The 114,612-nt window shown below is 74.3% G+C and carries 95 protein-coding genes and 1 riboswitch (2 of these 96 cut by a window edge); of the genes, 43 read left to right on the forward strand and 52 right to left on the reverse strand.

Going from position 1 to position 114,612, the window contains the following annotated elements:
- Positions 1-438: the 3' portion of an anthrone oxygenase family protein gene (locus tag AC07FJ_RS19730; RefSeq protein ID WP_479050548.1), read on the forward strand. The gene continues 9 nt to the left of window position 1, outside the view; the window shows 438 of its 447 coding nt (coding positions 10-447); its start codon lies off the left edge, out of view; its stop codon occupies positions 436-438.
- Positions 439-457: 19 nt separating this feature from the next.
- Here the strand turns inward: AC07FJ_RS19730 and AC07FJ_RS19735 are convergent, their stop codons facing one another.
- The 4 genes from AC07FJ_RS19735 to AC07FJ_RS19750 all read right to left on the reverse strand — a co-directional run bounded on the left by AC07FJ_RS19735 (position 458) and on the right by AC07FJ_RS19750 (position 5,084).
- Entirely contained in the window at positions 458-1,018 is a 561-nt protein-coding gene (locus AC07FJ_RS19735; protein WP_479050550.1) for a PadR family transcriptional regulator, read from the reverse strand.
- 77 nt (positions 1,019-1,095) lie between these two features.
- Positions 1,096-3,141, reverse strand: a complete 2,046-nt coding sequence (locus tag AC07FJ_RS19740; RefSeq protein ID WP_479050552.1) for an FAD-dependent oxidoreductase — start codon at positions 3,139-3,141, stop codon at positions 1,096-1,098.
- Between the two features lie 94 nt (positions 3,142-3,235).
- Positions 3,236-4,138, reverse strand: coding sequence for an NAD(P)-dependent oxidoreductase (locus AC07FJ_RS19745; protein ID WP_479050554.1), 903 nt, complete (start codon positions 4,136-4,138; stop codon positions 3,236-3,238).
- A complete protein-coding gene (locus AC07FJ_RS19750; protein WP_479050556.1) occupies positions 4,131-5,084 on the reverse strand; it encodes an NAD(P)-dependent oxidoreductase in 954 nt (317 codons plus the stop codon). The genes AC07FJ_RS19745 and AC07FJ_RS19750 overlap by 8 nt, the downstream gene beginning before the upstream one ends.
- A gap of 96 nt (positions 5,085-5,180) precedes the next feature.
- Here AC07FJ_RS19750 and AC07FJ_RS19755 point away from each other — a divergent pair, with 96 nt between their 5' ends.
- Positions 5,181-8,462, forward strand: coding sequence for an AfsR/SARP family transcriptional regulator (locus AC07FJ_RS19755; protein WP_479050558.1), 3,282 nt, complete (start codon positions 5,181-5,183; stop codon positions 8,460-8,462).
- An 84-nt stretch (positions 8,463-8,546) separates the two neighbouring features.
- Positions 8,547-9,407 (forward strand): MBL fold metallo-hydrolase, encoded by an 861-nt coding sequence (locus AC07FJ_RS19760; RefSeq protein ID WP_479050560.1) that lies wholly within the window; start codon positions 8,547-8,549, stop codon positions 9,405-9,407.
- A gap of 50 nt (positions 9,408-9,457) precedes the next feature.
- Here AC07FJ_RS19760 and AC07FJ_RS19765 read toward each other — a convergent pair whose 3' ends face one another.
- The 8 genes from AC07FJ_RS19765 to AC07FJ_RS19800 form a co-directional block, all read right to left on the reverse strand.
- Positions 9,458-10,309, reverse strand: coding sequence for an energy-coupling factor ABC transporter ATP-binding protein (locus AC07FJ_RS19765; protein WP_479050562.1), 852 nt, complete (start codon positions 10,307-10,309; stop codon positions 9,458-9,460).
- Positions 10,306-11,055 carry a cobalt ECF transporter T component CbiQ gene (cbiQ, locus tag AC07FJ_RS19770; RefSeq protein ID WP_361425335.1) on the reverse strand — a complete coding sequence of 250 codons (750 nt, stop codon included), beginning with the start codon at positions 11,053-11,055 and terminating at the stop codon, positions 10,306-10,308. Before cbiQ ends, AC07FJ_RS19765 begins: the two co-directional genes overlap by 4 nt.
- Positions 11,056-11,061: 6 nt before the next feature.
- Entirely contained in the window at positions 11,062-11,430 is a 369-nt protein-coding gene (locus tag AC07FJ_RS19775; RefSeq protein ID WP_479050564.1) for an energy-coupling factor ABC transporter substrate-binding protein, read from the reverse strand.
- Positions 11,427-12,119: an energy-coupling factor ABC transporter permease gene (locus tag AC07FJ_RS19780; RefSeq protein ID WP_361425353.1), complete on the reverse strand. Its 693-nt coding sequence runs from the start codon at positions 12,117-12,119 to the stop codon at positions 11,427-11,429. Before AC07FJ_RS19780 ends, AC07FJ_RS19775 begins: the two co-directional genes overlap by 4 nt.
- Positions 12,120-12,149: 30 nt before the next feature.
- Positions 12,150-12,357, reverse strand: a riboswitch (cobalamin riboswitch).
- 39 nt (positions 12,358-12,396) lie between these two features.
- Positions 12,397-12,804: a dihydroxyacetone kinase phosphoryl donor subunit DhaM gene (dhaM, locus tag AC07FJ_RS19785; protein ID WP_479050566.1), complete on the reverse strand. Its 408-nt coding sequence runs from the start codon at positions 12,802-12,804 to the stop codon at positions 12,397-12,399.
- Positions 12,801-13,436, reverse strand: a complete 636-nt coding sequence (gene dhaL / locus AC07FJ_RS19790) for a dihydroxyacetone kinase subunit DhaL (RefSeq protein WP_479050568.1) — start codon at positions 13,434-13,436, stop codon at positions 12,801-12,803. The genes dhaM and dhaL overlap by 4 nt, the downstream gene beginning before the upstream one ends.
- A gap of 7 nt (positions 13,437-13,443) precedes the next feature.
- Positions 13,444-14,430, reverse strand: a complete 987-nt coding sequence (gene dhaK, locus AC07FJ_RS19795; RefSeq protein ID WP_479050853.1) for a dihydroxyacetone kinase subunit DhaK — start codon at positions 14,428-14,430, stop codon at positions 13,444-13,446.
- A gap of 302 nt (positions 14,431-14,732) precedes the next feature.
- Positions 14,733-16,475 carry a hypothetical protein gene (locus tag AC07FJ_RS19800; RefSeq protein ID WP_479050570.1) on the reverse strand — a complete coding sequence of 581 codons (1,743 nt, stop codon included), beginning with the start codon at positions 16,473-16,475 and terminating at the stop codon, positions 14,733-14,735.
- A gap of 237 nt (positions 16,476-16,712) precedes the next feature.
- Between AC07FJ_RS19800 and AC07FJ_RS19805 the strand changes: the two genes are divergently transcribed.
- The 3 genes from AC07FJ_RS19805 to AC07FJ_RS19815 all read left to right on the forward strand — a co-directional run bounded on the left by AC07FJ_RS19805 (position 16,713) and on the right by AC07FJ_RS19815 (position 19,108).
- A complete protein-coding gene (locus tag AC07FJ_RS19805; protein ID WP_479050572.1) occupies positions 16,713-17,180 on the forward strand; it encodes an N-acetyltransferase family protein in 468 nt (155 codons plus the stop codon).
- 41 nt (positions 17,181-17,221) lie between these two features.
- The gene (locus AC07FJ_RS19810; RefSeq protein WP_479050574.1) at positions 17,222-17,908 is read left to right on the forward strand and encodes an Lsr2 family DNA-binding protein; all 687 of its coding nucleotides are present in this window, start codon (positions 17,222-17,224) and stop codon (positions 17,906-17,908) included.
- 111 nt (positions 17,909-18,019) lie between these two features.
- Positions 18,020-19,108 carry a serine/threonine-protein kinase gene (locus AC07FJ_RS19815; protein ID WP_479050854.1) on the forward strand — a complete coding sequence of 363 codons (1,089 nt, stop codon included), beginning with the start codon at positions 18,020-18,022 and terminating at the stop codon, positions 19,106-19,108.
- Positions 19,109-19,112: 4 nt separating this feature from the next.
- On the opposite strand, the gene AC07FJ_RS19820 is transcribed toward AC07FJ_RS19815, so the two are convergent.
- Positions 19,113-19,283, reverse strand: a complete 171-nt coding sequence (locus AC07FJ_RS19820; RefSeq protein WP_479050576.1) for a hypothetical protein — start codon at positions 19,281-19,283, stop codon at positions 19,113-19,115.
- A gap of 466 nt (positions 19,284-19,749) precedes the next feature.
- On the opposite strand from AC07FJ_RS19820, the gene kdpF reads away from it, so the two are divergent.
- The 6 genes from kdpF (at position 19,750) to AC07FJ_RS19850 (ending at position 27,753) form a co-directional block, all read left to right on the forward strand.
- The gene (gene kdpF / locus AC07FJ_RS19825) at positions 19,750-19,839 is read left to right on the forward strand and encodes a K(+)-transporting ATPase subunit F (protein WP_361425314.1); all 90 of its coding nucleotides are present in this window, start codon (positions 19,750-19,752) and stop codon (positions 19,837-19,839) included.
- An 8-nt stretch (positions 19,840-19,847) separates the two neighbouring features.
- Complete coding sequence (gene kdpA / locus AC07FJ_RS19830) at positions 19,848-21,515, forward strand: potassium-transporting ATPase subunit KdpA (protein WP_479050578.1); 1,668 nt, start codon at positions 19,848-19,850, stop codon at positions 21,513-21,515.
- Positions 21,516-21,544: 29 nt separating this feature from the next.
- A complete protein-coding gene (gene kdpB / locus AC07FJ_RS19835) occupies positions 21,545-23,683 on the forward strand; it encodes a potassium-transporting ATPase subunit KdpB (RefSeq protein WP_479050855.1) in 2,139 nt (712 codons plus the stop codon).
- Positions 23,684-23,689: 6 nt separating this feature from the next.
- Positions 23,690-24,370 carry a potassium-transporting ATPase subunit C gene (locus AC07FJ_RS19840; protein WP_479050580.1) on the forward strand — a complete coding sequence of 227 codons (681 nt, stop codon included), beginning with the start codon at positions 23,690-23,692 and terminating at the stop codon, positions 24,368-24,370.
- An 88-nt stretch (positions 24,371-24,458) separates the two neighbouring features.
- Entirely contained in the window at positions 24,459-25,178 is a 720-nt protein-coding gene (locus AC07FJ_RS19845; protein WP_479050582.1) for a response regulator, read from the forward strand.
- Positions 25,179-25,188: 10 nt separating this feature from the next.
- Positions 25,189-27,753 carry an ATP-binding protein gene (locus AC07FJ_RS19850; RefSeq protein WP_479050584.1) on the forward strand — a complete coding sequence of 855 codons (2,565 nt, stop codon included), beginning with the start codon at positions 25,189-25,191 and terminating at the stop codon, positions 27,751-27,753.
- A 10-nt stretch (positions 27,754-27,763) separates the two neighbouring features.
- On the opposite strand, the gene AC07FJ_RS19855 is transcribed toward AC07FJ_RS19850, so the two are convergent.
- The gene (locus AC07FJ_RS19855) at positions 27,764-28,465 is read right to left on the reverse strand and encodes an alpha/beta fold hydrolase (protein ID WP_479050586.1); all 702 of its coding nucleotides are present in this window, start codon (positions 28,463-28,465) and stop codon (positions 27,764-27,766) included.
- Here AC07FJ_RS19855 and AC07FJ_RS19860 point away from each other — a divergent pair.
- The 6 genes from AC07FJ_RS19860 to AC07FJ_RS19885 all read left to right on the forward strand — a co-directional run bounded on the left by AC07FJ_RS19860 (position 28,464) and on the right by AC07FJ_RS19885 (position 33,241).
- Entirely contained in the window at positions 28,464-28,613 is a 150-nt protein-coding gene (locus AC07FJ_RS19860) for a hypothetical protein (protein WP_479050588.1), read from the forward strand. The genes AC07FJ_RS19855 and AC07FJ_RS19860 overlap by 2 nt on opposite strands.
- A 51-nt stretch (positions 28,614-28,664) precedes the next feature.
- Entirely contained in the window at positions 28,665-29,333 is a 669-nt protein-coding gene (locus AC07FJ_RS19865; RefSeq protein WP_479050590.1) for a hypothetical protein, read from the forward strand.
- 150 nt (positions 29,334-29,483) lie between these two features.
- Positions 29,484-30,569, forward strand: coding sequence for an S-(hydroxymethyl)mycothiol dehydrogenase (locus AC07FJ_RS19870; RefSeq protein WP_479050592.1), 1,086 nt, complete (start codon positions 29,484-29,486; stop codon positions 30,567-30,569).
- The gene (locus AC07FJ_RS19875; RefSeq protein WP_479050593.1) at positions 30,566-31,198 is read left to right on the forward strand and encodes an MBL fold metallo-hydrolase; all 633 of its coding nucleotides are present in this window, start codon (positions 30,566-30,568) and stop codon (positions 31,196-31,198) included. Before AC07FJ_RS19870 ends, AC07FJ_RS19875 begins: the two co-directional genes overlap by 4 nt.
- Positions 31,199-31,338: 140 nt before the next feature.
- Positions 31,339-32,154 carry a universal stress protein gene (locus AC07FJ_RS19880; RefSeq protein ID WP_479050595.1) on the forward strand — a complete coding sequence of 272 codons (816 nt, stop codon included), beginning with the start codon at positions 31,339-31,341 and terminating at the stop codon, positions 32,152-32,154.
- Positions 32,155-32,170: 16 nt separating this feature from the next.
- On the forward strand, positions 32,171-33,241 hold the full coding sequence (locus AC07FJ_RS19885; RefSeq protein WP_479050597.1) for a PEP/pyruvate-binding domain-containing protein: 1,071 nt from the start codon (positions 32,171-32,173) through the stop codon (positions 33,239-33,241).
- Between the two features lie 13 nt (positions 33,242-33,254).
- Here AC07FJ_RS19885 and hpnR read toward each other — a convergent pair whose 3' ends face one another.
- On the reverse strand, positions 33,255-34,772 hold the full coding sequence (gene hpnR, locus AC07FJ_RS19890) for a hopanoid C-3 methylase HpnR (protein WP_361425278.1): 1,518 nt from the start codon (positions 34,770-34,772) through the stop codon (positions 33,255-33,257).
- Positions 34,773-34,962: 190 nt separating this feature from the next.
- Between hpnR and AC07FJ_RS19895 the strand changes: the two genes are divergently transcribed.
- Both AC07FJ_RS19895 and AC07FJ_RS19900 read left to right on the forward strand, forming a co-directional pair.
- A complete protein-coding gene (locus AC07FJ_RS19895; RefSeq protein ID WP_361425275.1) occupies positions 34,963-35,271 on the forward strand; it encodes a DUF1876 domain-containing protein in 309 nt (102 codons plus the stop codon).
- Between the two features lie 84 nt (positions 35,272-35,355).
- The gene (locus AC07FJ_RS19900; RefSeq protein WP_468296543.1) at positions 35,356-35,631 is read left to right on the forward strand and encodes a DUF1876 domain-containing protein; all 276 of its coding nucleotides are present in this window, start codon (positions 35,356-35,358) and stop codon (positions 35,629-35,631) included.
- A gap of 215 nt (positions 35,632-35,846) precedes the next feature.
- Here AC07FJ_RS19900 and AC07FJ_RS19905 read toward each other — a convergent pair whose 3' ends face one another.
- Positions 35,847-36,248, reverse strand: a complete 402-nt coding sequence (locus AC07FJ_RS19905; protein ID WP_361425269.1) for a ChaB family protein — start codon at positions 36,246-36,248, stop codon at positions 35,847-35,849.
- A 230-nt stretch (positions 36,249-36,478) separates the two neighbouring features.
- On the opposite strand from AC07FJ_RS19905, the gene AC07FJ_RS19910 reads away from it, so the two are divergent.
- From AC07FJ_RS19910 to AC07FJ_RS19925, 4 genes are all read left to right on the forward strand, one after another.
- Entirely contained in the window at positions 36,479-37,444 is a 966-nt protein-coding gene (locus AC07FJ_RS19910) for a thiopeptide-type bacteriocin biosynthesis protein (protein WP_479050600.1), read from the forward strand.
- Between the two features lies 1 nt (position 37,445).
- Positions 37,446-40,280, forward strand: coding sequence for a lantibiotic dehydratase (locus AC07FJ_RS19915; protein WP_479050602.1), 2,835 nt, complete (start codon positions 37,446-37,448; stop codon positions 40,278-40,280).
- Positions 40,281-40,298: 18 nt separating this feature from the next.
- Entirely contained in the window at positions 40,299-40,454 is a 156-nt protein-coding gene (locus AC07FJ_RS19920) for a hypothetical protein (RefSeq protein WP_479050604.1), read from the forward strand.
- A 78-nt stretch (positions 40,455-40,532) separates the two neighbouring features.
- Positions 40,533-41,702 (forward strand): lanthionine synthetase LanC family protein, encoded by a 1,170-nt coding sequence (locus tag AC07FJ_RS19925; protein ID WP_479050606.1) that lies wholly within the window; start codon positions 40,533-40,535, stop codon positions 41,700-41,702.
- Here the strand turns inward: AC07FJ_RS19925 and AC07FJ_RS19930 are convergent.
- Complete coding sequence (locus AC07FJ_RS19930; RefSeq protein WP_479050608.1) at positions 41,667-42,809, reverse strand: MGDG synthase family glycosyltransferase; 1,143 nt, start codon at positions 42,807-42,809, stop codon at positions 41,667-41,669. The genes AC07FJ_RS19925 and AC07FJ_RS19930 overlap by 36 nt on opposite strands.
- A 224-nt stretch (positions 42,810-43,033) precedes the next feature.
- On the opposite strand from AC07FJ_RS19930, the gene AC07FJ_RS19935 reads away from it, so the two are divergent.
- From AC07FJ_RS19935 to AC07FJ_RS19945, 3 genes are read left to right on the forward strand one after another with little or no spacing between them, the layout of a single operon-like run.
- On the forward strand, positions 43,034-43,816 hold the full coding sequence (locus AC07FJ_RS19935) for an SDR family NAD(P)-dependent oxidoreductase (RefSeq protein ID WP_479050610.1): 783 nt from the start codon (positions 43,034-43,036) through the stop codon (positions 43,814-43,816).
- A 4-nt stretch (positions 43,817-43,820) separates the two neighbouring features.
- Positions 43,821-44,699, forward strand: coding sequence for a DMT family transporter (locus tag AC07FJ_RS19940; RefSeq protein WP_479050612.1), 879 nt, complete (start codon positions 43,821-43,823; stop codon positions 44,697-44,699).
- Positions 44,696-45,484 (forward strand): polysaccharide deacetylase family protein, encoded by a 789-nt coding sequence (locus AC07FJ_RS19945; RefSeq protein WP_479050614.1) that lies wholly within the window; start codon positions 44,696-44,698, stop codon positions 45,482-45,484. Before AC07FJ_RS19940 ends, AC07FJ_RS19945 begins: the two co-directional genes overlap by 4 nt.
- Here AC07FJ_RS19945 and AC07FJ_RS19950 read toward each other — a convergent pair.
- Positions 45,430-46,539: an amidohydrolase family protein gene (locus tag AC07FJ_RS19950; protein WP_479050616.1), complete on the reverse strand. Its 1,110-nt coding sequence runs from the start codon at positions 46,537-46,539 to the stop codon at positions 45,430-45,432. The two genes, AC07FJ_RS19945 and AC07FJ_RS19950, sit on opposite strands and share 55 nt — an antisense overlap.
- Positions 46,540-46,838: 299 nt before the next feature.
- Here AC07FJ_RS19950 and AC07FJ_RS19955 point away from each other — a divergent pair, with 299 nt between their 5' ends.
- The 3 genes from AC07FJ_RS19955 to AC07FJ_RS19965 all read left to right on the forward strand — a co-directional run bounded on the left by AC07FJ_RS19955 (position 46,839) and on the right by AC07FJ_RS19965 (position 49,143).
- Complete coding sequence (locus AC07FJ_RS19955; protein ID WP_479050618.1) at positions 46,839-47,930, forward strand: class I SAM-dependent methyltransferase; 1,092 nt, start codon at positions 46,839-46,841, stop codon at positions 47,928-47,930.
- A gap of 47 nt (positions 47,931-47,977) precedes the next feature.
- Positions 47,978-48,403, forward strand: a complete 426-nt coding sequence (locus AC07FJ_RS19960) for a DUF6153 family protein (protein WP_479050620.1) — start codon at positions 47,978-47,980, stop codon at positions 48,401-48,403.
- Between the two features lie 86 nt (positions 48,404-48,489).
- Positions 48,490-49,143 (forward strand): DUF305 domain-containing protein, encoded by a 654-nt coding sequence (locus tag AC07FJ_RS19965; RefSeq protein ID WP_479050622.1) that lies wholly within the window; start codon positions 48,490-48,492, stop codon positions 49,141-49,143.
- A gap of 65 nt (positions 49,144-49,208) precedes the next feature.
- On the opposite strand, the gene AC07FJ_RS19970 is transcribed toward AC07FJ_RS19965, so the two are convergent.
- From AC07FJ_RS19970 to AC07FJ_RS20000, 7 genes are all read right to left on the reverse strand, one after another.
- Entirely contained in the window at positions 49,209-50,279 is a 1,071-nt protein-coding gene (locus tag AC07FJ_RS19970; protein ID WP_479050624.1) for a trypsin-like serine peptidase, read from the reverse strand.
- A 10-nt stretch (positions 50,280-50,289) separates the two neighbouring features.
- The gene (locus tag AC07FJ_RS19975) at positions 50,290-51,423 is read right to left on the reverse strand and encodes a trypsin-like peptidase domain-containing protein (protein ID WP_479050626.1); all 1,134 of its coding nucleotides are present in this window, start codon (positions 51,421-51,423) and stop codon (positions 50,290-50,292) included.
- The gene (locus tag AC07FJ_RS19980; protein ID WP_479050628.1) at positions 51,420-54,473 is read right to left on the reverse strand and encodes an AAA family ATPase; all 3,054 of its coding nucleotides are present in this window, start codon (positions 54,471-54,473) and stop codon (positions 51,420-51,422) included. The genes AC07FJ_RS19975 and AC07FJ_RS19980 overlap by 4 nt, the downstream gene beginning before the upstream one ends.
- Positions 54,454-55,587 carry a hypothetical protein gene (locus tag AC07FJ_RS19985; RefSeq protein WP_479050630.1) on the reverse strand — a complete coding sequence of 378 codons (1,134 nt, stop codon included), beginning with the start codon at positions 55,585-55,587 and terminating at the stop codon, positions 54,454-54,456. Before AC07FJ_RS19985 ends, AC07FJ_RS19980 begins: the two co-directional genes overlap by 20 nt.
- 64 nt (positions 55,588-55,651) lie before the next feature.
- On the reverse strand, positions 55,652-56,587 hold the full coding sequence (locus AC07FJ_RS19990) for a lipase family protein (RefSeq protein ID WP_479050632.1): 936 nt from the start codon (positions 56,585-56,587) through the stop codon (positions 55,652-55,654).
- Positions 56,588-56,733: 146 nt separating this feature from the next.
- Positions 56,734-57,825, reverse strand: a complete 1,092-nt coding sequence (locus tag AC07FJ_RS19995) for an ABC-2 transporter permease (RefSeq protein WP_479050634.1) — start codon at positions 57,823-57,825, stop codon at positions 56,734-56,736.
- Between the two features lie 15 nt (positions 57,826-57,840).
- Positions 57,841-59,013 (reverse strand): DUF6777 domain-containing protein, encoded by a 1,173-nt coding sequence (locus tag AC07FJ_RS20000; protein WP_479050636.1) that lies wholly within the window; start codon positions 59,011-59,013, stop codon positions 57,841-57,843.
- A gap of 133 nt (positions 59,014-59,146) precedes the next feature.
- Here AC07FJ_RS20000 and AC07FJ_RS20005 point away from each other — a divergent pair, with 133 nt between their 5' ends.
- Positions 59,147-60,478, forward strand: a complete 1,332-nt coding sequence (locus AC07FJ_RS20005) for a streptophobe family protein (RefSeq protein ID WP_479050638.1) — start codon at positions 59,147-59,149, stop codon at positions 60,476-60,478.
- On the opposite strand, the gene AC07FJ_RS20010 is transcribed toward AC07FJ_RS20005, so the two are convergent.
- Genes AC07FJ_RS20010 through AC07FJ_RS20025 form a run of 4 tightly spaced genes read right to left on the reverse strand, consistent with a single transcriptional unit; the run spans position 60,455 to position 65,311 of the window.
- Positions 60,455-61,462, reverse strand: coding sequence for a serine/threonine-protein kinase (locus tag AC07FJ_RS20010; protein ID WP_479050640.1), 1,008 nt, complete (start codon positions 61,460-61,462; stop codon positions 60,455-60,457). The genes AC07FJ_RS20005 and AC07FJ_RS20010 overlap by 24 nt on opposite strands.
- Positions 61,462-62,319: a hypothetical protein gene (locus AC07FJ_RS20015; protein WP_479050642.1), complete on the reverse strand. Its 858-nt coding sequence runs from the start codon at positions 62,317-62,319 to the stop codon at positions 61,462-61,464. Before AC07FJ_RS20015 ends, AC07FJ_RS20010 begins: the two co-directional genes overlap by 1 nt.
- 7 nt (positions 62,320-62,326) lie before the next feature.
- Positions 62,327-64,723, reverse strand: a complete 2,397-nt coding sequence (locus AC07FJ_RS20020) for an FHA domain-containing protein (protein ID WP_479050644.1) — start codon at positions 64,721-64,723, stop codon at positions 62,327-62,329.
- Between the two features lie 9 nt (positions 64,724-64,732).
- On the reverse strand, positions 64,733-65,311 hold the full coding sequence (locus tag AC07FJ_RS20025; RefSeq protein WP_479050646.1) for a TetR/AcrR family transcriptional regulator: 579 nt from the start codon (positions 65,309-65,311) through the stop codon (positions 64,733-64,735).
- A 105-nt stretch (positions 65,312-65,416) separates the two neighbouring features.
- Between AC07FJ_RS20025 and AC07FJ_RS20030 the strand changes: the two genes are divergently transcribed.
- From AC07FJ_RS20030 to AC07FJ_RS20045, 4 genes are all read left to right on the forward strand, one after another.
- Entirely contained in the window at positions 65,417-65,836 is a 420-nt protein-coding gene (locus tag AC07FJ_RS20030) for a nuclear transport factor 2 family protein (RefSeq protein ID WP_479050648.1), read from the forward strand.
- Between the two features lie 90 nt (positions 65,837-65,926).
- The gene (locus AC07FJ_RS20035) at positions 65,927-66,817 is read left to right on the forward strand and encodes an SDR family oxidoreductase (RefSeq protein WP_479050650.1); all 891 of its coding nucleotides are present in this window, start codon (positions 65,927-65,929) and stop codon (positions 66,815-66,817) included.
- Positions 66,814-68,076, forward strand: a complete 1,263-nt coding sequence (locus tag AC07FJ_RS20040) for an FUSC family protein (protein WP_479050651.1) — start codon at positions 66,814-66,816, stop codon at positions 68,074-68,076. The genes AC07FJ_RS20035 and AC07FJ_RS20040 overlap by 4 nt, the downstream gene beginning before the upstream one ends.
- Positions 68,077-68,197: 121 nt before the next feature.
- Positions 68,198-69,592 (forward strand): NADP-dependent succinic semialdehyde dehydrogenase, encoded by a 1,395-nt coding sequence (locus tag AC07FJ_RS20045; protein ID WP_479050653.1) that lies wholly within the window; start codon positions 68,198-68,200, stop codon positions 69,590-69,592.
- Between the two features lie 5 nt (positions 69,593-69,597).
- On the opposite strand, the gene AC07FJ_RS20050 is transcribed toward AC07FJ_RS20045, so the two are convergent.
- Both AC07FJ_RS20050 and AC07FJ_RS20055 read right to left on the reverse strand, forming a co-directional pair.
- Entirely contained in the window at positions 69,598-70,581 is a 984-nt protein-coding gene (locus tag AC07FJ_RS20050; RefSeq protein ID WP_361425185.1) for a glutathione S-transferase family protein, read from the reverse strand.
- An 85-nt stretch (positions 70,582-70,666) separates the two neighbouring features.
- Positions 70,667-71,521 carry an MmyB family transcriptional regulator gene (locus AC07FJ_RS20055; protein WP_479050655.1) on the reverse strand — a complete coding sequence of 285 codons (855 nt, stop codon included), beginning with the start codon at positions 71,519-71,521 and terminating at the stop codon, positions 70,667-70,669.
- A gap of 454 nt (positions 71,522-71,975) precedes the next feature.
- On the opposite strand from AC07FJ_RS20055, the gene AC07FJ_RS20060 reads away from it, so the two are divergent.
- Positions 71,976-72,989 carry a hypothetical protein gene (locus tag AC07FJ_RS20060; RefSeq protein WP_479050657.1) on the forward strand — a complete coding sequence of 338 codons (1,014 nt, stop codon included), beginning with the start codon at positions 71,976-71,978 and terminating at the stop codon, positions 72,987-72,989.
- A 273-nt stretch (positions 72,990-73,262) separates the two neighbouring features.
- Here AC07FJ_RS20060 and AC07FJ_RS20065 read toward each other — a convergent pair whose 3' ends face one another.
- The 8 genes from AC07FJ_RS20065 to AC07FJ_RS20100 form a co-directional block, all read right to left on the reverse strand.
- Positions 73,263-76,571 carry an SAV_2336 N-terminal domain-related protein gene (locus tag AC07FJ_RS20065; RefSeq protein WP_479050659.1) on the reverse strand — a complete coding sequence of 1,103 codons (3,309 nt, stop codon included), beginning with the start codon at positions 76,569-76,571 and terminating at the stop codon, positions 73,263-73,265.
- Between the two features lie 3 nt (positions 76,572-76,574).
- On the reverse strand, positions 76,575-77,609 hold the full coding sequence (locus AC07FJ_RS20070) for an AAA family ATPase (RefSeq protein ID WP_479050661.1): 1,035 nt from the start codon (positions 77,607-77,609) through the stop codon (positions 76,575-76,577).
- A gap of 23 nt (positions 77,610-77,632) precedes the next feature.
- Positions 77,633-79,855 (reverse strand): VMAP-C domain-containing protein, encoded by a 2,223-nt coding sequence (locus tag AC07FJ_RS20075; protein WP_479050663.1) that lies wholly within the window; start codon positions 79,853-79,855, stop codon positions 77,633-77,635.
- Positions 79,852-80,307, reverse strand: a complete 456-nt coding sequence (locus AC07FJ_RS20080) for a CU044_2847 family protein (RefSeq protein ID WP_479050665.1) — start codon at positions 80,305-80,307, stop codon at positions 79,852-79,854. Before AC07FJ_RS20080 ends, AC07FJ_RS20075 begins: the two co-directional genes overlap by 4 nt.
- Before the next feature lie 207 nt (positions 80,308-80,514).
- The gene (locus AC07FJ_RS20085) at positions 80,515-82,653 is read right to left on the reverse strand and encodes an FG-GAP-like repeat-containing protein (RefSeq protein ID WP_479050667.1); all 2,139 of its coding nucleotides are present in this window, start codon (positions 82,651-82,653) and stop codon (positions 80,515-80,517) included.
- Positions 82,654-82,834: 181 nt separating this feature from the next.
- On the reverse strand, positions 82,835-83,314 hold the full coding sequence (locus AC07FJ_RS20090; protein ID WP_479050669.1) for a hypothetical protein: 480 nt from the start codon (positions 83,312-83,314) through the stop codon (positions 82,835-82,837).
- 34 nt (positions 83,315-83,348) lie between these two features.
- On the reverse strand, positions 83,349-84,374 hold the full coding sequence (locus tag AC07FJ_RS20095; RefSeq protein WP_479050671.1) for a PHP domain-containing protein: 1,026 nt from the start codon (positions 84,372-84,374) through the stop codon (positions 83,349-83,351).
- The gene (locus tag AC07FJ_RS20100) at positions 84,374-86,440 is read right to left on the reverse strand and encodes a SpoIIE family protein phosphatase (RefSeq protein WP_468296651.1); all 2,067 of its coding nucleotides are present in this window, start codon (positions 86,438-86,440) and stop codon (positions 84,374-84,376) included. The genes AC07FJ_RS20095 and AC07FJ_RS20100 overlap by 1 nt, the downstream gene beginning before the upstream one ends.
- A 160-nt stretch (positions 86,441-86,600) precedes the next feature.
- Between AC07FJ_RS20100 and AC07FJ_RS20105 the strand changes: the two genes are divergently transcribed.
- Positions 86,601-89,171, forward strand: a complete 2,571-nt coding sequence (locus AC07FJ_RS20105; protein WP_479050673.1) for an alpha-L-arabinofuranosidase C-terminal domain-containing protein — start codon at positions 86,601-86,603, stop codon at positions 89,169-89,171.
- 88 nt (positions 89,172-89,259) lie between these two features.
- Positions 89,260-90,357, forward strand: coding sequence for a LacI family DNA-binding transcriptional regulator (locus AC07FJ_RS20110; RefSeq protein ID WP_479050856.1), 1,098 nt, complete (start codon positions 89,260-89,262; stop codon positions 90,355-90,357).
- On the opposite strand, the gene AC07FJ_RS20115 is transcribed toward AC07FJ_RS20110, so the two are convergent.
- The 5 genes from AC07FJ_RS20115 to AC07FJ_RS20135 are packed head-to-tail and all read right to left on the reverse strand — an operon-like array spanning position 90,344 to position 98,173.
- A complete protein-coding gene (locus tag AC07FJ_RS20115) occupies positions 90,344-92,572 on the reverse strand; it encodes a glycosyl hydrolase family 95 catalytic domain-containing protein (RefSeq protein ID WP_479050674.1) in 2,229 nt (742 codons plus the stop codon). The two genes, AC07FJ_RS20110 and AC07FJ_RS20115, sit on opposite strands and share 14 nt — an antisense overlap.
- Before the next feature lie 32 nt (positions 92,573-92,604).
- Entirely contained in the window at positions 92,605-94,578 is a 1,974-nt protein-coding gene (locus AC07FJ_RS20120; protein ID WP_479050676.1) for a beta-galactosidase, read from the reverse strand.
- Between the two features lie 33 nt (positions 94,579-94,611).
- On the reverse strand, positions 94,612-95,538 hold the full coding sequence (locus tag AC07FJ_RS20125; protein ID WP_479050678.1) for a carbohydrate ABC transporter permease: 927 nt from the start codon (positions 95,536-95,538) through the stop codon (positions 94,612-94,614).
- Complete coding sequence (locus AC07FJ_RS20130) at positions 95,535-96,500, reverse strand: ABC transporter permease (protein ID WP_479050680.1); 966 nt, start codon at positions 96,498-96,500, stop codon at positions 95,535-95,537. The genes AC07FJ_RS20125 and AC07FJ_RS20130 overlap by 4 nt, the downstream gene beginning before the upstream one ends.
- Positions 96,497-98,173 (reverse strand): extracellular solute-binding protein, encoded by a 1,677-nt coding sequence (locus AC07FJ_RS20135; RefSeq protein WP_479050682.1) that lies wholly within the window; start codon positions 98,171-98,173, stop codon positions 96,497-96,499. Before AC07FJ_RS20135 ends, AC07FJ_RS20130 begins: the two co-directional genes overlap by 4 nt.
- A gap of 217 nt (positions 98,174-98,390) precedes the next feature.
- Here AC07FJ_RS20135 and AC07FJ_RS20140 point away from each other — a divergent pair, with 217 nt between their 5' ends.
- Positions 98,391-101,315 (forward strand): glycoside hydrolase family 3 C-terminal domain-containing protein, encoded by a 2,925-nt coding sequence (locus tag AC07FJ_RS20140; RefSeq protein ID WP_479050684.1) that lies wholly within the window; start codon positions 98,391-98,393, stop codon positions 101,313-101,315.
- On the opposite strand, the gene AC07FJ_RS20145 is transcribed toward AC07FJ_RS20140, so the two are convergent.
- Complete coding sequence (locus tag AC07FJ_RS20145) at positions 101,237-102,814, reverse strand: hypothetical protein (protein ID WP_479050686.1); 1,578 nt, start codon at positions 102,812-102,814, stop codon at positions 101,237-101,239. The genes AC07FJ_RS20140 and AC07FJ_RS20145 overlap by 79 nt on opposite strands.
- A 236-nt stretch (positions 102,815-103,050) precedes the next feature.
- On the opposite strand from AC07FJ_RS20145, the gene AC07FJ_RS20150 reads away from it, so the two are divergent.
- Positions 103,051-103,929 (forward strand): class I SAM-dependent methyltransferase, encoded by an 879-nt coding sequence (locus AC07FJ_RS20150; RefSeq protein ID WP_479050687.1) that lies wholly within the window; start codon positions 103,051-103,053, stop codon positions 103,927-103,929.
- Here AC07FJ_RS20150 and AC07FJ_RS20155 read toward each other — a convergent pair whose 3' ends face one another.
- From AC07FJ_RS20155 to AC07FJ_RS20185, 7 genes are all read right to left on the reverse strand, one after another.
- Entirely contained in the window at positions 103,930-105,078 is a 1,149-nt protein-coding gene (locus tag AC07FJ_RS20155) for an aldose epimerase family protein (RefSeq protein WP_479050689.1), read from the reverse strand.
- A 29-nt stretch (positions 105,079-105,107) separates the two neighbouring features.
- Positions 105,108-106,337: a multiple monosaccharide ABC transporter permease gene (gene mmsB / locus AC07FJ_RS20160; protein ID WP_479050691.1), complete on the reverse strand. Its 1,230-nt coding sequence runs from the start codon at positions 106,335-106,337 to the stop codon at positions 105,108-105,110.
- A gap of 9 nt (positions 106,338-106,346) precedes the next feature.
- Positions 106,347-107,906: a multiple monosaccharide ABC transporter ATP-binding protein gene (mmsA, locus tag AC07FJ_RS20165; protein ID WP_479050693.1), complete on the reverse strand. Its 1,560-nt coding sequence runs from the start codon at positions 107,904-107,906 to the stop codon at positions 106,347-106,349.
- Complete coding sequence (gene chvE / locus AC07FJ_RS20170; protein WP_479050695.1) at positions 107,903-109,012, reverse strand: multiple monosaccharide ABC transporter substrate-binding protein; 1,110 nt, start codon at positions 109,010-109,012, stop codon at positions 107,903-107,905. Before chvE ends, mmsA begins: the two co-directional genes overlap by 4 nt.
- 3 nt (positions 109,013-109,015) lie before the next feature.
- Positions 109,016-110,020: a hypothetical protein gene (locus tag AC07FJ_RS20175; protein ID WP_479050697.1), complete on the reverse strand. Its 1,005-nt coding sequence runs from the start codon at positions 110,018-110,020 to the stop codon at positions 109,016-109,018.
- A 101-nt stretch (positions 110,021-110,121) separates the two neighbouring features.
- Positions 110,122-111,147, reverse strand: coding sequence for a zinc-dependent alcohol dehydrogenase (locus AC07FJ_RS20180; RefSeq protein WP_479050699.1), 1,026 nt, complete (start codon positions 111,145-111,147; stop codon positions 110,122-110,124).
- Positions 111,144-112,298 carry a mandelate racemase/muconate lactonizing enzyme family protein gene (locus AC07FJ_RS20185; protein WP_479050701.1) on the reverse strand — a complete coding sequence of 385 codons (1,155 nt, stop codon included), beginning with the start codon at positions 112,296-112,298 and terminating at the stop codon, positions 111,144-111,146. Before AC07FJ_RS20185 ends, AC07FJ_RS20180 begins: the two co-directional genes overlap by 4 nt.
- A gap of 241 nt (positions 112,299-112,539) precedes the next feature.
- Between AC07FJ_RS20185 and AC07FJ_RS20190 the strand changes: the two genes are divergently transcribed.
- The 3 genes in view from AC07FJ_RS20190 to AC07FJ_RS20200 are tightly spaced (at most 6 nt apart) and all read left to right on the forward strand, a layout consistent with a single transcriptional unit that may run on beyond the window.
- Complete coding sequence (locus tag AC07FJ_RS20190; protein WP_361425105.1) at positions 112,540-113,313, forward strand: IclR family transcriptional regulator; 774 nt, start codon at positions 112,540-112,542, stop codon at positions 113,311-113,313.
- Positions 113,310-114,164, forward strand: coding sequence for an SMP-30/gluconolactonase/LRE family protein (locus AC07FJ_RS20195; RefSeq protein WP_479050703.1), 855 nt, complete (start codon positions 113,310-113,312; stop codon positions 114,162-114,164). The genes AC07FJ_RS20190 and AC07FJ_RS20195 overlap by 4 nt, the downstream gene beginning before the upstream one ends.
- Positions 114,165-114,170: 6 nt before the next feature.
- On the forward strand, positions 114,171-114,612 hold the 5' portion of the coding sequence (locus AC07FJ_RS20200) for a SigE family RNA polymerase sigma factor (protein ID WP_479050705.1). 188 nt of this gene lie beyond the right edge of the window; only the first 442 of its 630 coding nucleotides appear in the window; the start codon lies at positions 114,171-114,173; the stop codon falls past the right edge of the window.

A 114,612-nucleotide genomic window follows, 5' to 3' on the forward strand; every position in this document is an offset into this window, starting at 1 on the left:
GCACTCGAGGTGTTCACCACCGTGGTCGTCGGCGTGATGGTGGGGGTGGAGTTCTCCGTCGCCTTCGTCATCAACCGGATCCTCGACGCACTCCCCGAGGACAGCGGCCAGCTCGGCCGCGCCCACGGAGGCCGGATGCTCGGCGCCGTGATGCCGGTCTGGTACATCACGTCGCTCGTCCTGGTCGCGGTCTGGGCCGTCGCCGGATGGCACCACTCCGGCACCGGCCTCGTCGTCACCGCCGGCGCGTTGCTGATCGTCAGCGTGATCATGTCGGTCCTGCTGCTCGTCCCGGTCAACAACCGGAGCAAGACGTGGACCCCCGAGAACCGGCCCGAGGACTGGAAGGAGCAGGCGAACCGCTGGGACCGCTACCACTACGTCCGCGTCGCCGTCATCATCGCCGCCTTCGCCCTGCTGGCCGCCGCCCTCGCCTAGGGCGGACAGGCGCCACCCCCTAGGGCGGATACGCGCCGCCCTGGTCGCCGCGGTCGAACTCCGCCAGCGCCTCCGTCAGCCACGCCGTCCAGAACCGCTCCAGCTCGATGCCCCCGCGCAGGACCAGATGGCGCAGCCGGTCCGCCTCGGCGGCGCGCCGCTCCGGCGGGAACTGCCGCTCCTCCATCCCGAGGTACTCCTCCAACTGCGCCCGGTGCAACGCCAGATGGCGGCGCAGTTCGTCCGCGAAGCCCTCCGTCCCCACCACCGCCGCCGCGCGCAGCCGCAGCAGCAGGGCGTCCCGGATGGGCTTGGGGTCCTCGCTCCTGCGCACCCACTCGCTCAGGGCCTCCCGGCCCGCGGGCAGAACCTCGTACTCCTTCTTCTGCCCACGGGCCGGAGCCTGCGCGGGCAGGGCCCGGATGTGCCCCGCCTGCTCCAGCTTTCCCAGCTCGCGATAGATCTGCTGATGCGTGGCCGACCAGAAGTAGCCGATCGACCGGTCGAACCGGCGGGTCAGCTCCAGACCCGAGGACGGCTTCTCGAGCAGGGCGGTGAGGATCGCGTGCGGGAGTGACATGACCGCATCCTAGGGACGCGTACGACCCACGGGACCCACGGGACCTGCGGGCCGCACGCGGCCCACGGGCCGCACGGTCACAGAGCCGCCGCCAGCCGCGTCCCCTGGTCGATCGCGCGCTTGGCGTCCAGCTCGGCGGCCACGTCCGCGCCGCCGATCAGGTGCGCGGACACCCCGGCCGCCACGAGCTCCTCGTACAGGTCGCGCCGCGGCTCCTGCCCCGTGCAGAGCACGACCGTGTCGACGGGCACGGTCCGGGCCTCGCCGTCCACGGTGATGTGCAGGCCCTCGTCGTCGATCCGCTCGTACGCGGCGCCCGCCACCATGGTGACGCCCCGGTGCTTGAGCTCCGTGCGGTGGATCCAGCCCGTCGTCTTGCCCAGCCCCGCGCCGACCTTGGTCGTCTTGCGCTGCAGCAGGTGCACGGTGCGCGGCGGCTTCGGGCGCTCGGGGGCGCGCAGTCCGCCGCGCCCCGCGTACGACGTGTCGACGCCCCACTGCCGGAAGTACGTCTCCGGGTCCCGGCTCGCGCCCTCGCCGCCGTCCGTCAGGAACTCCGCCACATCGAAGCCGATGCCGCCCGCGCCGACGACCGCCACGCGCTCGCCGACCGGCGCGCCGTCGCGCAGGACGTCCAGGTAGCTGACGACGCTCGGGTGGTCGACGCCGTCGATGGCGGGCGTGCGCGGGGTCACGCCGGTCGCGACGACGACCTCGTCGTAGCCGGTGAGCGCCCCGGCGGTGGCGTACGTGCCCAGGCGTACGTCCACGCCGCTCTCGGCCAGCCGCGTACGGAAGTAACGGAGCGTCTCGTCGAACTCCTCCTTGCCCGGCACCCGCTTGGCGATGTTGAGCTGTCCGCCGATCTCGTCCGCGGCGTCGAACAGCGTGACCTCGTGGCCGCGTTCGGCGGCGCTCACGGCGCAGGCGAGCCCCGCCGGGCCGGCGCCGACCACCGCGACGCGCTTGCGCAGCCGGGTGGGGGAGAGGACCAGCTCGGTCTCGTGGCAGGCGCGCGGGTTGACCAGGCAGGAGGTGATCTTCCCGCTGAAGGTGTGGTCCAGGCACGCCTGGTTGCAGCCGATGCACGTGTTGATGGCCTCCGGCCGGCCCTGCGCCGCCTTGGCGACGAAGTCGGGGTCGGCGAGGAAGGGCCGGGCCATCGACACCATGTCCGCGCGCCCCTCCGCCAGGATCCGCTCGGCGACCTCCGGGGTGTTGACGCGGTTGCTGGTGATCAGCGGCACGGAGACCGCGCCCATCAGCCGCTGCGTCACCCAGGTGTACGCGCCGCGCGGCACGGAGGTGGCGATGGTCGGGATGCGGGCCTCGTGCCAGCCGATCCCCGTGTTGATCAGCGTCGCGCCGGCCGCCTCGATTCCCTTGGCGAGCGCCACGACCTCCTCCAGGGTCGAGCCGCCCGGCACCAGGTCCAGCATGGAGAGCCGGTAGATGAGGATGAACTCCTCGCCGAGCCGCTCGCGCGTCCGGCGGACGATCTCCAGCGGGAAGCGCACCCGGTTCTCGTACGAGCCGCCCCAGCGGTCGGTGCGGTGGTTGGTGGCGGCCGCGATGAACTCGTTGATCAGATAGCCCTCGGAGCCCATGATCTCGACGCCGTCGTACCCCGCCGACTTCGCCAGCTCGGCGGCGCGCACGTAGTCCTCGATCGTCTGCTCGACCTCGGCGTCGGACAGCTCGTTCGGTACGAAGGGGCTGATCGGCGCCTGGATCGCGCTGGGGGCGACGAGGTCGCGGTGGTAGGCGTACCGGCCGAAGTGCAGGATCTGCATCGCGATGCGCCCGCCGGCCGCGTGCACCGCGTCCGTCACGACCCGGTGCTTCGCCGCCTCCTCCTCGGTGGTGAGCTTGGCCCCGCCCTCGTACGGCCGCCCCGCGTCGTTCGGCGCGATGCCGCCGGTCACGATCAGCCCCACGCCGCCCCGGGCGCGCTCGGCGTAGAAGGCCGCCATGCGCGCGAAACCGTTCTCGGCCTCCTCCAGCCCTACGTGCATCGACCCCATGAGCACGCGGTTGGGCAGGGTGGTGAACCCGAGGTCCAGCGGGCTGAGCAGATGCGGGTACGGGCTCGGGCTCTGGCTCCGGCTCTGGGTCGGGGTCATGGGGGCCTCCTCGGCGGGGTGTCGTCGCACCAGTTGTAGACGACGCCGGACAGCTTGTGCAACAAGTTGCATAAGGGTCCCGGCGTGACGTGCGCTACGTGCGGCGCGCCCCCGCCCTGAGGAGCTCGAAGACGGAGGAGAAGCTCTCCGCCCCCTTCCCCTCGGCCGCCCGGCCCTCCAGCAGTGCCATCAGCGGCTCGTGCACCGCGGAGTCGACGCCGTGCGTCCGGCCGAGCCGCAGGAGATGGCCGACCGCGACCCGGTTCAGGTCGACGGTGGAGACGCCGTTCCCGTACGAGCCCGAGGCGGCCTCTGCCGCGACCTCCGGCAGGAAGTCCGCCATCCCGCGCAGCCACCCCGCCGCCAGCGGGGCGAAGGCCTCCGGCGCCAGGCCCCCCACGGCGTCGAGCAGCGCGGCCGCGTGCAGGAAGCCGGTGAGCGCGGCGTACCCCGTGCCGAGGAGCGCCAGCGAGTGGATCTCCGCCAGTCCCGCGTCCGCCCCGAGGTAGTGCGCGGTGGCCATCACCCGCAGCGCGGCACGGTGCCGGACGAACGCCTCCTCGGCGCCGCTGTAGAGGAAGAAGGCGTCCGGCGTGGCGACCGACTGCGGCAGCGCCATCATCGTGCCGTCCAGGTGCCGCGCGCCCTGCGCCGCCACCCACGCCGCGAGCTCCCGCGCCTCCTCCGGCGAGCCGTTCGCCAGGCTCACCACCGTGCGGCCGGACAGCACCGCGGCCGCGGTCGCGAGGGTCTCCCGTACGGCGGCGGTGTCGAGGAGCGGCACGACGACCAGGTCGGCCGCCTCGATCGCTTCAGCGGCGGTCGCCGCCCGTACGGCTCCCTGCGCCACCAGGGCGTCGGCCTTGGTGGCGGTGCGGTTCCACACCGTCGTGCGGTACCCGGCGGCGAGGAACGCCTCGGCGATCGCCGTACCCATGAGGCCGAGCCCCAGGACCGTCACGCGCTCCCGTTCCCCCCGCCCTTCCCGTTCACGCATGGCGGGCGCCTTCCCGCAGGACGCGGCCGACGCTCGCGATGCCGGCCGCGCCGTACCCGTCGGCCGAGGCCCGCTCCAGCAGCGACTTCACCAGCTCCGGCAGCTCCGCGCCGACCCCCTCGGCGCGGCTCGCGAGGACCAGGTGCTCCATCGCCGCCGCGTGCACGTCCACGGTGCCGTCGTCGTCGGGGAAGCGGCCGTCCGCGAGCTGGCGGGCGTGCTCCGTCATCAGGGACGTCACGAACGGCATGTGACCCGCCGCCACCGCCGCGAAATCCGGCGGCTCCACGCCCGCCGCGCCCGCCAGGGCGACGGCGTGGTGGAAGCCCGCCAGCGCGCCCCAGGCCAGCCCGAACAGCGCCGTGTCGTACACCGCGGCCAGCGCCGGGTCCGCCCCCAGGTGCACCGAGTTACCCAGCGCGCCGAGTACCTCGCGGTGCGCGGCGAAGGCGTCCGCGGAGCCGCTGAGGACGAACAGCGCCTCCGGCCGTCCCACCAGCCGCGTCCCGCTCATGGCCGCGCCGTCCAGGTACGCGGCGCCGAGCCCCGACGCCAGGCCGGCCATCTCGCGCGCGTCCTCCGGCGTGCCGGACGTCAGGTTCACCAGGACCTTGCCGCGCAGGCCGCCCGCCGCGCCCGTCGCGCCCGCCGCGTTCGCCGCGTTCGCCGGCTGGAGCACGTCGCCGACCGTGCCGTAGTCGGGGAGGCACACCACCACCAGGTCGGCCGCCTCGATGGCCTCGGCGGCACTCGCCGCCCGGACGGCTCCCTGGACCACCAGGGCGTCGGCCTTGGCGGCGGTGCGGTTCCACACCGTCGTGCGGTACCCGGCGGCGAGGAACGCCTGGGCGAGCCGCGTGCCCATCTGCCCGAGGCCGATCACGGCCACCGCGGCCGGCCCGTCGCTCTCGTACGTGTACGTGGAGGTGGAGTTGTCCGTCGTCATCACAGGCTCCTTGAAAAGGCGGGTGGTCCGGTGGGAACAAGGTGCCGACCGGCCCTGTCGGAGTCCTGGCGGATCACTGTCGTTACGGTGTCGCCCGTGTACTTCTCCTTACTGGGTCCGCTCACCGTCCTGACGAGCGACGGAAGACCGGTCGACATCCCCGAGGCGAAGATCCGCGCCCTCCTCGCCCACCTCCTCGTCCACGCGGGCCGGCCTGTCTCCACCGACCGGCTGGTGGACCACCTGTGGGGCGACCGCCCGCCCCGCAACCCGGCCGGCGCCCTGCAGACCAAGGTGTCCCGCCTGCGCCGCGCCCTCGGGCGGGCCGAGCCGGGCGCCGAGGCGCTGGTGGAATCCCGCCCGCCCGGCTACCTCCTGCGGGCGGGCGCCGACGACACGGACGCCGGCCGGTTCGCCGCCCTCGTCGCGTCCGCGTACGGCACCGGGGACCCGGCGGCGCGGGCGGGCCTGCTCACGGAGGCCCTCGCGCTCTGGACGGGCGAGGCGTACGCGGGCCTCACCGACGGCGGCGCCGAGGCGGGCGAGGGCGCCGACGCCGACGCCGTACGGAACGCCGCGCACCGGCTGGAGGAGGAGCGGCTCACCGCCCTCGAAGCGCTGGCCGAGACTCGTCTGGAGCTGGGGGAGCACCACGCGCTCGTGGGCGAGCTCGGCGAGCTGACCGCCCGGCACCCCTTGCGCGAACACCTGCGCGCCGCCCACCTGCGCGCGCTGTACCGGGCGGGACGGCAGGCCGAGGCGCTGGCCGCGTACGCCGACCTGCGGGAGCGGCTCGCGGACGAACTGGGCGTGGACCCGGGCCCGGAGCTGGCCGCCCTGCACACGGCGATCCTCCGCCAGGACCCGGAGCTGTCGCCGCCGGGCCGGGGAGCCCCGGACCTGCCCGTTCCGGGTCCGGGAACTGCGGACCTGCCCGTTCCGGGCCCGGGAACTGCGGACCTGCCCGTCCCGGGCCCGGCAACTCCCGGCTTGCCCGTCCCGGCCCCGGGAACCGTGGGCGCGGCGCTCCCGCAGGCCGCACCGCTTGCCGCGCCCGGGCAGCTCACCGACCTCGTCGGCCGGGCCGCCGCCCTCGCCGCCGTACGCGGACTGCTCGTCACCCACCGCCTGGTGACGCTCACGGGGCCAGGCGGTGTCGGCAAGACCCGGCTGGCCGAGGAGACGGCCGCCACGCTCACCGCCCCCGGGCGGCCGGACGGACCTGCCGAGGAGGACGTCCGGTTCGTCGGCCTCGCCGCATCCGGCGACGTCGGCGAGCAGCTGAGCGCCGCGCTCGGGATCCGCGAGGACAGCGGGCTCGGGCTGGAGGAGGCGCTGCGCTCGCGGCGGATGCTCCTCGTGCTGGACAACTGCGAACACGTCGTCGACGCCGTCGCCGACCTGACCCACCGCCTCCTGGCGACCGCCCCCGGTCTGCGCGTCCTGGCCACCAGCAGGGAGCCGCTCGGGGTGCCGGGCGAGGCCGTGTGGACCGTTCCGCCGCTGGAACAGGCCGACGCCGAGCGGCTGTTCGCCGCCCGGGCCGCGGCCGCCGCGCCCGGTTTCGCCGTGGGCCCCGACAACGCCGAGGCCGTCGCGACCCTCTGCCGCCGCCTCGACCGGATCCCCCTCGCCCTGGAACTGGCCGCCACCCGGGTGCGCGCTCTCGGCGTGCACGAGCTGGCCGCGCGCCTCGACGACCGGTTCCGCCTGCTGGCCGGCGGCCGGCGTGGCGTACCGCCCCGCCAGCGGACCCTGCGGGCGGTCATCGACTGGAGTTGGGAGCTGCTCGGCGACGACGAGCGTGCCGTCCTGCGCCGGCTCGCCGTCCACGCCGACGGCTGCACCCTGGAGGCCGCCGAGGCGGTGTGCGGTCACGACCGCGACGCGCTCGACCCGCTCGTCCGCCTGGTCGACCGCTCCCTCGTCAGCGTGTCGGGCGTCAGCCTGTCGGGTGTCGGTGGGTCGGGCGTCGGCGGGTCGGACGGCCCGGCTCCCCGCTACCGCCTCGCCGAGTCGGTCGCGGCGTACGCCCGCGAACGCCTCGCCGAGGCGGGCGAGACCGAGGCCATGGGCCTGCGCCACCACGCGTACTACACCGCGCTCGCCGAGCGGGCCGCCCCCGGGCTCCACGGCCCCGGCCAGCAGCGGTGGCTGGAGCGCCTCGACCGGGAGACGGCCAATCTGCGCGCCGCCCTCGACCACGCCGTACGCCGACGGGAGGCGCCCGACGCGCTGCGGCTCGCCCTCGCCCTGACGTGGTACTGGTTCCTGCGCGGCCGACTGGGCGAGGCCGTGCGCTCTCTCGCCCAGTGCCTGGCCCTGGCCGACGGGGCCCCCGCGGACCTCCGCCGGCAGGCCGCCGCCCGGCACGCCGGCTTCACGGTGCTCGCCGGAGGCCACGCCCCGGAACAGGACGACGGAGCCGACGACCGGAGCCGCTGGTTCCTCGGCCACGCGCTGCTGCACAGCGGCGGCGACCTGGCGCGCAGCGAGGACCTGGTCGAGCGCGCCCTGGCCGGCTTCCGCGCCGACGGCGACCGGTGGGGCGTCGCCGCGGCCACCGGCACCCGGGCCTGGCAGGCGCTGCTGCGCGGTGACCTCGACGGCGTACGCGTCCACGGGGAGGAGAGCCTGGCGCTCTTCGGGGAACTCGGCGACCGCTGGGGCCTGCTGTCGACCACGTACCCGATGGCGGCCCTGGCGGAGATCACCGGCGCGTACGAGCGGGCCGCGCGGCTCCACCGGGAGGGGCTGCGCCTCGCCGAGGAGCTCGGCTTCCGGACGGCCGCCGCCGACCGGCTCACCGGGCTCGGCAGGCTCGCCCTTCTGACCGGGGACTTCCGGGACGCGGAGCGGCTCCACGAGCGGGCGCAGCACCTGGCGGCCGAGGAGGGCTACACCGCGGGGGAGGTCCACGCCGAGATGGGGCTGGCCCTCGGCGCGCGGCGCGAAGGCCGCCTCGACCGCGCCGAAACGTATCTGCGCAAGGCTCTCGACTGGCACCGCGGGGTCGCCTTCGGGCCCGGCCCCGCCCTGCTGCTGGCCGAGCTCGGCTTCGTCGCCGAGCAGCGCGGCGACGGGCCGGCGGCCCTGGCCCTGCACCGCGAGGGCCTCGCCGCCGCCCGCTCGGCCGGCGACCCCCGGGCCCTGGCCCTCGCCTTCGAGGGCCTGGCCGGCGCCCACGCCCTCACCGGCCGCCCGTCCCGCGCCGCCCGCCTCCTCGGCGCGGCGGCCCGCCTCCGGGAGCGGGCCGGGGCACCGCTGCCGGACGCCGAGCGCGCCGACGTCGACCGCGTCACGGCACGCGTCCGGGCCGCGCTGGGCGCGGCGGAGTTCGCCGCCGCCTACGCCACGGGCCTCGGGCAGGGGGCGTGACCGGCGCGAGCTGCGCCGCGCACCCCGGCGGTATCACCATGGAAGGGAGGACGCCCCATACCCCAGGAGCATCGGAGCTCCGCCATGACCCATCTGAAAGCCGGCCGCGATGTCACCGTCCTCGCGGACTGCCTCGAAGTACCCGCGATCGGCTTCCTGCCGGTCAACGCGTTCGTCCTGCACGCTGCGGAGCCGGTCGTCGTGGACACCGGCCTCGGCCTGCCCGACCGCGATTTCCTGGAACTGCTCGGTTCGGCCGTCGACCCCGCCGATGTGCGGTGGATCTGGCTGACGCACCCCGACCGGGACCACACCGGCGGGCTGTTCGCCCTGCTGGAGGCCGCCCCGCGGGCGCGGGTCGTCACCACCTTCGTCGGCGCGGGCATCATGTCCACCGAGCGCCCGCTGCCCCTCGACCGGGTCTTCCTGCTGAACCCCGGGCAGTCCCTGGACGTCGGCGACCGCACGCTCGCGGCGTTCCGGCCACCGCTCTACGACAGCCCCGTGACGGTGGGCTTCTACGACGACCGCTCGCGCACCTGCTTCACCTCCGACTGCTTCGGCGCACCGATGCCCAGCGCCGAGCTCGCCGACGGCGGCACCGCCGACGCGGTCGCCCCCGAGGACCTGCGCGCCGGGCAGCTGCTGTGGGCCACCGCGGACAGCCCCTGGGTGCACAACGTGGACGTCGACAAGTACCTCGCGACGATCCGGCCGGTGCGGGAGATGGACCCGGAGGTGGTGCTCAGCACGCACCTGCCACCGGCCACCGGGCTCACGCCCCTGATGATCGACACGATCAGCGGCGCGCCGGGCGCCGACCCGTTCATCGGACCGGACCAGCAGGCGCTGGAGCAGATGCTGGCCGGCTTCGAGCCCTCCGCGGCGGAAGCCAGGGGAGCCCCCGCCGACGCCCCGGCACCCGTGCCGGGCCCGCCCACCTGAGCCCGCCGCAGCGCCGGGCCCGCCGACCTGAGCCCGCCGTACCGCCGGGCCTACGCGCCCCGCACCGCCGCCGCCCACTCCTCCAGCTCCTCCGGCGTGCGCGGACCCTGCTCGCCCGCACCCAGCAGGCCCCGGTCCCGCAGCACCCGGGCCACCGCCATGCCCCACGGGCGGCGCAGCCGGGCCGCGTCCAGCAGGGCGGCGTCCGCGAGGAGCTCGGCCACCGGGCCGGTGCGCAGGCCGTCCGGGGTGAGCACCGCCGCGTCGTCCGCCCAGCGCAGCGCCAGGTCCACGTCGTGCGTGGCCATCACGACCGTCGTCCCGGACTCCCGCAGCCGGTCCAGCACCTCCAGCAGCCGCTCCTGGCCGTGCGGGTCGAGGCCCGCCGTCGGCTCGTCGAGGATCAGCACCCGGGGCCGCATGGCGACCGCGCCCGCGATCGCCGCCCGCTTGCGCTGCCCGTACGACAGCAGATGCGTCGGCCGGTCCTCCAGCGCCGTGATGTCCAGCGCCTCCAGGGCCTCGCGCACGCGCTCCCGCACCTCCGGCTCCGAAAGCCCCAGGTTCATCGGACCGAACGAGACGTCCTGCCCGACCGACGCCGCGAACAGCTGGTCGTCCGGGTCCTGCACCACCAGCTGCACGGTCGTCCGCAGCCGGGTCAGCCCCGCCCTGTCGTACGACACGTCCTCGCCCGCCAGCCGCAGCCGCCCGCTCACGCACCGCAGGCCACCGCTCAGCAGCCGCAGCATCGTCGTCTTGCCGCTGCCGTTGCGGCCGAGCAGCGCGATCGCGCGCCGCTCCGGCACGGCGAAGTCGATGCCCGACAGCACGGCGGGCCCGTCGTCGTAGGCGAATCCCGCACCGACCAGTTCCACGACGGCGTCACGATGCAGGGTCATGGCAGGAACCTTTCGAGTACGAGGGTGAGGGCGACGAGCCCCGCGAGCAGGGCGCCCGTCGCGGCCAGGAACCGGCGGGAGACCGCCGCCTCCGGCACCAGCACGCGCAGCGTGCCGTCGTAACCGCGCCCGGCCAGCCCGGTCTGGAGGCGCGCCGCCCGGTCGAAGGCGCGGACGAACGCCGTCGCGCCGAGGCCCGCCAGCGACCGCCAGGCGGCCGCCCGGCTGGTCAGCCCGAGCCGCGCCGCCTGCGCCTCCCGGATCCGCCGCACGGCGTCCAGCAGCAGGAAACTGATCCGGTACATCACCAGGGCCACATCCACGACCGGCGCCGGCACCCCCGCCCGCACGAGCCGGGGCAGCACGTCCGAGACCGGCGTGGTGAACGCGAACAGCAGCACCCCGAGCGACGCCGCCGACGTCCGCAGCAGCAGCCGCCCGGCGTGCACCGGCCCGTCCGGCGCGAGCGCCACCCATCCCTCGGCCCCGCCGACCTGGAACAGCAGCGGGACCGCCCCGGTGACGCAGAAGCCCAGCGGGACGCGGAACGCGCGCCACAGCTGCCGGCGCCCGACACCCGCCGGGCCCAGCAGCACGGCGAGGGTGGCGGCGGCCACCAGCACGGCCCCCGGCCACGGCGGCAGACAGATCGCGAGGACCGTCAGACCGAAGCCGAGCACGGCCTTCTCGCACGGGTGACGGCGGCGCCAGCGACTGCTGTGCGCCGCCGCGTCGATCGGCAGCACCGGCGGTTACTCGACCGTCTCGGCGACTTCGGCCTCGTCGGCCGTCCGGGCGGCAGGTGTGGTCCGGTCCAGCGCCCGCGCCTCACCCTGCCTGCGACCGCGCCGCAGCCCGAAGTAGTACGCCAGCACGCCCGCGCCGATCGCGGCCTGCAGCGAGAAGAGCGCCGACTCGATCTCACCGGACGGCGGCTCGTACAGCGGGCTGAACCACGGTTCGTAGTCCGGCTTGTTCTCCGTGATGGCCGTCTCGGCCTGCGCGTCCGCGCCCGTGAACGGCTCCTCCTTGTGGTCGCCCATGCCCAGCGCGAGCGGGAGCACGGCGAGCGCGACGACGACGAGCAGCAGCAGCGTGTTGATCTTGGCGTTACGGCTCATCGGGCCACGGCCTCCTTCGTCGCGGGCTTCGCGGACAGGACACCGAGGCGGGCCAGGTCGCCCTTGCTGGACTGGGTCAGCAGCCGCATCACCAGCACGGTGAGCAGGCCCTCGCTCACGGCGAGGGGAAGCTGCGTGACGGCGAAGATGGAACCGAACTTCGCCAGCGCCCCGGCGAAGCCGCTCGCCGGGTCGGGGAAGGCGAGCGCGAGCTGGACGCTGGTGACGCAGTACGTGGACAGGTCGGCGACGAACGCCCCGAAGAACACGCTCACCATCAGCGGCACGCCGGAACGGCGCAGCAGCCAGTACGTCCCGAAGCCCGCCCACGGCCCGACGACCGCCATCGAGAAGGCGTTGGCGCCGAGCGTGGTGAGCCCGCCGTGCGCCAGCAGCAGCGCCTGGAAGAGGAGCGTGATGGTGCCGAGCACCGCCATGATCGGCGGCCGGAACAGGATCGCGCCCAGCCCCGTCCCCGTGGGGTGGGAGCAACTGCCCGTCACGGACGGCAGTTTCAGGGCGGACAGGACGAAGGTGAAGGCGCCGGACGCGCCGAGCAGGAGAGTCGATTCGGGATGGGCCTTGACCTCGCGGGTCAGGGCGCGGACGCCGTGGGCGACGAAGGGAGCGGCGGCGACGGTCCAGGCGACCGCGTGCACAGGGGGCAGGTACCCCTCGGCGATATGCATGATGTGGGAGACCCTCTCCAGCACCTCGTGGATGGACAACGCGCCCTGGCCGGTCTCCTGGCTGACGGGTCATGCAACGCCGCGGCTCCGCCTTCCCGGACACCACGGTCTCCCGTGGTGTTCCAGTGGCTTCCCGGGGTGGTTTCCCCGGGAGTGGAGCCGGACTTCCCGATCACAGTGGCGAGGGCCGCACCGGTACCGCACCGGTTTCCCGTACACCAAGGCCCTGCGACACTAGTGCGTTGACCAGGTACATCACAACCCGTCCCGCAATCGGTCACTCCTTGCGATAGCCGTACGCCTCCGACGCGGCCGCCACCACGGCCTCCAGGTCGCCGCCCGCCGAGGCGGTGACGACGGCCGCCACCGCGCCCTCCACGAAGGGCGCGTCGACCAGGCGCGTGCCCTCGGGGAGCTCGTCGCCCTCCGCGAGCAGCGCCTTCACCGTCAGCACGGCGCTGCCGAGGTCGACGAGGACGGCGACGCCCGCCCCGGCGTCGACCGACGCCGCCGCCTCGGTGATCAGCTCGGCGCTGGTGCCGAGACCGCCGTCCGGGGTGCCGCCCGCGGGGGCCACGGGCGCGGTCCCGCCACCGCCCGCGAGGCCCTTGGCCAGCTCGGCGACGGACGACGCGACCGCCGCGCTGTGCGAGACCAGCACGATGCCCACGGGCCCGGCGCTCATCGGGCGGCCTCCGCTTCCGCCAGCGCCGCGATCAGCAGGGCCGAGGACGCCGCGCCCGGGTCCTGGTGTCCGACGCTGCGTTCCCCGAGATAGCTGGCCCTGCCCTTGCGCGCCTGCATCGGTACGGTCCCGAGGGCACCCTCCTCGGCGGCCCGCGCGGCCGCCCCGAAGGCCTCGTCCGCCGTGCCGTCCGCCGCGGCGGCCAGCGCCTCGACGGCCGGCTCCAGCGCGTCGAGCATCGTCTTGTCACCGGCCTTCGCCCCGCCGAGCTGCGCCACCGCGGCCACGCCCGCGCGCAGCGCCTCGGCCAGCAGACCGGGCGTCACCTCGGCGGTGTCGCCCAGGGCCTTGCCGGCGCGCCGCAGCAGCGTGCCGTACAGCGGCCCCGACGCGCCGCCCACGGTCGAGATGAGCTGCCGCCCGGCGAGCATGAGCACCGCGCCGGGAGCCGCGGGCGGCTCCTTGTCCAGCACCTCGGCCACCGCCGCGAACCCGCGCCGCAGGTTGGCCCCGTGGTCGGCGTCGCCGATGGCCGCGTCCAGCTCGGTGAGCCGGTCCGCCTCGCGCTCCACGGCCGCGGCGGCGGCCGCCATCCAGCGCCGGAAGAACTCCACGTCGAGCGTCACGGTCATCACGTCCTTACATCCCCCAGCGCAGGGCGGCCGTCCGCACCGGCGCGTCCCACAGTCGCAGCAACTCCTCGTCGGCCTCGCACAGCGTGACCGAGCAGCCCGCCATGTCCAGCGACGTCACATAGTTCCCGACGAGGGTACGGGCCACCGGCACGCCGCGCTCACGCAGCACCCGGTGCACCTCGGCGTTGAACCCGTACAGCTCCAGCAGCGGTGTCGCACCCATGCCGTTGACCAGCAGCAGCACCGGCCCGCCGGGCCGCAGGTCCTCCAGGACGGCGTCGACGGCGAAGTCGGCGATCTCCCGCGACGTCATCATGGCCCGCCGCTCGCGCCCCGGCTCGCCGTGGATGCCGACGCCCAGCTCCAGCTCGCCCGGCGGCAGATCGAACGTCGGCCCGCCCTTCGCGGGCGTACTGCACGCGCTCAGTGCCACCCCGAAGCTGCGCGACGCGGCGTTCACCCGGCGCGCGATCGCCTCCACGCGCTCCAGCGGCGCACCCTCCTCGGCGGCCGCACCGGCGATCTTCTCCACGAACAGGGTGGCCCCGGTCCCGCGCCGCCCGGCCGTGTACGTACTGTCGGCCACCGCCACGTCGTCGTCCACGAGCACCTTGGCGACCTGGATGCCCTCGTCCTCGGCGAGCTCGGCCGCCATCTCGAAGTTCAGCACGTCCCCGGTGTAGTTCTTCACCACGAAGAGCACACCGCGCCCACTGTCCACGGCCGCCGCGGCCCGCACCACCTGGTCGGGCACGGGACTCGTGAACACCTCCCCCGCCGCTGCCGCCGCCAGCATCCCCACCCCGACGAACCCGGCGTGCAACGGCTCGTGCCCGGACCCGCCCCCCGACACCAGCGCCACCTTCCCCTCGACCGGGGCGTCACGCCGCACGACGATCCGGCTCTCCACGTCCACGGTCAGCTTGGGATGCGCGGCCGCGATCCCGCGCAGCGCGTCGGGGACGACGGTCTCGGGCACATTGATGAGCATCTTCAACGGTGTCTCCCAGCAAGGTCGTCGGGAAGGCTCCTGAACGGTGTCTTCGCAGGCCAGGTGCTGCTCCCCGAAGTATTGGTCTCGGCGCTCCGCGGCGGCCTGTGCTCCCTTCCGGCAGGGCCGGTACCGACGTGCCCCCGACTTTACTGATGGTGCGTCACATGCCGGTACGGGCGGTGCCGAACCACTCGGAAGCGCGACGTGGGGGTGCGGCGTGTGGCGGTCCTTCCCTCCCCGGGGGGGCCTCGCGGTGCGCGTCCTGCCGGGGCGGCTGCACCAGCCGGCCGTTCCCTACGTCACAGGCCCAGCGGCGGCAGTTCGCGGGAGGAGTCCGAAGGGCTGTCGCGCAGAGACTCCCGCAGCCCCGTGCGCAGGGAACGCTTGGCGACGACGCGCGCCTTCGGTATGTCGGCCAGGATCTCGTACCCCTCGCCGTACTGTCCGGGCAGCGCAGGCAGTCGCATCGCCGCGAGGGCGGCGTCGAGCGGGGCGCGGTCCGTGCCGGGAGCGCGCAGCGCGGCAGTGAGGAGGCGCTCGTCGGCCTTGGGGAAGGCCGCCGAGAGCGCCGCGGCGGTCTCGGCGGCCTCCTGCTGCGCCGGAATTCCCTCCGGCCCCTGCCAGAAGTGCGTCGTCAGGATCTTGCGGTCGCGCACCAGGCTCAGCCCGTACTGATCGGCGTACCGGGATACGACGAGTACGGGCCACGGCTCGCCGGTCGAGAACGACCGGGCGAGCCGTACGAGGTCGCCCTCACCGAGGAGGGCGCGGCGTAGACCGCGCCGCCCGCCACGCCCGCCGGTGTCGGGTTCCTGCGAAGGGGCGGCTTCGACGACGGTGATGCCGTTGCCGAGCGGCGCCGTGCGGTAGGTGACGCCGGTGAGCAGCACCGCCTTGGCGACCTGGGCGGCCGTCGCGGGCACCAGGGCCAGCTCCCGGCGGGCGTCGCCCGCGTCGTCGGCGGCCATCGCGGTCCGGGTCTCCGGCGAGGGCACCACACCGCCGAAGAACGGAGTGTCCTTGGCCACTTGGGCGCGCACCCCCTTACGGAAGTCCAGGAACGTCGACAGTCCACCGAGGTATGCCCACGGAAAGGCGGTGACGTGCCGCCCGATGGCCCGGAAGACGTCGAGGATCTCGGTGGCCGGCCGGCCGTCACGGATCATCGCCCAAGCGAGGTGGTTGCGGACGCGGCTCAGCTGCGGATCACCGACGGGGCCGGCCGCCGAGAGGGCGAGGGCGGCGGTGATCGCCGCGTTCACGCGGTCCTGGCCGATCGGCCCGTACTTGGTCGCCGCGTCGCCGTCCAACCGCTCGTCCAGGGCGAGCTCGGCCAGTGCCACGAGCGGCAGCGCCCGCAGCTGATGGCCCTCCGGGCTCGCGGCAGCGACGCGCTCGGCGTACGCGAACATCTCTGCGTGAGAGCCGTACCACTTGGCGGAGAGGAACTGCACGGCACGCGCGTGGGCGCCCCAGTTGTGGGGGTCTACGGCCAGGGCGTTCGCCAGGTGCTCCTCGAAGTCCTCCCGGGACGCGGCGGCCCCGGTGTCGTGTGCGAGGACGGTGACCCAGGGCGTGGGGTCTCCTTGGTTGAGGGCGACCGCCTCCTCCAGAACCGGTACGGCATCGGTGAGGAGCGCGTGGAAGCCGGCGAACTGCTCGGCCGAAACGTGCGAGGCCCGCGCCGCGGTCCGTACGGACCAGGCCCGGACGACGGCCGCCTCGGCGCGTACGAGAGCCAGGTCGCGGTCGCCGGGCTTCTGCGCGCACCAGTCTTCCAGTTGCCCGGGGCTGTCGAGCAGGACCTCCGCGAGCGCCCTGGCGGCATCGGCCCTGGCGGCCCAGTCGCCCTCCGCGCGCGTGGCCGCGAGCAGCTCCTCCGCCACGGCGTACCGGCCCTGCCTCACGGCCTCGCAAGCCGCGCGCACACGCGGGTCCGGGGCGTCGAACGTCACCTCGTCGTCGGCCGGAAGACCGGCCGCGGTGGCACCGTAGTGCCGCACCAGCCGAGGGACCCCCAGCAGACCGGGCAGACGTCCCATGGTGACTCCTCACGCGCTTGGGCAGGGATGACCGGGTCAGGGTACGGGGCCGTCGGCAGCGGTACGGACGGCGGGGCGCCCCAGGCCGGTGAGGCCTGGCGGTCGGCTCCTGGCCGATGCCGCTCGCGCGGCGGCCACGGCCATCCGCGGGGTCGACGGGACCAAGTACCGCGAACGCCGGCTGTGGCCGGACAAAATCAGTTCATCTGAGAGCCGTGCAGACGCGAGACTCGCCCCATGACCACAGACTTCACCGTGCGCCCGGCCCGACCCGCCGATGCGCGCCGCTTGGCCGAGCTGCGCTGGAGGTTCAAGCGAGAGGACCACGAAGAAGGGTCACCGGCACCACCTCCGGACGAGACCGAGCAGTGGATCCACGACCGGCTCACCGATGGCCGCTGGCTGGCCTGGGTCGCCGAGTCCGGAGGCGAGATCCGCGGCCACGTCTTCCTCTCCCTGGTCGAGAGGCTGCCGGAGCCGTACCACGACCATCTCCCGATCGGCTACGTGACGAACTTCTACGTCACGCCGTCGCAGCGGAACCAGGGGACAGGCGCGGCCCTCCTGGAGGCGCTGAAGCAGCACTGCCGCGGCGTCGGCTTCGACACCCTGATCGTCTGGCCGTCCGAGCGCAGCAGTACCCTGTGGCGACGCTCCGGCTTCCAGCCGCCGGAGGAACTGCTGGAACTCCCACTCGACGCCTGACTCGACGCCTGAAGGTCCCCTTCGATACCCGCCCTACCACCGTGACCGGCCTCAACGATCTCACGCGACTGTGCCCCCCGCCCCGCACCCCGCAGGCCATCGACTGGCGGGCCGTCGAGACCCTCCTGGGCATGAGGCTGCCGGCCGACTACAAGCAGCTGGCCTCCGCCTATGGGCCCGGGGCGTTCTGCGACTTCCTGCACCTCTACCACCCCCACGCCCCGACCCCCTGGGTCAACCTCACCGGCCCCATGCCCGCCACCCTGCGCGAACAACTGCGCAAGGACTGCAACGAGGGCGTGCATCCGGTCCCTCACGACCCCGAGCACCTGTTCGCCATCGGCGTGACCGACAACGGCGAGTATCTCTTCTGGGTCACCGGCCCCGGCGCCGACCCCGACAGCTGGCGCGTCGCCGTCAACGAGGCCCGCGGCACCCGGTGGCACACCTACGACGGCAACCTCACCGGCTTCCTCACCGACGTCCTCGGCGGACGCACCACCATCCCCCAGTTCCCCGACGGCCTGCTCGACCACGGCGTCGCCTTCCAGCCCTCACCTCAACCCGCTGAGAACACCACGACCCAGCCGTCCCGCTCTGCGACCGGAGGAGCCGTCGACACCCGAGCCGTGCGCGCATGGGCCCGCGCCAACGGCCACCAGCTGCCCGACCGCGGACGCATCCCCGCGCCGGTCATCGCCGCATACAAAGAGGCCAACGCCCAGTAGTACGCGGCCGTGCCCGGCGGCATCCTGATGGTCACCAACCCGAGGGGAACGGAGGGGCGGGTGGAACGCATAGGGCCGTACGCCGTCGTACGGGAACTCGGCGCGGGCGGGATGGGCACGGTGTATCTGGCCCGGTCGCGCGGCGGGCGTCTGCTGGCGGTGAAGGTGGCCAGACCTGAGTTGGCCGCGGACGCGACCTTCCGGGCCCGGTTCCGTGCCGAGGTGGACGCGGCGCGCAGGGTCGACGGCTTCTACACGGCGCAGGTGGTGGACGCCGATCCGGACGGAGAGCCGCCCTGGCTTGCCACGGCGTATGTGCCGGGCCCGACGCTCGCCGACCTGATCAGCGCCGAGGGACCGATGGGGGAGCGGGAGTTGAGGCAGCTCGGCGCGGCGCTGGCGGAGGCGTTGCAGGCCGTGCACGGCTGCGGGCTCGTGCACCGCGATCTGAAGCCGGGCAACATCATCATGGCGCCGGACGGTCCACGGGTCCTGGACTTCGGCATCGCCCGGGCCGTCGAGTCCACCCGGCTGACGATGACGGGCCACGCCTTCGGCACCCCCGGCTACCTCGCACCCGAGCAGGCCGAGGGCCGGGAAGTGACGGGCGCCGCCGATGTGTTCGCCCTCGGCGCCATCCTCGTGGCGGCGGCGGGCGGCAGCGCGTTCGGCGAGGGCACGCCGATGATGCTGATGTACCGCACGGTGCACGCGGAACCGGATCTCGCACCGGTTCCGCAGGGCGTCCGCGGGATCGTCGCGGCCTGCCTGGAGAAGGACCCGGCACGGCGGCCCACCACCGAGCAACTGCTCGACGCGTTCACCGGGGCGGTGGACGCCTGGCACCCGCCCACGCCCCCGATGGCACCCACCGAGGAGGAGGGGCCGGGGAGGACCTGGGAACTCACCGTCGAGGACGTTGCCTCGTTCCACGCCGAGGACGACGAACGTGTCATGGACATCAACGCCCGCGGAGTCGAGATCAAGCTGGTCGGATTCGGTGACGTCAGCATCGATTTCCCCTGGGAGGAGATCGCAGGCATCAGGCACATCCTCAAGGACGCCGGCAGGCAGTGCACGCTGCTGATCGAGTGCGTCGACGACGTGCCGTACGACTGCACGCTCACGGCGCCCGACGCGGCGACGTATGCGCGTTGGGCGCGGCACCTGCCGTACGTCCTGGATCACTACTGCGACTGAGCCTTTACGGGATACCGACGACGGTCTCGCACCGTACGGCGATGTCGCTGCCCGCTTCGCCGTCGCAGAGGTCGGTGTTCCGGCCTTCGCCGAGGCGGTCGTTCGCCGGGCCCGCCTGGAGTGTGTCGTTCCCGGGCACGCCCTTGAGGAGGTCCTTGCCGCCTGCGGTCCCCACCGTCCTGCCGGTGTCGAGCTTGTCGTTGCCGACGCCCCGATGACCACGTCGTCGCAGGCGCGTGCGCGGATGCGGTCGTGGCCACCCCTGCCGTCGATGGCGTCCGCACCCGAGGCCGTCCGGAGATAGTCACGTCATGCATGCGACCGTAAGGGGGCAAGCTCCTACGGGAGGGGAGCGGGCGCCATGGCCGGGCTCTACGCACTGGCGGAAGAGACGCTGGCTGCGCCTTCCGGCCCGCACCGGAGTCACCCCGCTCGGCGTCAGGAGATCGTCAAGGCCGACCTCGCGGCCGTAAACGAGGCGTCAACAACAGTCACACCACGCCAAAAAGGCGTTTTCCTCTAGAGGTCCGATTTTCATCCGAACCTCTTCGGGAGCTCACGATGGCCGACCTGGCCTTCGTCGTCGCCACGGTCGCGGTCTTCGCGCTGGTGGCGTTCATCGCCAAGGGGGTGGCGAAGCTGTGACTGCCGAGAACATCGTCGGTCTCCTCGTGGCCGCCGCCCTCCTGGGCTACCTCGTCCTCGCCCTCCTCAAGCCGGACAGGTTCTGAGCGCGCTGATGAGTCCTCTCCTCGCGGCTGTGCTCCAGCTGCTCGCACTGACCGGCGCGCTCGCCCTCGTGTACCGCCCCCTCGGCGACCACATGGCCCGCGCCTACTCCTCCCACCGCCATCTGCGGGTCGAGACGTGGGTCTACAAGGCCATCGGCGCCGACCCCGACACCGAGATGCGCTGGCCCGCGTACCTGCGGGGTGTCCTGGCCTTCTCCGCCGTGGGTGTCCTCTTCCTCTACCTGCTCCAGCGGCTCCAGGGCGCCCTGCCCGGCTCCCTCGGCTTCGTGTCCATCGATCCGGACCAGGCGTTCAACACCGCCGCCTCGTGCGTCTCGAACACCAACTGGCAGTCGTACGCCGGCGAACAGGCCATGGGGCACCTCCTCCAGACCGGTGGACTGGCGGTGCAGAACTTCGTCTCGGCCGCCGTCGGCATGGCGGTCGCGGTGGCGCTCGTACGGGGCTTCGCCCGGACCCGGCCCGGCGGCGAACTCGGCAACTTCTGGGCCGATCTGGTCCGGGGCGTCGTGCGGATCCTGCTGCCGCTCTCCGTCGTCGGCGCGCTTGTCCTCGTCGCCTGCGGCGTCATCCAGAACTTCGCCGGCATCCACGAGGTCGGGCAGTTCACGGGCGGTACGCGGCAGTGGAACGGCGGCGCGGTCGCCTCGCAGGAGGTCATCAAGGAGCTGGGCACCAACGGCGGCGGCTACTTCAACGCCAACTCCGCCCACCCCTTCGAGAACCCGAACCCCTTCACCAACCTCTTCGAGATCTTCCTCATCCTCCTCATCCCCGTCTCGCTGACGCGGACCTTCGGCCGGATGGTCGGCTCGCTGAGGCAGGGGTACGCGCTCCTCGCCGCGATGGCGACCATCTGGCTCGGCTTCGTCCTGCTGATGTGGGCCACCGAGTTCGCGGGCCACGGCCCGGCGTTCGAGGCCGCGGGCGGGGCGATGGAGGGCAAGGAGGTCCGCTTCGGCATCGGCGCCTCGTCGATCTTCGCGGTGTCGACCACGCTGACCTCGACGGGCGCGGTGGACGCCTTCCACTCCTCCTTCACCGGGTTCGGCGGCGGTATCACCCTGCTGGGCATGCAGCTCGGCGAGATCGCGCCCGGCGGTGTCGGCTCCGGTCTGTACGGCATGCTGATCATGGCGATCCTCGCGGTGTTCATCGCGGGCCTGATGGTCGGCCGCACGCCCGAGTACCTGGGCAGGAAGATCTCCACCCGGGAGATCACGCTCGCCGCCTGCTTCATCCTCGTCACCCCGGCGCTGGTGCTCTGCTTCACCGCCGCCGCGATGGCACTGGACGGCACGGCGGGCTCGATGGCCAACTCCGGCGCACACGGCTTCACCGAGGTCCTGTACGCCTACACCTCCGGCGCCAACAACAACGGCTCCGCCTTCGCGGGCCTCAACGCCGACACGCCCTGGTTCAACACCACCATCGGGCCGGCGATGCTGCTCGGCCGGTTCGTCCCGATGGTGTTCGTCCTGGCGCTGGCGGGCTCGCTCACCGAACAGACCGCCGTGCCGAAGACCGCGGGCACCCTGCGCACCGAGAAACCGCTGTTCACGGGGCTGCTCGTCGCCACCATCGCGATCATCGCCGGGCTGACCTACGTCCCGGCGCTGGCGCTGGGGCCGCTCGCCGAAGGGCTGGCGGCATGACCACCGACGTAAGGGAACAAGAGGACTCGATGTCCACGGCCGCCACCGCCACCAGGGCACCGCACCAGGACACACCGACGGGGCACGGGCCCGGCCACGGGCCCCGCAGCGGTCGCGATGGTCGCGTCGGTCGCGCCGGAGCGGGGTTGTTCGACCCCAGGCAGCTGATCACGTCCTTCCCCGACGCGATCCGCAAGCTCGACCCCCGCGTGATGATCAAATCGCCGGTGATGTTCGTGGTGCTGGTCGGCTCCGTGGTCACCACCGCCCTGGCGTGCGCGGACCCCGGCGACTGGTTCGGCTGGGCGATCACCGCCTGGCTGTGGCTCACCACGATCTTCGCCAACCTCGCGGAGGCCGTCGCCGAGGGCCGCGGCAAGGCCCAGGCCCACACCCTGCGCAGGGCGAGGACCGACACCGTGGCCCGCCGACTCGTGGGCGGGGCCGAGGAGCGCGTGCCCGGCACCGCACTGGGCGTCGGTGACCTGGTCGTCTGCGAAGCCGGCGACACCATCCCCGGCGACGGGGACGTGGTGGAGGGCGTGGCCTCGGTGGACGAGTCCGCCATCACCGGCGAGTCCGCGCCGGTCATCCGCGAGTCCGGCGGCGACCGCTCGGCCGTCACGGGCGGTACGAAGGTGCTGTCCGACCGGATCGTCGTCAGGATCACCGCGCGGCCCGGTGAGACCTTCATCGACCGCATGATCAACCTGGTGGAGGGAGCCGCCCGGCAGAGGACGCCCAACGAGATCGCGCTGAACATCCTGCTCGCCTCGCTCACGATCGTCTTCCTGCTCGCGGTCGTGACGCTGAAGCCGTTCGCGGTCTACGCGGGCGCCGACGCGCAGACGTCCCTCATCGTGCTCACCGCGCTCCTCGTCTGCCTGATCCCCACGACGATCGGCGCGCTGCTGTCGGCGATCGGCATCGCGGGCATGGACCGGCTCGTCCAGCGCAATGTGCTCGCGATGTCCGGCAGGGCGGTCGAGGCCGCCGGTGACGTCTCCACCCTGCTGCTGGACAAGACCGGCACCATCACCCTCGGCAACCGGCAGGCGGCGGAGTTCCTCCCCGTCGACGGCACCACCGAGGCGGAGCTGGCGGACGCCGCCCAGCTGTCGTCGCTCGCCGACGAGACGCCCGAGGGCCGCTCGGTCGTCGTCCTGGCCGAGGAGAGGTACGGGCTGCGCGAACGCGACCGGGGCGAGCTCGCCCACGCCGAGTGGATCGCCTTCACCGCGCAGACCCGGATGTCCGGCGTGGACGTCGACGGGCGCACGGTCCGCAAGGGCGCCACCGCTGCGGTCATCGCGTGGGTGAAGGAGCGCGGTGGCCGGGTCGCCGAAGACGCACAGGCGCTCGCGGACCGCATCTCCGAGGCCGGCGGTACGCCGCTGCTCGTCGCCGTGGACGACGGCGGGGGCGCGCGCGTCCTGGGTGTCATCCACCTCAAGGACGTCGTGAAGGAGGGCATGCGCGAACGCTTCGGCGAACTGCGCCGCATGGGCATCAGGACCGTCATGATCACCGGCGACAACCCGCTGACGGCCAGGGCCATCGCGGACGAGGCCGGCGTCGACGACTTCCTCGCCGAGGCCACGCCCGAGGACAAGATGGCCCTCATCAAGCGCGAGCAGGCGGGCGGCAAGCTCGTCGCGATGACCGGCGACGGCACGAACGACGCCCCCGCCCTCGCGCAGGCGGACGTCGGCGTGGCGATGAACACCGGCACCTCGGCCGCCAAGGAGGCCGGGAACATGGTGGACCTCGACTCCAACCCGACCAAGCTCATCGAGATCGTCGAGATCGGCAAGCAACTCCTCATCACGCGCGGCGCGTTGACGACGTTCTCGATCGCCAACGACGTGGCGAAGTACTTCGCCATCATCCCGGCGATGTTCACGGCCGCGTACCCGAGCCTCGACAAGCTCAACATCATGGGCCTGGCGTCGGCGCAGTCGGCGATCCTCTCGGCCGTCGTCTTCAACGCGCTCGTCATCGTCGCGCTCGTACCCCTGGCCCTGAAGGGCGTGCGCTACCGCCCGGCCACCGCCGACAAGCTGCTCCGCCGCAACCTCGCGGTCTACGGCCTCGGTGGCCTCGTCACCCCGTTCCTCGGCATCAAGCTCATCGACCTGCTGCTCACCCTCCTCCCCGGAATCGGCTGACCCGCCATGAACAACTCCGTCCGCTCCACCGCCCGACTGCTCGGCGCGGGGCTGCGCGCCCTGCTCGTCCTGACCGCCCTCTGCGGCGTGCTCTACCCGCTCGCCGTCACCGGCGTCGCCCAGGGCCTGTTCCACCACCGGGCCAACGGCTCCGAGGTCACCGACGGTGACGGCAGCGTCGTCGGCTCCGCACTCATCGGCCAGCGCTACGACCTGCCCCCGGGGAAGGGCGAGAAGACACCGGAGCCGGACCTGAGGTGGTTCCAGCCGCGCCCCTCCCACGGCCTCGGCACCAACACCGCCAACACCCGGTACGCGCTGACCGTCTCCGGCGCGACCAACCGCTCCGGTGACAGCGCCGAGCTCCTGCGGTGGGTCGAGGAGGCCAAGGCCGCCGTCATCGAGGACAACTCCACCCCCGGCCACCCGGTCCGGCCCGCCGACGTGCCGCCCGACGCCGTCACCTCCTCCGCCTCCGGCCTCGACCCGCACATCTCACCCGCCTACGCGAGGCTCCAGGTGCACCGCGTCGCGCAGCGGAACGGCCTCTCCGCCGAAGAGGTCGGCAAGCTGGTCGACGCCCACACCGACGGGCGGAGCCTGGGCTTCATGGGGGAGCCCCGGGTCAACGTCCTCGAGCTGAACATCGCGCTCAGGGAACTGCGGAAACCGATCGGCGAGGACTGAGGCTCCCTATCCGGGCCCTTCCGTCGAGCACGCCGGCAGGACGAACTACCGTCGGGTACGCAATGCCCCTACAGAAAGCAGGCCCCCTATGACGCGGGTGCTCGTGGTCGACGACGAGCCGCAGATCGTACGCGCCCTCGTGATCAACCTGAAGGCGCGCAGGTACGAGGTCGACGCCGCGCCCGACGGTGCGACCGCCCTCGACCTGGCCGCCGCGCGCCACCCCGACGTGGTCGTCCTCGATCTGGGCCTGCCCGACATGGACGGCGTGGACGTCATCAGGGGGCTGCGCGGCTGGACCCGCGTACCGATCCTGGTGCTGTCCGCGCGCCACACCTCCGAGGAGAAGGTCGAGGCCCTGGACGCGGGGGCCGACGACTACGTGACCAAGCCGTTCGGCATGGACGAGCTGCTGGCCCGGTTGCGCGCCGCCATCCGCCGGGCGGAACCGGTCAGCGCCCACGGGGACGTGGTGGTGGTCCGGACCGAGGGGTTCACCATCGACCTGGCGGCGAAGAAGGTGAACCGCGACGGCCGCGACGTCCGGCTCACCCCCACCGAGTGGCACCTGCTGGAGGTCCTCGTACGCAACGCGGGCCGGCTCGTCGGCCAGAAGCAGCTCCTCCAGGAGGTCTGGGGCCCGTCGTACGGCACGGAGACCAACTATCTGCGCGTCTACATGGCGCAGTTGCGCCGCAAGCTCGAAGCGGACCCCTCCCATCCCCGCCACTTCATCACCGAACCCGGCATGGGCTACCGCTTCGAGGCGGAAACGCGCGACATATCGGATGTCGGCGGCGACTCGTAAAGTCGGGATCATGGGACGCGGAACACTACGGATCTACCTCGGCGCGGCGCCGGGCGTCGGCAAGACGTACGCCATGCTCTCCGAGGGACACCGCCGGATGGAGCGGGGCACCGACTGCGTGGTCGCCTTCGTGGAGCACCATGGCCGGCCGCGTACCGAAGTGATGCTGCACGGTCTCGAGCAGGTGCCGCGCAGGGAACTGACGTACCGCGGCACCGTCTTCACCGAGATGGACGTCGACGCCGTCCTGGAACGCCGGCCGGCCGTCGCGCTCGTGGACGAGCTGGCGCACACCAACGTGCCGGGCTCGCGCAACGCCAAGCGGTGGCAGGATGTCGAGGAGCTGCTCGCCGCCGGCGTCAACGTCGTGTCCACGGTGAACATCCAGCACCTGGAATCGCTGGGCGACGTCGTGGAGTCCATCACCGGCGTCCGGCAGCGGGAGACCGTCCCCGACGAGGTCGTCCGCCGCGCCGACCAGATCGAGCTGGTCGACATGTCGCCACAGGCCCTGCGCCGCCGCATGGCCCACGGCAACATCTACCAGCCCGACAAGGTCGACGCGGCCCTGTCCCACTACTTCCGCCCCGGCAACCTCACCGCGCTGCGCGAGCTCGCCCTGCTGTGGACCGCCGACCGCGTCGACGAGTACCTCCAGGAGTACCGGACCGAGCACCGCGTCTCGAAGATCTGGGGCTCGCGCGAGCGCATCGTCGTCGGGCTCACCGGCGGCCCCGAGGGCCGCACGCTCATCCGCCGGGCCGCCCGCCTCGCCGAGAAGGGCGCCGGCGGGGAGGTCCTCGCCGTCTACGTCGCCCGCAGCGACGGGCTGACCTCCGCCTCCCCGAAGGAACTCGCGGTCCAGCGCACCCTCGTCGAGGACCTCGGCGGCACGTTCCACCACGTCATAGGCGAGGACGTGCCCTCCTCGCTGCTGGAGTTCGCGCGCGGGGTCAACGCCACCCAGATCGTCCTGGGTGTCAGCCGGCGCCGCGCCTGGCAGAACGTCCTGGGCCCCGGCGTGAGCGGGACGGTCGCCCGCGACTCCGGTCCCGACCTCGACGTCCACATCGTCACCCACGACGAGGCCGCCAAGGGCCGCCGCCGGCTCCCGGTCGCGAGCCGGGCGCGGCTCGGGCGCACCCGCGTGATCCTGGGCTGGCTCGCCGGTGTCCTCGGGCCGGTGCTGCTCACGCTCCCGCTCACTTACGCGGACGCGGACCTCGGCCTCGCCAACAACATGCTGCTGTGCCTGTCGCTGACCGTGGCCTCGGCGCTGCTCGGCGGCCTGTGGCCGGCGCTCGCCTCGGCCGCGGTGGGCTCACTGCTGCTGAACTGGTTCTTCGCGCCGCCCGTGCAGACGCTCACCGTCTCCGACCCGAAGAACATCGTCGCGATCGCCGTCTTCTTCGGGGTCGCCGTGTCCGTGGCCTCGGTGGTCGACGTGGCGGCCCGCCGCACCCATCAGGCCGCGCGCCTGCGCGCCGAGTCCGAGGTGCTGTCGTTCCTCGCGGGGAGCGTGCTCCGGGGGGAGACGGCGCTGGACGCCCTGTTGCAGCGGGTCCGGGAGACCTTCTCCATGGAGTCGGTGGCCCTGCTGGAGCGCGCGAGCGACGTCGAACCCTGGACCCGCGCCGGCAGCGTCGGCCCCGCCCCGGTGGCCCGCCCCGAGGACGCCGACGTGGACATGCCCGTCGGCGACCGCGTGTCCCTCGCCCTCTCCGGGCGCGTCCTGCCCGCCGAGGACCGCCGCGTCCTGGGCGCCTTCGCGGCCCAGGCCGCCGTCGTACTCGACCGTCAACGCCTCGTCGGCGAGGCCGAGGAGGCCCGCAAACTCGCCGAGGGCAACAAGATCCGCACCTCCCTGCTCGCCGCCGTCAGCCACGACCTGCGTACGCCCCTGGCCGCTATCAAGGCCGCCGTCAGCTCGCTGCGCGCCGACGACGTCGAGTGGTCGGAGGAGGACCGGGCGGAGCTCCTCGCGGGCATCGAGGACGGCGCGGACCGCCTCGACCACCTCGTCGGCAACCTCCTGGACATGTCGCGCCTCCAGACCGGCACCGTCACCCCGCTCATCCGCCCCGTCGACCTGGACGAGGTCGTCCCCATGGCGCTTCGCGGCGTCCCCGACGGCAGCGTCGAGCTCGACGTCCCCGAAACCCTTCCGATGGTCGCGGTGGACAAGGGCCTGCTGGAGCGGGCCGTCGCCAACGTCGTCGAGAACGCCGTCAAGTACAGCCCCGAGACCGCGTCCGTCGTCGTCTCCGCCAGCACGCTGGGCAACCGCGTCGAAGTCCGCGTCATCGACCGGGGCCCCGGCGTCCCCGACGACGTGAAGGACCGCATCTTCGAGCCCTTCCAGCGCTACGGCGACGCACCCCGCGGCGCGGGCGTGGGCCTGGGCCTCGCCGTCGCCCGCGGTTTCGTCGAGGCCATGGACGGCACCCTCACCGCAGAGGACACCCCCGGCGGCGGCCTCACCATGGTCCTCACCCTCACCACGGCCCCGTCCGAGCCGGCACCCGCCGGAGGCCTACTCCCGGCAGCGGCCACGTCGTCGCGTGGCCATCAGTAGGGCACCTCGGTCACTGTCCGGCCGCTTCGAGGAGGATCCGCGCCAGTTCGTCCGGTCGGGAGAACATCGGCCAGTGGCCGGTGTCCATCTCGACCAGCCGCCACCGTTCGCCGGCCCGCAGCGCCGCCGTCACCTCGTCGCGCGGCTCGGGGCCGTCGAGCAGGCACGTGACGTACGTCGCCGGAAGCCCGGCGAGCGGCCGGGCCAGTACGGCCGGGTCGGCCAGAGAGCCACCCGGGTGCGGTGTCGCACCGCCCACCAGCCGGGCGGTCTGCGCCTCGGTGAGGCCCTGGCCGTCGCAGTCGGCCTCGGTCAGCGGCGCCCAGAAGCCGCCGTTCCGGGCGAGGGCGGCCTCCAGCTTCGCCGGGCCCTCCCACCAGGTGGAGACGAACGACTCGCCCTCGACCGGAACGTCGGCGTCGACGAAGACCACGCGGGCCAGCCGGTCCCCGATCCGGCCGGCGGCCTGACCGACCGGGATGCCCGAGTAACTGTGCCCGACCAGTACGACGTCCCGCAGATCGAGGCGCTCGACCTCCTCGACGACGTCCCGGACGTGCGTCTGCCGCCCGGCCGGCACGGTCTGCTTGTCGGCGAGGCCGGACAGCGTGAGCGGGTGGACACCGTGCCCCGCCTCCCGCAGCGCGGGCACCACGTCGTCCCACGCCCAGGATCCGAGCCACGCGCCTGCGACCAGTACGAAGTTCGCCATGGGCCGCACCGTAGCGGAGGGGTCTGACAACGACCGCAGAACCGCTGCCCAGGCGGGCCGCGCCGCGTTCGGAGTCGAACCGATGCAGCGGAAGCCCGTCTTCACGGCGGCGGCGATGTCGATGGGCGGTACCGCCCGCATGGTCTAGCCTCGAGCGGTTGACCGGAGGCAAGGGGACAGCCGGAGGCAAGGGGACAGGGTGAAGTTCGTACCGGACGATGATCCGCTGGACGGGATGCGGGCGCTGCTGGAGCAGGACGAGGCCCTCCTGGGGTACGAGCCCCAGGAGGGCCTCGCCGACCGCTGCTGGGTGCTCCACACCCTCCACGAAGGAGAGGTACGGCTCCGGTGGAACGACCTCCTCGCACGGGTCGGCAAGCGTCTGGAGGACTGGGAGTACACCCCGTCCTGGAGGGTCTTCGAGGGGCTCGGCCTGCCCGAAGAGGTGGACCGGCCCTCCGCGGGAGAGATCGACCGGGAGTGCCTGGCCCGTCTGGTCGAGCTCCTGGCTCGCCACAGCCCCGACGGCCCGGACACCGAGTGCTACTGGGCCCAGGCGGCGATCCATGACGCCGGCCGCCCGGTCACCGTACGGCGCGGCAGCCTCGGCGAGGCGGTGGCGTTCTACGACACGGGATGCTCACCCGATGGATGCGCGGCGACGCACTTCCCCGCGCAATGGTGGCCCCTGGACCGCTCCTGGTACGTCCTCACCGACTGGGACCTGAGCGCCACCGAGGTCTTCGGGAGCCCCGCCCTCATCGCCGGCCTGCTCGCCGACGGGGAACTCGACGCCGTACGCCACCCCGGCATCGCCGAGGTCCTGAACGACGAGAGCAGGGACGCCCGCTGGCGCGGCAACCGATGAGGCCCCCCGGACGGCCCGGACGGCCCGGACCGCCCGGACCATCCGCGCCGCGCTGGCCGAAATGATCTGTTCCGCCACCCTCCCGAGCGACCCCGTACCGAAACTGGTACCGAGAACACGTCCATTCACCTCAGCGGACAGGACAGTCACATGGCGCAGCAGGTACAGGGAGTCGTCGCCCCCGGGCGGAACGAGCCCGTGCGGGTCGAGACCATCACCATCCCCGACCCCGGCCCCGGCGAGGCGGTCGTCAGGATCCAGGCGTGCGGGGTCTGCCACACCGACCTGCACTACAAACAGGGCGGAATCAACGACGACTTCCCCTTCCTCCTCGGCCACGAGGCGGCGGGCGTCGTGGAGTCGGTGGGCGACGGCGTGACCGAGGTGGCCGCCGGCGACTTCGTGATCCTCAACTGGCGGGCGGTGTGCGGGAAGTGCCGGGCGTGCCTGCGCGGCCGCCCCTGGTACTGCTTCGACACGCACAACGCCCGGCAGAAGATGACCCTGGCCGACGGCAGAGAGCTGGCACCGGCGCTCGGCATCGGCGCCTTCGCCGAGAAGACGCTGGTGGCGGCCGGCCAGTGCACCAAGGTCGACCCGGCCGTCGCCCCCTCCGTCGCCGGGCTGCTGGGCTGCGGCGTGATGGCCGGCATCGGCGCGGCGATCAATACCGGCCAGGTCTCGCGGGGTGACTCGGTCGCCGTCATCGGCTGCGGCGGCGTCGGTGACGCGGCGATCGTCGGCGCGCGGCTGGCCGGCGCGGCGAAGATCATCGCCGTCGACATCGACGACCGCAAGCTGGAGACCGCGAGGTCGATGGGCGCCACGCACACCGTCAACTCCCGCTCCACCGACCCGGTCGAGGCGATCCGCGAACTGACCGGCGGCTTCGGCGCGGACGTCGTCATCGAGGCGGTCGGCCGCCCGGAGACGTACCGCCAGGCGTTCTACGCCCGCGACCTGGCCGGGACGGTGGTCCTCGTCGGGGTGCCCACCCCCGAGATGAAGCTGGAACTGCCGCTGCTCGACGTCTTCGGGCGCGGCGGCGCGCTCAAGTCGTCCTGGTACGGCGACTGCCTGCCCTCGCGGGACTTCCCCATGCTCATCGACCTGCACCAGCAGGGCCGTATCGACCTCGGCGCGTTCGTCACCGAGACCATCGGCCTGGGCGACGTCGAGAAGGCCTTCGCCCGGATGCACGAGGGCGACGTGCTGCGTTCGGTGGTGGTCCTGTGACGGCCGCGCGCGTCGACCGGCTGGTCACCTCCGGCACCTTCTCCCTCGACGGCGGTACGTGGGACGTCGACAACAACGTGTGGATCGTGGGTGACGGCTCGGAGGCGATCGTCATCGACGCCGCCCACGACGCCGACGCCATCCTGGCCGCCCTCGACGGCCGGACCCTGCGGGCCGTCGTGTGCACGCACGCCCACGACGACCACATCGGCGCCGCTCCCGCGCTCGCCGCCGCCACCGGCGCGCCGGTCCTGCTCCACCCCGACGACCTGCCGCTGTGGAAGCGGACCCACCCGGACGCAGAGCCGGACGGCGAACTGCGCGACGGCCAGGTCCTGACCGTCGCGGGCACGGACCTGACCGTCCTGCACACACCGGGACACGCCCCGGGCGCCGTCTGCCTGTACGCGCCGGACCTGGGCACCGTCTTCACCGGCGACACGCTGTTCGCGGGCGGACCCGGCGCCACGGGGCGGTCCTTCTCCCACTTCCCGACGATCATCGAGTCGATCCGCGGCCGGCTGCTCACCCTGCCGCCCGACACCGTCGTGCGCACGGGCCACGGCGACCCGACCACGATCGGCGCCGAGGCGCCCCACCTGGAGGAGTGGATCAGGCGGGGCCACTGAGCCGGCCGCCACCGTGCCCGTCCCGGGCCCGCCGTGCACGTCCGGCCCCCGTCAGCCGCCGCCGTGCCGTGTTCATGCAGCACAGTGGAGGTACGGGGGACAGGAACGGGGGACGACGACCGGACGCCGGAGGAGTCGAGATGGCGCGCACCGTCACCGTCGGTGTCGACGAAACGGGCGAGAGCATGGTGGCGGCCGACTGGGCCGCCGGTGAGGCGCTCGCCCGGGGGCGCCCTCTGCGGCTCGTGCACGTGTGGAGTCCCGACGCCGACGCCGTCACGCCGGTGGCGGACCGCGGCAGCGAACGCCGCGGTGCCGAGCGGCTGCTGCACGCCGTGGCCGGGCACGTCCGCCGCCGCCATCCGGAGGTGGCGGTGGAGACCTCCCCGTACCGCGGCAGCCCCGTCGACCGGCTGTGCGACGCGAGCGAGGACGCGGAGCTGCTGGTGCTCGGCTCGCGGAGCCTCGGGACCGTGACCGGCTTCGTGGCCGGGTCGGTCTCGCAGGCCGTCCTCGTACGCGTCCGCCGCCCGGTCGTCCTAGTGCGCAGCCTGGGGCGGCCGGCCCGGTGGGCGGGCGATCCGGCCGGTGACGTCGTGCTCGGCCTGGACCTGGACCGGCCGCGCGACGACGTCGCCGCCTTCGCCTTCGACTGCGCCGCCCGGTACGGCTGCGGGCTGAGGCTCGTCACCGACGTCGCGCAGCTGGCTGATAGGGAGCAGGTGCTCGACGACGTCCTCGCGGCGTGGACCGGCCGGTACCCGGGCGTGCCGGTCGCGCGGGAACACGGCCCCGGGCGGCCGGGCCGGACCCTCGCCGAGGCGTCGCGGGGCGCCCGGCTGGTCGTGCTGGGCCTGCGCAGGCGCCGGCTGCGGTGGCGCGCGCACCTCGGCCCCGCGCTCCACGCGGTGCTGCGCGACGCGGCGGCCCCCGTCGCCGTCGTACCGCACCGGTGAGCGGGGGAGGCGGCGGATGACGACCAGGTACGTGTACGACTTCACCGAGGCCCCGGCCGGGGTGCCCGGCGCGGTCGGGCTGCTCGGGGAGAAGGGCGCCGAGCTCGCCGAGCTGACCCGGATGGGCCTGCCCGTCCCGCCCGGCTTCACCGTCACCACGGAGGCGTGCCGCGTCTTCCGCGCCACGGGCGAGCCGCCGCCCGGCCTGGACCGGGAGATCGGCGAACACCTCGCCGCCCTGGAGCGGACCGCCGGGAAGAGGCTCGGGCGGGTCGACGACCCGCTGCTGCTCTCGGTCCGGGCGAGCGCCGAGCACCCCGCGCCGGGGCTGATGGAGACCGTCCTCGACCTCGGGCTGAACGACTACGCCGTCCTGGGCCTCGGCAAGACCCCCGACCGCGAGCGCTTCGCCTGGGACTCCTACCGCCGCCTTGTCCAGATGTTCGGTACGACGGTGATGGGCGTGGACCCCGCCCGTTTCGAGCGTGTCCTCAACGGGATCGAACGGCAGCACCGGGTGCCCGACGACAGTCGGCTGGACACGTCCGATCTCATCCGGACCGTGGAGAGCTTCAAGGACGTCATCGCCGAGACCACGGGGGAGGAGTTCCCCCAGGAGCCCGCCGAGCAGCTCCGCCGGGCCGTCCTCGCCGCCTTCGCGCACATCCCGGACCCGGACCGCGACCCGGACCGCGACCCGGACCTGGATCTGGACCCGGACACGGACCCGGACGGCCGCGGCACCGCCGCGACCGCCACCGCCGCGACCGCCACCGCCGTCACCGTCCAGACCATGGTGTTCGGCAACCTCGGCCCCGACTCCGGCAGTGGCCTCGCGGCCCTGGGCCGGGACCCGCGTGCCGAGGGGGAAGGCCGCTACCTGCCCAACGCCCAGGGCAGGGAAGTCGTCTCGGGCGCCCGCCCCGCCCTGCCGCTGCGCGACCTGGCGGAGCTCGACCCGGAGGCGTACGCCCGGCTGACCGCGTGCCTGCACCGGCTGGCCGCGCACCACCGGGGGCCGTGCGAGGTGCAGTTCACCATCGAGCACGGCACGCTGTGGCTGCTCGGGGCGCCCCCCACGGAGTAGCGCCGCGCCGGGATCAGACCCCGTCCGGCTCGGGGTCCGGGTCCGGGCGGCGGGCCGGGTGCGCCTGCGCCCGGGTGTGGATGAACAGCTCCTGGCGCCCCGGCGGTGCCGTCCGGCGCTGAGGGAGCGGCAGCTCGAACTCCACGGGGCGCCGGTGGTCGGCGAGCTGGCGGCCGGCGTTGTAGACCCGGCCGAACTTCCACAGCATGCGGGCGAAGTTGGTCTGGCCGCGCGCCAGGTTGCGGCCGAGTACGCCCATGGCCCCGATGGCGTTGCTCAGCCCCAGGTGCTTGCGGTTGATGACCGCCTGGGTGCGGACGAGCTCCCGGTAGAACTCCTCCAGGGGCAGCTTCGTCGGCACGACGGCGTGCTGGATGTCGAAGAGCCGGTAGTCGCGCGTCGTCAGCTGGCGGGCCTCGGTGTGCCAGATCTCCGTGCCGGGGTACGGCGTCATCACCGTCAGGTGGACGATCTCCGGCACCGCCAGGGCGAATTCCCGGACGACGCGGAATCGTTCCTTGTCCCAGGCGGGGTCGACGATCAGGTTGATCGCCACCATGATCCCCATCTCGCGGGCCACTTCCAGCGCCCGGAAATTGTCGTCTGGGCTTACTCGCTTCCGGTAGAGATCCAGCCCCTCGGCGTCGATCGCCTCCATGCCCAGGAACATGTAGCGCAGCCCGAGCCGGGTCCAGCGTTCGAATACCTCCCGGTTGCGCAGCAGGACGTCACTGCGGGTTTCGAGGTAATAGCGCTTGCGGATTTTCCGGCGCTCCAGCTCGGCGGCGATTCCGTCGCCGTGTTCCGGCCGGATGAATGCCACGTCGTCGACGATGAACACATTCGGTTCCCGGATCGACGCCATTTCCTCGGCCGCCCCCTCCGGGGTCGCCTTGCGGTAGCTGCGCCCGTAGAACGTCCACGCGGAGCAGAACGAGCAGTCCCACGGGCAGCCGCGGGTGAACTCGATCGAGGCGCACGGATCGAGCTCGCCGATGAAGTAGCGGTGGCGCTTGCGCATCAGGTCGCGGGCCGGGCGCGGCCGGTCCAGGCTGTCCAGCAGCTGCGGAGCGGGTCCGCGGCCGTCCGCGCACACCACGCCCGGGACCGTCTGCAGCCCGCCGTCCCGGGCGGCCGCGAGCAGCGGCGCGACGGCCGGCTCGCCCTCGCCGCGTACGATCGCGTCCACCGCGCCGTCGGCCTGCTCCAGGACGTGCTCGGCGATGAACGAGACGCTGTGCCCGCCGAGGAAGACGAAACACCCGGGGGAGGCGGCCTTCGCCTTCCGGGCGATCTCGATGGCCTCGGGAATGTTGGCCAGGTAATTCAGCGAGATCCCCAGCGCCTCCGGCGCGAAGGAGGCCATCTCGCGGTCGAGCAGCGCGCGGGAAAGGACCTGGAGATCCACCACGCGCACCTCATGGCCGGCGTCGCGGGCCGCAGCCGCCACTCGCTCCAGCCCCAACGGCTCCAGTCGCAGGAAGATCTCGGAGTACATCAGGGCACTCGGGTGGACAAGCATGACACGCATCTGGGTCTCCGGCCGCCGGCAATGAAAGGTCCGCTGGTTTCGCTGTTCCGCTGGATTTCGCTGGTTTCCGCTAGCTTTCGCTGGTTTCCGCTGGAACATTTCTGCCTTGTCGGCCCGCCTTCTCCCGGGAGGCACGCCGCAGGCACGCGCCCCGGAGCCCGGAGAGGGATCCTGAAACCAGGAGGTTGCCATGGCACGAACACTGGAGTGGCGGGTCCGCCTGGAACTCGCCGAGGACGACGGCACCACGCGGGCGCGGGCGACCGTGGACACGGGGACGGCGACGCTCACGGGACACGGGACGGCCCGGCGCAACCCCGACGACCCCGACGTTCCCGAGATCGGCGACGAATTGGCGGCGAGCCGGGCGATGAGCGATCTGGCGCGGCAGCTGCTGCGGACGGCGTACCGGGACATCGGCAGGGTGGGCGCGGGGCTGCCGGAGGCCGAGGGGTACGAGGACGTCGGCGGTTACGGGTGGTCGGCGGTCAGCGCGTAGGACGCGAGCACGGGTCGCTCCCCCGAATGGGCGAGGCCCCGCGCGCGGGTGCACGCTGGAGGAGTGACCCAGGAGGTGAGTGCGATGCAGACGATCGTCGGATGGCACGTCGATATCGAGTTCTCCGAGGACGAGGACACCGGCAAGACCAAGGCGTCGTGCCTCGTCAGGCTCCCGGACGGCACGGAGATGCGCGGCCACGGCAGGGCCAAGCGGCACCCGGACGACATGGACCAGCACCGGGTCGGCGAGGAGATCGCGGCGGCACGCGCCCTCAACGAACTGTGCAGGAATCTCATGAAGAAGGCCGGACACGAGATCGAGGAGGTGACGCACATCCCGGCGCACATCGCGATGTGAGCCGCCGAGCCGGCCGCCCCGGAGCCTCGGACCCGCGCGGCCCGGGGCTCCCGCCGCTCCCGCTTCCGCGAGCGAGCAGGGCCGTGAGGAGGGCCGCGGGCTTCCGTGAGCAGGGCCTCAGCAGGCCCCCGGGCAGCCCCCGCCTCGCAGGGCCGGGCTCAGCCCCCGCGGCGAAACGCGCCGGGCTCAGCGCCCGCTTCGCAAGGGCGGGTCTCTCAGCCGCGCGCCTTCCGCGTCTCGGCCCTGTTCGCCTTGCGGATGGCGTCCAGCAGCTCCGGCTTCGACATGCGCGAACGGCCCTCGACGCCGAGCTTCTTCGCCAGCTCGTACAGGTGCTCCTTGGAGGCGTGCTCGTCCACACCCTCGCCGCTGCGCCCGCCCTGCCCGCGCGGGCGCGCCGCCAGGGAGTCCGAAGGCCCCTTGCGGCCGCCCTCCTTGCGCTCCCAGTGGTCGCCCACCTTCTCGTGCGTGTGCTTCAGCGCGCTGAACGCCACCCGGTGCGCGCGCTCGCCCTCGCCGTACTGCTCGACGGCCGAGTCATGGGCCTCCGCCCAGGTGCGCTGCGCGCTCTCCGGTGAGCGTTTCAGTGTCGACGGCATAACCTCTCGCCCCGGCATGACCGCCGCCTCCCTCCCTCGTACGGATAGCGGGTGAAGGACGGGTGTCCGAGAAATCGCCGGACAAACGACACCGTCGGTGGTCGCCTGGGGTGTGAGCCGGTGGTCCCGGAATACGGAAATGCGCCAGCGTACCTCCATCGATAATATGATCAATTCTTTTCGTGCTTTCGGCACAAAGCGGCCCGGACATCACTGAGGAGGAATCCCCCACCAGCGAGGAGGGCCGCATGCTGGAGGTCGAGCGTCTGCTGGCCGACTGCCTGGACGACGCACGCACCCAGCCGCTGGGCACCGTGCCGCTCGTCCCGGACGGCCCCGCCTACGCGGCGGCCCGCCGCGCGTTCCTGACGGCGGGGCTGCGGGCACTGCGCGAGGACCTGCCGGAGACCGGCTGGGTGCAGGTCAGCGTGGCGCCCGAGCCGTCCGCCTGGCCGCTGCTGTACGGGCGCGTCGTCGAGGCCGCCGACGACCTCCTCGCCACCGGCCTGGCACGCGACTTCTTCTTCATGCACAAACCACCGGGCCTCCGCGTCCGGTTCCGCGCCTCCGAGGCGTCCCGGGCGGGCGAGTTGCGCGCCGCGCTGGCCCGCCACTTCGAGCGGCGCGACGGCGCCTGGTCGCGGCCGTACGCGGGCGTGTACGAGCCGGAGACGTACCTCTTCGGCGGTCCGCACTCCATGCCGTACCTGCACGGGCTGTTCACCGCCGACTCCCGCGCCTGGCTGGACCTCCACACGGCCGCGCCCGGCGAGGCCGCCCCGCCCGACTGGCGGGTGTCCCTCATCCTGCTGCGCACGGTGCTGGACGCCCTCGGCATCGTCGGCTGGGAGCACCGCGGCGTGTGGCAGGTCGTCCGGGAGGAGACGGGGCGCCGCCTCCCCGACGGGCTGCGCGGCGAGGGGCGGCAGCGCGCCGCCGACGGCATCCGCGCGTACTGGAACGAGACGCCCGACGCGCAGCTCGACGCCCTCCCCAAGGCGTGGCGCGACGTCCTGCGCTCCCACCGGGAGGCGGCGCGCCGGGCGGCGGAACACTGGCGCGCCGGTTACTTCGAATCGGGGGAGGCGACGGTCGGCCCGCGCCGGGCGGCCGCCCACCACGTGATCTTCCACTGGAACCGCGGCCGGTTCTCCGTGGCCCGGCAGTGCCTGCTCACCGAGGCACTCGCCGACGCCGAAGAGGGGACGGCCTGAGGTGGCCGCCGCACGGGACGCGGCCGGCGCACGGCACGACGCGGCGCGGCCCCCGGACGCCCCGCACGCTTCGAACGCCCCGCACGCTTCCGACATCCCGCACGTTTCCAACGCGCCGCAGAACCCGGGCGCCCCGCAGGCCCCGGACGTACGAGGGGATGCGCCCGGCGCACCGCGCGTACGGGACGCGGCAGGAGTGCCCGACCCGGGAGGCGTACGCGACCGGGCCCTCGGCGCCACGGCGCTGCTGCGCGTCGCGGGCATGCCCTGCGACGCCTGGACCGCGGCCGCGAGCCCCGAGCTGTTCGAACGGGTCGTCCGCCAGGCCGACGCCGACGACCGGCGCGCCGAACGCGCCCGCCTGCTCGCCGACCGGCTCGGCGCCGACGTGGTGCCGCAACCCGGGCTGACGGGCGCCGACCGCGGCGCCGTCCTGGCCCTGCGGCGGCGGCTGCACTCCGGCGCGCCCCCCGGCGCGGCGGACTGCCGCCTCCTGGAACGCTCGCCGGCCGTCCCGGACCACCTGGCGGCCGAGGCCCGGGCGCTACTGAACGCGACCGGTACCGCGGCGGCCGGCCTCACCGCGCTGGAACAGGCGGTCACCGCCGAACAGGAACGCATCGCCGTCCAGGCCTGGGACACCGCCCGCTCCAACCCCGTCCTGCGCGCCTTCCTGGCGGCCACCGCCCCCGGCCTCACCGAGGACGTCGAACGGCGCCTCGCCGAGGGGCAGTCCTGGACCGGCAGGCAACTGCGCAAGCGCACCGCGTACATCTGGCGCGTCCTCGGCCGGGCCGCGGCGAAGACCACGCCCCGCGGCTGGGCGGGCCAGATCGCCGCGCTGCCGGTCACCGCCGCACCGGACGGCAGCTCCCTCCTCGCCCCCGGCACCGCCGCCCTCGGCGCGCTGGCGGCCACCGCCATGGAGAACATCCACCTCGTACGGACCCGGATCGCGCCCCTGGACCTGCGCACCGCCGACCCTGCCACCCTGCTCGTGCCCGCGCCCCTGCACTTCACCGAGCCGGCCACCGCGCCGGAGGACCCGGCCGGACGGCTGCGCTGCTACGTCGTCGACCCCCGCGAGCCCGGCCGGCTCCGCCAGGTCGTCCTGCGCCGCACCCGCGTCCTGGAGGTGGTGCTGGCCCTCCTCGCCGACGGCCCGTGCCCGCTGGGCGAGCTGGAGAAGACGGTCCTGGGCGCCGCCGCGCCGCCCGGCGGCGCGGCGGCCGCGGACCCGGGCGTGCTGCGGGGGTTCCTCCAGCACCTGCTCTCCCTGGGCGTCCTCCAGGTCTGTACGGCCCCCCGGCACCGGTACAGCCCCTGGGTCCGGGCCGACGCCGTCACCGCGACCGGCACGCTGCCGCACCCCGGCACGCCCGCGGGCACGGACCCCGGCGGCTGGTTCCTCGACGCGTACCGCGCCCTCGGGCCCGGCGCCACCGTGCCCGTACCGGCGGCCGAGCGCGTGCTGCGGGGCCTGCGGATCGCGGCCCGGATCGCCGCCCTGCGCGAGGCCGAAGGCCACCCGGACGTCCCGCCCCAGGCGCGCCCCGAGATCGCCGCCCTCACCGAACGGCCGCGCCCCGTCAGCGAGATCCTCGCCGACCGGCTCTCCGCGGCCGACGGCCCGCCGCCCGTCCTGCGGCGGTACGGCGGCTGGGCCCCCGCCCGCGACCCCGGGTCCGGCTACGCCCGGCTCCTGGAGCACCTGGACGCCGCCGCCCGCTCCGGCGCCGAACGCGTCGACGTGGACGACGCGCTGCTCGACGCCCTGGGCGCCCCGCGGGGCCGTGACGCCGTGCCGCCCTGGCCCGTCGACTGCCTGCTGCGCCCGCTGTCCCCGCAGCCGGGCCCCGGACCCGTGGCCGTCCTGGAGACCGCCTCGGCCGCCGGGGTGCTCGACGCCCGCTTCGCCGACGCACTGCGCACCCTGCACGGCGGGTACGGCAACGCCGACGCCTACCGCGACTTCCTCGCCGCCGTCGAACGGCGCACCGGCGTCCGCTTCGTCGAGCTCCTCGTACCCCCGCTCGCCGAGCGGGCCGCCAACGCCGTCCGCCGCCCCGTGGCGACCACGTGGTGGACCGGCGACCCCGACCCCACGCCGTACTACGGGCCGCTCGGGGCGCACGCGCGCTACCTGCCGCTGGACCGGATCACCGTGCGCCGCAGCGGCCGCCGGATCATCGCCGAGGCCGACGGGCAGCGCATCGTCCCCGTCCACCACGCCACCCGCTCCCCGGTCCCGCCCTACGACGTCCTCGTCCGCATCCTGCTCGCCGCGAGCCACCCGGCCGCCTCCTGGCTCGTCCGCCTGGACGGCCTGGACGCGGCGCTGCCGGACCGGCGCGGGCTGCCCCGGCTGACGGCGGGCGGCGAACTCGTCCTCTCCCCGGCCACCTGGCGGCTGCGCCGCGCCCACCTGTGGCACCCCGGCGACAGCCTGCTCACCAAGGTCCGCACCCTCGCCCTGCTGCGCCGCGACACCGCGCTGCCCCGCCACGCCTTCGTCCGCACCGGCCCCGGCGCGAAACCGGTGCCCGTGGACTTCGACTCGCTCACCGCCCTCCACCTCGTGGAGCGACTCTGCGCCCAACAGGCGGGCGACGAGCTCCTCGTCGAGGAGATGCTCCCCGCGCCCGGAGAGCTGCTGCTGCGCGACCCCCTGCACGGCGGTGCGGCCGTCGCCGCGCAGGCGCTGCTGAGGCTGCCCTGCGACCAGGGCGCCGAACGGCTCGCCGTGGCCGCCGCCGACGCACTGCTGCGCGGCGACGCACAAGACCTCCCCGGCCCGCCCGCCAGGCGGCCCGCCGGGGTGGACCCCACCCAGTGAAAGAGAAGGGAACGTCCCATGCCCCACATCGAACTGGCCGACCTCGACCTGCTCATCGACGACCTGGACGAGCGCATCACCGACAGCGAGCTGCCGTCGGCGTCGCCCACGACCGCGGGCTGCAGCGGTCTGTGCACGATCGTCGTCTGCGCCACCGTGGTCATCTGCGCCTGACCACACGTCACAGGAGCCGCCCGGTCCATCCGGGCGGCTCCGCCCACGCCACCCCGCCGCCCGCCCGGGAGGACCCCGATGGCGTACGCCACCCACGACACCGCCCACGACCTCGCCACCCGGTACCTGGAGGAGTGGACGGCCGCCGCCGACCGGTCGGGGCCGCCCTCCGACCCCGGCATCCCCGTCCTCGCACACCTGGTCGCGGACCGGGACACGGACCGGGACGCGGCGGCCGCCGCCGTGGCCGTGTGGGCCAAGTCCGCCGGGCGCGGCCCGTCCCACCCCGCGCTGTACGACGGCGGGCTGGCCGGCACGCTCGTCGGCCTGCGCCTCGGGGCCACGCTCCACCCGGCGCTGCACCGGGCCGCCGACCGGCTGCGCGACCATCTGGCCGCCCGCCCCCCGGCGTACCGGACGGAGGGCGTCGCCTTTCCCGACTACGACCTGATCTCAGGCCCCTCCGGCACCCTGCTCGCCCTGTGCGCGGGCACCGACCCGACTCCCGGTCAACTGCACCCGCTCGCCGCCCATCTGACGCTCCTGTGCGACGGCGACGAGCTGCCCCGCCTGCGGGCCGGACAGTACGACGGGCACCCCCACCTCGCGTGGATGCAGGGCCGGATCAACACCGGCATGGGCCACGGCGTCGCCGGACTCGCCACCGCCCTCACCGCCGCTCTCCGCCGCCTCGGGCCCGACCCGGAGCTCACCGGCGCGCTCACCCGGGCCACCCGCTGGCTGGCGCGCCAGGCGTACGACGACGAGCGCGCCGTCCGCAGCTGGCCCGGCGCCGGACTGGACGGTGGCCCGCCGCCCGCCGTCCCCAACCGCCGCCAGGCCTGGTGCTACGGCAATCCCGGCGTCGCCTGGGCCCTGTGGGACGCGGCCGACGCCCTCGGCGACAAGGAAGCCGCCGACGGGGCCGCCGCGGCCTTCACCACGCTGGCCGAGCACTACGACACGGAGTTCCACCTCTTCGGCGACACCCCCGGTGACCTGCTCGGCCTGTGCCACGGAGCGGCGGGCGTCCTGGCCGTCGCCGACGCCTTCGACCGCCATGCGCGCGTGCCCGCCGCGGCCGCCCTCAAGGAACGGCTCGTCCACCACCTGGCGGCGCGGCTTCCCGGCACGTACGACGACTGGCCGCCCGGCCTGCTGGGCGGCCCGGCCGGGGCGCTCAGCGCCCTGCTCACCGCCGCCCACGGCGCCTCACGCGCATGGCTGCCCTGCCTCGGGCTGCGCTGACGGATCGCCCGCCGGCGGATCGCCGAGCCCCGCCACCAGCCGCGCCGCGTCGTCCCGGAACACCGCGGCGCCGCGCTCCACGCGCCGCTCACGCTCCGGCCCCGGACGCACCAGCCGGTCCGTCAGATCGAGGAGCTCCGCGAGGCCGGACGCGTACACGGTCAGGCCCTCGGCCGCCATCCGCCGTACGCCGACGGCACCGTGGCCCGGGATGGGCCGGTAGCCGACCACGGGCACACGGGCGGCCAGCGCCTGGACGGCGGTCTGGCCGGCGGCGTTGTCCACCAGCAGCCGTACGGCCGACATCAACCCCGGCACGTCGTCCACCCACCCCAGCGCCAGCGCCCCCGGCACGCGGGCCGCGCGCCGCCGCAGCCGTTCGTCGCGCCCGCACAGCAGCACCGGCAGGAAGCCGTGTCCGGCCAGCGCCCCGGCGGTCGCCAGGAGCCCGTTCCCGACGCCCCAGGCCCCGGCCGACAGCAGCACCGGCGGCCGCCCGTCGCCCGCCCGCGCGAGCCGCGCCGCCCACGCCTCCGACCGGGGCGGGCGGTCGAACCCCGGCGGCACCACCGGCCCCGGCGCGGCGGCCGGGCACCCGGTGAGCGCGCGGGCGGTCCGCGCGGCGGTCTCCGAGACGCACAGGAACAGGTCGTTGCCCGGTTCCAGCCACGCCCGGTGCAGCGCGAAATCGGTGACGAACACCGTGCACGGCACCCGCAGGGTGCCGCGCCGCCTCATCCGCCCGGTCACCTGACCCGCCAAGTGGAACGTGGACACGACCACGTCCGGCCGCCAGTCGCGCACCAGCGCGCCCAGCCGCCGCTCGGCCATCGCGGCCATCGGCGCCACGTCGAGCCGCCCGCGCGCCGGTGCCGCGGCACCCTCCGGAGGACCCGGCGCCAGGAAGGCCGCGTAGATCGCCTCGTACAGCCAGGGCGCGTGGCGCACCGTGAACCGGTAGAACGACCGCACCCCCGGCCCGGCGCCCGGCGGCAGGAGCGTCAGCACATCGCGTACGAGGACCTCGTGGCCCGCCGACCGGAGCCGGCGCGCCAGTTCGGCGGCCACCGTGTCGTGGCCCGCGCCCATGCTCGCGCTGAGCACCATGCACCGCCGCCCCATGGGCGCCTCCAGACCTCGGCGCCGGCCTCGCTGCCGGCCGCTTCCATGCTCGTCCGTCCGGGCGTCCGGCGCGGCCGGGGAAGGCGCCGAATCGGCCTGTTCGGGTGGATCTGCAGGGGATCGTGGCGGCCGCGCCCGCTCCCGGGAGGCGAACCGGCCGGAAACAGGGACGCTGGAAGGGCACGTTCCCCACACTCCGGAGGATCCAGATGCCCCCGACACCCGCAGGGCAGGTACCCGCAGGGCCGGTCGCGCTCGTCACGGGAGCCTCCTCCGGGATCGGCGAGGCCGTGGCCGAGCGCATCGCCGCGGCCGACCGGGGCTGGCGGCTGCTGCTCGGCGGACGGGACGAGGAACGGCTGGACGCCGTGGCCCGCCGCACCGGCGGCACACCGCTCGCGGTCGACCTGGGCGACCGGGCGGGCGTGGAACGGCTCGCGGCCGAGGCCCTGAAGCGGGAGGGCCGCGTCGACGCGCTGGTCGCCGCCGCCGGGGTCGGCTGGGCGGGCCCGTTCGTCGACATGCCGGGCGACGCCGTCGACCGGCTCCTGACCGTCAACCTCACCGGCGTGGTGCACCTGATCCGCCTGGTGCTGCCGGGGATGGTGGAGCGCGGAGCGGGCCGCATCGTCGTGATCGGTTCCATGGCCGGCCGCGTCGGCGTCGCCAACGAGGCCGTGTACGCCACCACCAAAGGCGGCCTGCTCGCCCTCGCCGAGAGCCTGCGCTACGAACTCGCCGGTACGCGCGTACGGGTGACGGTCGTGCTGCCCGGCGCGGTCGACACCCCGTTCTTCGACCGCCGGGGCGTCCCGTACCACCGCGACCACCCCCGACCGGTATCCCCCGAACGGGTGGCGGACCTCGTGTGGCGGGCCCTCGCGCGCGGCACCGACCACGACCTCTACGTCCCCGGATGGCTGGCGATGCCCGCCCGGATGCAGGGTGCCGTGCCGGGCTTCTTCCGCGCCCTGGCGAAGCGGTTCGGCTGATCCCGTGCTCGCCCTGTCGATCCTCCTGGCGCTGCTCGCGGCGCTCGGCAACGCCGGCGCCTCGGTGCTCCAGCGGCGCGCCGCGGCCGACGTCGGCCCCGGCCCGTCCCGGGCCCGGGGCGGGTGGATGGCGAACCTCGTGCACCGGCGGGTCTGGGTGTGGGGCGCCGGGCTCCTCGCCGTCTCCGGCATCCTCCAGGCACTGGCCCTGGCCACCGGACCGCTGTCCATCGTGCAGCCCGTCATGAGCACCGAGCTGATGTTCACGCTCGTCCTCGGCAGCGTGGTCTTCCGCCGCAGCCCCGACACCGCCACCCGCTGGGCCTTCGCCGCCATGGCGATCGGCCTGGCCGCCTTCCTCGCCCTCGCGGACCCCTCCGGCGGCCGGGACACCGTCCCCCCGGCCGACTGGCTGTGGACCGCCCTCGCGATCGGCGCCTTCGTGGCCGTGATGATCGCCGTGTCGGTACGGCTGCCGTCCGCGCCACGCGCCGCCGCCCTCGGCACCGCCACCGCGACCGGCTTCTCCTGCACCGCCGCGCTGCTCAAGGACGCCCTGGGGCGGCTGCCGGACGGGCTCGGCGCGGTCCTCACCACCTGGCAGCCGTACACCGCCATGGGCGTGGGGCTCGCCAGCTTCCTGCTCCTGCAGGTGACCCTGCGCGCGGGCACCCTGGTGGCGTCCCAGCCCGCGATGACCCTCGGCGACGCGCTGCTGAGCGTGGTCCTCGGGGTGACCCTCTTCGCGGAGAAGGTGCACCTCGGCTGGCGCGTCGGCTTCGAGGTGCTGGCCCTCGCCATCCTCACCGCCGGCTGCGTCCACCTGGCCCGCTCCCCGCTGGTCGCGGAGGACCAGGAGGCCAACGGGCGGTCGAAGTGGTGAGCCCCCGCACAGCCGCCCGGGCGGCCCTGGCCGCCGCGGCCTGGCACATCGGGCCCGCCGCCACCTGGCTGCCCGCGCCCCGCGCGCTGCTGTGGCCGGGGCTCGACGGGCGCGGCGACCCGGCGCGCGTCGCGCTCACCTTCGACGACGGCCCCGACCCGGCCAGTACGCCCCGCTTCCTGCGCGCCCTGGACGAACTCGCCGTCCGCGCCACCTTCTTCGTCCTGGGGGAGCGGCTGGCGCGCCACCCGGACCTCGGGCGGCGGATCGCCGCCGAGGGCCATGAACTGGCCGTCCACGGCTGGCGCCACGACCGCCCCTGGTGGCCCCGGCCGCTGCGCGACGCGCGGGACCTGGCGCGCACCACCGAGCTCGTCACCGAGGCCGCCGGTCAGCGGCCCCTGTGGTACCGGCCCCCGTACGGCATCCTCACCGGCGGGCGGTGGGCGGCGGCGCGCGCCGCCGGGCTGCGCCCGGTGCTGTGGTCGGCGTGGGGCCGCGACTGGACCGCCGACGCCACCCCCGCCGGCGTCCTCGCCGAGGTGACGAGGACCCTGCGCGGCGGGGGCACGGTCCTGCTCCACGACTCCGACGTGACGAGCGCGCCCGAGTCGTGGCGGGCCGCCCTCGGCGCCCTGCCCGCGCTCGTCGCCGCGTGCCGGGCGCGCGGCCTGACGGTCGGACGGCTCGCCGACCACGGCCTCGCCGGCCACGGCCTGGGCCCTCTGGGTCAGGAGCGGCAGACCTCCGGCGCCCGGTCCTCCAGGCCGAGCAGCCGGAAGTAGTTCTGGCCGAGCGCGATCCCGCGGAACGCCGCGTCGCCGAGCTCCTTGTTGATCCGGCTCGTCACCTCCAGCTCCTCCTTGTAGACCGCGTAGTCCTTGTCCGCGGACGCCACGAAGTCTGTCCCCGGGATGGCCCGGGTCGGATACGCGTCCAGGAACCGGGCGTACAGCCTGCGCACCCCCGGCTTGCCGAAGTACTGGTCGTCCAGCACCCGCCAGCTGAGGTCCAGCGTCAGGTTCGGGTGTTCGCCCAGGAGCCGCTTCAGGATCGTGATGTGCCACCGCGGGTCCATCGTGGACAGCTCCTTCGACAGGCCCATGTGCGCCCACACGATCTTGTTGCGCGGATAGCGGTCCAGCACCCGCTCCAAGAGGTGCAGGTACTTCGTGGGCTCGCGGTCGTTCCCGAGGTCCGCGTGGAGGGTGACGGGGATGCCGCGCTCCTCCATGACGGCCATGAACTCCGCCCACGCGTCGATGTCCTCGGGCGTCGCGGGCTCGTGGTGGTTGTCGAACAGCGCCGCCTTCACCACGTTGAGCTCGCCGCTCCAGCGGAAGAGTCCCGGGAACTCCTCGTCGTACAGGGCCAGATCCGCCGGGATCCCCTCCGGGTTCGCCACGTCGAAGGAGCTCATCGAGAGCGTCAGACGCGGGTTCTCGGGCTTCGACTCCAGGTAGCTCTCACCGTTGACCACGTCGTTCTTGATGCTGGGCAGCACCGGAGTGCCCGGACAGTCCAGGTAGTACGTGCAGCTCGACCCGACGGGCAGCTTCTGGCCGATGCCGAACACATTGGCGTAGCGCACCCCGCTCTTCCGCAGGTACGCGGTGACCTCGTCGAACGGGATGGCCTTGCCGCCGAAGGGCCGGAAGTGGAGATGACCGTCCACCTGGGAGGTGTACGGCTGCGTCGCGCGGTCGAAGCAGTTCTTGACGGCCGCGGCGGAACCGGCGCCCGCCGGGGAGGCGGCCACGGAGGCGGCGGCCAGGGCGGCGACGGCGACGGCGGCGCGCCTGCCGACGCGCAGCCGCCGTACGGTGTGGGGGGCGTTCATGGGTGACCAGGGATCCTCTCTCGGGCGGTGACCTTGCCGCAGGCATAACCGGCCCGGCCGGACGCGGGCGGCTCCGCCGCGCCGGGGCACCCGAACGGATGCGGGCGGGCCCCCGGGCCGGACGGGTGACGCCGCCGCGCGTCCGGCCGCGCGTCCGGTCCCGTGGCCGGGCCGGCCTGGCAGGGTGGAGCCGTTAACTCCCAAGCGCCCCCGCCACAGGGGGCTGCTGGGCCGGGTCCCCCGGGGCGGCCGTCGTCGCGCCGGGGGCCTTGCCTTGCCCGAGGAGAGGCGTGACGCGAATGGCATCAGAGCCCGGCGCATCGAGTCCGGCGGAGACGTCGAGTCCGGTGGAAGCGGGGGCGTTCGCGGCCCGGGTGGCCGGCGTCCTCAACGACGCGTGCCTGGCCCTGCTCACCAGCGTCGGCCACCAGACCGGGCTCTTCGACACCATGAGCACCCTGCCGCCGGCCACCAGCCGGGCCATCGCCGACGCGGCCGGGCTGCACGAACGGTACGTACGCGAATGGCTGGGCGGCATGGTCGTGGGCGGCTTCGTCACGTACGACCCCGACGGCGGGACCTACCGCCTGCCGCCCGAGCGCGCCGCCTGCCTCACGACGGCGGCGGGTCCCGACAACCTGGCCGGCATGATGCAGTACATCGCGCTGCTCGGCGAGGTCGAGCAGCGGGTCGTCCGCTGCTTCCGCGAGGGCGGCGGCGTACCGTACTCCGCCTACCCCCGCTTCCAGGCCCTCCAGGCCGAGGAGAGCGCCCGCGTGTACGACCGGGCGCTGGTGGACACGATCCTCCCGCTCGCCCCCGGCGTCCTCGACCGGCTCCGGGACGGCATCGACGTCCTGGACGTCGGCACGGGGCAGGGCCACGTGCCCGTGATCCTGGCCCGCGCCTTCCCGCGCAGCCGCTTCCACGGCCTGGACCGCTCGGAGGAGGGCATCGCCGCGGGACGCGCGGAGGCCGGCCGCCTCGGTCTGGACAACGTGCGCCTCACCGTCGGGGACGCCGCGGACCTCCCCGGCACGTACGACCTCGTCACCGCCTTCGACGTCATCCACGACCTGGCCGAGCCCGCCCCCGCGCTGGCGGCGGTCGCCGGGGCGCTGCGCGAGGGCGGCACGTTCCTGATGGGCGACATCGCCGCCTCCAGCAGGCTGGAGGAGAACATCGGCCACCCCTACGGCCCCGCCCTCTTCGGCTTCAGCCTCTTCTACTGCATGACCACCTCGCTCTCCACCGGCGGAGCCGGCCTCGGCACGGTGTGGGGCGAGCAGACCGCCCGCCGCATGCTGCGCGAGGCGGGCTTCACCGAGGTGGAGGTCCGGTCGGTCGAGGGCGACCCGATGAACGTCTACTACGTCGCCCGCACGCGGTGACGGACCCCGGCGCCCCGGGTGCCGCACGGCCGCCTACGATGGCGGACGTGATCCCCGCGCAGCACCGCCGACCCGTACGCCCCACGGCGTACCGGCGGATGCTGCTCGTCCTCGCCGTGCTCGCCGGGGTGTTCGCGATGCACGGGCTGGCCGCCGGTACGGCGGCGCCGCAGGCCCACGCGCCGCGCGGCGGGCACGGGGCACACGCCGTCGCGTACACCGTCCACGTCGCGGGCGACGCCTGCGAGCACTTGGACGAGGCCGGGGCCGGACGCGGCGGGGCCGGTCACCTCGACCACGCGGACGCCACGTGCGCCGCCGGCGGCGTCTCCACCGCGCCCGCCCCCGCGCCCCTCGCCCCCAGCGGCGTCGAGCCGGAGACGGCCCTCGCGCCGCCGGCCCGCCCGGCCGCCGGCGCGGCCACCGGCCGGGCCCCGCCGGACCTGGCACAGCTGCAACTCCTGCGCATATAGCGGCGCCCGCGCGGCGCGCGGCCCTGACGGGCCGCCGCCGTGCCCCGAGCCGTACCCACGTTCACGCGCAAGGAGTGCACCACCCCATGTTCACGACCACACGCCCGTCCCGTGCCCGCCGAGCGGCCGCTTCCGCCGCCACCGTCGTCACCGCCGCGCTCGTCCTCGCCGCCTGCGGCGGCGACGGCGACGACACCCCGTCCGGCCACACCGGCCACGCCACCACGTCCACCGCCCCGGCCTCGCCCGGGCAGGGCGCGCACAACGCCGCCGACGTGGCCTTCGCGCAGGGCATGATCCCGCACCACCGGCAGGCCGTGCAGATGTCCGAGATGGCCGCCGACCGGGCCGCCGCCCCGGAGGTCAAGGCGCTCGCCGAGAAGATCAAGAAGGCGCAGGACCCGGAGATCCGGACGCTGTCCGGCTGGCTCACCTCCTGGGGCGAGCAGGTGCCCGGCGAGGACGCCGGGATGGACCACGGCGGCCACGACGGCGGCCACGGCGGCACCGCCGGCATGATGACCGAGGAGGAGATGGACCGGCTGGCGAAGTCCTCCGGCAAGGCCTTCGACACCGCGTTCATGGAGATGATGATCAAGCACCACGAGGGTGCGGTGGAGATGGCGAAGACGGAGCAGGCCAAGGGCTCCTACGCGCCCGCCAAGAAGATGGCCGGCGACATCGTCGCCGCGCAGTCCGCCGAGATCGCCGAGATGAACAAGCTGCTCGGCAAGGGCTGAGCCGACGGGTGCGGCCGGGCGGCACCGTCACAAGGCGCCGCCCGGCCGTACCCGGGGCCGTACCGTCATACGAAGTTCACCCCGGCCCCCTCCACCAGCGGGTCCTCCACCATCTGCCACAGCGGCACCGCGTAGTTGCCGAAGCCGTACCGGCCGCCGAAGTGGAGGCCGAGGACGCGGTGGTCGGTGAGGTCGAAGACGGGCGAGCCGCTGTTGCCGCCGAGCGTCGAGCAGTCGTGCTTCATGACGTTCTGCTCCGGCGCGAGCTCCGTGGCCGTCCCCGGCTGGAGGCGCTTGACGTTGTAGACGTCCATGAAGATCCGGCGCATCGACTCCGGTTCGTTGCGCCGGCCGTCCCAGGCCGGATAGCCCACGCAGTACACCGGGTGCCCCGGCAGGTCGGCCGGCGCGTCCGCCGCCACGGCCAGCGGTGTCGGCAGCCCCTCACCGGCGCCGCCGTCGTCGGGGGCGATCCGCAGCAGCGCCATGTCCACCTCCGGGTGGATGCCCAGCACCTCCTCGACCGCGTACGACGGACCCTCGGCGCCGGGCGGCGCACCGTACTCCTCCGACGTGTCCAGCCGGGCCGCCATGCCCTGCTGGAAGCTCCAGCCGTCGCCGTCGGCCCGCGCGAACTCCACGGCGACATGGCGGTTGGTCATGATCACGTCCGTGCCGACGAGGAAGCCGGTGCCAACCCAGTCCAGGCTCAGGTGGCCCGTGACCTCCACCCGCCCCACGCGCGCGATCGAGTCGCGGATCGCGGGCCGGTGGCCGTCGAGCACCGCCCAGTCGCCCGGCTGGGACGGGAAGTCGCAGCCCTGGACGAGGAGGGCGGGCCTGCCCTCCAGCAGGACGATCGCCTCCATCCCGAAGGACTCGTCGTCGGTGATGTCGTCCCCGCGCCCCTCGGAGAGCTTCTCCAGACCGTCGGCCCCCGCCGACAGCACCCTGGCCCGCTCCTGCCCGGCGAAATCCGCGATGTGCCCGGCGGGCCGCTCCTCCGGTGCGAGCTCCCGCTCCGACTCCGGCACCTCGCGCGCCAGCCCTTCCCGTACGCGCGCGGCGACCTCGGCCAGGTCGGTGAAGACCCGCTCGGTTTCCGTGGCCACCGGGGACCTGTTCCGTTCTCGCATCCGCCTCTCCTCACGCGTCTTGAGCCGCTTCGATCTCGGCGTGGACGGCGGGACCGGCCGCCGCCAGGTGGCTCAGCACGGCGGTCAGCTGGGTCCCGACGTTCACGAACGCCGTCGCTCTGCCCTGGAAGTTCACGTTCCCCACCCGTTTCGAGCCCCGGTGCAGCGCCACCACCCGCCAGTCGTCGGTGAGGACGGGCGAGCCGGAGGACCCGCCGCGGGTGTCCGTGAAGTAGCGCAGATCGCGCTCGTCGGCCTCGTACACGACGTTGTTGCGCAGGGCCACGCGCTTGGGCTGGCCGCCCGGGTGCTGAATGATGTTGACGGCCACGGAGTCGCCGGGCACGACCGTGAGCGGGCGCCGGGCGAGCCGGAGCACGGGGCGGTCGGGGGCCTCGGCCAGACGCAGCACCGCGTAGTCCAGGTCCGGGTCGGCGGCGACGAGCTCGGCGACGGCCACCTCCTCCGCCTCGCCGTCCTCCTCCGTGTCGTAGCCGAACCGCGCGCGGGTGTGCCGCGCCTGCAGGAGCAGGTCCTCGGGCGCGGCCCGCGCGGGACCGGCGCCGCCGCCGGTGCGGGCGTTGACCACGTGGTGGTTGGTGACCAGCAGGTCCGGCGTGATCAGCCAGCCCGTACCGGAGTGCGGAAAGCCGTTCGGCTGGAGCGGCGCGCCCCCTTCGAACGGCGGGACCCTGACGCGCGCGACCGCCGCCCCCGCCCGGTCACCGCCCCGCAGGAAACCGAAGGGCACCGTGTCGTCCCGGTGGACGATCTGCTCCTTCACCTCGGGGAGGTGGCGCCCGGCCAGGACGTCCGGCTCGCCCGCCGCCGCCCGCGCCACGTCGTCCAGGGCGCGCTGGAAGACGGCGAGCGGCGCGGCCTCGGTGGTCTGCGCGACGGCGTTCCGCAGCCAGGTCTCCAGCGGTACGGAGCCGTCCACCAACCGCTCCACCCGGTTCATCTCGTTGAGGTCCGAGTGCAGTTGCCGCCCGGGCGCCGGCAGCAGCGGCAGGGTGCCGCGGTAGCGGGGCATGACGCCGTCGAAGAGCAGCGGCCGCACCGACGGGTCGGCGAGCCCCGACTCCAGGGCGGCGTCCCGCACTTCGAGGATCCGGTCGGGCGGGAGATACGGGGTCGGGGTCATGGCGGTCCTGTCCTGCGGGTGGGGGAGGCCGCGGGGGTCGTACGGGTGGTGGGGGTTGTACGGGTGGTGGGCGTCGTGCGGGCGGCGGGGGCCGCGGGTTCGCCGTCGCCCGGGGCGTCCAGGCCCATCGCCGCCGCCACCCCGACGGCGATCTCTCCGCTGTCGTCCGGCACGTCGAGCAGCCGCCGCGCGAGCGCGTCCAGCGTGCCGTGGTCACGCGCCAGGCGCAGGATCCCGATGACACTGGACGGCGGCGGCGCGTCCGGCCGCCGCGCCGGGCCCGCCGCGTCGACCAGCAGCTCCATCACGTCGCCCAGGAGCCCGGGCCGGTGCGCCACCGCCCGGCGGATCGCCGCTCCCAGCACATCCGGTACGGCGTCGTCGGCGGGCAGGCCCACCGCCTCCAGCGCATGGCCCAGCGCCCGCGGGTCCCGCGTGTGGACCTGCGACGCGGCCGCCCGTACGAGCTCGGGCTGACCGGCCAGCACCGCCTCCGGCAGCCGGCGCAGCCGCCGCGCCAGCCGGTCGTCGGCGTTCCCGTCCCGCGGCGCGCCACCCCCGCCGGACAGGCGCGTACGGGCCAGCAGGGCCCCGATCGCCTCCAACTCGTGCCCGAGGCGCACCGCGATGTCCTCCGCCAGGCACAGGTCCCGGTCGGCGGCCTCCAGGTCGCCGTCCTCCTCGGCGAGCCGCGCCGCCAGCAACAGCAGCTCCAACAGCCGCTCGCCGCACACCCGGGCCCGGCGTGTCCCGCCCGACCCGGCCCCGGTGGCCACCGCCTCCGCCGCCCCGATCGCCTCCGCCAGGGTCGCGCGGGCCTCCGCGCGGCGGCCCAGCCGGTCGAGCGTCTCGGCGTGGAGGGCGTGCAGCGCGCTGCAGGGCCTCCACGGGCGGCGCTCGGCGAGCCGGGCGGCCGCGTCCCCGGTGAGGCCCTGGGCGAGCAGGTCCTCGACCTCGCGGGCGGCCAGCCGCTCCCAGTCCTCCTGTTCGGCACCCGCCATCACCGGCTCCGGGGCCGCCCGGCCGGACTTCGCGGCCAGCAGGGCCGCCGCCCGCGGGCTCAGGTCACGCTCCGCGCCCTCCAGGAACCGCTCCACGCCGGGCAGCCACCGCTCCTCCACGGACCGGGGGTTGTCGCCGAGCCGCAGCCGGTGGTAGATCTCCTCGGCCCGCGCTTCCGGGCCGGGCCGGGCCGCGTAGAACTCCACGGCGCGCCGTTCGACCTCCCGGGTGGTCTCGGTACGGTCCTGGGCCAGGAGCCGCAGCATGATGCAGCGGACGTCGGGGCGGTGGCGTACCGCCGAGGGGCCGGCCGGTTCGACCAGGTCCAGCCGGGCCAGCTCGTCGAAGAGCCGCCGGGCGTCGCCCATGGTCTCCACGCGCAGGCCGCAGGGGCCGGCGAGCACCTCCTTGATGACCTCGGGGGTGATCACGCGCAGCACCAGCCCCGGGTGCGCGAGGCGCCGGACCTCGTCGTCCGCGATGTGGTGGAGGATGCGGTCGTACAGGATGCCCTGGACCAGCATCCGATCCACACGCTGGAAGAAGTCCCGGCGCGGCTCCGGCAGGCTGCCGATCAGGTCGCCCGTGCCGTGACCGGCGACACCGGCGAGCAGGGCGGCGCGGGCGGCGAGCCGCAGGCTCAGCGGATGCCCGCCCACCCGGTCCGCGAGCATCCGCGCCACCTCCGGATCGTCCACCCCGCACGACTCCAGGAGGCCCACCGCCGCCTCCCGGTCGAGCTCGGCGAGCTCCAGGTCCCGGGACGCCACGGTCTGCGCCGGGTGGCCGACGGGTGCCCGCCCGGAGATCAGCACGCGCAACCGCGGATGCACGGAGTGGAACGCCGTGAAGGCCGCCCACAGCCTGCCGACGGCCGGCGACCCGCGGTACTGCGCCTCCTCGAACGAGTCCATGACGACGACGAACGGCGCGTCCGCCTGCCCGGCGCCGGCCGCCGCCCGCACGAGCACCTCGGCGACCGCGCGGACGAGAGCGGTCTCCCGCTCGATGGACACGAGCTGGAACTCCTGCGACGACGTACGCCCCAGCACGGCCCGGGTGGTGGACAGCCGGTGCAGCCGGGCCACCCGCTCCAGGTCCTCGCGCTCGCCGCGGGCCGCCTCCTGGCAGTCGCCCGTCAGCGCGTCGAGCTCGGCGTGGTGTTCCGGGTACTGGACGGCCAGTTGCCGGGCGACCTCGGCGATGACCGTGGCCGGCTCGTGCACCGACAGGGTGGGCCGCTCGAAGTCGACGTACGCGAACGGAAAGCCGGCCGTCCCCCGCTCGGCGCCCTCGACGCCGTCCAGCAGGAACTTCGCGAGCAGCGTGGACTTCCCCATGCCGCCCGGCCCGTGGATGACGAGCGGCCCGACGGGGAGGGACCCGGGGCCGTCACCCGGCAGGGCGGTGTAGGCGCGCAGCTCCCTCAGCTCGGCGGCACGGCCCTGGAAGGGCTCGCGTACGAGACGCCTCAGCGGCTCCAGGAGCCGGGCCCGGTCCAGCGCGCGCCGGACCTGGTCCGCCTCGGGCAGTCCGGTGAGGCCCGGCACCCGGGAGAGCCACAGCACCGCCTGCAGGACGTCGGTCAGCTCGTCGGCGGAGCGCCCGCGCAGGTCGGGCGGGCGGCCGGACAGATAGGCCAGGGCGGACCGCTCGGGCCCGGGCTCGTCCGCGAACTGGTGGGCGTTGCACTCCAGCAGGCGCCGTGCGGCCCCGGGCCCGGCCAGGGAGGCGAGCGTCTCCTCCCGGACCCGGCGCTTGAGGGTCCAGCGGCCGGTGCCCGTCCCGCCGTCGCCGGTGCAGTCGTCGAGCAGCTCCAGGATCGCCTCGCCGCCGGCCCCGTCGTCGTCGGGCAGCCGCAGCCGCTGGGGGTCGAAGGAGCCGAGCAGGCAGGCCGCCTCGCGGTACGCCCGGTGGGGGGCCGAGACGGCGGGCGGCGGCTCGTCGCCCGTCCGCAGCTCCCGGCGCAGCCGGGCGGTGAACAGCTCCCGCAGCGCCTCGGGGCCGGGCCCGCCGGGCGCGCCGGTTTCAGAGGGTCCGGTAGACATGGATGGCTTCCTCCGCCGCCGTACAGAGCCTGCGCATGTAGCTGTCGCCGTCGCCCTTCCCGGCGGCGCGCAGCACCTCCTCGACCGCCACGTCCACGAGCGCGGCGACCGCCGACTCCCTGGAGTCACCCGGGGCGAGGGCGGCGACGGCCGCGGGCGGGGCCTCGTGGAAGTACTGGTCGAAGAAGGCGCGCAGGTCGGCGCCGTCCGCGACCCTCGCGGTGTCCCGGCAGACGCTGCCGCGCACGTCGTACGGCAGTTGGCGCATCGTCGGCCCGTAACCGAGGAGGACCAGCCGGGGCGCCTGCTCGCCCCGTACGGCGGCGTGCTCGTAGATGGCGAGGGCCAGCTGGCCGATGAGGTCCCACACGTCGGAGGTGGCGTCGAGCTTGTCGCACTCGTCGAGGACCAGCCAGAAGGTGTCCTCCCCGGTGGCGGCCCGGCGCACCACCCAGTGGACGGCGTCCTCGAGCGACGCCAGCGGGTCGTCCCGCCCTGCGGGATCCGGCGGCGAGGGTCCCGCGGCGTGCGGTTCGCCGACGAACTCGGCCAGCCGCCGCAGCACCCGGGCCGCGGTGGCGGCGGGGGAGAGGGTGACGCGCGCGGGGCGGAAGCCGCTGTGCTGCCCGACGTGCCGGATGAGTTTGTACGTGTACGAGCGGCCGCTGTCCGGGTCGCCGTCCACCACGAGCACCGACTTCTCCGGGTCGTGGACGAAACGGCGCAGCGTCTCCCGCAGGTTCTGGCGGTCGATGAACGCCTCGGTGCCGTTCTTGAGGACCAGGGTGCGGAAGCTGTCCTGGGAGGCGTGGACATTCCGGTCCTCCCGCAGCCGCTCCAGGAACTCGTGCGCCTTGGCGACCTCCGGTCGTACGGCCAGCCGGTCGGACGCGGCGACGGCCTCGACGAGCCGCAGCTGGCGGTCGATGTCCCGGCGGGAGGAGCGGACGAGCGTGAGGGCGTTCTCGCCGCTGACGGCGGTCAGCGGCAGCGCGGCGACGAAGTCCGGCGGGAAGCCGGCCTGGAGCAGCCCGGTGTGCGGATCGGTGGTGTCCAGGAGGTACTCGCGCACCCACAGGGTCACGAGGTCCCATTCCGTTTCGGCCAGGGGCATGGGCCACCTACCAGGGCTGACGCCCCCCTCCTCGCCCCCCTCTTTTGTCATATTCACACCCGGTTCACGGGCCCGCAAGGCGGTCGAGGACCTCCTGGCACGCGCCTCTGACCTGCGCGTCCGCCAGGTAGGGGGCGATCCCGTGGTGGTTGGGGCTGTCGTTCACCACCAACAGGTCCGTGATCCGTTCCTGCGGCGCGTACTCGGGGCGCAGCGTGTGGTCCAGGGCCACCAGGTCCCGCAGGTCGGACGCGTTGCGCCAGGCCCGTACGCCGGCGGGCACGGCGGGCGGCGCGGCCAGGTGGTCCTGCACCTCCTTGACGGCCAGCGGGGAGCCGACGGTCACGAAGAGCTCGGTCTCCCGCCGCGTCTCGGCCAGCACCTCGTACGCGACGATGGAGCCGAGGCTGTGGCCGACGACGAGGAGCGGCGCGTCGCCGACCGCGTCGAGCTCGGCGCGCAGCACGTCGCGGATGGCGGGGCCCGCGCCGCCGAAGAAGTAGGCGTGCACGTCCTTGAACGTGTGCTTGACCAGGATCCGGAACACCGCCTTGCGGGCCGGAGCCGGCAGCGGCAGCGCCTCCAGGCCGGGTTCCGGGCCCGGCCCCTGGGCCGGAAGGCCCTCGGCCAGCGTGTCCGCCAGGTACGTCATGTCGCTCAGCCAGCGGCCCAGCGGGTCCCCGGCCTCGCCCGTCCACGGCCCCTCCGGGGCGGCGCCGCCCGACTCGAACCACGATTCCCCGAGCGTGCGCGCCACGAACTCCTCCGGCGCCTCGACGGCCGCCGGGCCCGGCAGCTCCTGGAAGGCCTCGGGCGCCCCGTCCAGCGGATCGGGCTCGGAGTCGGGCAACGGCGTGTCGTACCGCAGGGGCGCCCAGTAGGCCATGCGGGACAGCTCGCCCATGTCGCGGCCGAAGAGCGCCCGGTCCCACTGCGACTTCAGCAGCTCGGCGCGGACCTTGTTGCCGTTGCCGTGGACGTAGATCACCCTGGGTCCCATGGCGGCTCCCGTCCCCCCTGGAGAGGGACTCCCAGTATCCCAGCCGCCCCGGGGGAGTGTCTTGCCGATCTTGCCGGGCAGCCGGTCGTGCCTGGCTGCCTGGCTGCCGGGCTGCCGGAGGCCCTGGGCCGCGGGTGGCGCCGGGCTCAGGCCGCCGCGTGCGCCGCCACCCGGTCGCGGCCGCCCGGGTGGCGGTGGCGCCAGACCCAGAAGACGCCGCAGGACAGCAGCGCCCAGCCGGCCAGCACCGCGAAGGGGAACAGGTGCTGGTGGTCGCCGAAGTACACCGCCGTGTGCTGCGCGTTCACCGAGGCGCCCGGCGGGAGCCAGCGCCCGATGTGGCCCAGCACCGACGGCAGCAGCGGCCAGGACACGGCGCCGCCGGACGACGGGTTGCCCAGCAGGACCATCAGGCCCCAGGTGGGCAGCATCGCCCACCGCCCCATCAGGGCGTTGAACATCGAGAAGACCATGCCCGAGGTGAACATCGTCAGGGCGAGGATCAGCCATGACTCCATGAACGGCAGGTCCAGCGCGCCCAGCAGCCAGTCGGCGGTCGCCGCGATGGCGAAACCGCCCAGTAGCGCGTACGCCGCGGTGAAGGCGATCCGCTCGCCCGGGTTGAGCGCGCGGGCGTGGACGCTCAGCTGGATGGCCCCGACGAAGCCGATGATCACGGCGGCGAGCGAGATGTAGAACAGGGCCAGCCCACGCGGGTCGCCCGGCTGGAGCGGTGTGACGTCCCGCACCCGGACCGGCACGCCCGTCGCCCTGCCGGCCGCCTGACCGGCCTCGGCCAGCACCTGCGCCACGGTCGCGCCCGCCGCCCCGGCCACGTCCAGCTCCACGCCGCGCTGCCGCACCGTCAGGACGGCGAAGACCTCCTGCTCCTCCATGGCCCGCCGGGCCCCGGCCTCATCGGCGTACCGGCGCACGTCCAGCGAGGCGTGGAGGGCCTCGTCCATGCCCGCGAGGAACCGGCGGCCGTGCGGCGCGTCGGCCGGTCCCACGAGCGCGGTCGGGATCTGACGCGGTGTCGGGTTTGCCATGGTGTACGTGTACGAGCCGGCGAAGAGCGCCGCGGCGGCGGCCAGGATCAGCACCAGGACGGAGGCGGGCAGGAAGGGCGACCTCCGGACCGAGGCCCACCGGTCGGCCCGGGTCGGGGGCCTGCCGTGGGCGCCGTGCTCAGGACGTTCCGGGCGCTCTTCCCGTTCCTCGGCTGCGGTCTCGGCCATGGGACGGCGAGGGGGTCAGGCTGCCGGAGGCGGGGGGTCCACCGGCTTCGGCGGCACCTCGGGCGGTGCCTCCGCGGACGACGTGTCGGTGTCGGGGCCCTGCGGGCTCGGGGTCGAGGTGTCGGGCGCGGGCTCCGACGTCGGAGGAGACGGTGCCGAGGGCCCCGGCGACTTGGGCCCCGGCGACTTGGGCTCCGGCGACTTGGGCGAGGCGGGCGGCGACGAGGTGTGGCCGGGGGAGGGCGTCGTGGTCTCGTCGTCCTTGCGGTGCCCCTCCTCGCCCGGCGGGCGCTCGATGTAGCCGCCGTTCCTCACGTCGACGATGACGAACTCCTTCACCACCGAGCGCGACGGCTTGACGACCGCCGTCTTCGACGCGTCGTACCCGGGCCACGGATCGCCGGCGGGGCGGTACGTGCCCCGGCGCACCGGCTCCTGAAGGGGGTTGCCGCAGGCGCAGCGGACCCTCGGCACGCCGTGCGCGTCGACCATGACGGCCGTACCGGCCTGGAGGATCGCCTGGTAGGGGGCGGCCTTGCCGTCGCGGAAGGTGTGGTTGGTGACCCAGGTGTCCTTCGTCAGCCGCATCGGGGTCAGCCCGCGCAGGTACGCCGGGACCGCGGACGGTGCCAGGCGCAGCGCGGAGGCGAAGGCCGCGTTCTTGTCGGGCGCCTCGCCGAGGAAGCGGATCTGGCGTTCCACGTCGCAACTGGCCACGTTCTTGGTGCCGCCGTAGAGGCCGTCCCACGAACCCTCGTACACCGTGGGCGTGTTCTCCCGCGGCGGCGGGGTCGACGGCGCGGGCGGGGTGGTCGGGGGCGCGGTCGGTTCGTCGTCCTCGACCTCCGTGGAGTCGGTGAACGGGTCGGGGCCGGCCGCCGAGGCGTTCTGGAGGGAGATGGTGCCCCCTCCCGCCGTACCGCCGCCGTCCCCGTCCCCGTCGCCGCCGAGGCGCGGCAGGACCACGGCGAGCACCACGGCCAGCACGACCACGCCCGCGAGGACCGCGACCTTGGGGGCGGACCGCCACCAGGGGCCGCCGGCGCCGCCGCGACCACCGCCGCCACCGCCACCACCGCCGTCCCCCGGTGGCTGGGACGCCGGACCGGACAGCGGCCCGGAGGGCGGGCCGGTCGGCGGACCCGACGGAGGGCCGGTGGGGCGATCGGGAGGCGGCTGGGAAGTCACGGTTTTTCCCTTTCTTCCGTTCCGGCTCATTGTGTGTTCCGTACGGGCGGGCCTCGCAAGCCGAGACGGCGGCGCAGCGCCGAACGGCCCCGTCCCGCGGGCGAGGGCCCCGCCGCCCGCTTACCGTGACACCGTGAGTCGTCAGGCCCGTCAGGTCCGCCAGGCCCCCGGGGGCACCCCGCACAGCGGCGCGGGGCGCGCCGCCCGCGACTGGGGCCACGCCCTGCTCGCGGTGGTCGCGGGGGTCGCCGCCATGGCCGTCACGGCCGCGCTCGGCCTCTGGGCCGCGGGCGCCGCCGGACTGCCCGAGGGCGCGTTCCCCAGCGTCGTGGCCGCCGTCGTCGTCATGGCGGCGGGCGGTTCCGTCGGACTCGCCGGAGACGCCGGGGCCTTCGCCGGGACGGACGCCGAACTGACCGCCATGCCGCTCTCGGTGACCCTCGCCGGAGCGCTTGCCACCGGCGCCGTCTTCCTGCGGCCCCTGCGCCACCACGCCGTCACCGGCACCGGTGAGCTCCTCGCCCGCATCGCCAGGACGGCCGTCCTCTGGCTGGCGGCGCTCGCCGCACTCACGGCCCTGGCGCGCCACAGCTTCACCCTCGACCCGGGGGACACGGCGGGCGACATCCTCGACTTCCTGGGCGCCACCCCCACGCTCGGCTTCCGCGCCGACCTCGGGCCCACGCTGGGCTTCGGCCTGCTGTGGGTGCTCGGGGTGCTCCTCGCCGCCCTGCTCGTCTCGCGGACGGCCGCGCTGCCCGCCCGGCTCCTGCGCCACCAGGAGGCCGTCCGTCCCGCCGCCTCCGCGATGCTGCTGCTGGTCCTCGCGTACGCCGTGATCGGGCTGGTCGTCGGGCTCGTCGTGGCGGCCACCCGGGGGCACCCCGCCGACACGTTCGCGGTCATCCTCCTCGGGCTGCCGAACGTCGTCTGGCTCGCCCTCGGCGTCGGTATCGGCGGCGCCTGGGACGGCCGGGCGGAAGGGCCCTTCGGGCTGCCGATGCCGCAGGTCCTCGACGCGGTGATGCGCCGCGGGTCGCCCGACGCCACCGTCGACGTGGGCTCACTCGCCGAACAGGACCCGCGCGCCTGGTGGCTCATCCCGGTCGCCGCCGTCCTGCTGCTGGCCGCCGCCTTCGTCATGGCGGTCCGCTCACCGGCCCGCACGCGGCTGTGGCAGCACGCCGTGCACCTGGGCGCCGCCTTCGCGCTCACCATGCTGGTGATCATCCCCGTCACCCGCGTCTCCGCGCGGTACGGCCTGTCGATGATCATCATCGGTGACGTCGACGCCTTCAGCGGCCAGGTCGCGCTGCGGCCCCACCTGTGGACGATGGTCGGCCTCGCCCTGGCCTGGGGCCTGGTCGCGGGCCTTCTCGGCGGACTCCTCGCCTCGCGGGTACGCCGCCGGGGCGAGGTCCAGGTCACGCCCGCGGCGCCGCTACAGGCCCCGGAAGACCGGTAGCGCCCAGCGCGGCGGCTCCGGCGGCCGGCCGGTCTCCGGGGCCGCGACCGGGCGCGCGAGCTCCGGCGCGCGCCGGAGGTGGTCGTCCACCAGCAGCGCCTCCCGCAACTCCGCCACGAACCGCAGGCAGGTGTCGTACCGCTCCTCCGGCGTCTTCGCGAGCGCCTTCGCCATGACCCCGTCCACGGCGGACGGCAGCCCCGGCCGTTCACTCGTCAGCGCGGGCGGCGGGTCGTACTGATGGGCCCACAACAGCGCCATGTCGTCGTCCCGCCGGAACGGGGGCGCGCCCGCCAGCGTCTCGAAGACGACGCACCCCAGGCTGTAGAGGTCGCACCGCCCGTCCACCGGGCGCCCCGAGATCTGCTCCGGCGCCACGTAGTCGAGCGTCCCCACGAACTGGCCGACCGTCGTGAACCCGGTCAGCGACAGCGACTTCTTCGTGAGCCCGAAGTCGGTGAGGTACACGTGCTCGGGGTGGTCGCTGTCCGTGCCCTCCGCGACCAGGACGTTGCCCGGTTTGACGTCCCGGTGCACCAGGTCGTGCGCGTGCGCCGCGTCCAGCGCCGACGCCAGCTGTACGGCGATCCGCGCGGCCTTCTCGGGCGGCAGGGGCCCCTCGCGGTCGAGCAGCGCGCGCAGGTCGTACCCGGCGACGTACCGCATGGCGATGTACAGCACGCCGTCGGTCTCGCCGGCCTCGAACACCGGCACGATGTGCGGGTGGTCGATCGCCGCGGCCGCCCGCGACTCGTGGACGAACCGCTTGCGGAAGGTGTCGTTGCGCGCCAGCTCCGGCGCCAGCAGCTTGAGCGCCACCGGACGGTCCAGCCGCAGGTCGCGGGCGAGGTACACCACGGCCATGCCGCCCCGGCCGATCTCCCGTTCCACCCGGTAGTCCGCGATCCGCGTGCCGGTCAGGCCGGAGGGCCGCCCGGCCGGCAGCTCGGTGCTCCCGGTGCCGCCGCTCCCGCCGCCGCCCATCAGCGCTCACGCCCGGTGCCGGTGCCGCCGCCGTCACCGTCGCCGGGCCACTCCACGACCCGCGTCGGCTCGTGGGCGACGGCCGCCTCGCGCGCCGGCGGTCCGGCCGGCTCCACCGGCTCCACCGGGGCCTCCGGCGCTTCCGGCGCTTCCGGCACCTCCGGCGCAGCGACGACACGCGTGGCCTCCGGCTCGCCGTCCCGGTCACCTTCGGGGCTCGGCGTCCGCCCCGCGCGGGTGGCGTCCGCGGCGTCCGCGGCGCCCGGGGCCCCCGCGGCACCGGTCGTACCGGCCGGGCCCGTCGTACCGGCCGCGCCGGAGCCGTCGGTGGCCCCGGACGACGCGGGGGCCGCGCTCGCCGAGGGGCCCGACGACGCCGCGTACGTGCTCATCCTGCGCCCGTCGCAGTACACCCAGCGCTCGTGCTCGGCGTCGTACAGCCAGAGCGCCTCCCCGTCGACGACCACGCCCGCCCGCAGGCCGCGCGTGCGGCGGCGGAAGTCCTCGCCGTCCGTCCGGCCCGACACGAGCTCCTCCGCCGCCCGCCGGTAACGGCCCAGCGACTCCTCGACCCGGCCGAGCAGGGGCCGCGGATCGGCCGCCCGGCTCGTCGGCTGCCCGGCGGCCGGCGGATCGGCCGGTACGGCGACCAGCAGGCGGCCGTCCACCCAGGCGGTCCAGCCGTTGGAGCACAGGATCCGCCCCCAGTCGCCGACCCGGTCGACCAGCTGCACGGGCAGGAACGGGTCCAGCGGCTCCGTCGGCCGCGCCGCGTCGGGCGCCTCCCAGGCGGGCAGGCCCCCGCGCGGGACGACGTGCGTCGGCCGGAAGTCCGGGCTCGTGGGGTGGGCGACCATGAACCGCCTACTTTCGCATGATCACGGGCTCGTGCCGGCGCAGCAGCCGGGCGACCAGGACCCCGAGGACGAGGCTCAGCACCACCAGCATCCCCACGTCCAGCAGCCACGCGCCCAGGGAGTGCTCGAACAGCGGGTCCGCCGTCTTCTCGCCCGGCACGATCCGCCCGATGCCGATGGTCGACCCCATCGCCCCGAACGCCCACCGGGACGGCACCAGCCACGCCAGCTGCTCGATGACGAGCGAGCCGCTGATCGTCAGCAGCCCGCCGCAGAAGACCACCTGGACGATCGCGAGGAGCACCAGCAGCGGCATGGTGACCTCCTCCTTGCGCACCAGCGCGGACACGAACAGGCCGAGCATCATCGCGGTGAAGGCCAGCAGCGCCACGGCGACCACGATCTCCACGAGCGGCGGCATCAGCACGCCCTCGCCGCGCGGTGCGTTCAGCGGGACGCCGACGAGCGCCACCAGGGTGAGCACCACCGCCTGGACGACCGTGATCGTGCCGAGCACCACCACCTTGGACATCAGGTACGCCGATCTGGAGAGGCCGACGGCTCTCTCCCGGCGGTAGATGGTGCGTTCCTTGACCAGTTCCCGCACCGCGTTGGCGGCGCCCGTCAGGACCCCGCCGACGCAGAGGATGAGCAGGACGTTCATCGTCGACTCGGGCCCGAGGCGGCCCTCCGACAGGGCCCGGGCCATCGCGCCCATCACGAACGGCAGCGCGATCATGATGGCGAGGAAGGTCCGGTCCGCGCCGAGCGCGGCCGCGTACCGCCGTACGAGCGTGCGCAGCTGGGCGCCCCAGCTCTGCGCCTTCGGCGGCGGCAGCGGCGCGGGCTCCGCCGCTTGGGAGGCCGCGTCCGCGTCCGACGGCTGCGGCGGCGGCCGCATGGCTCCCGCGATGTACCGCTGGTGGTAGAAGGAGCCTTGGTACTGGGCCGCCCAGTCGCGGTCGCGGTCGTTCTCGAACGCCTCGAACGCCTCGGGCCACTGCGCGAACCCGAAGAAGTCGAGCGCGTCCCCGGGTGGCCCGTAGTAGGCGATCCGCCCGCCGGGCGCGAGGACCAGCAGCCGGTCGCACACGTCGAGGCTCAGCACGCTGTGGGTGACGACGATGACCGTGCGGCCGTCGTCGGCGAGCCCGCGCAGCATGTGCATCACCGACCGGTCCATGCCCGGGTCGAGGCCGGAGGTCGGCTCGTCGAGGAAGAGCAGCGACGGCTTCGTCAGCAGCTCCAGCGCGACGCTGACCCGCTTGCGCTGCCCGCCGGAGAGGCTGTGGATCGGCTGCCCCGCCCGCTCCTCCAGGCCCAGCTCGCGGATGACCTCCTCCACGCGCGCCCGCCGCTCGCGCCTCACCGTGTCCTCCGGGAAGCGCAGCTCGGCGGCGTACGACAGGGCGCGGCGCACGGTCAGCTGGAGGTGCAGGATGTCGTCCTGCGGTACGAGCCCGATGCGCTGGCGCAGCTCGGCGTAGTCGCGGTACAGGTCGCGCCCGTCGTACAGGACGGTCCCGTGCTCGGCGGGCCGCTGTCCGGTCAGCGCGTTGAGGAGGGTCGACTTGCCGGCGCCGCTCGGCCCGACGACGGCGAGCAGGGCCTTCTCGCCGACGGGGAAGCTCACCCCGTCGAGGAGCGTCTTGCGGCCGTGGTCGACCGTGACGGAGAGGTCCTGGACGTCGAGCGAGACCTCACCGGTGTCGGTGAACTCCACGAGCCGGTCGCCGATCAGGCAGAACGCCGCGTGCCCGATGCCGACGATGTCGTCGGGCGACACCCGGGCGCGGGTCACCCGCCGCCCGTTGAGGAACGTGCCGTTGTGGCTGCCGGTGTCGTGGATCCAGTAGGTGCCGTCCGGGTGCGCCTCCAGCTCGGCGTGGCGGCGCGAGACCGTCAGGTCGTCGACCACCAGGTCGTTGTCGGCGGCGCGACCGATGCGCAGGGTGCGGGCGGTGGGCAGCGGGCGGACGGAGGTGGGCTGCCGGAAGGTGCCGGTCGCGGCGGGCATCGACACGGAGGACGGCCGGGGCGGGGCCGTCGGCTCCCCGTGTGCCGCCGCGCCCTGTGTGGCCCGCCCGTGCGGGGACAGCACGGCGCACGGCCCTTCGGTGGGGTGCCCGAACCGGATGACGCTGCCGGGCCCCACCTCCCAGGCCCGTACGCGTCCGCCCTCGGTGAAGGTGCCGTTGGTGCTGCCGTCGTCGTGGACGGTCCAGTGGCCGCCGTCGGCGCGCAGGTCCGCGTGGTGCCACGAGATACGGGCATCGGTGAGCACGATGTCGCTGGTGGGGTCGCGCCCGACACGGTAGACCCGGTCCGGGGTGAGGACGGTGCTGTCCCCGTCGATGTCGAGGACCAGCTCGGGTGCGGTGGGCGCGAACGGCCGCTCTCCCATAGGGGAATTTTATCGGTCTGCCCCGGTATGCGCAGATCGGTGGGCCGCCAGCAGCAGCCGCGCCGCCTCGCGCGCCTCGCGAGCGGGCTCGGACGAGCCCATGAGGGCGGCCGTGGTGATCGCGCCCTCGGCGAGGAGCGCGATCTGCGCGCCGGCCGCCGGGGCGGCCCCCGCCTCCGCCACCAGGTCCTCGACCTGCCGCCGGAACGCCTCCTTGTGGGCGCGCGCCGCCCGGGCGACCTCGGGCGAGGAGCCCAGCTCACCGAAGGCGTTGACGAACGCGCAGCCCCGGAAGCCCGGTTCCTCGAACCACCGGCCGAGCCAGTCGAAGACCGCGAGCACCCGCGCGCCCTGCTCGCCGTCCACGCCGTCCACGTATGCCGCGAGCGCGCCCCGCCAGCGGGTGTCGCGCCGCAGCAGGTACGCCTCCACGAGCGTGGCCTTCGAGGGGAAGAGCTGGTACAGCCGTCGCAGGGTCACGCCGGACGCGGAGCGGACGGCGTCCATCCCGACCGCCTGGACGCCCCGGCCGTAGAAGAGCTCCTCGGCCGCGTCGAGGATGCGCTCGCGGGCGGCTTCTTCGTCCATCGCTCCACTCCCCGGGGCGTCCTGGGCCCCTTGTGTGAGAACCATTGTTCTCGTAGGGTACCCAACGAGGTGAGAACGATCGTTCTCACGCGAGAGGAGACCGCCGTGCGTCCGCCCCTGCCGCCGTTCACCGAGGAGTCCGCCCGCCTGAAGGTGCGGCTCGCCGAGGACGCCTGGAACACGCGCGACCCGGAGAAGGTGGCCCTCGCCTACACGCCGGACTCCGAGTGGCGCAACCGCGACCGGTTCCTCCACGGCCGCGAGGAGATCGTCGCCTTCCTGACCGACAAGTGGCGGCGCGAGCTCGGCTACCGGCTCCGCAAGGAGCTCTGGGCCTACACCGACGACCGGATCGCCGTCCGCTTCGAGTACGAGTACCACGACGCCGACGGCCGGTGGTTCCGCGCGTACGGCAACGAGAACTGGGAGTTCGACGGGCAGGGCCTGATGCGCAAGCGCTACGCGAGCGTCAACGAGCTCCCCATCACCGCCGCCGAGCGCCGGATCGCGCACACCCCCGAATAACCCGTCCGGCGTGATTCGGTCCGCCGCTCCTGGGAACGCGAACACCGCGCGTACCCCGCGCCACCGCGACGTTCAGGAGTAAGGACCGACATGACCGATGACCGCCGGCACCCCGACGACCCCGTCACCCGCCACCCCCGGCCCGACTTCCCCGACCAGGAGCAGCCCCACCCCGGGTACACCGAGGCGATGACGCCGCGGCCGGACCACGGCGAGGACTCGTACCGCGGCAGCGGCCAGCTGGCGGACCGGGCCGCCGTCGTCACCGGCGGCGACTCCGGCATCGGCCGGGCCGTCTGCCTGGCGTACGCCCGGGAAGGCGCCGACGTCCTCTTCACCCACCTGCCCGAGGAACTCGACGAGGCCCGCGAGACGACGCGCCTGATCGAGGCGGCCGGGCGCAAGGCCGTCGCCGTGGAGTGCGACATCAGGGACGAGGGCCAGTGCCGCGACCTGATCGACCGCGCCGCCGCCGAGTTCGGCCGCATCGACATCCTGGTGAACAACGCCGCCTTCCAGATGGCCCAGCCCGACGGGATCGAGGCCATCACGACGGAGCAGTTCGACCGGGTGATGAAGACCAACCTCTACGGCATGTTCTGGCTCACCAAGATGGCGCTCCCGCACATCCCCAAGGGCGGCTGCGTCATCAACACCACCTCCGTGCAGGCCTACCAGCCGAGCCCGCCCCTGCTCGACTACGCGATGACCAAGGGCGCCATCGTCAATTTCACGCAGGGGCTCGCCCAGATGCTCGCCCCGCGCGGCATCCGCGTCAACGCCGTGGCGCCCGGCCCCGTCTGGACGCCGCTGATCCCCGCGACCATGCCGGACACCACCGAGTTCGGGAAGCAGGCACCCCTCGGACGCGCGGCCCAGCCCGTCGAGATGGCCCCCGCGTACGTCTTCCTCGCCTCGCCGAACGCGAGCTACATCACCGCGGAGATCGTCAACGCCACCGGGGGCACGCCCCTGCCGTGATACGCCCCGCCGCGAAGAACCGCCATCCGACGACGCGACGAACGGAGCGACGAACAGATCGACGAGCAGAGCGACGAACAGAGCGGTGGGCATGGCGGCGGGCAGGGCGGCGCGTCGGATGGGAGGCGGCCACCGTCGGGCGCTCCGTACGGCGCGCGCTGACCGGCCCCGGACCGGAGCGGGACAAGGCCGTCCAGTCCCTCAAGGCCGCCGGGGCCGCCATCCTCGCCTGGGCGGTGGCCGGCTGGTGGTGGCAGGCCCCGCTCGCCCTGATGGCCCCCTGGACCGCCGTCGCCCTCGTCCAGTCCACCGTCTACCGCTCCCTGCGCACCGGACTCCAGCAGGTGGTCCTCATCGCCGCCGGCACGGTCCTGGCCGCCGCCGCGGTCGGCCTCACCGGCAACACCATGGCGGCGATGGCACTCGCCCTGCCGGTGACCGTGCTGCTCGGCAACTACGGCCGCTTCGGAGACCAGGGCCTCTACGCCTCCACCACCGCGCTCTTCGTGCTCGTCTACGGCTCCTGGAGCGGGACGGACATCCTGCACCGGCTGCTGGAGACGCTCCTCGGCGCGGCCATCGGCATCGCCGTGAACGCCCTGATCCTGCCGCCCGTGCACCTGCGCGACGCGCACCACGCGCTGTGCCGGCTGCCGGGGGACACCGCCGGACTGCTGCGCGCCATGGCCGACGAGATGCGGTCCGGCCACGACCGGAGCCAGGCCGACGAGTGGCACCGCCGCGCCCGCAGGCTCACCGGCCGTCTCGCCGCCCTGCGCGACGCCCGCACCTGGACCCGCGAGAGCTACCGCCTCAACCCCGCGCACCGCATCCGCCGGCTGCCCGGCCCCGCGCTGCCCTCCACCGAGTGGGACGCCGCGTGGGAGCGGGTCGTCGACCACCTGACCTCCCTCACCGCGCTGCTCGCCGAGGCGGCGGGCGAGCGGCCGCGGTTCGCCCCGCCGCCGGACCACGTCCTCGCCGACGTACCGCCGCTGCTGGACGCCCTGGCGGACGCCTGTGAGGCCGACTGCGCCGCCCTCACCCGGGCGGATGAGGCGGATGAGGACGAGGGACCGACCGACGCGGCGCGGGAGCGCCGGCAGGCGCTGGACCGCGCCTGGGAGGCCCACCGTCGGCTCAAGGCCCGGCTCGCCGGGCAGGCCGGACGGGACGACGAGACCGCCACCTCGGTCGGCGGCCTCGCCGCCGAGACCCGCCAGTTGCTGCACGACCTGGAGAACGCACGCGTGACCTGACCCGTGGCCCCTGCCACACCGGCCCCTCCCGCTCGCGTTGCGGCGTACCCCGCCGCGCGGGAGGGTCGGGTCAGCGCCCGCGAGGAAAGCGACCGCGACCGCGAGGAAGAGGAAGAGACCCATGCCCATCGCGACGGTGAACCCCGCCACCGGCGAGACGCTGAAGACCTTCGACGCACTCGACGACGCCGGCATCGACCGGTGCGTGGCCGCCGCCGAGGCGGCCTTCCGCGACTACCGCACCACCTCCTTCGCCGACCGCGCCCGCCTGCTCCGGCGCGCCGCCGACCTCCTCGAGGAGGACCAGGCGGACATCGCGCGCACCCTCACCACCGAGATGGGCAAGCCCATCGGCGCCGCCCGGGCCGAGGCCGCCAAGTGCGTCAAGGCCATGCGCTGGTACGCCGACCACGCCGAGCGCCTCCTCGCCGACGAACACCCGCCCGAGGCGGACGTCCGGGACGCGGGCGCCGCCACCGCCCGCGTCCACTACCGGCCCCTCGGGCCCGTACTGGCCGTCATGCCGTGGAACTTCCCGCTCTGGCAGGTCGTACGGTTCGCCGCGCCCGCCCTCATGGCCGGCAACACCGGCCTCCTGAAGCACGCCTCCAACGTGCCGCAGACCGCCCTCTACCTGGAGGACCTCTTCCGCCGCGCCGGCTACCCGGAGGGCTGCTTCCAGACCCTGCTGATCGGCTCGCGCGCCGTCGAACGCGTCCTGCGCGACCCGCGCGTCGCCGCCGCCACCCTCACCGGCAGCGAACCGGCCGGCCGCTCCGTGGCCTCCATCGCGGGCGACGAGATCAAGAAGACCGTCCTGGAACTCGGCGGCAGCGACCCGTACATCGTGATGCCCTCCGCCGACGTCGAGCGGGCCGCCACCGTCGCCGTCACCGCCCGCGCCCAGAACAACGGCCAGTCCTGCATCGCCGCCAAGCGGTTCATCGTCCACACGGACGTCTACGACGCCTTCGCCGAGCGCTTCACGGCCGGCATGGCGGCGCTCCGCGTCGGCGACCCGATGGACGAGTCCACCGACGTCGGGCCGCTCGCCAGCGAAGCCGGCCGCGACGGCCTGGCGGAGCTCGTCGACGACGCCGTACGCGCCGGGGCCACCGTCCTGTGCGGCGGCGGGCGCCCCGAGGGCCTGGCCAACCGGGGCTGGTTCTACGCCCCGACCGTGCTCACCGACATCACCCCGGAGATGCGCATCCACCAGGAGGAGACCTTCGGCCCCGTCGCCACCCTCTACCGCGCCGCCGACCTCGACGAGGCGGTGCGCCTCGCCAACGACACGTACTTCGGGCTCAGCTCCAACGTCTGGACCCGCGACGAGGAGGAGCTGCGGCGCTTCGTCCGCGACCTGGAGGCGGGCGGCGTGTACGTCAACGGCATGACCGCCTCGCACCCCGCGCTGCCGTTCGGCGGCGTCAAGCGCTCCGGGTACGGCCGCGAGCTGTCCGGCCACGGCATCAAGGAGTTCTGCAACGCCACCACCGTCTGGCAGGCCGCCTGACGCCTCTACAGCGGCTGGACGACCTCGTCCCCGGGCGGCGGCCCCGGCGGCGTGCCGTCGCCGAAGGGCCGGCCGCCCAGCTCCTCGCGGTGGTGCGGGGCGCGCCAGCCGCGCAGGTCCGGCCCGCGCGGGACGATCCGCGTCGGGTTGATGTCCTGGTGGACCTGGTAGTAGTGCCGCTTGATGTGGTCGAAGTCGACCGTGTCGCCGAACCCCGGCGTCTGGAACAGGTCCCGCGCGTACGCCCACAGCACCCGGTCCTCGGTCAGCTTGTTGCGGTTGCACTTGAAGTGGCCGTGGTACACCGCGTCGAACCGCACCAGCGTGGTGAACAGCCGGACGTCCGCCTCCGTGATGGTGTCGCCCACCAGGTACCGCTGCCCGGCCAGGTGCTCCGACACCTGGTCGAGCCGGGCGAACAGCCGGGCGTACGCCGCGTCGTACTTCTCCTGGTGCTTGGCGAAACCCGCCTCGTACACCCCGTTGTTGACGTCCCGGTAGATGCCGTCCATCCGCTCGTCGATCTCGTCGCGCAGCGCCTCCGGGTACAGGTCGGGCGCGCCGGGGCGGTGCAGGGCGCGCCACTCGGTCGCCAGGTCCAGCGTGATGCGCTGGTAGTCGTTGGTCACCAGCGCGCCGCTGTGCGTGTCGACGATCGCCGGGACGCTGACCGGGCCGTCGTACCCCTCCTCCCGCGCCCGGTACGCCTCGCTCAGGAAGCGGATCCCGAGCACCGGGTCGCGGCCGTCCGGGTCCAGGGTGAACCGCCAGCTCCGCTCGTCCTGGACCGGATCCGTCACCCCCAGCGACAGGGCGCCCTCCAGCCCCAGGAGCCGCCGGGCCACCAGGGCGCGACTCGCCCAGGGGCAGGCGCGGCTGACGACCAGCCGGTAGCGGCCGGCCTCGACGCGTCGGCCGTCCCGCCCGTCGGCGGTGATCCGGTCCGTGAAACGGCTCGCGGAACGCGTCCACTCGGCGGATTGCTGCACGGTCGCCCACCCTTCCTCGCCCTGACGGCGTACGCGGGAATACGCGCCGCACGCGAAGGGACGGGTACCCGCGCCGCGCCGCCGGCTACCGCCGCGTCACCCCTGCGGGGCTGGCCCCGTCATCGGGCGCCCGCAGCGCCGGCGCCGGGGTGACGCGGCGCTCACCTGGCTGGAAGTGCAGGATGATCAGGCGGGCGCCCGGCGCGGCCAGCGGCTGCGCGGCGCACAGGGTCACCCAACCGGGGCCGAGCTCGGCGTGGCGCAGGGGCCGCTCGTCGCCGTCCAGCCGGATGCGGCTGCTCGCCGACTCGTAGATCGGCGCGGCCACCGGGTCGGCCAGCACATCGCGCACGATGCCGCGCAGCGTCCGGTTGCCCGGGTCCGCGGCGAGCGCCACCCGCAGCTGCGGCAGCACCATCGGCGCCCACGCCTTCTCCCAGTCCGCCAGCACGGTCCGGGCCTTCGGCTCGACCGCCATCCACCGCATGGTGTTGGCGGGGACCTCGCGCCGGGGGAACAGCGCTGCCATGAGGGCGTTGTGGGCGACCATGTTCCACGACCGGTCGCTGATGTACGCCATGTGGGAGAAGCCGTCCAGCACCGTCTGCCACACGCCCGGGATCTCCTCGCCGGAGCGGGAGTCGAGCGGATGCGGCGGGTCCTGGCCGAGGGCGTACCGCCACAGCGCGACCCACTCCTGCTCGGTCATGTCGAACAGCCGGGCCACGTCGTGCAGCAGGCCCACCGGCGGGTTGGCGTAACGGCCCGACTCCAGCCGTCCGTACGTGTCCGGCGCGCGGTGCAGGAGCTGGTCGATCTGCGCCTGGGACAGGCCCGGGGCACGCCGTCCCTGCCGGGTCGGGCGGGACAGCCCGTGGCTCTCCGGTTTGATCATCGCGCGGCGCTCGCGCAGCAGGCAGCGCAGTGCCACCTTGTCCATGCGGTTCTTCCCCCAAGGTTCCCGACGTTCCTGGTCAGCCTGTACGAAGCGGGGCGGTCCGGTCACCGCGTCCCGGGCACGGGCGGTGGCCGGAAACGGGGTCGGCCCGCTGAGGGCACGGCGTACGGGCTGGTGCATGGGGTGTGTCCGTTCATGGGCATACGGTGGTTCTGCGGCTCGGCGAAGGCCCGCGCCCGCGCGGCGGGAGCGGGGAGGGGCGCACGGGTACGCTGACCCGTCGAACGCCGACGATCAAGCGCCTGGGGAGTGCGTACCTGCGCACGGCGCACACACGCAGCCGCAGCGGGCCGTCACAGGGGCCCTCGACGGGGGCAGGGGGACACGGGTGGGAGAAAGATCCGGGCACGGACACGGGCACGGGGCCGGGGGCGCGGGCGGGCGGGGGAGCGGGCGCACGAGCCGGTCCGGGGGCGGGTCCGGGGACGGGGGCGCGGTGGCGGCCGGGGCGACGGTGCTGTCGGCCGCCGCCAGGGAGCTGTACGCCCGCGTCACCCGCGGGGAGCGGGTGGAGGAGGCGGACGCCGACGCGCTGCGGGAGTTGACCGACTGGCGGCTGGTCGCCGTCGACCCGGAGGGCGCGCGGGCGCCGATCGCCCTGGACCCGCAGGAGGCGGGCCGCAGGCTCCTCGACGACGAGCTGCGCGCCATGGCCCTGCGGGCGGCGCGGATGGCCGAGATACCCGGTCTCGCCGACGACCTCGGCGTCCACTTCGAGCGCGCCAAGTGGCGCTCCGGCTCCAGCAGCGAGTTCCTCGCGGAACCGGAGCAGATGGACGCCCGCATCGCGCAGGCCATCGGCCGCGCCGAGACCGAACTGCTGATCGCCCGGCCCTGCGGCCCGCACAGCCCCGAGCTCGTCGAGAGCACCATGGCCCGCGAGTCCCTCGCGCTCGCCCGCGGTGTGCGCGTGCACACGCTGTACCACGACAGCGAGCGCGACGATCCGCAGACCCGCGCGTGGGTGACCGCCATGACCGCGAAGGGGGCGCGGTTCCGCACCCTCGCCGCCCCTTTCCAGCAGTGCGTCGTCGTCGACCGCCGCCAGGCCTTCATCCCCGACCACGTCGACAACTGCAGCCCCAGCCACGCGGCCTGGCACGTCGGTGACCGGGCTCTGGTCGCCTTCCTCGCGGAGGGCTTCACCGACGCCTGGCGCCGTGCCGACGTCTGGCACGGCGACCCCGGGGGAGCGGACGCCGAGGACGGGGGTACGGGCGGGGGGCTCACCCCGCGCCGGCGCGAGATCCTGAACGACACGGCCGCCGGCATCGACCAGCGCATCACCGCCCGCCGCCTGGGCATCGGCCTGCGCACCCTCAGCAAGGAGCTCGGACACCTCCGGGACCGCTGGGGCGTGCCGACGCTCGCCGCCCTCGCCTACCAGTGGGCCCTCTCCGACGAGCGTCGGCGGACGTGCCGCGAAGACGGCCGCCGTTCCGGGTCGTGATCGCTTTTTCACCGAAGAACCGTCAGAAGAAATATCCGCGGACGTACGGCATCCTGAGCGGGGTCGGCCGGGCCGCCCGCACTGGGGCGTCACCGGTCCGCGACAGCCGCTATTACGGGGGGCGTTACCCGCGCCTCATGCCGGAACCGGGCAGCGCAGGGCACGGGCAGCGTGCCCTGCCGGGCATCGCGTGGGTACCGCAAGGTCGCTGCCAGGGCCTTGGCGGAACGCAGAGAGAGCCCCTCGTCTCGTTACACCCCCCGTGATAGGGCGTCACCCCTCCACACTCCCCGGGGTCTCCCGCGCGTCCCCCGGCTCCGGCTCGAACCACACCTCCTCGGGCCACGAGGCGTGCGCGAGGCGCCCGCCGTCCGGTACGTCATGGGGAGCGGGCAGCCCCACCCGGCGCGTGCGCAGCGTGACGCGCGTGGGGATGTACTCCAGGAACGACCGGGCGAACCACGGGTGCACCTCGTTGCGCGTGGCGAGCAGCAGGTGGATCCCGAGCCGCCCGCCCGTCCGCGCCACCCGCAGCAGCACGCTGCTCAGCTCCGGCTGCCGGGGCAGGATCTCCGTCACCTCGTCGACCGCGACCACCAGCCGCGGCAGGGCGGGCATCCCCGGCTCGGCACTCCGCCGCGCCTCGTACGCCGCGATGTCCGGGCACTCCGCCGACGCCAGCGCGCCCTCCCGCAGCCCCAGCTCGGCGACGAGCCGCTCCCGCAGGTCCAGCGCCCGGGACGGCACGCCGGACAGCCGCAGGGCGGCGCCGCTCATCGCCCGGTCGGCGTACCGCTCGAGGCCGCTGCGGCCGGTGAAGTCGGCGAGCAGCAGGCGCAGGCCGTCCGCCGGGTTGCGCCCGGTCAGCTGGCGCAGCACGGTGTCGAGGAACTCCCGGCGGCCCACGTCCAGGGCGCCCTGGCAGAGCATGTGCGGGCCGCTGCCGCCTGACTCGGGGCCGGCCAGGTCCACCCGTACCGGCCGGCCCGTGGCGCCCCGGCCGAGCACGACGCGCAGCCGGTGCCGCTGCGAGCCCCCGCGGTGGGCGATGTCGTTCAGGGTGTGCAGGACCTCCTCGGCGGTCGGGCGCCGCTCGGGCGCGGGGTCGACGCAGTCGAGCAGGGCCTCGGCGAGCCGCGCGCCGGCGATCGGCTCCGCCTCCCGCCCGCCCTCGCGCCGGGCGCCCGCCCATTCACCGGAGGCGGCCGCGAGCAGGATGGCGCCCATCGCGTAGACATCGGAGGCCGGGGTCGGCGCCACCGCCGGGTCCGCCAACTCGGGTGCCCGGTAGGGCTGCTCCCGCGCGAACACCTTCCGGTGCCTGCTCGGCCGGTCCGCCACGGTGGCGGTCAGCCAGCCGGTGATCCGCACCTCGCGGCCGGCGATCAGCACGTTCCCCGGCACCAGCGAGCCATGGACCAGGCCCTTGCGATGGGCCCGGACCAGGCCGTTCGCGAACTGGCGGGCGATGGCCAGCAGGCCGTCCTCGTGCAGGGGCCCGTAGCGGCTCACGAACCGCCGCAGGCCCGGCGCCGGACCGGGCTCCTCCTCGTCGTCCCGGGCGCACTCGACGGCCACCCAGGGGTGGACCGCACCGACGTCGTGGGCGAGCAGCCGGGGCGCGTGGACGCCGGCCATCCGGTTCAGCGCGACGACCTCCCGGGCGACCAGGTCGGTACCGCGCAGCGCGGGTCCCTCGATGCGCCGGATGACCACGGGGGTGCCGTCGCCGTCGAGCGCGAGGTACAGCCCGAGGCCCGTCCACCCCCGCCGGTGCTCGGCGAAGACCGTGTACGGCAGCTCGTGGGCCCCGGTGAAACGCGGGTCACCGGGGCGTACGGCCGCCCAGTCCGATCCGGTCAGGCGCAGCGGTACGTCCGGCCGGTCCCACGGCCCCTCGGGACCGGCGGTCGGCGGGGCCGGCGGCGCGGGGACGGCCACCGTCCCGTTCGCCGGGGCGGGCGCCGCGACACCGAGCCGGCGCATCACCCGCTCGTCCACCCAGCCGAAGGGACGCGGGCCGTCCACGGCCACCCGCTCCGGCCCCTCCGGGTGCGGCAGCCAGGCGGGGAAGTCGGGGGACGCCCCGGCCAGTCGGGCCAGCCGGGCCGTCACCGCCCTGGTGGTCCGCACCAGTTCGGCGGGTGGGACGGTGCCGAGCAGGATCCGGCGCGTGTCCTCGCGGAAGTCGAACTCACGGTGGTGCGGCAGGCCGTGCGCCCCCCGCTCGTCCCGGTGCATGAGCCCGCCGAGGAAGACCTCCGCCAGGTGGCTCGTGTCCACCGCCGGGGACATGGCGCCCTGCACCAGCCGCATCACCGGAACCGGCAGCGGCGCCACCGCCGCCAGGTGCGCGGCCAGCCGGTACGCCTCCGGGGACGCCGCCTCCCGGAACCGCAGCACCGCCTCGGGAGTACCTTCCCCACCCGCGCGTACGGGCGTGCCGTCGGCCCCCGGCGGCGTGGCCCCGGCGTCCGTCCCCGGGCGGGCCAGCAGCGGCAGGACGGCACTGCCCCCGGGTGATCCGATCAGCGCCGCCCAGGCGCCGACCGACGCGGGCGTCGCCTCCAGCACCGGCACCGGGATCCCGTCGAACGGGGCCAGTTCGGGCGGCAGCACCGGATCCGCGACCTGCCAGGAGCCGCCCGCCGCGCCCCGGCGGCGCGTGGTGACCTTCCACCGCTCGGCGCGGATGCCCGAGCCGCCCCACAGCCGCGGCGGCAGCACCTGGAGCACCGCGGCCGGGCCGGTGGCCGCCGCCCGCTCCAGCGCGGCGTGCATCCGGCCGTCGCGCCACGCCGCGCCCACGCCGTCGCTCACCACGAGCAGCAGCGTGTTCCCGGACGGGTCGCCGACGGTGGACAGCGACAGCGTGGCGGGCCCGTCGCCGAAGGGGCGGTGGCGCAGCCGCGGGCCGCCCGGGCTCCGGCTGTCCAGCCCGAAGACGCGGATGTCCCGGAACGCCCCGCTGCGCTCCATCAGCACCCGTACCTCGGCCGCCAGCCGCTGCCACAGCAGCATGGACACGCCGTCGTCGACGAGCATCACCAGGTCGAGCCAGCGCGTCACGGCCGGCCGGACCACCGCGTCCGGCAGCCCCGTCTCGGCCATCACGGCGACCGTGGCCGGCACGTCCAGCTCCCACCGCAGCGCGTCCGGGCGCCGGTGCCGCAGCGGCCGCAGCGCCCGGCCCAGCCGCAACTCGGCACCGCCCAGCGCCTTCTCGCCCGGAGCGCGTACCGGCATCGCCGGGACCTCGGCGGCGGAGCGCTCCCGCCGCGCCGCCGGAACGGGCGCGGCGTGCAGGGTCCCGGACCCGCCCGGCGGCGCATCGGACGGCTCCGACGGCCCGGGAGCCTCCGGCGGCTCGCCCGAAGGGCCGGGCCGGTCCGTGCCCGGGTCCCGGGGCTCCGGGCCGTGCGGGGGTTCAGCGGGGGACGCCGGCCCGGCCGCGCCGGGGAGCGGACCCGCGGACGCCGCCGCCGACGGCAGCCGCGTCGCCAGCCACAGCGCGTCCAGCAGCTCCTCGGCCGACAGCTCCGCCCCGCAGTCCGCCAGGACGTCCCGCACCCGCTCCAGCACCGGTCACACCGTCCCGCCGAGCCGGTGGAGCACGGCGTCCAGCAGCCCGTCGGCGTCGAGGTCCACACCGCCCCGGCGCAGGAAGACCGCGTTGAGCAGCTGGTCGGTGGCGAGTTCGCCGCGGGCCCGGCGGGCGAGGAAGGCGCGCATGAGGTCGTCGACGCCGTCCAGCCCGCCGCCGCCGTCCCCGGCACCCGCCGCGTCCAGGTGCGCCCGGACGATCGCGCGCAGCCGCTCCTCGTCGGGCTCCGGCAGGTCCAGCCGTACGCAGCGGCGCAGGAAGGCGGGCGGGAAGTCCCGCTCGCCGTTGCTGGTGATGACGACGACGGGGAACTCCGCGCAGCACACCCGGCCCCGTACGACCTCGGTCCAGGAGTGCGGATCGGCCGTCATCACCCGTACCCGGGCCTGTTCCTCGGGGAGCCGGGCCAGCTCGGGGATCTCGAACTCGCCCTCCTCGAAGACGTTCAGCAGGTCGTTGGGCAGGTCGACGTCGCCCTTGTCGAGCTCGTCGACGAGCAGGACCCGCGGCCGTTCCGACGGCACGAGCGCCGTGCCGAGCGGGCCGAGGCGCACGTACGAGCCGATGCCGGGGTCCTCGTCCGGCGCGCCGTCCCCGTCGAGGTCGCGGTCGCGCCGCAGGTTCGTCTCGCGCAGCCGGCCGATCGCGTCGTACCGGTAGAGCGCGTCCTGCAGCGTCGTACGGCTGTTGACCGGCCAGTGCAGGACGCGCCCGAGCGACAGCTCGTGGGAGAGGGCGTGCGCCAGCGAGGACTTGCCCGTGCCGGGCTGCCCGGTGACCAGCAGCGGCCGCCGCAGCAGCAGGGCGGCGTTGACCACGTCCGCCTCGGCCGGACCGATCAGGTACGGGCGCGGGCGGCGCGGCCCGCCGTCCGCCGAGCCCCTGAACCGCCGCCACGGGGGCGCCTCGGGGAACACGGGCGTACGGGGCCGCCCGTCGCCCCGGAACAGCCGCCACGCCCCGGCGTCGCCGCCGTCACCGTCTTCGCGTCCCGCGTCGGGACCGTTCACCGTCATCAGTCGTTCGCTTCCGTTCCGTGTCACGAGGGGTCGAGCAGTTCGAGGGAGTCCGGCACCGGCAGCCCGTCGTCCTCCCAGACCAGCGCGGGCCGCGCCGCCGAGGCGACCGAGGAGCCGAAGACCCCTTCCCGGAACTCCCGCACCCGCTCCGGCAGCTGGTGCAGTGGCCCGGCGGGCGCGAGCGCGTCGAGCCGGGCCGCGTCCTCGTGGCCGTCCGCCTCGCGGTCCCAGAGCACCACCGGCACGCCCAGCGCCAGGCACAGGTCCAGCAGCCGGTCCCGCTCCTCGCGCGGCCCGTGCAGCACCACCCCGGCGACGTCCTTGTGGCTCGTCTCCAGCCGCTGGTACAGCTGCTGCAGCGTCGCCGAGGTCTCGTCGACGACCAGCACGCCGGGGTGCCCGGCCGCCCAGCGGCGGCGCATCTCGGCGTCGCGGCGCGGGGAGCGGCGGCTCATCTCCGGGCAGCGCAATGCCACCTGGTACTTGGCGCCGAGCGCCAGCCGCAGGCCCCCGAGGTCGGGGAAGAGGTCACCGAGGGCGTTGCCCGTGTCCCAGCCGTCGACCGGCAGTTGCAGCCCGTCGCGCCCCACGACGACGTCCACCCGCGTGACGGGGTACGGGTCGTCGCCCTGGCCGCCCTCCGCCGCCTCGCGCACCAGGCGGCCGATCTCCTCCGGGGCGCACGCGCCCTCCGGCGCCGCGACGGTCGACGCCGTCCCGTCCTGGCGCACCAGGCCCACCCGGCACCGGTAGCGGCCCGCGCCGCCCGGGTGTTCCGCAGCCGAGCTCTCGGGGGTCAGCCGGAGCACGATCCGGCTGACCGGCGACGAGCGGTGCGCGGCCCAGCCCGCCGCGTCGGCGCGGCGCTCCGCCAGGGCGACCGGGCTGATGCCGAGCCGCTGCGCGACCCGGTCGCACCAGCCGTGCAGGGAGCCGCCGGTCTCCCGGTCCGGCGCCGCCGACGCCACGAACGCGGCGAGCCTCAGCAGCGCCGGCACCGGTGGCGCGCCCCCGTCGGGCGCCGGGCCGTCCGGGTACCCCTCCAGGCTCAGCACCACGGCGTCGAGGGCGGCCTCCGTCAGCCGGCCCGAGGCCGCCAGCGGCTCCGGCAGCACCATGTAGCGCAGGGCCTCCCGGGCGGCGCGCGGCACCAGCGTGGCGTCGGCGGCGGTGACCCGGCGCAGGTCCTCCAGCAGGCCGCGGTGTTCCCCGACGGACAGCAGCCGGACGTTCTCCTCCAGCCGCCCCAGCGCGAGCAGGCTGTCGAGCGCCTCACGGTCGGCCGGGCCGCGGACCGCGGGCGCCAGCGACTCGGTGAGCGTCGCCAGGGCCCGCTCCTCGGTGGCCAGGAACTCCGCCAGCTCCTCGATCGTGGGCGCCGCGCGCTCCTCGGGCGGCGGCACCGGGCGGCCCAGCCCGGCCGCCAGCGTCCGGGCGTGGTCCGCGCGCCGCCCGGGATCGTCCAGCAGCGCCCGCAGCACGGGAGCGAGCCCCGCCGCCGCACGCGCCACCTCCGGTCCGGCAGACCACGGGCCCCGGTCGGCGGGACCCGCGACGGCGCACTCGTCGAGGACGTCGGCCGCCCCGGCGCGGGCCAGCTCCTCGCGCACCGCCTGCCAGGGCACCGCCCAGCTGCGCCGTACGGCCTGCTGGGCCCGTAACGGCTGGGTCTCGTCGGGCATGAGGTGCGCCACCACGAGACCGGCGACCGAGGAGGCGTCCCGCGTCCACAGCGGACCGCCGCTGTAGCCCGGCCCGATGGCCGCCCCCGACAGGCGCCCGTCGAGGTAGCCGTACCGGCCCTCCTTCAGGCGGACGACGATGTCCGCGAAGGTGATGGCCTCACCGCCGCCGTGCCAGGCCCGCAGTTCCTGGCCCTCCTCCATGTCCCGCCACACCACGGGCCGCAGCCAGGACGGCGCAGGCTCGTCGAGGTCCAGGACGGCGAGGTCGCCCTCCCACTCCAGCGCCGAGGGCCGCCGCTGCGGGGGCACCCACACGGATACGGTCGCGGTGCGGTGGCCCGTCGCGCCGGAGCCGCGGAAGGCGACGGTGAGCGGCCCGGCGGAGGCCGGGCGCTCGGCGGCGTACAGGTCCTTGCCGAGCGCGTCGTTGACCACATGGGCGCAGGTCAGGACGCGGCGGGGGGAGAGGAGCGCGGCGGCGCCCGCGGCCTTGGCGCTGCCCTCGTACAGCAGGGAGACGCGGGTGCCGGCGGCGGCCGGCCGGCGGAACCACGTCATCCGTGCCGGTCCTGCGGGTGCTGAGGGTGTTGCGGGTGGCGCGGGTGCTCGGCTCCGGCGGGCAGTCCGGCACCGTGCTGCCAGGTCGCCGACACCGTCATCGTCGCGTTCCCGTTGGCGCCGACGATGCCCAGCTTGAGGTCCTGCCCGATCTGGACGCCGAACTCCACCGTCAGCTCCTGGGGCGGGTTCGGCGCGCTCACCACCGCCGTGTGCACCTCTTCGAGGAGCGGGCCCAGCGGACGCAGCGCCGTGCGCAGGGCGTCGACCGCGAGCGCGGCCGTGCGGCCCCCGCCGCGGGCCACGGGCGTGGCGGTGCCGAACCCACCGGGGAGGTCCGGCCCGTCACCCGGTTCCGGGGCCGGGCCGCCGCCGGCCGGCGGTGTTCCGGTGTCGGACAGCTCCACCCGCAGTGCGGCACCGGCGAGATCGAGTTCTGCGTATTCGGGCATGCCGCCATTGTGTCCGATCATGGACGCGGGCTGGTCGGGGTTTCCGCAAGCACGCGCAACTCCGCTACAAAACCAGCCAGTTCCGGTACGCCGCTGCGCCGGTTGTCGGGCGGCCGGACGCTGTGAGGCGCCCGGCCGCCCAACCACCTGGCCTATTCGGCTCGTTCGGACCGGTCGGCCCGTCCGTCTCCCGGACGGCTCCGGGTCCTAGCGGATGCCGGTGAAGGACTTCCAGCCGGTGCCGATCTTGGTGCCGTCGCCGATGGCGCCCTTGCCCGTGCCGTTGTAGCGGTAGAGGTCACCGGTGGTGTGGCGCCCCAGGATGTCGGCGTTCCCGTCCCCGCTGAGGTCGCCGATGCCGACGAAGTCGACGATGGCGCCCCAGCGGGACCCGACCTTGGTGCCGTCGCCGATGGTGCCCTTGCCGGTGCCGTTGTAGCGGTAGAGGTCTCCCGTGGCGGTCCGTGCGAGGAGGTCGGCGTTCTTGTCGTTGTCGAGGTCACCCGCGCCGACGATGGTCAGCCCCTTCCACTTGGTGCCGATGCGGACGCCCGCGGAGAGGGTGCCGTGCGCGGTACCGGTGTAGAGGAGCAGGTCGCCGGTGGCGGTCTGACGGGCGACCAGGTCGGGGAGGGTGTCGCCGTTGAAGTCACCGGAGTACGTCAGGGCGTCGACATCGGTGAAGCCGGTCCCGATCCGCGTGTGCGGCAGTTCCGGCGTGACGGCCTGGCCCCGCGGCGGGCTGTACTGGAGGAGGTCGCCCTCGGCGGTGCGCACCAGGGTGTCGTTGGCGCCGTCGGCGTCCAGGTCCCCGAAGGGGACGAAGGTCGTGTCGGCGGGCCATGTCCCGCCGCTGACGCGGGTGGAGACGGTACCGGCGGTGGTGCCCCGGTAGACGGTGAGCGCGCCCGTGGCGCTCTGGGCGTAGAGGTCGGGAAGGCCGTCTGCGCCGACGTGGTCGCGGTGCTTGGCGGCGGTCGGCGGCTTGGGGGCGGGCGGCAGCGTGGCCGCGCACCACACCTGGTGGATCTCCGCGCCCTTGTCCGTCGTCCCGGTCGTGCGGTTCCACAGGACGACGGCCCGGCCGTCGGCACCGGTCGCGCTGTGGCCGCGACCGGCGGCCGCGTCGATCCGGCCGAGGATCAGCGGCCGTCCCCAGGCGCCACCCGTGCGCTGGGCGACCGTCAGCTCTCCGTCGCCACCCGTCCACAGGGCGGTGACCGTCCCGTCGCGGCCGACACTCGTGGACCAGATCCCACCGACGTACGACTCCGTCAGAGTGTGCGGCGCCGACCAGGCGCCGGCCGCCGAACGGGTCGCCGTACGCAGCGCGGAGAAGTCCTTCCACAGGGCCGTCACCGCGCCGTCCGGGCCGAGCTGAGGCGTGCCGGAAGCGTACGGGCGCCCGTCGGAGGGGGCCGTCTCCGAGGCGCCCCACGGCGCGCCCGCCGCGGGCCGGTAGGCGAAGCGGTGCGTGTCGCGGCCTTCCGACCAGCTCAGGAGGGTGGCGCCCGACGCGGACGACTGCAGGGTCAGGTCGCCGACGAGCGCGGAATCGGTCCCCTCGACGCCCCGGGGCGTCTCCCACGCGGTCGCGCCCGGGGCCAGCGAGGCGATCCGCACGCGGAGGCGGTCGTCGGCGAAGTCGTCCGCCCAGGCCACCGTGACGGTGCCGTCGGGTCCGACCGTCGCGGCCTGCGTGAGGGCGAGGACGTCCGACAGCTTGACGGGCGCGGACCAGGCCGCGCCGGGCGCCGGGCGCTCGGAGACGTACAGTCCCCTGGTCGCGTCGCCCTGGGCGGGGTCGCCGAAGCTGCCCCACACCGCCACGAGGCGTCCGCCGGGGCCGCTCGCGAGGGCGTACCCGGCCGGATGCGCCGCGGTCGACACCTGCGCGGCGGGCGTCCACGACGCCGCCCCGGCGAGCAGGGTGGACGAGCTCAGGGTGTAGCCGGAACCACCCCAGTGGTGCCAGGCGACCGTCGCCGAACCGTCGGTGCCGGCGGTCAGTTCGGCGGAGTACACCTCGCCCTTCGTGGCGGCCACGAGGACCGGGGCGCTCCACGCGGTGGCCTGCGCCGGACGGGTGGCGGACCAGAGCTCCTGGTCGCCGTGGCCCGCGTCCCGGCTCCACACCGCGACGGCGGAGCCGTTGGTGGTGATGCGCACGTCGTGCACGGAGTGGTGCACGCCCGCCTCCGTCAGCGCCGCGGGTCCGCCCCACGCGCTCGGCGTCGCGGCGCCGGCCGGCGCCGCCGCCACGACCGTCACGGCGGCCCCCGCGCCGACGATCCCCAGGGTCAGCGTGGACGCCACGGCCGCGCTGATGAGCCTGCTTCTGCCCATGTGGAAAATCTCTCCATACCGGTGGTCACGGCATGGCGAGGCGACGGCCCGCGCGGTTCGCGTGCCGCCTTGGTGTGTGAAGTCCCCCCGGTTCCCGGCTGCTTCTTCTCCCCATGCACATCCAGTGATCAAGGAGCCTAACAGCAGACAGAGCGGTCACTCGAACCGGTTTTCGGAGCTTTCAGTCGTAGAAAAACTGCTGCAGATCGTCCATGGACCCCGGTCCGTGCAGGAAGCACTCGGCCGCCGCGATGTCGGCTTCCGCGGGCGGCCCGCCGCCGCTCAGGAGCTGCTTCATCCACACCTCGCCCTGCCGGCCGACCGCGTAGATACCGGACAACAGCTCCGCCATGCCCGCCGGCTGGGGCGGGGTGCGCCCGGCGATCGGCTGGAGCTCCCAGCCGCCCGCCCGGGCGGCCAGCCGGAGCGCGCCGGCCCAGTTGGCGACCCGCCCGATCCGCACGTGCCAGCTGTCCTCGGGGAAGGGAGGGAGCCGTCCGCCGTGCAGGGGGTTGGTCGCGGCCGTGATGTCCGCCAGCACCTGGCGTTCGACGGCGTCGCGCACCCAGCGGCCCTCCTGGGACTCTTCGATGGCGGCGCCCCACCACTCCCACGCGTCCTCGACCCGCTTCTTGAAGTCGTCGGCGTCCGTCTCATCCATGCCGCGCAGCCTCCCACACGGGGGAGAGGGCGGTTCACCCCGCCCTCTGCGGTGCCCGACGGGTGCGGGTCCAGGTGAGCAGGTCGTCGGCCGACCAGGTGTTGATCACGCGGTCGGCCGGTACGCCGCACTCCTCGGCGCGGGCGCAGCCGATGATCTGCCAGTCCAGCTGGCCGGGGGCGTGGGCGTCGGTGTCGACGGCGAAGAACACCCCGGCCGCCACCGCCTGGCGCAGCAGCCGCCGGGGCGGGTCCAGGCGCTCGGGGCGGCTGTTGATCTCCACCGCCGTGCCCGACTCGGCGCACGCCGCGAAGACCGCGTCCGCGTCGAAGTCCGACTCCGGCCGCTTGCCGCCGACGAGCCGGCCGGTGCAGTGGCCCAGCACGTCCACCAGCGGGTCGCGTACGGCCCTGACCATGCGCCGCGTCATGGCGGGCCCCTCCATCCGCAGCTTGGAGTGGACGGAGGCCACCACCACGTCGAGCCGGTCGAGGAGTTCGGGCTCCTGGTCGAGGGTGCCGTCCAGCAGGATGTCGCACTCGATGCCGGTCAGCAGCCGGAAAGGGGCCCACCGCTCGTTCAGCTCCGCCACCACGTCCAGTTGCTCCCGCAACCGTTCGGCCGACAGGCCCCGGGCCACCGTCAGCCGGGGCGAGTGGTCCGTGAGCACCGCCCACTCGTGGCCGAGCGCCGCCGCGGCCCGGCCCATCGCCTCGATCGGGCTGCCGCCGTCGGACCAGTCCGAGTGCAGGTGGCAGTCGCCGCGCAGCGCCGCACGCAGTTCCGTCCCGAGCGTGGCCGCCTCACCCGCCTCCTCCTCCAGCCGCTTCAGGTACGCCGGGACCTCGCCGGTCAGCGCCTCGCGCACCACCTGCGCCGTCTTCGGCCCGACACCCCTGACCCGCTCCAGGGTCCCGGCCGCCGCGCGTTCGGCCACCTCGCCGTCGCCCAGGGCGGACAGCGCCGCCGACGCCGTACGGAAGGCCCGCACCCGGTACGTCGGTGCCTGCGACCGCTCCAGCAGGAACGCGATCCGGTCCAGCGCCTCGACGGGGTCCATCACGCGGCTCCCGGGCGCCGGGCCGACGGGCCGATCTCGCACCACACGGCCTTGCCCTCACCGCGCGGCTCCACGCCCCAGCGCAGCGCCAGCGCGTCCAGGAGCAGCAGCCCGCGCCCGCCCGTCGCCGCCTCGCCCGGCGAACGCCGCCGGGGCCACGCGCTGGAGCGGTCCTGCACCGACAGCCGCACCCGCCGCACCGGCTCCGGCAGCACCTCCAGGGTCAGCACCGCGCCGCCCTCCGTGTGCAGTAGCACATTGCCCAGCAGCTCGCCGGTGACGAGCTCCGCGTCGTCCGCGAACTCCCGCATCCCCCAGTCGCGCAGCGCCCGCCGCACCACCGCCCGCGCCTCGGACAGGCCCTGCGGGTCCGCCTGGTGGATGTACTGGTGGATGCGCGGCGCCCGGGTCGTGCCAGGGTCCGGGCTGCGCCGCAGCACCAGCAGCGCCACGTCGTCGCCGGCGCCCCACCGCTCCCAGAACCGCTCCGAGAGGTGGTCGGCCAGCGCCTCGGCGCCGGGCGGGCCGCTGCTCACCGCCCGTTCCAGCGCGGCCAGGCCCTCGCCGATGTCCACGCCCGGCTGCTCGACCAGGCCGTCGGTGCACATCACCAGCGTCTCGCCGGGCACCAGGTCGAGCCGTGTCTCCGGGAACTCCTCGTCCCCGAAGACGGACGCCACCCCGAGCGGCAGCCCGCCCGGCACCTTCGGCGCCCCGACCCGTCCGTCGGTGTGCCGGATCAGCGGCCCCAGGTGGCCGGCGCGCACCACCCGGACCGTGCCCGTGCCCAGGTCGGCCTGCGCGTAGGCACAGGTGGCGAACCGCTCGGTGTCCAGCTCGGCGAGGAACCGGGAGGCCCGCGCCAGCACCGTGGAGGGAGCATGCCCCTCACCGGCGTACGCGCGCAGGGCGATGCGCAGCTGGCCCATGATCGCGGCCGCGTGCGTGTCGTGGCCCTGGACGTCGCCGACGACGACCCCGACCCTGCTCCGGGGCAGCGGGATCACGTCGTACCAGTCCCCGCCGACCTGGCGGCCGCTCCACGCCGAGTGGTAGCGCACGGCGATCTCGCCGCCCTCCACGGCGGGGATGCGGCGCGGCAGCATCGCGGCCTGGAGGCTGGTGGCGACCTCCCGCTCCTCGTCGAAGAGGATCGCGCGCTGGAGCGACTGCGCCACGATCGCCGCCAGCCCCAGGGTGAGGTTGCGCTCGTCCGCGCTGAAGGCGGTGCGGCTGCGGTAGAACAGCGCCATCCCGCCGAGCGTGCGGGCCTGCGCCACCAGCGGCAGGTAGGCCGCGGCCCGGAAGCGGAGCTGTCCGGCGTACGGGGCGAGGGCGGGGTAGCCGCGGATCAGGTTCTGGAAGCAGCTGGAGAACAGCGGGCGCCCGGTGAGCACCGTCTCGGCCAGCGGCAGGCCGCGCTCCAGCCGCTGCACCCGGAGCTCCTCCAGCGCGTCCAGCGACTCGCCGCTCAGCGCGATGATGTTGAGCGAGCCGTTCTCGACCAGGCCCAGCGCGAACCCGTCGGCGCCGAGCCGGGCGAGACCGCCGGGGCCGGTCAGCGCGGCGGTGACGTCGTCCACGGTCACCGCCCGGGACAGCGCCTGTGTGGTGCGCTCCACCATGTTCGTCTGGCGCTCCCGGCGCCTCTCCAGCTCCACGACGAACGCCGAGTGGGTGACCTCGAACGTCGTGTCCCGGACGATCCCCACGATCCGGTGGGCCCGGCCGTCGGCGCCCCGCAGGATGCGCGCCTGGACGTGCGTCCACTGCGGTGACCCGTCGTCCAGCGGGATCTGGAAGTGGGCGGCGTACGAAGGGCGGCCGCTGCTCAGTGCCTCCCGGATCACGGCCTCCAGCCGCGACCGCTCCTCCGGCTCCAGTCGGCGCACCAGGGAGGCGGGCCGGGAGTCGAACGTGCCCGGGGCCACGCCGAACACCAGCAGGCCCGCCTCGTCGACGTCGATCGTCCCGGCGTCGAGATCCCAGTCGAAGCTGCCGGTGCGGTTCATGGCGAGGCGCTCCGGCGTGCCGATCTCGCCGCTGTGTGCCCGGTTGTCCGTCATCACCCTCATTGTCGAGTGCGTCACGCGGGAACGCCAAGGCATCGGAGCCGGGTGTTGGTGTCCAGCCCGTTGACGCGTTCACGCCCCCTGCCTAAGGTCTGTTCGAAGTCCTGGTCAATGTCCGATATCTCGAACAATCGAAGCTTCCAGGAGCACACCCATGGCACGCACACGGCCGAGGCACCGCCTCGCGCTGGCGGCTCTCCTCCCGGCCCTCCTCGCCGGCACGGTGCTGACCGCGCCCGCCACCCACGCCGACGACGCCCGGGCCCAGAACCCCGCGGCGGCCGAGCCGGCCGACTACTCGCTCACGGTCGACCCCGACCGCGCGGGCCCGGAGATCGACCGCACCCTGTACGGCGTCTTCTACGAGGACATCAACAACGCCGCCGACGGCGGGCTGTACGCCGAACTCGTACAGAACCGCTCCTTCGAGTACGGCCCCGCCGACAACCCCGCCTACACCCCGCTGACCGCCTGGCAGCGCACCGCCGCCGGCGGTGCCGACGGCGAGCTCCGGGTCGCCGACGACGCCCACCGGCTCCACGAGCGCAACCGCCACCACCTGCGTCTCGACCTGGCCCCGGCGAACACCGCCACCGGCCGCTTCGGCATCGTCAACAGCGGCTACGGCGCCGGCATGGCCCTCACCGAGGGCCGCCGCTACGACTTCTCCGTCTGGGCCCGCACCGACCGCCCCTCCGGCACCCGCCTCGCCGCCGAGCTGCGCGCCGCCGACGGCACCGTCCTGTCCGCGCCCCTGAACCTCACCGTGCGCGGCGACCGCTGGGCGAAGTACACCGGCACGCTCGTCCCCAAGGTGACCACCACCGGCGGGCGCCTCGCCGTCACGGCCGCCGGCACCGGCACCGTACGCCTCGACATGGTCTCGCTCTTCCCCCGCGACACCTACAAGGGCCGCCCGAACGGCCTGCGCAAGGACCTCGCCGAGAAGATCGCCGCCCTCAAGCCCGGCTTCCTGCGCTTCCCGGGCGGCTGCCTCGTCAACACCGGCAGCCACCAGGCGTACGAGGCCCCGCACTGGGAGCGCAAGCGGTCCTACCAGTGGAAGGACACCATCGGACCCGTCGAGCAGCGCGCCGTCAACGCCAACTTCTGGGGCTACCACCAGAGTTACGGGCTCGGCTACTACGAGTACTTCCAGTTCGCCGAGGACCTCGGCGCCATGCCGCTGCCGGTCGTCCCCGCCCTCGTCACCGGCTGCGGCCAGAACCAGGCCACCGACGACCCGGCGCTCCTCAAGCGGCACATCCAGGACACCCTCGACCTGATCGAGTTCGCCAACGGCCCCGTCACCAGCGAATGGGGCCGCAAGCGCGCCGCGATGGGCCACCCCAGGCCCTTCGGCCTGACCCACCTGGCGGTCGGCAACGAGGAGAACCTCCCCGACGCCTTCTTCGCCCGCTTCACCGAGTTCCGCAAGGCCATCGCGGCGAAGTACCCGGGCGTCACCGTCATCTCCAACTCCGGCCCCGACGACGCCGGCGGCGTCTTCGACCGCCACTGGCAGCTCAACCGCGAGGCCGGCGTCGCGATGGTCGACGAGCACTACTACAACAGCCCCCAGTGGTTCCTGGAGAACAACGACCGCTACGACTCCTACGACCGCCGGGGCCCCAAGGTCTTCCTCGGCGAGTACGCGTCCCTCGACAACCGCTTCTCCAACGCCCTCGCCGAAGCCGCCTACATGACCGGCCTGGAGCGCAACGCCGACGTCGTCAAACTCGCCTCCTACGCCCCGCTCCTCGCCGACGTGCAGCAGAACCAGTGGCGGCCGGACATGATCTGGTTCGACAACCACCGCTCCTGGGGCTCGACCAGCTACGAGGTCCAGAAGCTCTTCATGAACAACACCGGCGACCGGGTCGTCCCGAGCCGCGCCTCCGCCACGCCCGCCGTCTCCGGGCCGATCACCGGCGCCGTCGGCCTGTCGACGTGGGCGACGAGCGCCGCGTACGACGACGTCGAGGTCACCGGCGCGGACGGCGCCACGCTGCTGAAGGACGACTTCTCCGCCGGGGACGCCCGGTGGACCCGCGCCGCCGGGCGCGGCGACTGGGCCGTGGTGGACGGCGCGTTCGTGCAGTCCGACGCGGCCGCCGAGAACACCCTGGTGACCGCGGGCGACCCCGGCTGGCACGACTACGACCTGCGGGTGAAGGCCACCAAGAAGTCCGGCAAGGAGGGCTTCCTCGTCGCCTTCGGCGTCCGCGACACCGGCAACCCCTACTGGTGGAACCTCGGCGGCTGGGGCAACACCCGCTCCGCCGTGGAGGAGTCCGTGGACGGCGGCAAGCAGACGCTGCTGGAGGACGCCACCACCATCGAGACCGGCCGGACGTACGACCTCCACGTCCAGGTGCGGGGCCGCCAGGTCACCCTCTACCTGGACGGGAGGAAGTGGGGCTCCTTCACCGACGACAAGACCGCCGAACCCTTCCGCCAGGTGGTGACGCGGGACAAGGGCGACCTCGTCGTCAAGGTGGTCAACGCGCAGGCCACGCCCGCCCGGACCCGCGTAGACCTCGGCACCGACAAGGTCGCCCCGACGGCCCGGCTGACCACGCTCCAAGGCGCGCCGGACGCGGTCAACACGGCCGACGCACGGCCCATCCAGCCGCGCGAGTCCACCCTGCGCGGCATCGGACGGCAGTTCACCCACACCTTCCCGGCCCACTCGGTCACCTTCCTGAGGATCAAGACCGGATAGGGGAGGGGGAGTTCACTACCCTGGCCGGGGAGCACCGCCGTGCTCCCCGGCCTTTTCGTCGCCGTGCGTCGAAGCGCTTCGACCCAGGCTGCCGAACAGCCCCTGGACAGCTCCCCATAGTCGCCCTAAGGTCGGAGCCCAACGAGTCGAAGCGCTTCACCTCCGGGAGAGCCGCATGGTCACCCTCGCCGACGTCGCTCAGCACGCCGGAGTCTCCGCCTCCACGGTGAGCTACGTCCTCAGCGGCAAGCGGTCCATCTCCGCCTCCACCCGCGCCCGCGTCGAGCGCAGCATCGCCCAGCTCGGCTACCACCCCAACGCCGGCGCCCGCGCCCTCGCCAGCAGCCGGTCCAACATCATCGCGCTGATGATCCCGCTCCGCACCGACATGTACGTCCCGGTCATGATGGAGATCGCCATCGCCGTCGCCACCACCGCCCGCGCCCACGGCTACGACGTCCTGCTCCTCACCGGCGAGGAAGGCCCCGCCGCCGTCCGCCGCATCGAGGGCAGCGCCCTCGCCGACGCGATGATCCTCATGGACGTGGAGCTCGACGACGACCGGCTGCCGCTGCTGCGCGAGGCCGCACGCCCCGGCGTCCTCATCGGCCTGCCCGCCGACACCACCGGACTGAGCTGCGTCGACCTCGACTTCGAGGCCGCCGGCGCCCTGTGCGCCGACCACCTCGCCTCCCTCGGCCACCGCGAGATCGCCGTCATCGGCGAGGCCCCCGCCGTGTACGAGCGCCACACCGGCTTCGCCGAACGCACCCTCACCGGGCTGCGCCGCCGCAGCGACGCGCTCGGCCTGCGCCTCCTGCACCGCCCCTGCGAGGGGAGTTACGCCGCCGTCGCCGCCACCCTCGCCCGCGTCCACGACGAACGGCCCGGTACCACCGCCTTCGTCGTCCAGAACGAGGCCGCCACCGACCCGCTCCTCGCCCTGCTGCGCCAGCAGGGCCGCGCCGTGCCCGAGGACGTCTCCGTGATGGCGATCTGCCCCGACCAGGTTGCCGCACACGCCTCCGTACCGCTCACCTCCGTCGCCGTACCGGCGCAGCACATGGGCCGGTACGCCGTCGAGCAGGTCGTCGCCAAACTGGAGGGCCGCGGCACGGACGAGGTCGTGCTGCTCGCCCCTGAGCTGACCGTCCGCGCGAGCACGGGCCGGGCTAGCGCACGCTGAACGACACGACGCGCTCCTCGCCGGCCGTCAGCGCCAGCCGCGCCGGTGAGCCGTCGGGCGTCCGCAGCTCGACCCGCACCGTGCGCGACGGCCGCACCGTGGCCGTGGCCCCGCCGTCGCCCCAGACGAGGTCCACCTCGGCGCCGAAGCGGGTCCGCACCCCGCGCAGCGCGCCCCGCGGGTACGCCGCGGGGAGCGCGGGCAGCAGCACCAGACGGCCGGGCGTGGACTGGACGAGCACCTCGATCAGCAGCGCGGGAAGGGCGTGCGCGGCGTCGGCGTTGTACACCTCGCGCCCCGGGTAGTGCGCGCTCATCAGCGAGGCGTGGAAGAAGTCGCCGCGCAGGACCCGGCCGAGCGCGCCCGCCGCCCGCTCGCCGTCCCGCAGCCGCGCCGCGACCAGGCCGTGGTGGAGGTGCCCGTGGGCGGAGCCGTTCTCCGCGCCGCGCAGCTCCAGCGCGCGGCGGGCGGCGCGGGCGAGCTCCGGCGTGTCGTACGGGTTGATCGCGCCGAGCGGCCACACCGGGTACAGGTGGCTCAGGTGGCGGTGGTCATAGCGGTCCTCCAGCCCGGGCCAGGCCCATTCGGCCAGGGCGCCGTCCGCGTTGACCCGGTAGTCCGGCAGCCGGTCCGCGAGCGCGCGCAGCCGTGCCGCCTCGGCTTCGGCGGGGGAGTGGGCCGCGGCTGCGGTCAGGGCGTGGCGGGCCGCCGCGAGGTCCATCGTCGCGTTGAGCGCGCCCCAACTGCCCCCTACGGGCCGGTTCTCGGGGGAGTACGACGGCACGATCACGAGCCGCTCGTCCGGCCCGCTGCGCGTCAGGAAGTCCTCGTAGAACTGGGCGACCTCGGCCAGCGCCGGGCCCAGCCGCGGATCGGCGGCGCCGGTCTCCGTGCCGGTCCCCGTCTCCGCGTGCTCGACGAGCGGGTGCAGCAGCCAGTCGGCGCCCGCCGTCCACAGGTGCAGCGGGTAGGACCGCTGGAAGTGGTACGCGTGACCCGACACGCCGTCCGTGTGGGCCGGGGCGACCACCCCCCGCGCCCCGAAGATCGCGCGCGCGTTGTCCCGCCAGTCCGCCCACTGCCCGTACACCAGCGCCGCGAGCGCCTCGCTCACCTCCGGCAGGGCGGCGGCAGCGGCGGACGCCGTCTGGAGGCCCAGGTTGGCGTCCGTGGTGAACGCCCCGGACCAGGCGGTGTTCCAGTCACCGGTCCACAGGCCCGTCAGACGCGGCGGCAGCATCCCGCTCGCCGACAGCAGGTGGTAACGGCCCGCCGCGAACAGCCGCTCCACCAGCGCGGGACTGCCGGGCAGGGCAAGGAGCTCGCTCCCGGGCAGGGCGCGGTCGGCGGCGCCGCCGCCGAGGTCGAGCGTGACGCGCTCGTACGCGGCCCGGTGCAGCGTCTCGTGGCGGGCCAGCAGCCACGCGTACGCCTCCGCGGGCGAGGCGCCCTGGGGGACGAGCGCGCGCAGCGACGCCGCCTCGTCCTCGACCGGAGACTCGCCGCGGTGGCGGCGCACCCGCGTGAGCAGCAGCAGCGCCCCGGCGTCCGACACCCGCAGCCCGTCCCGGCCGATCGCGGTGCGCCCGCCCGCCGCGAGCGCCAGGGTCACGCCCGTGAAGGCCGCCTCGCCGTCCGCCTCCGGGTAGCGGGCCCGCAGCGTCAGCAGCGCGCCGCGCGGGTGCAGGGCGGTGCCCCGCCCGATGGCGAGGTCCTCCGGAGCGCCGGGGAGCCGGGGGTCGAGGACGACGGCGGCGGTGAGCGGCTCCCCGGTCACGTACTGCACGAGCACGTCGTCGGCGCGCGAGACGAAGACCCGGCTCGCACGGCCCGCGCGCACGGAGGCGGCCACACCGGTGGCGAAGTCCACCTCCCGCCGGAAGCTCCCGGGCCCGGCCGCCGGGACCTCGCGCCGGACGCGTACCTGGAACCCCGGGTGGAAGGCCCCCACCCAGCGCAGCGCGCGCCCGTCGGTGAAGCGCTCCGCCGCGTCCAGCTCGCCGCTCAGCAACCGGTCCTGGAGGCCCGGCAGCAGGCGCGCCAGCCGGGGCGGCAGCGTGTCGGCCGGGGGCACCGGCCGCACCAGGGTGTGGTGCGTGACGACGACCCGCTCGTCATCGGGGTCGCCGAACACCAGCGCCCCGTGGCGGCCGTTGCCGCTCAGGAAGGCGTCCTCCCAGCGGTGCGCGGGCGCGGGCTCCCACGTACCGTGCACCGGCCCGCCGCTCCTCACGTGCCCGCCGCCCGTCACGCGCCCGCCTCCCGCAGCACCGCCACGCCGTAGCGCTCCAGGTGGAGCGAGCCGCTCACCGCCGCGCCCGTCAGCACCTCGCGGAACGCCCCCGGCACGGTCACCGTCACCGGCTCGCGCCCGTGGTTCAGCACGAAGAGCAGCTCTCCGCGCCGTACGGCCTCCACGCCCGCCGGCAGCCCCTCCAGTACGGGCCGTACGCCCGCCCCGGCCGCCACGGCCGCGAGGAGGTCGCGCAGCGCCGGGGGAGCGGGCAGCGTGGAGAGGTACCAGGCGGTGGCGCGGCGCAGCACCGCCGGGAGGCCGTCGAGCTCGCCGCCCCGGTAGGCGCTGACCACCTCACCGCCGTCCGCCGTCAGCTCCTCGGACCACAGCGTGCCGTCGAAGCCGTCGCACGCGACGGTCTCGTCCCGGTCCAGGGGCCACCACTCGTGCACCGTCCCGATACCGAAGAGCGCCCGCAACCGCGCGTCCATGCCGCCCTCCCGTACGCGGTCGTCCTCGTCCGCCACCCCGGTGAGGAAGCCGGAGACCAGGGTGCCGCCGTCGCGCGCGTACGCCACCAGGTTGTCGACCGCCGCGTCCGTCAGCAGGTACAGGTGCGGGACGACGACCATGGGGAAACCGGTGAGGTCGTGCTCGGGGTGGGCGAAGGAGACCGGCAGGTGCGCCTCCCACAGCGCCCGGTGCCAGGCGCGGACGACCTCGGCGTAGTCGACCTCCGACGAGGGGCGGCCGCCCTGCTGCCCCGCCCACCAGGAGTTCCAGTCGTGCAGGACCGCGACGCCCGGTTCCGTGCGGCTCCCCGTCACCTCGCCCAGCCGGGACAGTTCGGCCCCGATCCGCCGCACCTCCTGGAAGGCGCGGCCCCGCTCACCGGCGTGGGACACCATCCCGGAGTGGAACTTCTCGGCGCCCTGGCGGGACTGGCGCCACTGGAAGTAGCAGACCGCGTCGGCGCCGTGGGCGACGGACTGCAGCGACAGCAGCCGGTTCAGTCCGCGCGGCTTGGGCTGGTTGACGGCCCGCCAGTTGACCGGCCCGGCCGCCTGCTCCATCACCATCCAGGGGCCGCCGCCCGCCTGCGAACGGGTCAGGTCGCCGATCATGGCGTTGTACTGCCCGCCGTACGGGTCCTTCGGGTCGGGGTAGACGTCCACCGACACCACGTCCTCCCGCCCGGCCCACGTCCAGCCGTCCAGCCCGGACCAGAAGGGCATGAGGTTGGTGGTCACCGGAATGTGCGGCGTGTGGCGGGCGACGATGTCGCGTTCGGCGGTGAAGCACTCCAGCAGCGCGTCCGAGGTGAACCGCTTGAAGTCCAGCTCCTGGGCGGGATTGCGCAGGTACGGGGCGCGGCGCGGCGGGATGATCTCCTCCCAGGAGTCGTAGCGCTGGCTCCAGAAGGCGGTGCCCCACGCCTCGTTGAGCGCGTCGAGGGTGGCGTGGCGGGCGCGCAGCCAGCGGCGGAAGTGGCGGGCCGTCCCGTCGCACCAGCAGTGCGTGCCGTACTCGTTGTTGACGTGCCACATCGTCAGCGCCGGGTGCGTGCCGTACCGCTGGGCGAGGTCCTCGGTGATCGCGGCGGCGTACCGGCGGTAGACCGGCGAGCTGGGGCAGAACTGCTGGCGCGAGCCCCACCACACCGTGCGGCCGTCCTCGTCGCGCGGCAGCGTCTCCGGGTGGCGCGCCCCCATCCAGGGCGGCGGCGACGCGGTCGGCGTGGCGAGCACCACCCCGACGGAGTGCGCGTGCATCAGGTCCATCACCCGTTCCAGCCAGCCGAAGTCCCGGGCGCCGGGGCGGGGTTCGAGCCGGGCCCAGGAGAAGACGCCGACCGTCACGGAGTTCACCCCGGCGGCCCGCATCAGGCGGACGTCGTCGGCCCAGGTCTCCTCCGGCCACTGCTCGGGGTTGTAATCGCCGCCGAAGAGCAGCCGGCCGCGGGTGGCGTCGTCGAGGCGGGGCATCGGACACGGTCTCCCTCCGGGTGCGCACGCGGCTCAGCCCTTGACGGCGCCGGTGAGCATCCCCTTCTTGAAGTGCTTCTGGACGAACGGCGAGACGACCGCGACCGGCAGCAGCGCCAGCACCATGACCGCCATCTGCACGGAGAGCGGGGAGAGCTGCTGGGTCTTGATCAGCTGCCCGAGTCCGGTCGGCGGCTCCTGCTTCTGCACGATCTGGATCATGACGTTCTGCAGCGGCATCATGTCCTGGTCGGTCAGGTAGAGGGAGGCGTTGAACCAGGCGCTCCAGTAGCCGACCGCGTAGAACAGCGCGATCACCGCCAGCACGGCGCGGGACAACGGCAGGACGATCCGCCACAGGATGCGGAAGTCGCCGGCCCCGTCGATCCGTGCGCTGTCGATCAGCTCCTGGGAGATGTTCATGAAGAACGCCCGCAGGACCAGGATGTTGAAGACGCTCACCGCGCTCGGCAGGATCAGCGCCAGATAGGTGTCGGTCAGCCCCAGCGCCTGCACCAGCAGATAGGTCGGGATCAGGCCCGCGCCGAAGAACATCGTCGCGAGCAGCGTCATCAGCACCCAGCGGTGGCCCGGCGACCCGGGACGCGACAGGCCGTACGCGCACAGCACCGACACCGTCATGCTGAACAGCGTGCCGACCGCCGTGACCCCGAGGCTGACCAGCGCGGCCCGCTGCACCTGGCCGCCGCCGAGCAGCTCCTCGTACGCCACGAGGGTGAGGTCCCTCGGGACGACCACCAGGCCGCCCGCCCTGCTGATGGTCTCCGGCGTGGACAGGCTCGTGACGATCACGATCCACAGCGGGAAGAGGACCGCCAGGCACGCGGCCGCCAGGACGACGCCCTTGGCCGCCACCCCCGCGCCGCTGGGCCTCCCCTCCCACGCCGGGCGGGGCGGCGCCGCCCACCACCGGTTCCGCGCGCCCGCGTCGGAGCTCATTTCCGGTACACCCCCTGCTCGCCCATGAGGTGGGCCACCTTGTTCGCGACGAGGACCAGCCCCACCCCGACGACGCCCTTGACGAGCCCGGCGGCCGCCGCGTAACCGAAGTCCTGGTTGCGGATGCCGTTCCACCACACGTAGGTGTCGAGCACCTCGGCGGCGTCCGGGCCCACCGCGTCCCGCTGCAGCAGCAGCTGCTCGAAGCCGACGGTCAGCGCGTCGCCCACCCGCAGCACCAGCAGCAGCGCGATCACCGGGCGCAGCGCCGGGAGCGTGACGTGCCACATGCGGCGCCGGCGGCCCGCGCCGTCCATCGCCGCCGCCTCGTACAGCTCGTCGCTGACGGAGGAGAGCGCGGCGAGGAAGACGATGACGCCCCAGCCGGCGTCCTTCCAGACGCCCTCGGCCGTCACCAGGAACGCGAAGGCGCCGGGGTCGGTCATCAGGTCGAAGCCCTCGACGCCGTGGCGCCGCAGGGTCTGCCCGATGATGCCGGCGCCGCCGAAGATCTGCTGGAAGACGGCGATGACCAGCACCCAGGAGAAGAAGTGCGGCAGGTACAGGATCGCCTGGGCGACGGCGCGGACGCGTGGCCGGACGACGCTGTTGATGAGCAGGGCCAGGGCGATCGGCACGGGGAAGAACAGCACCAGCTGGAGGAGGAACAGCACCAGCGTGTTCTCGACCGCCCGCCAGAACGCCGGGTCGGTGAAGAGCCGCTCGAACTGGTCCAGCCCGGTCCACGGACTCTCCAGGATGGCGACGAAGCCGTTCTCGCTGAGGTAGGGGTCGTAGTCCTGGAACGCCACCACGTTGCCGAGGACCGGTACGTAGTGGAAGACCAGGACGAGCAGCAGCGCAGGGAGGGTCATCAGGACGAGCGCCCGGTCCCGTCGCCACCGCGACCGCAGGCCGCGCTTGCCGGTGACACGCGTACGGCCGTCGGCGGTCTTCCTCATGCCGCCGGGCCGGTCTCGTCGAGCAGTTTCCGGTACCAGTCGCGCAGCTCGTCGCCGCCCGCGCGCTTCCACTCCGACACCGCCTGCCGCACGTCGCCGATCTTCTTGCGGCCGCGTACGACGTCGTCCTCCAGCTGCTCGAAGTCGTCGGCCAGGGTGGCCCAGCGGTTCGGCTCGGTGACGGTCAGCCCATAGAAGGCGGTCTTCTTGGTGAAGGCCCCCATCCGCTGCTGCCACTCCACCTGGAGCCGGGTGATGTCGGCGCGGTCCGGGTGGGCGAGGTAGGGGGCCGGGTCGCCCAGGTAGTCGAAGGCGCCCGTGACCTGGAGGTGGCCGGCGTCGGTCTTCACCGGGATCCCCTTCCGGATCGTGTAGTGCACGCCCTCGACGCCGTAGTCCGTGAGCATGCGCTCCTTCGTGCCGTACGGCGCCGCGCAGAAGTCGGCCACCGCCAGCACGTCCTCGACCACGGACTTCGGGGCCTTGGCGCTGACGAAGGCCCAGATGTTCGCCGGCTGGGTGGCGTAGAGCCGGGGCGCCGAGCCGTCGTGGCCGGGGATGTCGAAGGCGCCCATCCGGAAGTCCGGGTTCTGCGCCGCCTGTTCTGCGCTCTTGCTGTACCAGTGGGAGAGGTCCTGGTTGTAGACGAGCACCTGGCCCGAGGTGAACCGGTTGCCCCCGTCGCCCTGCGCCGCCTTCGCGTCCGGGTGCACCACGCCCGCCGCGTACAGCGAGCGCGTCCACTCCAGCGCCTCCAGGTACTCCTCGGTCTCCACGCGGTTCACAAGAGAGGTGCCCTGCCGGTCCCACCACAGGGCCCTGTCGCTGCCGGGGAGCACGCCGAACATGTGGAAGGCCGTCCACTTCAGGTCGTCGCACGCCCACATCTTCGCCCTGGCGCTGGTGGCCTCCTTCGCCCAGGCGAGGAACTCGGCGGCGCTCTTCGGCGGCCGGTAGCCCCGCTCCTCGAAGACGTCCCGCCGGTAGAAGGGCGCGATGTTGACGACGGACGAGGCGGGCATCGGGATGCCGCGCAGCGCGCCGCCGAAGATCGACCGCTGCCAGGCGTCCGTGGGCACGGCCGCCAGATTCGGGTACGCCTTCACCTTCTCGCCGGAGAGGTACGGGCCGAGGTCGGCGAACTTGGCGTCGACCGCGCTCGGGATCCTCCCGGTGAGGTTCCAGGCGGGCACGACCACCACGTCCGGGATGTCGCTGGAGGCGAGGACGGCGCCGAGCTTCTCGTCGTACGTGTTGCCGTCCTGGTTCTGCCACACCGTGCGCACGCCGATCGCCTCGTCCATCGCCCGGTAGTACGGGTTGTCGCTCTTCGGCGGGGAGCCCCACAGGGGCGCCATGATCCGTACGGTGCCGCCCTTGCCCGCCTTCGCCGCCACCGAGGCCTTCAGCCCCTCCGTGGCGATGCCGGTGGTGAAACCGGCCGCGGAGCCGTTCTTCGACGGGATGTCCGGCGCCACGACCGTCCGCGCGGCGAAGGCCGGCAGGAGCTTCTCCGCGTCCTTGCCGGAGGTGGCGCCGTCCTTCTTCTCGTTCCGCCCGCCGCCGCAGGCGGTGAGCAGCGGCGCTCCGCCGGCCACCGCGACCGCGGCGACCGCCGTCGAGGCCAGGAAGGTTCTCCGACTCGGGGAGGCGGAGGGGGAGTTCGGCGTCATGGCGTCAACCCTTCAGGGCGCGTGAGCGGGGAGTCGAAGCGCTTCGATGTGGGTGCGAGGTTAGGTGACCGCCCGGGCCCACACAAGAGTCGGTTCGATGATTGACGCCCTCATGAACTCCCGTGGCTTCCCGGTCCCTTGACACCCGTCCGTGCGTCGCATCAGCATCGAAGCGCTTCGAAGAACTCCTGGACCAGCCGGACAAGGGGAACCTCACGTGACCGTCGAGCCGCCCGCCGCGCCGACCCCCGAGCGAGCCGCCGCACCGCCCCCACCCCCGCCCTTCCGCGACCCCCGGCTGCCGTTCGGCGAGCGCGTCGACGATCTGCTCCGGCGCCTCACGCCCGACGAACGGATCGCGATGCTCCACCAGTTCGCGCCCGCCGTCGACCGCCTCGGCGTCGCCGCCTTCCGCACCGGCCAGGAAGCCCTGCACGGCGTCGCCTGGATGGGCCCCGCCACCGTCTTCCCGCAGGCCGTCGGCCTCGGCGCCACCTGGAACGACGACCTCGTCCGCCGCGTCGGCGAGGCCGTCTCCACCGAGGCCCGCGCGCTCCGCGCCCGCGACGACCGCGTCGGCCTCAACGTCTGGGCGCCGACCGTCAACCTGCTGCGCCACCCCCTGTGGGGCCGCGGCGAGGAGGGCTACTCCGAGGACCCCACCCTCACCTCCGCCCTCGCCACCGCCTACACCCGCGGCCTGCGCGGCGACCACCCCACGTACTGGCGCACCGCGCCCGTCCTCAAGCACTGGCTCGCGCACAACAACGAGACCGACCGCTCCACCACCTCCTCCTCCGTACGCCCCCGCGTCCTGCGCGAGTACGACCTGCGCGCCTTCCGCCCCACCGTCGAGGCGGGCGCCGTGGCCGGGGTCATGCCCGCGTACAACCTGGTCAACGGCCGCCCCAACCACGTCTCGCCCTACCTCGCCGAGCACCTGCGCACCTGGACCGACCAGGAGCTCCTGGTCTGCTCCGACGCGGGCGCGCCCAGCAACCTCGTCGACTCCGAGCACTACTTCGACACCCACGAGGAGGCCCTCGCCGCCTCCCTGCGCGCCGGCGTGGACAGCTTCACCGACCACGGCACCGACAGCTCGCCCACCGTCGCCCGCCTGCGCCGCGCGCGGGAGGCGGGCCTGATCGACGAGGCCGCCGTCGACACCGCCGTGCGCCGCCAGCTCCACGTCCGCTTCCGGCTCGGCGAGTTCGACCCGGAGCTCGACCCGTACGCGCACCACACCCCCGAGACCGCCCTCGACACCGCCGGTCACCGGGCCCTCGCCCAAGAGGCGGCCGAGCAGGCCGTGGTGCTGCTCACCAACGACCGCCTCCTGCCGCTCGACCCGGCCGCCAGGCAGCGCGTCGCGGTGGTCGGCCCGCTCGCCGACGCGTGCAAGCTCGACTGGTACAGCGGCACCCTCATCCGCCGCTCCACGCCCCTGGACGGCCTGCGCGAGCACTTCGGCGCCGAGCGCGTCAGCCACGCCGAGGGCGCCGACCTCGTCCGGCTGCGCTGCGCCGCCGGGGCGCTGCGGGTGCCCGAGGCCCCGGCCGGCGCGGCGGCACCCGGCACCGCCGAGGGGGCGCTCGACCCGGCGCTGCTCTCCGGACGTACGGACCTGCCGCCGCTGACCGCCGACCCGCACGGCGACGGCACGGTCCTCGCCCTGACCGACTGGGGAGGCGGCGTGTTGACGCTGCGCGCCCCGGACGGCCGCCACCTCTCCGTCGCGGCCGACGGTTTCGTACGCGCGTCGGCCGAGGAACCCGGCGGCTGGGTCGTCCAGGAGACGTTCCGGCTCGAACCGCACGGCGACGGCCACCTCCTGAGGCACCTGGGGACGGGCGGGCACGTCTCCGTCGCCGCCGACGGCGTGAAGGTTGCCGCCGGGCCGGCACACGGGCCCGGACGGGCCGAGGTCTTCACGGTGGAGACCGTCGAGCGCGGCACGGACGCGGTGGCGCGCGCCGCCGCCGGCGCGGACGTCGTGATCGTCGTCGCGGGCAACGACCCCCACATCAACGGCCGCGAGACCGAGGACCGCACCACCCTCGCCCTCCCCGAGGCGCAGGACCGCCTCTGGCGCGCGGCGCACGCCGCCAACCCCCGTACCGTCCTCGTCCTCACCTCGTCCTACCCGTACGCCGTCGGCGACGCCGCCGCGCGCCTGCCCGCCCTCCTCTGGACGGCCCACGGCGGCCAGGCGGCCGGGACGGCCCTCGCGCGCGTCCTCACCGGCGAGGTCTCACCGGCCGGACGGCTGCCGCAGACCTGGTACGCCGCCGCCGACCTGCCGGACCTGCTGGACTACGACGTCATCGGCAGCCGCCAGACGTACCTCTACTTCGACGGCCACCCCCTCTTCCCCTTCGGCCACGGCCTGTCGTACGCCTCCTTCGCTTACGAGGGCCTGACGGCCACCCGCGACGGCGACACGCTCCGCGTCGCGTTCACCGTCACCCACACGGGCGCCGTCCCCGCCGACGAGGTCGCCCAGCTGTACGTCCGGGCCGCCGCACCCTCGGTGCCCCGGCCGCTGCGGGAGCTCGCCGCCCACCGCCGCCTCCACCTCGCCCCCGGCGCGTCGCGGCGCCTGGAGTTCGTCCTGCCGCTCTCCGTCCTCGCCTTCTGGGACGTCGCCCACGGCCGCTGGACCGTCGAGCCCGGCCCGTACGAACTCCTCGCGGGCGCCTCCAGCGCCGACATCCGCCTCACCACCACGCTCACCCTCGACGGCCCCGCCCCCGGCCCGCGCCCCGTCCTCGCCCGGCCCCTCGCCGCCGCCGACTACGACGAACAGCACGCCACCGTCCTCGCCGACCGCACCAAGGAGCGCGGCGACTGCGTCACCCCCGCCGACCCCGCCCACACGGGCCACCTGCTCCACCGCGCCTGCGACTTCGGCCCCGGAGGCGCCGCCTCCGCCGACGTGGAGGTCTCCGGCACCGGCACGGTCACCCTCGCCATCGGCGCCTTCCGCACCACCCTCACCGTCACCACCAGCGGCGGCCCGTACGACTACACCACGCTCACGACACCCGTCTCGGCCCACGGCGTTCAGGACGTCCGCACCGAACTCACCGGCTCCGTACGGCTGGCGTCCGTCCGCTTCACCCCGTCCGGCCCCGCCACATAGGCGCGGTAGCGCGTCAGCCGCCCCAGGTCCGGGAGCCGGTGCTCGCGCCAGGCGCGGGCGTACGACGGGGGCCTGGCGCCGCCCGAGACCAGGACCGCGACCGGGCGGTGGCGGGACAGGGCGGTGAGGCCCTCGGGGGTGATGCTGCCGTCGTGGCCGCCGGGCTGGCGCGAGGCGCAGCCGGTGCGGTAGGCGACGCGGATCGCGTCCTCGCCGCTGACCACGCACGGCGGGCGGACCCCCTGGGCGTGGAGCGCGGCGGCGATCCGCGTCAGGTCCCGGGTGTCGCGGCGCACCCGGTCGGCGACGCCGTCGAGGATCCGGTACTGGACCGCCAGGTGGGCGAGGAGCGCGACCGCGAGGAGGGCGGCCACCGTGCGGCGCCGTCCCCGCTGGGGCCGCGGCCGGCACAGCCACAGCAGGCAGCGGGCCACGGGCAGCGCCAGCAGCGCGTACGCGGGCAGCAGGAAGCGCGGCGCCGCGTAGCCGACGGTGAACAGGTACGGCAGGGCCAGCGCCACCCCGACCGCGCCCGCCACCGCCAGCTCGGTGCGGTGGAGCCGGGCCCGGGCCGCCGCCGCGACACCGCCCGCCACCAGCAGCGGCAGCGCGAAGAACCACAGGGCGGCGGCCGGGTGGCGCCACGGCACGTCGCACGGGCGGCACAGCGTCCGCCCGCCCAGCGCCCGCGCGTGGTCGTCCACGGTGAGGTACCAGCCGAGGCCGCCCTGGATCTCGCTCGCCCGCTCCAGCCGGGCCGTCAGCCCGCCGTACCGGGTGTACGCCTCCATGACCCATTCGGCCCAGCCCAGCGCGAGGCCCACCGCGAGCGCCACCAGCAGCAGCGGCCACCGCCACGCGCGCGTCACCACGGCCGCCGCCGCCAGCGCCAGCACCAGCCACACCGCGTCGGCCGGCCGCATCACCCCGGCGAACGCCACCGCGGTGACCATGCCTCCCACGGCCCACCGGTCGCCCGGGTCGCGCGCCGCCCGCAGGAAGCAGCCCGTCGTGGCCAGCGCCCCGTACGCCACCCACAGGTTCGGCATCGCCTGCCCGGCGTAGAACAGGGTGATCCACAGGCTCGCGAACAGCGCCCCCGCCAGGGCGAGGACGGGGGCGGGCAGCAGCCGCCGCCACACCCACAGCGCGACGAACAGTCCGATCCCGGCCAGCACGGCCAGGTACAGGCGCAGCGCCGCGACCGACCCCGTCACCGCGGTGACCGGTGCGACGAGGTAGCTGATGCCCCGGGCGCGGGGCGCGCTGAAGAACGCCGCCGGGGCGTGCGGGCCGACCTGGCTCACGTACACCGTCTCGTCCCAGCCGAGCCCGAGGCCCCGGGCGACCAGGACGAGGTGCGCGAGCGTGAACGCGGCGGCCACGCCCGCCAGCCACGGCAGCGCGGGGCCGCCCGCCCCGGGCCGCGGGTTCCGGCTCTCCTCCAGCGCCACATGCGGCACAGGGCCGCGCACGCCGACGACGACTGATTCCTGCATGGCCCGGCCTCGCTCGGGGGTGTGCGGGGGACGCGGGGGACCGTCTCCCCGGCCTGTCCCCTCCACGCTCGGGCGGGAGCGGCCGCGCCACCACGCCGGAACGGCAGTCGGCCCAATGGACCCTCACGAACGGGTGAGACGGTGGTTTCCGGCGGCGACCGGCCGCCTCCGGCGCGCCTGCGCGCGGATGCTGAGCGGTGAAAGCCACGGTAGGCACGGATGGCACGGAGGCCGCCATGCAGCACACACCCGCGTCCACACCCACATCCGGCACCGCAACCGGCACGACACCCGTACCCGCACCCGTGTCCACGCCCGCGTCCCGGCCCCCCTCGCGCCTCACGGCGAACCGGGCCCGCCTCGGCCACAAGGTGCGCTACGCCCTGCGCAACCCCGCGCGCGTGGTGCCGTACCTGCGCCGCGCCGGGCGGGACACCCTGCTGCGGCTGCGGCACGGCGGCGACCACATCGCCTACTACCGGGCGGTGATGGCGTCCGACACCGCCCGCAGCCCGGAGGCGGCGGTCGGCGGTGTCGCGTCACGCGAGCGGTGGCTGGCCCTCGGGCAGCTGCAGTTCGACTACCTGATGTCCCACGGGCTGCGGCCGGACGACCGGCTGCTGGAGATCGGCTGCGGCAACCTGCGCGCCGGATGGCGGTTCATCCAGCACCTGAACCCCGGCCACTACTACGGCGTCGACATCTCGCCCGACATCCTCATCGAGGCGAAGAAGACCCTCGTCCAGTACGGGCTGCAGGACAAGATGCCCTACCTCACCCCGGTGAACGACCTCCGCCTCGACTTCCTCCCCGACGGCGCCTTCACGGTGGTGCACGCGCACAGCGTCTTCTCCCACTCCCCGCTGCACGTCATCGACGAGTGCCTCGCCCACGTCGGCCGGATCCTCGCCCCCGGCGGCTTCTTCGACTTCACCTACGACCGCACCGAGACCACCGAGCACCAGGTCCTCGGCGAGGACTTCTACTACCGCACGGAGACCCTGACGCGGCTGGCCGCGAAGCACGGCCTCGCCGCCCGCTTCATGGACGACTGGGAGGCCCTGCCCCACGGCCAGTCGAAGCTCCGCGTCACGCACGCCGCCGCACCGGCGTGATCAGCGCGCCGAGAAGACGTGCACCGTCGTCGAGCGGTACGTCTCGCCCGGCCGCAGCACCGTCGAGGGGAACTCCGGCCGGTTCGGCGAGTCGGGGAAGTGCTGGGTCTCCAGGCACAGCCCGTCGCTCTGCCGGTAGACGCGCCCGGACGGGCCGGCGAGGGAGCCGTCCAGGAAGTTCCCGGAGTAGAACTGCACGCCCGGCTCGGTCGTCGCGATCCGCATCGCCCGCCCCGAGACCGGGTCGCGCAGCGTCGCGACGGCCTCGGGACGGGCGGTCACGCCCTTGTCGAGGACCCAGTTGTGGTCGTACCCCTTGGCCGTCACCAGCTGCTCGTGTGCCGTGCGGATGTCCTCGCCGACGGGCTTGGCGCGCCGGAAGTCGAACGGCGTGCCGGCCACCTGCGCGCGCTCGCCGGTCGGGATGAGCGTCGCGTCGGTCGGCAGGTAGCGGGAGGCGGCCAGCCGCAGCTCGTGCCCGAGGACGGAGCCGCTGCCCTCGCCCGCGAGGTTGAAGTAGGTGTGGTTGGTCAGGTTCACCACGGTCGGCCGGTCGGTGGTCGCCGCGTAGTCGATCCGCCAGTCGCCCCGCCCGGTCAGGGTGTACGTGACCGTCGTGCGCAGCGTGCCCGGGTAGCCCATCTCGCCGTCCGCGCTCACGTACCGCAGCACCAGCCCCACGCCACCGGGCCCGGTGAACGGCTCGACGTCCCACACGCGCCGGTCGAAGCCCCGCGCCCCGCCGTGCAGGCTGTTGGGGCCGTCGTTGACGGACAGCCGGTACGTCGTGCCGTCGAGGGTGAAGCGGCCGCCCGCGATGCGGTTGCCGTACCGGCCGATCAGCGCGCCGAAGAAGGTGGTCGAGGAGAGGTAGTCGCCGAGGTTGTCGAAACCGAGGGAGACATTGGCGTACCGGCCGCGCCGGTCGGGTATCTCCAGCGACTGGACGATGCCGCCGTACGACAGCACCCTCAGCCGCGTGCCGCCGTTCTCCACCGTCCATCGGTACACCTTCGTCCCGTCGGGGAGGGTGCCGAACAGTTCCTTCACGGGTGTGCCGCCTTCCGAGGCGTACGCGGGGGACCCCGCCGCCGCCATGAGTCCCGCGGCGGCCGCGGCCGCCAGTACCGTACGTCTGCTCGTGTCCATCCGTGGCCTCCAGGCTCCGGGGAGTGGGGTTACTTGCCTGCCCTGCGCTTGTTCCAGACGTCGAAGCCGACCGCCGCCAGCAGCACCAGGCCCTTGATGACCTGCTGGTAGTCCGTGCCGATGCCGACCAGCGACATGCCGTTGTTGAGCACGCCGAGCACCAGGCCGCCGATCACGGCGCCCATCACCGTGCCGACGCCGCCGCTCATCGAGGCGCCGCCGATGAAGGAGGCGGCGATGGCCTCCAGTTCGAAGTTGAGGCCCGCCTGCGGGGTGCCGGCGTTGAGCCGTGCCGCGTACACGCAGCCCGCGAGCGCCGCCAGGACGCCCATGTTGACGAAGACGAGGAAGGTGACGCGCTTGTCCTTGACGCCGGACAGCGTGGCCGCCGCCTTGTTGCCGCCGAGCGCGTACACATGGCGCCCGATGACCGCGTTGCGCATCACGTAGCCGAGGCCGATCAGCAGGGCGCACATGATGAGCATCACCACCGGCACGCCGTGGAAGCTCGCCAGCGTCAGCGTGAACGCCACGACCGCCGCCGTGACGGCCGTGCACTTCGCCGCCCACAGGCCGAACGGCATCACGTCCAGCTCGTGGGCGAGCTGCCGCCGGCGGCCCCGCCACTCGCGCAGCAGCAGCAGGACCACCGCGGCCAGGCCGAGCAGCAGCGTCGGGTTGTGGTACTGCGTGTACGGGCCCATCTCCGGGATGAAGCCCTTGGCGAGGTTCTGGAAGCCCTCCGGGAACGGGGCGATCGACTGGCCCTCCAGCACGATCTGGGTGAGGCCCCGGAAGAGCAGCATGCCGGCCAGCGTCACGATGAACGACGGGATGCCGAGGTAGGCGATGAAGAAGCCCTGCCACGCGCCCGCCACCGCCCCGATGAGCAGCGACAGCACCAGCGCGAGCACCCACGGCAGGTCGTGCCTGACCATCATCACCGCCGCCATGGCGCCGACGAAGGCCACCAGCGAGCCGACGGACAGGTCGATATGCCCGGCGATGATGACGATCATCATGCCCATGGCGAGGATGAGGATGTAGCCGTTCTGCTGGATCAGGTTGGAGACGTTGTTCGGCAGCAGCAGCGTGCCGTCGGTCCATATCTGGAACAGCACGATGATGAAGGCCAGCGCGATCAGCATGCCGTACTGGCGCATGTTGCCCCGCAGGCCGCGCAGGAGCAGCGCGCCCGCCGACGGCTGCGACGGGGTGTCCTGTGGCCGGCGACGCGGGGGAGTGGTCGTGGTCGTCATGGCGGTGCCTCAGCTTCTGTTCATGGTCATCTGGCGCATCAGGACTTCCTGGGTGGCGTCGGCACGGGCGACCTCACCGGTCAGCCGTCCTGCGGCCATCGTGTAGATCCGGTCGCACATCCCCAGCAGCTCCGGCAGTTCGGAGGAGATGAAGAGCACCGCCTTGCCCTGCGCCGCCAGCCGGTCGATGACGGTGTAGATCTCGTACTTGGCGCCGACGTCGATGCCCCGCGTCGGCTCGTCGAGGATCAGCACCTCGGGGTCGGCGTGGATCCACTTGCTCAGCACGACCTTCTGCTGGTTGCCGCCCGACAGCCGTCCCACCTCCTCGAACACCGTCGGCGCCTTGATGTTCATCGTGGTGCGGTACCCCTCGGCGACCCGGCGCTCGTGGTGCTCGTCGACCACGCCCCGGCGCCGCATCCCGGGCAGGGACGCCAGCGAGATGTTGCGGTGGACGGTGTCGATGAGGTTCAGCCCGTACCGCTTGCGGTCCTCCGTGACGTACGCGATGCCCGCCGCGATCGCCGCCGGCACGGTGCCGGTGACCACCTCGCGCCCGTTCACCTCGACCGTCCCGGCGACGTAGCCGCCGTACGACCGGCCGAAGACGGACATCGCGAGCTCGGTGCGGCCCGCGCCCATCAGGCCCGCCATGCCGACGATCTCGCCGCGCCGCACGGTGAGCGACACGTCGTCCACGACCAGGCGCTGGGGGTCGGCCGGATGCCGGACCGTCCACCCCCGGACGCTCAGCGCGACCCGGCCCGCGTCCTCGCCCTCGTACCGCGTGCGCTCCGGGAAGCGCTGGTCCAGGTCGCGGCCGACCATGCCCCGGATGATCCGGTCCTCCGACAGCTCCGGTGCGGCGTCCGGCGTGCGGCGGACCGTCAGGGTCTCGATGGTGCGGCCGTCGCGCAGGATCGTCACCGCGTCCGTGACGCGCCGGATCTCGTTCAGCTTGTGCGAGATGACGATGCTCGCGACGCCCTGCGCGCGCAGCTCCAGGATGAGGTCGAGGAGCTTCGCGCTGTCCTCGTCGTTGAGCGCGGCCGTCGGCTCGTCGAGGATGAGCAGCCTCACTTCCTTCGCCAGCGCCTTGGCGATCTCCACCAGCTGCTGCTTGCCCACGCCGAGGTCGGCGACCGGGGTCTGCGGCGCCTCGCGCAGCCCGACCCGCTTCATCAGCCGGCTCGCCTCGCGCAGCGTCGCGGTCCAGTCGACCAGGCCGCGCCTGGCCCGCTCGTTGCCGAGGAAGATGTTCTCGGCGATCGACAGGTATGGCACGAGGGCCAGCTCCTGGTGGATGATCACGATGCCGTGCCGCTCGCTGGCCCGGATGTCCTTGAAGGCCACCGGCTCGCCCTCGAAGCGGATCTCACCCTCGTACGAGCCGTGCGGGTGGACGCCGCTGAGGACCTTCATCAGCGTCGACTTCCCGGCGCCGTTCTCGCCGCAGATGGCGTGGACCTCCCCGGCGCGCACGGTGAGGTTCACGTCCGAGAGCGCGGTGACGCCCGGGAAGGTTTTGGTGATCCCCCGCATCTCCAGGACCGGTCGCCCGCTCATCGCAGCTGCCCGGCGGTGAAGTACCCCTCGCGGACGAGGAGATCGGTGTTCGACTTGTCGATGCTCACCGGGTCGAGGAGGTACGCCGGCACGGCCTTCTTGCCGTTGTGGTAGTCGCGGGTGTTGTTGACCTCCGGCGTGCGGCCGTTCAGCACCGCGTCGCCCATCTTCACCGCCTGCGCGGCGAGCTTGCGGGTGTCCTTGAAGACGGTCTGCGTCTGCTCGCCCCGGAGGATCGACTTCACCGACGCCAGCTCCGCGTCCTGTCCGGTGACGATCGGCAGCGGCCGCCCCTTCGCCCCGTAACCCGCGCTCTTCAGCGCCGAGATGACGCCGATCGAGATCCCGTCGTACGGCGAGAGGACCGCGTCCACCCGCTCCTCGCCGTAGTTCTTGCTGATCAGGTCGTCCATCCGCTTCTGCGCGGTGCCACCGTCCCAGCGCAGGGTGGTCGCCTGGTTCATCCGGGTCTGCTTGCTGCGCACCACCAGCCGGCCGGAGTCCAGGTACGGCTTCAGCACCTTCATGGCGCCGTTCCAGAAGTAGGTGGTGTTGTTGTCGTCCGGCGACCCGGCGAACAGCTCGATGTTGTACGAGGCGCCCTTGGCGGCGGGCTCGCCCAGCTTCAGCCGGTCGACGATGTAGCGGGCCTCCAGTTCGCCGACCCGCTCGTTGTCGAACGACGCGTAGTAGTCGACGTGTTCGCTGCCCATGATGAGGCGGTCGTACGAGATCACGGGGATGCCCGCGTCCTCGGCGCGCTGGAGCACCTCGGTGAGCGCGGAGCCGTCGATCGCGGCGACCACCAGCAGCCTGCGCCCCTTGGTGATCATGTTCTCGATCTGGGCGATCTGGTTCTCGACCTTGTCGTCGCCGTACTGGAGGTCGGTCTCGTAACCGGCCTTCTCGAACTGCTCCGCCATGTTCTCGCCGTCGGCGATCCACCGCTCCGACGCCTTGGTTGGCATGGCCAGGCCGATGACGCCGCCCTTGCCGCCGGCGGGCTTGTAGCGGCTGCCGCCGCGGGCCTCCTGGCCGCAGGCGGTGACGGAGACGGCGAGCAGCGCGGCGAGCGCCGCCGCGGCGGTGATACGGGGTACGCGCATGGATCAGTCGCCTTCCGGGACCGGGGCGGGGGCAGGGGCGGGGAAGCGGCGGAGCTCACCGGGCAGCCGCGCGCCGAGCGGGGACATCCCGCCGTCGGCGCCGTGCCGGGCCAGCAGGTCCAGCACGAGCCGGCCCCGCCGCACCCGCTCGCGGGCGGTGGCCAGCGCGGTGTCGCGCAGCTGGGCGCCGTACGGGTAGATGCCGGGGGAGCGGCTCAGGCCGAACTTCAGGTACAGCGGGGCGCCGCGCCGGATCAGCTCGGCCACCTCGTACATGCGGATGTAGCCGCCGAGGTCGTCGGGCGCCTCGACGTACATGTCCATCGGGGCGCGGCTGACCCGGCGGATCTCGGTGAGGTGATCCAGGGTCAGGTCGGACGGCACGTTGAGGGAGTCCGCGCCCAGGTGCTCGTAGACGGCGTACGAGGCCGGGTTGACGGGGCCGGTCAGCGCGGACAGCTTGAAGGTCGTGTCCGCGGGCAGCTCCCCGGCCTCGCGCAGCCGGTGCAGCGTCCACAGCACGCCCTCGTCGGCGACGAGCAGGCACCGCACGCCGAGCGAGGCGGCGCGCAGGGCGTCCTCCACGCACCCGGCGAGCGCGTCGTGCCCACGGGCGCGCAGCCCGGCGCCACCGGAGTCGGTGCGGGTGCCCGCGCCGATGTCCCAGGTGCCGCGCGGGCCGGTGAACAGGCAGAGCTCGATGTCGCGTTCGGCACAGGACTCCACCATGTCGGTGATCTCGGCGTCGGTGAGCATCCACACGCCGCTGCCCTGGCTGACGCGGTGCACCGGCACGTGCAGCCGGGAGCTCTCCTTGAGGACGGAGGCCAGGGCCTCCGGGCCCTCGACCGACGGGATCTCGGTGCGCCACAGCCCCCCGTCGGGGAAGGCGTGCGGCGAGGCGTCGGCCGGTTCCACGGCCGGGGCCGGATGGCCGATCGAGGCGAGGGCGTCGGCGCCGGGGCGCCGGGGGAGGGACGGGGCGGTCACGGGACTCCTCGGTTCCATGCGTTCGGGATGTCGAACGCCATTCGGTACGTGGGGTGTACGGCGGTACGGGGGCCGTCAGGCGCACCCCGTACCGCCGTACGGCACAGCGGGAGGCGGGGCTACGGGCGCAGCAGCACCTTCCCGGTCTTGGCGTCGCCGCCGCCGACCAGCGCGACGGCGTCCGCGAACCGCTCCAGCGGGAACTCGTGCGTGATCAGCGGCGCGGGGTCGAGCAGCCCGAGCCCGAAGGCCCGCACCGCGTCGCACCACGCCGACGACGGGGCGCCGAAGACGCTGCGGATCTCCAGCTGGCTCAGCGACAGGTGCACCGGGTCGATGCCGACCGCGCCGGGCGTGAACATCCCGGTCAGCACCACGCGCCCGCCCCGGCGCGCCAGCAGGCACGACGCGGCGGCCGTCGACGGCGCGCCCGCCGTCTCCACCACCAGGTCGAACCGCCCGCGCAGCGCCTCGGCCTCCTCCGGGGAGAGCGCCTCGCCCGCCCCGAACCGCAGCGCCTGCTCGCCGCGCGCCGCCCGCGGGTCGATCACCGTCAGCTCGGCCGGCGACGAGGCGGCCAGCAGCTGCACCGCGAGCAGCCCGAGGGTGCCCGCACCCACCACCGCGACGCGCTCACCGGGGTGCGGCCGCCCGGTCCGGACCGCCGCCGCGATCACCGCGGACGGCTCCAGCAGGGCCGCCGCGCGCAGGTCGGCGTCGTCCTGCAGCGGGTGCAGCAACCGCGCCGGCACGACGACGTGGTCGGCGAACGCGCCCGGCTCCGTGAAGCCGGTCTCGGCGTAGCCACCGGTGCACAGGCTGGTCTCGCCGCACCGGCACCGCTCGCACCGGCCGCAGGCGCGGAACCCCTCGGCGACCGCCTTGCGGCCGGTCAGCCCCGGGTCCACCCCCGCGCCGACGGCCTCCACGGTGCCGGACCACTCGTGGCCCGGGATCACCGGGTAGCGCACGTACGCGGCGTCGCGGTGGCCGTCGTACACCTCGCGGTCGCTCATGCAGATCCCGGCGGCGGCGACCCGGACGAGGACCTCGCCGGGACCGGGCTCCGGCACGTCGCGCTCGACCAGCCGGTGCGCGCCCGGCCGGTCGACGACCAGCGCGCGGCTGCGCGGCGGCCCGCTCACTTCGGGGCCCTCTTCTCCCAGCCCTCGGCCCACAGGTCGAACCGCGCCTTCTGCTGCGGGAACTCCGCCGCCGCGTCCACGTCCAGCTCCACGCCCAGGCCCGGCGCGTGCGACACCTCGAAGCAGCCGGTGGCCGGGTCCACCTGCGGGGCGCCCTTCACCACCTTCTTGATCTCCGCGTCCGCGAAGTCGTTGAAGTGCTCCAGGATCTTGAAGTTCGGGGTGCAGGCCGCCAGCTGGAGGGAGGCCGCGGTGAGCACCGAGCCGCCGACGTTGTGCGGGGCGACGAGCATGTAGTGCGTCTCGGCGGTCGCCGCCAGCTTCCGCGTCTCCAGGATGCCGCCGATGTGCCCGAGGTCCGGCTGGATGATGTCGGCCGCCTGCGACTCGAACAGCTCGCGGAACTCGATCCGGTCGTGGATCCGCTCGCCCGTCGCCACCGGCAGGTCCACCTTCTCGGCGACCTTCTTCAGCGCCTTGAGGTTCTCCGGCGGCACCGGCTCCTCCAGCCAGGCCGGCGCGAACGGCGCCATCTCCTTCGCCAGCCGCACCGCCGTCGCCGGGCTGAACCGCCCGTGCATCTCCAGCATCAGCTCCGCGTCCGGGCCGATCGCGTCCCGCACCGCCTCGATCAACGACACCGCGTACCGCGACTGCTCCGCGTCCAGCTCGAAGTGCCCGGTGCCGAACGGGTCGATCTTCAGCGCCCGGTAGCCGCGCGCCACGACCTCCTGCGCCGCCTTGTGGTACGCCTCCGGGGTGCGCTCGGTGGTGTACCAGCCGTTCGCGTACGCCTTGACGCGGTCCGTCACCTTGCCGCCGAGCAGCTGCCAGACCGGCACGCCCAGCGCCTTGCCCTTGATGTCCCAGCACGCCATCTCGACCACCGCGATGCCCGACATGACGATCTCGCCGGCGCGGCCGTAGTCGCCGTACTTCATCCGCCGCACGAGGTCCTCCACCGCGAACGGGTCGGAGCCGGCGATGTGGTTGGCCTCGGCCTCCCTCAGGTAGCCGAGCAGCGCGTCGGTGTGGCCGAGCATGCGGGTCTCGCCGACGCCGGTGAGCCCTTCGTCGGTGTGCACGAGCACATAGGTGAGGTTGCGCCAGGGGGTCCCGACGACATGCGTACTGATGCCGGTGATGCGCACGGCAGTGGCCGCCCTTCTGCCCTTCCGGGTCGTTCGGTGCGTTCGGTGCGTTGGCTCCGCGTCATGCGACGCGTTCGAGATTTCGTCACACGTTCGAAATCTTGGCGTGACCGTATGCAGTCCCTCCGGAGGTGTCAATGGGTGACGCACGGCCGTTGCCCGTCGAAGTGGCCTGTGGTTAGCCTGTGTTCGTCATACCGGCCACATGCCGGAGTTTCGAACGAAGAGAGGGGTGGCCGGAATGGGCCGTCTCGTCCCCGCGGTGACCAGAGCGCTCGACATCCTGGAGCTGTTCCTGGAGGGCGACGGCACCCTCTCCGCCCCCGAGGTCACCCGCAGGCTCCAGCTGCCCCGCACCACCGTGCACGAGCTGCTCACCACCCTCGCCGCCCGCGCGTACCTGGTGCCCGTCGCCGACCAGCCGGGCCGCTACCGCCTCGGCGTGCGCACCTACCAGCTCGGCAGCCGGTACGCCGAACAGCTCGACCTCGCCGCCGAGGGCCAGCGCGTCGCCCGCGAGGTCGCCGAGACCTGCGACGAGACCGTGCACGTCGCCATCCTCGAGGACCTCGACGTCATCTACATCGCCAAGGTGGACTCCACGCACGCCGTGCGCATGGTCTCCGCCGCCGGGCGCAGGCTCCCGGCCCACTGCACCTCCGTCGGCAAGATGCTCCTCGCCGCCCTCCCCGAGGACGAGCTCGACCGCCGCATCGCCGGCCGCGAGCTGGTGGCCATGACCCCCAACAGCCTCACCGACCCCGACGAGCTGCGCGCCGCACTCGCCGCGATCCGCGCGCGCGGCATCGCCACCGAGCACCGGGAGTCCAACCCCGACGTCGCTTGCGTCGCCGCGCCCGTACGCGACAGCGCCGGCCGGGTCGTCGCCGCGCTGTCCGTCTCCGTCCCGATGATCCGCTGGAGCGACCAGCGCGAGGCCGAACTCGCCGAACTCGCCGCCAAGGGCGCCGACGACCTCTCCGTCAGCCTCGGCCACCGCGGCGGCACCCGGTGACCCGCGCGCCCGGGCTCGACGTCGCCGTACGGGAGCGGGCCGAGCTCGGCGAGGGCCCCACCTGGGACCCGGCGGCCGGACGGCTCGTCTGGGTCGACATCCTCGGCTCCCGCGTCCACACCTACGCGCCCGGCAGCGGCCGCCGCACCGTCCTGACCACCGGTCAGCACGTCGGCGCCGCCAAGCCGCGCACCGGCGGCGGACTCGTGGTCAACCTGCGGGACGGCATCGGCCTGTACGACGCGGGCGGCGTGTTCCGCTGGCTCCTCCACGACCCCGTCGCCGGGCGCCGCGGCAACGACGCCGCCGTGGCACCCGACGGCGCCCTGTGGACGGGCACCATGCGCTACGACGAGGCGCCCGGCGGCGGCACCCTGACCCGCATCGCGCCCGACGGGACCGCGGCCGTCGTCTTCCCGGACGTGTCGGTGAGCAACGGCACCGGGTGGAGCCCGGACGGCACGCGCATGTACTACATCGACACCCCCACGCGCCGGATCGACGTCTGCCGCGTCGACGGCGAGAGCGTCGTGGACCGCCGCCCCCTGGCCACGGTCGAGCCCGGTGCCGGCTTCCCGGACGGCCTGACCGTCGACGCCGACGGCTGCGTCTGGGTCGCCCTCTGGGACGGCGGCGCGCTGCGCCGCTACACCCCCGACGGCCGCCTCGACCGCACCGTCGAACTGCCCGTGCGCCGCCCCACCGCCTGCGCCTTCGGCGGCCCCGGCCTGCGCGACCTCTACATCACCACCGCCCGCACCGGCCTGCCCCGCCCGCACCCCCTGGCCGGATCGCTCCTCGTCCTGCCGGACGCGGGCGCGGGCCTGCCCGGCACCGCCTTCGGGGGGTGAGGCGGCATGGGCCCCTCACCGGAGGCGCACACCGGGCGACGCACGCCGGCGGAGCGCCCCGCGGCCGACGGCGGACCTCCGGCCGCGCGGCACCGCGGCGGGGACGACGGCCTCGCCGCGGCCGAGTTCCACGCGTTCTTCGAGCGCCATTACGCCGAACTCGCCCGCCTCGCCCACCTGCTGACCGGTGAGGCCGACGCCGCCGACGACCTCGCCGCCGACGCGCTGCTCGCCCTCTGGCACCGCTGGGACCGCGTCCGGGCCGCCGACCACCCGGGCGCGTACGCCAGGGGAGTCGTCGCCAACCTCGCCCGCAGCCGCATCCGCAGCGCCGTACGCGAACGCCGCCGCGTCGCGCTGTTCTGGTCGCAGCGCGGCGACCACACCGACGAGCCCGACGTACCGGCGGTCGTCGACGTCCAGGGCGCCCTGCGCCGGCTGCCGTTCC

The organism is Streptomyces sp. NPDC045998, assembly GCF_056430285.1.

Coding starts and splice junctions, on each gene's coding strand:
- AC07FJ_RS19930 (WP_479050608.1), bottom strand. CDS start 42,809: ATGGTGCTCAGCGCGAGCATGGGCGCGGGCCACGACACGGTGGCCGCC.
- AC07FJ_RS20175 (WP_479050697.1), bottom strand. CDS start 110,020: ATGGAACCGAGGAGTCCCGTGACCGCCCCGTCCCTCCCCCGGCGCCCC.
- AC07FJ_RS19855 (WP_479050586.1), bottom strand. CDS start 28,465: ATGGCGAACTTCGTACTGGTCGCAGGCGCGTGGCTCGGATCCTGGGCG.
- kdpA (WP_479050578.1), top strand. CDS start 19,848: ATGAGTCCTCTCCTCGCGGCTGTGCTCCAGCTGCTCGCACTGACCGGC.
- AC07FJ_RS19780 (WP_361425353.1), bottom strand. CDS start 12,119: ATGCATATCGCCGAGGGGTACCTGCCCCCTGTGCACGCGGTCGCCTGG.
- chvE (WP_479050695.1), bottom strand. CDS start 109,012: ATGCGCGTACCCCGTATCACCGCCGCGGCGGCGCTCGCCGCGCTGCTC.
- AC07FJ_RS19850 (WP_479050584.1), top strand. CDS start 25,189: ATGGGACGCGGAACACTACGGATCTACCTCGGCGCGGCGCCGGGCGTC.
- AC07FJ_RS20135 (WP_479050682.1), bottom strand. CDS start 98,173: ATGACGCCGAACTCCCCCTCCGCCTCCCCGAGTCGGAGAACCTTCCTG.
- AC07FJ_RS19905 (WP_361425269.1), bottom strand. CDS start 36,248: ATGCCGGGGCGAGAGGTTATGCCGTCGACACTGAAACGCTCACCGGAG.
- AC07FJ_RS19800 (WP_479050570.1), bottom strand. CDS start 16,475: ATGGGACGTCTGCCCGGTCTGCTGGGGGTCCCTCGGCTGGTGCGGCAC.
- AC07FJ_RS20190 (WP_361425105.1), top strand. CDS start 112,540: ATGGGCCGTCTCGTCCCCGCGGTGACCAGAGCGCTCGACATCCTGGAG.
- AC07FJ_RS19990 (WP_479050632.1), bottom strand. CDS start 56,587: ATGGGACCCAGGGTGATCTACGTCCACGGCAACGGCAACAAGGTCCGC.
- mmsA (WP_479050693.1), bottom strand. CDS start 107,906: ATGAGCGGGCGACCGGTCCTGGAGATGCGGGGGATCACCAAAACCTTC.
- AC07FJ_RS20125 (WP_479050678.1), bottom strand. CDS start 95,538: ATGAGCTCCGACGCGGGCGCGCGGAACCGGTGGTGGGCGGCGCCGCCC.
- AC07FJ_RS20070 (WP_479050661.1), bottom strand. CDS start 77,609: ATGACGGTGAACGGTCCCGACGCGGGACGCGAAGACGGTGACGGCGGC.
- mmsB (WP_479050691.1), bottom strand. CDS start 106,337: ATGACGACCACGACCACTCCCCCGCGTCGCCGGCCACAGGACACCCCG.
- AC07FJ_RS19970 (WP_479050624.1), bottom strand. CDS start 50,279: ATGCGAGAACGGAACAGGTCCCCGGTGGCCACGGAAACCGAGCGGGTC.
- AC07FJ_RS20035 (WP_479050650.1), top strand. CDS start 65,927: ATGACCGATGACCGCCGGCACCCCGACGACCCCGTCACCCGCCACCCC.
- AC07FJ_RS20105 (WP_479050673.1), top strand. CDS start 86,601: ATGGCACGCACACGGCCGAGGCACCGCCTCGCGCTGGCGGCTCTCCTC.
- AC07FJ_RS19895 (WP_361425275.1), top strand. CDS start 34,963: ATGGCACGAACACTGGAGTGGCGGGTCCGCCTGGAACTCGCCGAGGAC.
- AC07FJ_RS19985 (WP_479050630.1), bottom strand. CDS start 55,587: ATGCCCCTGGCCGAAACGGAATGGGACCTCGTGACCCTGTGGGTGCGC.
- kdpB (WP_479050855.1), top strand. CDS start 21,545: ATGTCCACGGCCGCCACCGCCACCAGGGCACCGCACCAGGACACACCG.
- AC07FJ_RS19870 (WP_479050592.1), top strand. CDS start 29,484: ATGGCGCAGCAGGTACAGGGAGTCGTCGCCCCCGGGCGGAACGAGCCC.
- AC07FJ_RS19925 (WP_479050606.1), top strand. CDS start 40,533: ATGGCGTACGCCACCCACGACACCGCCCACGACCTCGCCACCCGGTAC.
- AC07FJ_RS19880 (WP_479050595.1), top strand. CDS start 31,339: ATGGCGCGCACCGTCACCGTCGGTGTCGACGAAACGGGCGAGAGCATG.
- AC07FJ_RS19860 (WP_479050588.1), top strand. CDS start 28,464: ATGGGCCGCACCGTAGCGGAGGGGTCTGACAACGACCGCAGAACCGCT.
- AC07FJ_RS19740 (WP_479050552.1), bottom strand. CDS start 3,141: ATGACCCCGACCCAGAGCCGGAGCCAGAGCCCGAGCCCGTACCCGCAT.
- AC07FJ_RS19775 (WP_479050564.1), bottom strand. CDS start 11,430: ATGAGCCGTAACGCCAAGATCAACACGCTGCTGCTGCTCGTCGTCGTC.
- AC07FJ_RS20090 (WP_479050669.1), bottom strand. CDS start 83,314: ATGGATGAGACGGACGCCGACGACTTCAAGAAGCGGGTCGAGGACGCG.
- AC07FJ_RS19910 (WP_479050600.1), top strand. CDS start 36,479: ATGCTGGAGGTCGAGCGTCTGCTGGCCGACTGCCTGGACGACGCACGC.
- AC07FJ_RS20130 (WP_479050680.1), bottom strand. CDS start 96,500: ATGAGGAAGACCGCCGACGGCCGTACGCGTGTCACCGGCAAGCGCGGC.
- AC07FJ_RS20150 (WP_479050687.1), top strand. CDS start 103,051: ATGCAGCACACACCCGCGTCCACACCCACATCCGGCACCGCAACCGGC.
- AC07FJ_RS19815 (WP_479050854.1), top strand. CDS start 18,020: ATGGGCACGGTGTATCTGGCCCGGTCGCGCGGCGGGCGTCTGCTGGCG.
- AC07FJ_RS20025 (WP_479050646.1), bottom strand. CDS start 65,311: ATGGACGAAGAAGCCGCCCGCGAGCGCATCCTCGACGCGGCCGAGGAG.
- AC07FJ_RS20085 (WP_479050667.1), bottom strand. CDS start 82,653: ATGGGCAGAAGCAGGCTCATCAGCGCGGCCGTGGCGTCCACGCTGACC.
- AC07FJ_RS20095 (WP_479050671.1), bottom strand. CDS start 84,374: ATGGACCCCGTCGAGGCGCTGGACCGGATCGCGTTCCTGCTGGAGCGG.
- AC07FJ_RS19840 (WP_479050580.1), top strand. CDS start 23,690: ATGAACAACTCCGTCCGCTCCACCGCCCGACTGCTCGGCGCGGGGCTG.
- AC07FJ_RS19885 (WP_479050597.1), top strand. CDS start 32,171: ATGACGACCAGGTACGTGTACGACTTCACCGAGGCCCCGGCCGGGGTG.
- AC07FJ_RS19845 (WP_479050582.1), top strand. CDS start 24,459: ATGACGCGGGTGCTCGTGGTCGACGACGAGCCGCAGATCGTACGCGCC.
- AC07FJ_RS20100 (WP_468296651.1), bottom strand. CDS start 86,440: ATGACGGACAACCGGGCACACAGCGGCGAGATCGGCACGCCGGAGCGC.
- AC07FJ_RS20055 (WP_479050655.1), bottom strand. CDS start 71,521: ATGGACAAGGTGGCACTGCGCTGCCTGCTGCGCGAGCGCCGCGCGATG.
- AC07FJ_RS20015 (WP_479050642.1), bottom strand. CDS start 62,319: ATGGTCGCCCACCCCACGAGCCCGGACTTCCGGCCGACGCACGTCGTC.
- AC07FJ_RS20120 (WP_479050676.1), bottom strand. CDS start 94,578: ATGCCCCGCCTCGACGACGCCACCCGCGGCCGGCTGCTCTTCGGCGGC.
- AC07FJ_RS20155 (WP_479050689.1), bottom strand. CDS start 105,078: ATGGACACGAGCAGACGTACGGTACTGGCGGCCGCGGCCGCCGCGGGA.
- AC07FJ_RS19955 (WP_479050618.1), top strand. CDS start 46,839: ATGGCATCAGAGCCCGGCGCATCGAGTCCGGCGGAGACGTCGAGTCCG.
- AC07FJ_RS19745 (WP_479050554.1), bottom strand. CDS start 4,138: ATGCGTGAACGGGAAGGGCGGGGGGAACGGGAGCGCGTGACGGTCCTG.
- AC07FJ_RS19995 (WP_479050634.1), bottom strand. CDS start 57,825: ATGGCCGAGACCGCAGCCGAGGAACGGGAAGAGCGCCCGGAACGTCCT.
- AC07FJ_RS19805 (WP_479050572.1), top strand. CDS start 16,713: ATGACCACAGACTTCACCGTGCGCCCGGCCCGACCCGCCGATGCGCGC.
- AC07FJ_RS20080 (WP_479050665.1), bottom strand. CDS start 80,307: ATGCCCGAATACGCAGAACTCGATCTCGCCGGTGCCGCACTGCGGGTG.
- AC07FJ_RS20145 (WP_479050686.1), bottom strand. CDS start 102,814: ATGCAGGAATCAGTCGTCGTCGGCGTGCGCGGCCCTGTGCCGCATGTG.
- AC07FJ_RS19750 (WP_479050556.1), bottom strand. CDS start 5,084: ATGACGACGGACAACTCCACCTCCACGTACACGTACGAGAGCGACGGG.
- AC07FJ_RS19950 (WP_479050616.1), bottom strand. CDS start 46,539: ATGAACGCCCCCCACACCGTACGGCGGCTGCGCGTCGGCAGGCGCGCC.
- AC07FJ_RS19900 (WP_468296543.1), top strand. CDS start 35,356: ATGCAGACGATCGTCGGATGGCACGTCGATATCGAGTTCTCCGAGGAC.
- AC07FJ_RS20020 (WP_479050644.1), bottom strand. CDS start 64,723: ATGGGAGAGCGGCCGTTCGCGCCCACCGCACCCGAGCTGGTCCTCGAC.
- AC07FJ_RS19980 (WP_479050628.1), bottom strand. CDS start 54,473: ATGTCTACCGGACCCTCTGAAACCGGCGCGCCCGGCGGGCCCGGCCCC.
- hpnR (WP_361425278.1), bottom strand. CDS start 34,772: ATGCGTGTCATGCTTGTCCACCCGAGTGCCCTGATGTACTCCGAGATC.
- dhaK (WP_479050853.1), bottom strand. CDS start 14,430: ATGCTCATCAATGTGCCCGAGACCGTCGTCCCCGACGCGCTGCGCGGG.
- AC07FJ_RS19935 (WP_479050610.1), top strand. CDS start 43,034: ATGCCCCCGACACCCGCAGGGCAGGTACCCGCAGGGCCGGTCGCGCTC.
- AC07FJ_RS20075 (WP_479050663.1), bottom strand. CDS start 79,855: ATGACGTGGTTCCGCCGGCCGGCCGCCGCCGGCACCCGCGTCTCCCTG.
- dhaL (WP_479050568.1), bottom strand. CDS start 13,436: ATGACCGTGACGCTCGACGTGGAGTTCTTCCGGCGCTGGATGGCGGCC.
- dhaM (WP_479050566.1), bottom strand. CDS start 12,804: ATGAGCGCCGGGCCCGTGGGCATCGTGCTGGTCTCGCACAGCGCGGCG.
- AC07FJ_RS19920 (WP_479050604.1), top strand. CDS start 40,299: ATGCCCCACATCGAACTGGCCGACCTCGACCTGCTCATCGACGACCTG.
- AC07FJ_RS19735 (WP_479050550.1), bottom strand. CDS start 1,018: ATGTCACTCCCGCACGCGATCCTCACCGCCCTGCTCGAGAAGCCGTCC.
- AC07FJ_RS20045 (WP_479050653.1), top strand. CDS start 68,198: ATGCCCATCGCGACGGTGAACCCCGCCACCGGCGAGACGCTGAAGACC.
- AC07FJ_RS19975 (WP_479050626.1), bottom strand. CDS start 51,423: ATGACCCCGACCCCGTATCTCCCGCCCGACCGGATCCTCGAAGTGCGG.
- AC07FJ_RS20010 (WP_479050640.1), bottom strand. CDS start 61,462: ATGGGCGGCGGCGGGAGCGGCGGCACCGGGAGCACCGAGCTGCCGGCC.
- AC07FJ_RS19760 (WP_479050560.1), top strand. CDS start 8,547: ATGACCCATCTGAAAGCCGGCCGCGATGTCACCGTCCTCGCGGACTGC.
- AC07FJ_RS19965 (WP_479050622.1), top strand. CDS start 48,490: ATGTTCACGACCACACGCCCGTCCCGTGCCCGCCGAGCGGCCGCTTCC.
- AC07FJ_RS19765 (WP_479050562.1), bottom strand. CDS start 10,309: ATGACCCTGCATCGTGACGCCGTCGTGGAACTGGTCGGTGCGGGATTC.